This is a genomic window from Mesorhizobium sp. LSHC412B00, assembly GCF_000503035.1.
Lineage (GTDB): Bacteria > Pseudomonadota > Alphaproteobacteria > Rhizobiales > Rhizobiaceae > Mesorhizobium.
On sequence record NZ_AYWB01000009.1, the window covers coordinates 57,672 to 167,487 of the forward strand.

Genomic DNA, 109,816 nt, shown 5'->3' on the forward strand with positions numbered 1-109,816 from the left:
GCGCGATACCATCAGCGTCAACGAAACCCGCCATCTCTATTCCTTCGAGGTCGACGCCGCCGGCGAGGCGATCCTGGCCGGCAAACAGGAGTTCGCCTGGCCGGGCATGAGCTGGGCCGACAGCCTCGGCACGCTGCGCGTCCTCGACAGATGGCGCGCCGCCGTCGGGCTCGAATATGAGATCGAAAAGCCGGCTAAGCGAACCAACACCATTTCGGGCCGGCCGCTGCGCACCGGCGGCACGGCCATTGGCAAGCGCAAGATTCCGGGCCTGTCGAAGCCGGCCTCCGTGGTGGCGCTCGGCTTCGAGGATTTCCGCACCTTCTCGTCGGGCGCAATCCTGCTCGACGCCTTCTTCGAGACCGGCGGCAATCTGTTCGATACCGGCTATGTCTACGGCGCCGGCTACACCGAAACGCTGCTTGGCCAGTGGCTCAGGAATCGCGGCGTGCGCGAGCAGTCGGTGATCATCGCCAAGGGCGCCCACTCGCCGCTCTGCTATCCCGATGTCATCGGCAAGCAGCTCGCCCAGTCGTTGGACCGGCTGCAGACCGACCATGTCGACCTCTATTTCATGCACCGCGACAACCCGGATGTGCCGGTCGGCGAATTCGTCGATGCGATGGACGCCGAGGTCAAGGCCGGCCGCATCCGTGGCCCGTTCGGCGGCTCGAACTGGACGATGGCGCGCATGGACGAGGCGATTGCCTATGCCGAGCGCACCGGCAAGCAGAAGCCCGGCGTGCTCTCCAACAATTTCTCGCTGGCCGAGATGCTGGAGCCGATCTGGGCCGGCTGCATCACCTCGTCGACCGACGACTGGAAATCCTGGCTGACGAAAAGGCAGATGCCCAACTTCGCCTGGTCGAGCCAGGGCCGCGGCTTCTTCACCGACCGCGCCGGCCGCGACAAGCAGGACAATGAGGAGCTGGTGCGGGTCTGGTATTCCGAGAAGAACTTTGGCCGCCGCGACCGCGCCATCGAGCTGGCGCAGCGCCTGGGCAAAAGTCCGATCCATATCGCGCTCGCCTATGTGCTGGCGCAGCCTTTTCCGTCGGTGCCGTTGATCGGCCCGCGCACGCTGGACGAGTTGGAGGACAGCTTGAAGGCGCTGGATATCAAGCTGTCGGCGGAGGATGTGGCGTGGCTGGATAGCGGGCCGGAAAGGCGGCGGGCTTAGCAGCTAATCTCCCCCCTTGAGGGGGAGATGTCGCCGAAGGCGACAGAGGGGGTCGCCTCGCGTGGAGCGCTAACCTCCTTCTGCAGCGGCAGGTAGGCCGAGCCCAGTCGAACTGACCCCCTCTGGCCTGCCGGCCATCTCCCCCTCAAGGGGGGAGATTAGCAGCTCATGCGTTCCACCTACCGATCGATCCGTGTCGACAAAATAATCGACGACGACGTCCGCTCGACCCCGTCCATCGCCCCGATCTCGTCCAGCAACGCATCCAGATCCCTGATCGACGGCGCGTCGACGATGACGATCATGTCGAAATTGCCGCTCACCGAGTGCAGCGTCCGTACCGGCGTCAGCGCCTGCAGCGCCCGCACCACCTTGTCGGCGAGCTTGGGCGTGACGGTGAGCAGCACATGCGCCCGCACAAGCCCCTGCTCGTAGTCCGGCGCCATCCGCACGCCATAGCCGGTGATGATGCCGCGCTGTTCCAGCCGCTCGATCCGGCTCTGCACCGTCGTGCGCGAAACGCCGAGCTGGCGCGCCAGCTCAGTGGTCGACGCGCGGGCATTAGCGCGTAGCAGGGAAAGCAGTTTTTGTTCGGCGTCACTGAGCATTTCGACGAACCTCGTCGGCGTATCGTTCAATTGCAGGGTTCATTTCGAACGATCCCACGCTTCCTTTCGACAGGCAAGCTGCGATTCTTGAAGGCATCGCGTCCACCGCGCGGCGGTCTGGGCCAAAGAGTTTTCACGAGGGGCAAGGTCATGAAGAAAATCATCGTCGTCGGCGCCGGCAAGATCGGCTCCACCATTGCAGGCATGCTCACCGACAGCGGCGACTACCACGTCACCGTTATCGACCGCGCGGCGGCGCAGCTTGCCGCGGCCGAACTTCCCGCCGGCGTCGAGGGGCTGGAGCTCGATATCGCAGCGCCGGGCGCACTCGAGGCCGCCCTTGCCGGCGCCTTCGCCGTGCTGAGCGCCGCCCCCTTCCATTTGACCACGCGCATCGCCGAAGCGGCCGCCGCCACCGGCGTGCACTATCTCGATTTGACCGAGGATGTCGTCTCGACCCGCCGCGTCAAGGAGCTGGCCAAGTCGGGCAACAGCGCCTTCATTCCGCAATGCGGCCTGGCGCCGGGCTTCATCTCGATCGTCGCCAATGATCTCGCCAGCCGCTTCGACACGCTGGAAAGCGTTCGCATGCGCGTCGGCGCGCTGCCGCAATACCCGTCCAATGCGCTGAACTACAATCTGACCTGGAGCACCGACGGCGTCATCAACGAATATTGCGAACCCTGCGAGGCGATCGTCGAGGGCGAGCTGATCGAGGTGCCGCCGCTGGAGGAGCGCGAAGAGTTCTCGCTCGACGGCGTCACCTATGAGGCCTTCAACACCTCTGGCGGTCTCGGCACGCTGGCCGAGACGCTGAAGGGCAAGGTGCGCACGCTGAACTACCGCACCATCCGCTATCCCGGCCACGCGGCGATCATGAAGGCGCTGCTCAACGATCTCGGCCTGCGCCACCGCCGCGACGTGCTGAAGGACATTTTCGAGAGCGCCCTGCCGGCAACGCTGCAGGACGTGGTCATCGTCTTCGTCACCGTCTCGGGCCGCCGCAATGGCCGCCTGCTGCAGGAAACCTACGCCAACAAGATCTATTCGCAGCGCATTGGCAGCCAGGTGCGCAGCGCAATCCAGATCACCACCGCGTCCGGCATCTGCGCCGTGCTCGACATGCTGGCCGACGGCACCTTGCCGGCGACCGGTTTCGTCAAGCAGGAAGACATCGCGCTGGATGCGTTTCTCGCCAATCGTTTTGGGCGCGCTTATGCGCAGCACGAGATGGTGAGCCGGCTCGCAAGCTGAGCTACTTCACCCTCCCCCTTGTGGGGAGGGTCGGCGCGCAATCGGAGCGAAGCGGAGATGGCGAGACGGGGTGGGGGTGAGCGCCGACGGTTGGCGAGGACCCCCACCCCGCTCCGCTACGCGGATCGACCCTCCCCCACAAGGGGGAGGGTGAAGCGCCCGCTACTTCCGCAGAGCCATCGGTCGTCCGAGCAGAAACCGGATGAAGTTGCCTGCGGTCCGCGGCGCCATGCGGGGCTGCGTCGCCTGTCGTGGCGCGCTTTGCCTTCGCGCTGGCACCTTGGGTTCGACACCCGGTCGGCCCACCGTGAAGGAGGGCCCCGAGACCGGCTTCCCCCTCAACACGTTGGCGGCGTTGTTGTCATGGATGACGATGCACCATTGCGCGCCCTTCGATGCCGCCACGACGGTGTTGAAGCGCGTCGCCATTTTTGCGTGGTGCTCGCGTAGACGCCGCTCATCGCCGGCGATCTCCTTTCGACCAGCGTGCCGAACGCCGACGTGACATAGTCGTGGTGCGTGTAGCGTCCGCTTGCCGTGTCGAAATTCTGGCCGTCCGGAAAGGCAATGTAGAGCGGCTGCAGGTCCACCACACGCTTTTCGATCTCCCGGCGCGCGTAGTGCTCGACGCGCTCCATGAAGGTCGGCGCCAGCGCGTCGTCGCTGTCGAGCCGCGTGAGCGAAACATAGTCGGCATCGGTATCGGCCTGGACGAAGGCATTGAAGCGATCATTGTAATCCTCGCCCGCCTCGACAAGGATCGGCCTGACGTCGACACCGGCCACGCAGCTGCACACGGTGCGAATATAGTTCTCGTGCGTATCGGCATCGAACGCCAGAAGGACGGTAAAATCCTTCAGCGACTGGCCTTCGAGCGACGACGCGCAATAGGTGTCGAACAACGCCAGGCGCTCGACCAGCCAGACCGGGTCGAGATTGGCGCGGCCCTTTCCGTCCCACTGGCTTGGCTTGAAGCCAGCGGCGATGTTGTAGCGTATGGCGATGTATTTCTTCAGGCCGGTGTCCATGGACCGACACTTAGTACATTCCGCTGATCTGCGACAACCAACGGCTGAGCGGCCACCCTCCCCCTTGTGGGGAGGGTCGGCTCGCNTGACGGCGTACGCCGGATCGAGACTCCCCCCACCCCGCTCCGCTTCGCGGATCGACCCTCCCCACAAGGGGGAGGGTAAGCGCACCTCAAATATGCAGCGCGTGGCCCAGCGCCTTCAGCGCGGCTTCCTGGAACCCCTCGCCCTGCGTCGGATGCGCATGGATGGTCCCGGCGATATCCTCCAGCCGCGCGCCCATTTCCAGCGCCAGGCCGAACGCCGCCGCCATTTCCGACACGCCTTGCCCGACCGCCTGGATGCCCAGCACCAGATGGTTGTCCGCGCGGGCGACAACACGAACAAACCCGTCCTCGCCGAGTTTCGTCATCGCCCGGCCGTTGGCGGCGAAGGGGAACTGGCCGATCTTGATTTCGCCTGAAGCCTTCGCCTCCTCCGGCGTTAGCCCTGCCGTCACCAGCTCCGGATCGGTGAAGCAGACGGCCGGGATCGAGCGCTTGTCCCAGCTGCGCTTGTGGCCGGCGACGATCTCGGCCACCATTTCGCCTTGCGCCATCGCCCGGTGCGCCAGCATCGGCTCGCCGGTGACGTCGCCAATGGCATAGATGCCGCGCATCGAGGTGCGGCACTGGTCGTCGATCTTGATGAACTTGCCGGCCATGTCGAGATCGATCTGATCGAGGCCCCAGCCCTCCGTCACCGGCTTGCGGCCGACCGTGACCAGGATCTTGTCTGCCGCGATTTTGGTGCTCTTGCCGTCCGCGGTCTCGACCAGCAGCGCGTCGCCCTTGACCCCCTTGGCCTTGGCGCCAAGCATCACCTCGACGCCGAGCTGGGCCAGCCGTTTCACCACCGGCCGGGTCAGTTCCGCATCATACTGCGCCAGCACGCGCGGCAGCGCCTCGACCACGGTCACCGCGGCGCCCATTTTGGCGAACGCCATGCCGAGTTCCAGCCCGATATAGCCGCCGCCGACCACGGCGAGCTTTTTCGGCACCTCGCCGAGAGCCAGCGCTTCTGTGGATGAAATCACCGGGCCGCCGAACGGCAGGAACGGCAGTTCCACCGTCGCCGAGCCGGTGGCGATCACAACCGTTTCGGCGCGGATGATCTGGGTGCCGGTCTCGGTCTCGACCGCGACGGTCTTGCCGTCGCGGAACGTCGCCCAGCCATAGACGGTCTTGACCTTGGCCTTCTTCAGTAGCCCGGCAACGCCCCCGGTCAGCCGGCTAACAATGCCGTCCTTCCACGCAACCGTCTTGCCGAGATCGAGCACGGGCGCTGCTACCGAGATGCCGAGCGGACTGCTGCCGCCGGCCATATGCGCGACCTTCTCGAACTCTTCCGCCGCATGGATCATCGCCTTGGACGGGATGCAGCCGACATTGAGACAGGTGCCGCCCGGTTTGCCGGCTTCAACGATCACCGTATCGATGCCGAGCTGGCCGGCACGGATAGCGCAGACGTAGCCGCCGGGCCCGGCGCCGATGACCAGCAGCTTGCAGGAGATTTCTTTCATGGCGTGACCCTTTGATGCGAGGGAATGTTCCGTCGCGATCCTTCGCGCCCCCCTCTGTTCTGCCGGACATCTCCCCCACGAGGGGGGAGATCAGCAGCTTCTTCGCTTCGCTCATTCCTGCAACGATGGAGATTGGCGAAACCCTGCGTGACGTCCAATCTCCCCCCTTGTGGGGGAGATGCCTGGTAAGGCAGAGGGGGGCGCTGTCCCGCCGTCATCTCGGTCGTTCCGCCCCCTCAATCCACAAATATCAGCGCTGGCGTCTCAATCAGCGCCTTGATCCGCTGCACAAACACCGCCGCATCCCAGCCGTCGACCACCCGGTGATCGAAGCTCGATGACAGGTTCATCATCTTGCGCGGGATGAACTGGGTGCCGTCCCAGACCGGCCGCACCATCATCTTGTTGACGCCGACGATCGCCACCTCAGGATGATTGATGACCGGCGTCGTCGCCACGCCGCCCATGGCGCCGAGCGAGGTGATGGTGATGGTCGATCCCGACAGCTCGTCGCGGCTGGCCGTGCCGGACTTCGCCGCTTCGGCCAGGCGGTTGAGCTCGGCCGCGCAATCCCAGAGGTCGCGCGCCTCGGCGTGCTTGACCACCGGCACCACCAGGCCCGACGGCGTCTGCGCGGCAATGCCGATATGGACGCCGCCATGCTGATGGATGATGCCGGCCTCGTCGTCGAACAGCGCGTTGATGTTGGGCTGGTCGGCAATCGCCTTGACCATCGCCCGCATCAGGAACGGCAGCAGCGTCAGCTTCGGCCTCTCCACACCCTTGCGCTTTTCCTTGTTGAGCGCCGCGCGCAACTCCTCAAGTGCTGTGACGTCGATCTCCTCGACATAGGTGATGTGCGGGATGCGTGACTTCGCCAGCGACATTTTTTCGGCGATCTTGCGCCGCAGTCCGATGACCTTGATATCCTCGACGCTGTCATTGCGCGCCAGACCCGACGCCTTCGCTACCTGCGGTCCGCGTGCCAGGAATGCCTCGATATCTTCGTGGCTGATGCGGCCGGCAGGGCCGGTACCCGACACCTGGCGCAGATCGATCCCCGCCTCCTTCGCCCTGAGCCGGATGGCGGGCGACGCCAGGGGCTTTTCGCCCTCCGGGCGCGGCGCGCCGGAGGGTGCCGCACCTTTAGATGTCGGCGCAGCACCCCCACCCTTGGCCCCTCCCCACAAGGGGGAGGGGGATTCAGTCTCAGCTGCCCGTGCGCTTTTGGCTGCTGGTGCAGGTGGTGGCGACTTGGCGTCGGATTTCGTGGCCGAAACGCCTCCCTCTTGTGGGGGTCCGGAGGACGGGCGAGACCCGTGGCTCGCCCCGGCAGGGGTGGGGGTCGGTGCCGCCGTGGCCTCTGACGATTTCGAGCCTTCGGCGACATTGCCCTCCCCCGCCACTTTCAGCCGCACGATGGGCGAGCCGATCGCCACCGTGTCGCCGATCTCGGCGCCCAGCCACAGGATCTCGCCATCGACCGGCGAAGGTATTTCCACCGTCGCCTTGTCGGTCATGACGGCGGCAAGCACCGAGTCCTCGCGCACGAGGTCGCCGACCTTGACGTGCCACTCCACAAGTTCGGCCTCGGCGACGCCTTCACCGACATCGGGCAGCTTGATGATGTGTTCGCCCATCCCTAGGCTCCCATGGTTTCGAGAAGCGCGCGGCCGACACGGGCCGGCCCCGGGAAATAATCCCATTCCTGCGCATGCGGGTAGGGCGTGTCCCAACCGGTGACGCGCGCCACCGGCGCTTCCAGATGGTAGAAACAATTTTCCTGCACCAGCGCCGACAGCTCGGCGCCGAAGCCGGAGGTCAGTGTCGCCTCGTGCACGACGACGCAGCGTCCGGTCTTCTTCACCGAAGCGACTATCGCGTCGAGATCGAGCGGCAGCAGGGTCCGCAAATCGATGATCTCGGCATCGATGCCGGTTTCTTCCACGGCCGCCTGCGCGACATAGACCATGGTGCCGTAGGCGAGCACGGTGACGGCCGAGCCCGCCCGGCGGATCGCCGCCTTGCCGAGCGGCACCGTGTAATGGCCGTCGGCGACCTCGCCCAGTTCATGCTTCGACCATGGCGTCACCGGTCGGTCGTGATGGCCATCGAACGGTCCGTTATAGAGCCGCTTCGGCTCCAGAAAGATCACCGGATCGGGATCCTCGATCGCCGCGATCAGCAGCCCCTTGGCATCATGAGGATTGGACGGCACCACCGTCTTCAGCCCCGACACATGGGTGAACAGCGCTTCCGGGCTCTGGCTGTGCGTCTGGCCGCCAAAAATGCCGCCGCCGGTCGGCATGCGGACAACGATCGGGCAGGTGAAATCGCCGTTCGAGCGGTAGCGCAGGCGTGCTGCTTCCTGCGTCAGCTGGTCGTAAGCCGGGTACATGTAGTCGGCAAACTGAATTTCCACGCATGGCTTCAGCCCATAGGCGGCCATGCCGATGGCGGAGCCGACAATGCCGGATTCGTTGATCGGCGCATCGAAGCAGCGGCTCTTGCCGTACTTNGGCCATGCCGATGGCGGAGCCGACAATGCCGGATTCGTTGATCGGCGCATCGAAGCAGCGGCTCTTGCCGTACTTCGCTTGCAGGCCTGCCGTGCAGCGGAAGACACCCCCGAAGAAGCCGACATCCTCGCCATAGACGATGACGCGTTCGTCGCGCGCCATCGACACGTCCATGGCGTCGCGGATCGCCTCGATCATGGTCCGTCTCGGCATGGTCAGACTCCCGCCTGCTGGCGCTGGCGCCTGAGATGCGGCGGCATCTCGGCAAACACGCCCTCGAACATCTCGCGCGTCGACGGCTTGCCGCCGGCATGCAGCGTGCCGTGGCCTTCAGCTTCCTTCTGCGCCGCGATCACCGTCTCGAGGATTTCGGCCTCAGCCTGGGCGTGACGCTCGTCCGACCAGACGCCGCGTTGGATCAGATGGTTCTTCAGCCGCATCACCGGATCGCCGAGCGGCCAGGCGTCGGATTCCGTCTTCGGCCGGTAGGCCGACGGATCGTCCGAGCTCGAATGCGCGCCGGCACGGTAGGTGACATATTCGATCAGCGTCGGCCCGAGATTCTGCCGCGCCCGCTCCGCCGCCCATTTGGCCACGGCATGCACGGCGAGATAATCATTGCCGTCGACGCGCAGCGCCGGAATGCCGAAGCCGAGGCCGCGCGCGGCAAAGGTGCCGGAGCCGCCGCGCGCAATGCCTTGAAACGTCGAGATCGCCCACTGGTTGTTGACGACATTGAGGATGACCGGCGCCTTGTAGGTCGAGGCGAACACCAGTGCGGAATGGAAATCGGATTCGGCCGTCGAGCCGTCGCCGATCCACGCCGCCGCGATTTTCGAATCGTTGCTGATAGCGGAAGCCATCGCCCAGCCGACCGCCTGGATGTATTGCGTCGCCAGATTGCCGGAGATCGAGAAGAAGCCATGCTCCTTCGACGAATACATGATCGGCAATTGCCGCCCTTTGAGCGGATCGGCCTCGTTGGAATAAATCTGGTTCATCATCGTGACCATCGGATAGCCGTCGGCGATGAGCAGGCCGGCCTGCCGATAGGTCGGGAAATTCATGTCGCCTGGCGCCAGCGCCTTGCGGAAAGCGCAGCTCACCGCCTCTTCGCCCAGATGCTGCATGTAGAACGAGGTCTTGCCCTGGCGCTGCGCCATCTGCATGCGCGCATCGAAGCTGCGCAGCGTCATCATGTGGCGCAACCCCTCGAGCAGCTCCTCGTCGGTGAGCAGCCCGGCCCACGGCCCGACCGCCTCACCGGTGCGGTTGAGCACACGGATGATCGAAAACGCCATGTCGCGGATGGTGCGCGGATCGACATCGATGTCCGGTCGCGGCACCGAGCCCGCCTTGGGGATAGGCACGTTGGAGAAGTCGGGCGTTCCGCCCGGCCGCACTTCCGGCTCCGGCACATGAAACCGCAACATCCCAGCATCGGTCATGACCATCGTCCTCCCATGTTGCCCGGTGGTGGATATTTGCACATCCGCGCGGCCGGCACAGCGCCAATTCATCGGGCCTCGAACCCAACCCGGCATCTCGGCCGTCAAGCGACCGCAAGATGCAGATATGGCCGCGAAATTTCTTGTCGATGTTTTGAGGCGGGGCGCAATTTGGCGCAAGATTGCGGGCGATTGCCGCCAGATACGAGCGCGACTGACCTTCTCCCCTTGTGGGAGAAGGTGGATTGCCGCGAAGCGGCAAGACGGATGAGGGGTGTTCCAGCGGAGTGAGACGTTGGTGCCTTCTGGAACACCCCTCATCCGTCGCCTTCGGCGACACCTTCTCCCACAAGGGGAGAAGGGAAGACCGCTTCTCCGTTCACTCCGCCCTCTCCCCATGCTAACCAACGCTAATGGCGCAGAAAAAAGGATACGAAGTCGATTCGTGGCTGGCGAAGCCGGAAGCGCGCATATCGATCGTCCTGCTTTACGGACCCGACCGCGGCTTGGTCGCCGAGCGGGCCAAAACCTTTGCCGCGAAAACTGGCCTGCCGCTCGACGATCCGTTTTCCGTCGTACGGCTCGACGGCGCGGAGGTCGATCGCGACCAGGGCCGGCTGCTCGACGAAGCCCGGACCGTGCCGATGTTCTCCGACCGGCGGCTTCTGTGGGTGCGCAACGCCAGCGGCCAGAAGCCGCTGGCTGAGGACGTCAAGGCGCTGACCGCGGAGCCCGCGCGCGACGCGATCATTCTCATCGAGGCCGGCGACCTGAAAAAAGGCGTCGGGCTGCGCGCCGTGGTCGAGGCGGCCGACAACGCCATGGCGCTGCCTTGTTATGCCGATGAAGCGCGCGACATCGACAGCGTCATCGACGACGAGTTGCGCAAGGCCGGCATGTCGATGGCGCTCGATGCGCGCCAGGCGCTGCGCCGCAATCTCGGCGGCGACCGGCTGGCCTCGCGCGGTGAAATCGAAAAGCTGGTGCTTTACGCCCACGGCCAGAAGGACATTGGCCTCGATGACGTCAGGGCGATGTCCGGCGACGTTTCCGGCGCCTCCTTCGACGACGCGGTCGATGCTGTGCTGGAAGGCAAGATCGGTGACTTCGACACCGCCTTCACCCGCCACTGCCTGTCCGGCGGCCATCCTTTCCTGGTACTGTCCTCGGCGATGCGGCAGCTGCAGCAGCTTCAAATCATGCGCGGCCAGATGGACACCGCCGGCCGCAACGCCGCCTCGGCAGTGGCCGGCGCCCGTCCGCCGGTGTTTTTCTCGCGGCGCAAGCTGGTGGAGAAGGCGCTGGAGCGCTGGAACGTCGAGGCGCTCAGCCGCGCGCTGAACCGGCTGCAATCGGCCGTGCTGCAGACCAGGCGCAGGCCGGATTTGTCGGAAGCGCTGGCGCGGCAGGCGCTGCTCGGCATTGCGGTGGAGAGCGCGAGGCTGGCGCAGCGGTGATCTCCCCCCTTGAGGGGGAGATGTCGCCAAAGGCGACAGAGGGGGTCGCGGCGCGTGGAGCGCTGGCGCCTTTCGCAACGACGAACGAGGTCGGCGCTTGATGGGAGACGACCCTTCTGGCCTGCCGGCCATCTCCCCCTCAAGGGGGGAGATCAGCAGTTCGATCCCTTCGGCAATCGCCAATAAAAAGAAGGGCCGGCAACCGCCAAGCCCTTTCTTCATCCTAAGCCAGAACTTCATTCGCCGGCTAAATATGGCGCAACCCCAACCCTCTACCGCTCATCCTTCAACCGCCGGCATAGCTCGTCGAGCTGCTCCAGACTGCGGTAGTCCACGCGGATCGCGCCGCCTTTGCCCTTGTGCTCGATGGTCACGATCATGCCGATCGTGTTGGTCATCAGCCTTTCCAGCGCCAGCGTGTCGGCATCCTTGCCCGATGCGCCGTGTGCTGGTTTTGCCTTGGGCGGCGTGCCGCCCGCCGGCATCTGCGCCAGCGCTTCCGCCTGGCGCACCGAAAGCCCCTCCTCGACAATCTGCTTGGCGAGCCCAGCTGGATCCTGCGCCGTGACCAGCGTGCGGGCGTGACCGGCTGACAGCGCGCCGTCGACCAGCATGTCTCGGATGACGTCGGGCAGCTTCAGCAGCCGCAGCGTGTTGGCGACGTGGCTGCGGCTCTTGCCGATGACATTGCCGAGATCGGCCTGGGTGTAGCCGTGATCGTCGATCAACTGCTGGTAGCCGAGCGCCTCCTCGACCGGATTGAGGTCGGTGCGCTGGACGTTCTCGATGATCGCCAGTTCGAGCGCCGTGCGGTCGTTGACGTCGCGGACGATGATCGGAATCTCGGTCAGCCCGGCGCGCTGCGCGGCGCGCCAGCGTCGCTCGCCGGCGATGATCTCATAGCGCCCGGCCTGCGTCGGCGAAGGCCGCGCCACCACCGGCTGCACCACGCCATGTTCGCGGATCGACTGGGCGAGATCGGTCAGGTCGGCGTCGCCAAAGTGCCGGCGCGGGTTTTTCGGGTTCGGGCTCAGGAACTCTATCGGCACCTTGCCGTCCGCATTCAAGCCCGGCTTTTCGGCTGCCACCGGGCGGTCGATCTCGCCGATCAGCGCCGCCAGTCCACGCCCCAGTCTCTTTCTCGAAAGGTCTTCGCTCATCTCAATTCCAGATTCTTGATCGTTTCGGTGCCGGATCGCTTTGTTTATCGACCCTGCCTAATCATGCGGCGCGCAATTTACGCTCGCGGCGGATCACTTCGGACGCCAGCTGCAGATAGGCCTGGCTGCCTGAGCACTTGAGATCGTAGAGGATTGCCGGCTTGCCGTAGGACGGCGCCTCGGACACCCGCACATTCCTAGGAATGATCGTCTCGTAGACCTTGTCGCCCATATGTGCCCGCACGTCCTGCACCACCTGGTTGGCGAGGTTGTTGCGGCCGTCATACATGGTCAGCACGATGCCCTGGATGATCAGGTCCGGATTGATCGAACGGCGCACCTGCTCCACCGTTTCCAGGAGTTGGCTTAGCCCTTCCAGCGCGAAGAACTCGCACTGCAGCGGCACAAGAACAGAATCGGCTGCCGCCATTGAATTCAACGTCAAAAGGTTGAGCGAGGGCGGGCAGTCGATCAGCACATAGCCGAACGGCGCACCGCGCTCGGTGGCGGCGCGCAGCGCGTTGCGCAGCTTAAGCACGCGATCCGGCGCCGAGGCGATTTCCATCTCGATGCCGAGCAGATCGAGCGTCGACGGCACGATCGACAGGCCGGGCACCGCCGTCGAAATGGCCGCCTCTTCCAGGCCCAGTTCGCCGGTCAACACGTCATAGGAGGAGACGGTGCGGTCCTTGCGGTCGATACCGAGACCCGTCGAGGCATTGCCTTGCGGGTCGAGATCGACGATCAGCACCTTTTCGCCGATCGCGGCCAGCGCCGTGGCCAGATTGATGGCGGTGGTTGTCTTGCCGACGCCGCCCTTCTGGTTGGCGACGGTGATGATGCGAGGTCCGGTTTTCATGGGTCTGTGCCAGGTATTCATGTGGGCCAGGTATTCATTGCGTCGCCAAGGTTGCGAAGGAGAGCTTACGCAGTCTGCAGATCGGTCACTTCGAGGATGACGCCATGGGCGTCGGTCATGCTCGGATGTTCTACCAGATCGAAAGCCCAGCGGTGAGTGCTTTCTTCCACCTCGGAGCGGTAATCCCGGCCTTTGTGGAACAGCGCCCGCGATCCCTTGGTCAGCCACGGCGCCGACAGATCGAGCAGCGCCGGCAGCGCGGCCAGCGCCCGCGCCGTGATGATTTCCGGTTCGGAAACAAGCGCATAGCTGTCGTCGATGCGCCGGGCGACGACCCGTGCCGGCAAACCGAACTGGCCAATGACCGCCTGTAAAAACGACGCTTTCTTGCGGTTGCTCTCGACCAGATCGATCGACGCGCCATCGCGCTCGACCAGCAGGAAGGCCATTACCAGGCCCGGAAAACCGCCGCCCGAACCGAGATCGGCCCAGCGTTTGGCCTGCGGTGCGATTCGCGCCAGTTGCGCGCTATCCAGAATGTGGCGGCCCCAGACGTCGTCCAGCGTCGACGGCGCGGCCAGATTGATGCTGCGGTTCCATTTCAGGAACAACTGTTCGAACTTCACCAACCGATCGAATGTTTCACGTGAAACCGGTCCCGCGGCCTCTTGCAGGCTCGCCCATGAGGCAGCGCTCACGCAACGGCCCTTTGCGCGGCCGATTCAGCGTTGCGGACGTGCGCGACGATGATTGCCAGCGCCGCCGGCGTCATGCCTTCCATACGCTGCGCGTCAGCGATCGAACGCGGCTGACGCGTTAGCATCTTCTGCTTCAGCTCATTGGACAGGCCGGGAACATCGGCGAAATCCACCGACGCCGGGATCAACCGGCTTTCCTCGCGGCGGATCTGTCCGACATCCGCCTGCTGGCGATCAAGGTAAACCGAATATTTCGCTTCCGTTTCGAGCCGCTCAGCGGTTTTGACGTCGATTGCGCTAAAGGCCGGCGCAACACGGGCCAGCCAGGCTATATCGACGCCGGGATGAGCGAGCAATTCATAAGCGGAGCGGCGCACGCCGTCCCTGTTGATCTCCAGCCCATGCCGCGCCGCTTCGTTGGGCGTCATCGTCGTCGCAACTGCGAGTTCGCGCGCCCTACCAAGATCCTGTGTGACTTGATTGAACCGCTGCGTCCGCTCCGGCGACACGATACCAAGCCGATTTGCCAGAGGCGTAAGCCTTTCATCGGCATTGTCGGCGCGCAGCGATAGGCGAAACTCCGCCCGCGAAGTGAACATGCGGTAGGGCTCGGCAATGCCGCGGCTGGTGAGGTCGTCGACCATCACTCCGATGTAGGCTTCGGTGCGGCTGAGCACGATTTGGTCGTCGGCCGCCGCCTTGCGCGCGGCGTTGAGTCCGGCGAGCAGGCCCTGCGCTCCGGCTTCTTCATAACCGGTGGTGCCGTTGATCTGACCGGCGAGGAAAAGCCCCGCAATACGTTTGGCCTCAAGCGTCGGCTCCAACTCGCGCGGATCGACATGGTCGTACTCGATAGCGTAGCCGGGCTGCAGCATGGTCGCCCGCTCTAGCCCGGGTATAGTTTTGAGAATGTCGAGTTGCACATCCTCGGGCAGGGAGGTCGAAATGCCATTGGGGTAGACCGTGTCGTCGTCCAGCCCTTCCGGCTCGAGGAAAATCTGGTGGCCTTCGCGATCGCCGAACTTGACGATCTTGTCTTCGATCGACGGGCAGTAACGTGGACCTACGCCTTCGATCGAGCCGGAATACATGGCGGAGCGGCGGATATTGGCGCGGATCAGCGCGTGCGTCGCCGGCGTCGTACGCGTGATGCCGCAATGGATTTGCGGATTCTTGATTGTGTCGGTGAGCAGCGAGAACGGCACTGGATGTTCGTCGGCCGCCTGGCTTTCCAGCGACGCCCAGTCGATGGTTCGGCCATCGAGCCGCGGCGGCGTGCCGGTCTTCAGCCGTCCAAGCGCGAAACCGGCGCGGCTCATCGTCGCCGACAGGCCAAGGCTCGCCTGCTCGTTCATCCGCCCGGCGACAATCTTCCTGTCGCCAATGTGGATGAGGCCGCGCAGAAAAGTGCCGGTGGTCAGCACCACGGCGCCGCACGCCAACCGGCGCCCGTCGGCCAGGAGCACAGCGGCGATGCGTCCATCCACGATGTCGAAGTCCAGAACCTCGCCTTCGACGACGTCGAGACCGTTCTGCTGCCGAATCGCTTCCTGCATGGCCAGCCGGTAAAGCTTGCGGTCGGCCTGCGTGCGCGGCCCGCGCACGGCAGGGCCTTTGCGGCGATTGAGCAGGCGGAATTGGATGCCGGCAGCATCGGCTATGCGGCCCATCAGCCCGTCCATGGCGTCGATCTCACGCACCAGATGGCCCTTCCCGAGGCCGCCGATCGCCGGATTGCAGGACATGACACCGATCGTGTCGAAGCGCAGCGTGACCAGCGCGGTCCTGGCGCCAGCGCGCGCGGCAGCGCTCGCAGCCTCGCACCCGGCATGGCCACCGCCCACCACAACCACATCATAGTGATCGATCATTGTCCCTTCCAGATTCCGAGATTTCGCGACACATGTCCCCACGAGAGGACGCTGTCAAGGATTGCAGGTTGATTCGTTCACGGGGAACGGAGTGCTGAAAGCCGCAGAGGTGTTTCACGTGAGTCGGGAAGCGGCGACAATTACCTCGGCTGGCGCTGCCCCTCATCTGCCTGCCGGCATCTTCTCCCGGTGACGGGGAGAAGGGTAGAGCTCAAGCGCTGGCGCGCTTCGGTGGTTGGCGAAATCCCGGATAACAGTACCTTTCTCCCTGTCACTGTACGGTGAGAAATGCCCGGGAGGACAATGAGGGGCGAGGCCGCCCTTCGGCACTTGGCGTTTTTGCCAAACTCCTCATTTCACGTGAAACACGCACTTGGGCGGCCCCCTGTGTTTCACGTGAGTCACTCACACGCCCCCCCTGTTTCACGTGAGTCACTTTCCAATGCAAAACTGCGAAAAGATCACGTCCAGCAGGTCCTCGACATCCACCGCGCCGACAATCCGGCCAAGCCGGTCCGCCGCCAGACGCAGCTCCTCCGCCCGCAGCTCCTGGCCGCGCTCTTGCCCCGACAAAGCCGAGATCAGAAAGCGCCTAGTCTCATTGAGCAGCTCCACATGCCGCAACCGAGACGGCAGGATGTCACCGGCATCGCCGATAGCAGCTGCGGCGCGCCTGCCGATCTCGGCCAGGAGTTCAGCCAACCCAGTGCCGTCCACCGTCGAGATCAACGCATCATAGGCCTCCAATCGCGGCGAACCTTTCAAGAGATCGACCTTGGTGCCGATTCTCAAAACCGGGGCGTCGACAGGCATGTTGCCGATCGCAGTCGGGTCCGCCAGATCTTCCAGCAACAGCACCAGGTCAGCCGTGTGCGCCTTGGCCCGCGCCTTTTTGATACCGATCGCTTCGATCTTGCCGGGCCCCTCGCGCAGGCCCGCGGTGTCGGTTACCCTGACCCGCACTCCGTGGAGATCCAGCACCACTTCGAGCAAATCCCGCGTCGTGCCGGGCTCGTCGGTAACAATCGCCGCCTCACGCCTGGCTAGCACATTGAATAGGCTGGATTTTCCGGCGTTCGGTGCACCGAGGATGACAACCTCGAACCCGTCACGGATGATCTCGGCGGCATGGAAGCCATCGACATGCCGGCCGATCTCGCCCGCCATCGCGCGCACATCGGACCAAACCGTATCCGAAACGGAACCGGGCACGTCGTCTTCGTCGGCGAAGTCGATTTCCGCCTCAATCATCGCCCGTGCATGGATCAGCCGACGGCGCCAGCCAAGATAGAGTTCGCTTTGCACTCCTTCGGCATTCTGCACGGCAAAGCGCCGCTGCGCTTCGGTTTCGGCGTTGACCAGATCGGCCAACGCCTCCGTCTCGACCAGATCCAGCTTGCCGTTGACAAGAGCCCGGCGCGTAAATTCACCAGGTTCCGCATGACGCACGCCGTCAAACCCGGCAATGATCTCCAGCATCTTGCCGGCGACGGCGCGGCCGCCATGGACGTGGAACTCGGCGACATCCTCGCCGGTAAAACTGTTCGGCCCCGGAAAAAACAGCACCAGGCCGTTGTCGATAAGCGACCCGTCCACCGTTCGGAGCTTGCGCAGGGTCGCAACCCGGTCCTTGACCGTGCCACCGGCCACCGTTTCGACAACGAATCCAGTCCTCGGTCCGGAAATGCGGATGACAGCGATGCCGGCGGGCAGGCGCCCGCTGGAAAGCGCAACGATCGAATCGCCCGAAATCATTTGCCCCTTCTCACCGGTCGCCTAGCTATCCAGTCAACAATCCCACAGTGTCGCGGCCGTCATGAACCGCCTGTTCGTCAATATCAAGGTCGATCGCGAGGAGCGGCCGGATTGCCAAATCTGTATGGCCACCTTGTCATCCATGGGGGAGCAGGCGGGTGACCGCTGACCATGGTCCTAATTCCGACGCCAAGCAGTTCTGGGCGGGCCAGCAAGCCCTACGCAGGCCGCATCGTTAACGCCTGTGCCTGGCCCGGACCGTGAAGCTGGATCCCATCGCCCCCCGCAGGCCGGCCTCGTTCCGGTTACGAATCGAATCCCGACCCGCGTCACGCCGATATCGTCTCCGCGATCGGAACGGATGCGAATCAACTTAACATCAGCTTGGTATCCGGCCGCCGACCGGCAGACCGGGGCTATGCACGGCTATCCTGCCGGTGGTGCCGGATCCGTAGGAACCGAGCCGCTGTTGCGACGCCGGTAGCTCAACCCGTGTTTCCGTCCAAGGCCGAAGGAAGCGGCGTCACATCAATGGATAGCGGCCGCGGCCCGAACAGCAAATCCTTGGCGGCGACCACCGCTCCGACCGTGATCAGGATGCAAGCAACAGCCACCGACCAGTGAAACACACCAAAGCCTGCCAGCAGAAGCACGATGACCGAGAAGAGGGGCGCCGCGTAGGAGAGGGCGCCGAGGATCATGATGTCCCCGTGCTTGCAGCCATAGTCCCAGGCGTAAAAGCCGGCGCCTAGCGGTATTACGCCCAAGATGACGATGGCGCTCCACTGCGTCGCCGTCTGTGGCCAGACGGTGGTCTCAAGGGTGAGGTGCAGCATCAAGGCGACCGCAGCCGTGATGAAGCAGTAACCGGCGACCACATCGGTCGGCACCTTGCCGAAGCGGCGCGACAAAACCGAATAGCCGGCCCAGATGAAAGCGCAGAACAGCGCGATGACATGCCCCTTCATCACACCATTGGCCAGTCCGATCGTGCCGCCCTTGGTGATCACCACAATGGCGCCGGCAAGGCCGAGCATGACGCCGGCGATGTGATGGGCCCTAAGCTTTTCTCCAGGCAGGAAGGCGGCAAAGACGACGATCAGCAACGGCCAGAGATAGGCGATCAGGCTGACCTCGACCGGCGGCGCCGACTGGATGGCGAAGAAATAGGCGCAGTGATAGATGCACAGCCCCGCTGTGCCGAGCGCCCAGACCTGCCACGGCTGGCGCAGCGACTTGATCGCCGCCGGACGGACAAGCCAGCTCGACGCGCCGACCAACCCGCCGAGCAGAAACGTCATCGCCGCCAGCTGAAAGGGCGGAATCGGTCCCGCCGCAGTCGAAAGCAGCGCCAGGAACGACCATGTCAGAATGGCCGAGAAGCCGATCAGGGTCGGAATGTTTTCTTCACGTCGCACGTTCCCAGCCCCGAAACACCGAAAGCGCGTCGCATTTGAACCGACTCAGGCGACGCGCTTTAGTCTTTGTTTTATGCATGTCGTTGTCTCAAAACCGGGGTCACGGGGTCACTTGAGCGACATGCGTGAGTATTCGCATAAAGGCGGTGCCCCACGCTGCCGCAAGCGGCCGTTCGATATCGGGAATGCTACCCGCCCAGCAAAAAACCCCGTCCCAGTTCCCGGAACGGGGCTTCAATGCATGACCGATGGCCCGACGAGAAGCTTACGTGTTCATCGAATCGAAGAAATCGGCGTTGGTCTTGGTCTGCTTCAGCTTGTCGATCAGGAACTCGATCGCATCCGTGGTTCCCATCGGCGCCAGGATGCGACGCAGGACGAAGATCTTCTGCAGATCCTGCTTGGAGACCAGCAGGTCTTCCTTGCGGGTGCCTGACTTCAAGATGTCCATGGCCGGGTAGATGCGCTTGTCGGCGACCTTGCGGTCGAGCTGGATTTCGCAGTTGCCGGTGCCCTTGAACTCTTCGAAGATGACTTCGTCCATGCGGCTGCCGGTGTCGATCAGCGCGGTGGCGATGATGGTCAGCGAGCCGCCTTCCTCGATGTTGCGGGCCGCGCCGAAGAAGCGCTTCGGCCGCTGCAGCGCGTTGGCGTCGACACCGCCGGTCAGTACCTTGCCGGAGGACGGCACAACGGTGTTGTAGGCACGGCCGAGGCGGGTGATCGAATCGAGCAGAATAACGACGTCGCGGCCATGCTCGACTAGGCGCTTGGCCTTTTCGATGACCATTTCGGCGACCTGGACGTGGCGCACCGCCGGTTCGTCAAAGGTCGAGGACACGACCTCGCCCTTCACCGAACGCTGCATGTCGGTCACTTCTTCTGGCCGTTCGTCGATCAGAAGTACGATCAGATAGCATTCCGGATGATTGGCCGTGATCGAGTGGGCGATATTCTGCATCAGCACCGTTTTACCGGTACGCGGCTGCGCGTTGATGAGCGCGCGCTGTCCCTTGCCGATCGGCGCCACCAGGTCGATCACCCGCGACGAGATGTCCTTGCCGGTCGGATTGTCGATCTCCATCTTCAGCCGCTTGGTCGGATAGAGCGGCGTCAGATTGTCGAAATGGATCTTGTGACGGATCTTTTCGGGATCGTCGAAATTGATCGTGTTGACCTTGAGAAGGGCGAAATAGCGCTCGCCCTCTTTTGGGCTGCGGATCGGCCCTTCGACGGTATCGCCGGTCTTCAAGGAGAAGCGGCGGATCTGCGAGGGCGAGATGTAGATATCGTCGGGACCCGGCAGATAATTGGCGTTGGCTGAGCGCAGGAAGCCGAAACCGTCCTGCAACAACTCGACCACACCATCGCCGATGATCTCGACGTCCTGGGCGGCCAGTTTCTTCAGGATGGCAAACATCAACTCCTGCTTGCGCATGACGCTTGCGTTTTCCACTTCGAGCGATTCGGCATAGGCGATCAGCTCTGGCGGCTTCTTGTTCTTGAACTCTGCGAGTTTCATTTCTTGCATAGACGGACTCTGAATCTGCTTTGGGGAAAATATATCGGCTGGATGCGATAAATGCCGGGCGCGGCCGAAAGCAATCAAGGGCGGCGCATGACGGGAAGGAAGACCCGTCTTTTATCGTCGGTCGGGGGAAAGAGCAAGCTGCGTTTTGTCGACCGAAATGGGCCTAGAACGGCTTGACGACAACCAGGATGACGATGGCGATCATCAGCAATGTGGGGATCTCGTTGACGATTCGCCAGTGCCGCGCCGGTTTTTCATTGCGGTCCTCGGCGAATTTCCTGACAGCACCGGCCAGATAGCCATGCACGCCCGACAGCAACAGCACCAAGCCTATCTTGGCGTGTAGCCAGCCGCCGTGAAAGCCAAACACTTTCCAGGCAAGCCAAAGCCCGAACACCCAGGTGACGATCATCGCCGGATTGATGATGCCGCGCAGCAGACGCCGCTCCATCACCTTGAAGGTCTCCGACTGGACGGACCCCTTCTCTGCGTCGGCGTGGTAGACCAGCAATCGCGGCAGATAGAGCATGCCGGCCATCCAGGAGATGACGGCCAGGATATGGATTGCCTTCGCCCAGGGATAGAAACCCTCAGGCGCAAAGAAAAACAAAAGTGCGGTGAGAACAACCAGCACTCCGATGCCGATGGTCATGCGCATCATCGCCCCACGAGTGCTGTTGCCGCCCGTATTATCCGATTGAGCCATCAGCGTGTCGCGCTCCGCACCTGCTTCACCATCGCCTCGACATGTGCCACCGGCGTCTCCGGCGTAATGCCATGGCCGAGATTGAAGATCAGCGGTCCGTCGCCCAGCGCCTTGAGGATCGCATCGACGCCGTCCGACAGGGCTTTGCCGCCAGCCACGAGCCGCAAGGGATCGAGATTGCCCTGGACCGCCCCTGAATGCTGCAGTTCGTTCGCAGCCGACAGGGGCACGGTCCAGTCGATCCCCAGCCCCGTCACCCCGGTCTTCTCACGATAGGTCTCGTAGCGGGCGCCGGCGCCCTTGGGAAAGCCTATGATCGGAACATCGCGATGAACCGCACGAACTTGCCTGACGATCTCCGCCACCGGTTGCACGCAGAACTGCTCGAAAGACGCATCATCAAGCACGCCGGACCAGGAATCGAAAATCTGCACCACGTCGGCACCGGCTTCGATCTGGCGGATCAAATAGGCCGCGGAGTGATCGGCGAGCACTTTCAGGAGATGCTTGAAGGCCGTCGGTTCGCGATAGGCAAACAGCCGCGCCGGCGCTTGGTCGGGTGTGCCGTGGCCAGCGATCATGTAGGTCGCCACCGTCCACGGCGCGCCGCAGAAGCCGATCAGCGTGGTCTCGTCAGGCAATCTTGCCCGCAGCCGGCGAACCGTTTCGTAGACCGGTTCGAGATTCACGTGAAACGTTTCACTGTTGAGAGCCGAAATCTCAGCTGCAGTGATTGGCGTCAGCAGCGGCCCGCGGCCCTCCTCGAAGCGGACATCGCGTCCCAGCGCATGCGGCACGACCAGAATGTCAGAGAACAGGATCGAGGCATCGAAGCCGAAGCGCTCGATCGGCTGCAGCGTCACTTCGACAGCCAGATCAGGATTGTAGCAAAGATCGAGAAAGGACCCGGCGCGCTTTCTGGTCTCGCGGTACTCCGGCAAATAGCGCCCGGCCTGGCGCATCATCCAGAGCGGCGGCGGAAACACTGCCTCGCCTCTCAGCACGTCCAGCACGATGCGGTTCTCGGGCATTGAGCGCTCTCTTCCCTGCCTTCTCTATAATTAAATAGTCTATTTCTAGAATTTTCTGATTCTAAGAGTCTGTTGGTATCGGTGGTTGTCACCTGTCCCGCTTTGCCCTGGAAAAGGCCAGCCAGCATTTTGTCGCGTGTTTCTTCCGCGGGATTGTCAAAGAGTGTGGATGACCAGGATTCCATCACTGGAGTCAATGGTTTGGCGTAGCCGCTGAAAAACCGCCTCTGTGAATGAAGCGCTGGCAAAAACGCCCGTCCCCAGATTTGTCCCCAGCCGCACAGTGAAGCTGACAGCGCATCGAATTGTGGACAACTGGCCTTCTGATACAGTCGCCTCCAGCCGGTCGCCTTGCGGCCCCGGTTTATCCACACAAGCCCACAGCCTGAGGCGCCCCCTGTGAACAAACCCCAGAGCTTCTTTCATCTGCACCTGATTTCCGACGCCACCGGCGAGACGCTGCTGGCGGCCGGCCGCGCCGCCTCGGCGCAATACAAGGATGCGCGCGCCATCGAGCATATCTATCCGCTCATCCGCACCGAAAAGCAGGTGGCGAAAGTCTTCGAGGACATAGAGGAGGAACCGGGCATCATCCTCTACACCGTCGTCGACCAGAAGCTGGCGCGCGGTATTGACGAGCGCTGCGCCGCCATGGGGCTGCCCTGCGTTTCGGTGCTGGAGCCGGTCCTCACCGTCTTCCAGTCCTATCTCGGCACGCCGGCCGGCCGCCGCGTCGGCGCCCAGCATGTGCTCGATGCCGATTATTTCCACCGTATCGACGCACTCAATTTTACGATGGAGCATGATGACGGCCAGCTGCCGCTCAACATGGACGACGCCGATGTCGTGCTGATCGGCATTTCCAGGACATCGAAGACGCCGACCAGCATCTATCTCGCCAACCGCGGCATCAAGACCGCCAACATCCCGATCGTGCTCGGCGTGCCCGTGCCCGAAAGCCTGGTCGCTGCCACCAAGCCGCTGATCGTCGGGCTGATCGCCACCGCCGAACGCATCTCGCATGTCCGGCAGAACCGCGTGCTCGGCAACAGCAGCACCTACGAAGCGACCGATTATGTCGACCGTGCCTCGATCGCCGAAGAGCTCGCCTATGCCCGCCAGATCTGCACCCGCCACAATTGGCCGATGATAGACGTCAGCCGCCGTTCGATCGAAGAGACCGCGGCAGCCATTGTTGCCCTGCGGGGGAAGAATAGATGATGGGATGGCAACGCGACCTCCTGCCCCGATCAACCACAATCGACCAGGCCCAGAACCCATGACCGAAAAAATCATCCTTGCCTCCGGCAGCCCGTTCCGCAAAGCAATGCTCATCAATGCCGGGCTCGGCATCGAAGCGGTGCCTTCCGATGTCGACGAGCGTGCGCTCGAGGCGCCGTTGCAGGACAGCGGTGTGTCGCCGGAAGATGTCGCCCTGATACTCGCCGAAGCCAAGGCGACCGAGGTCAGCGAACGCAGACCGGGCGCCCTGGTGCTCGGCTGCGACCAGACTTTGTCACTGGGAGATGAAGTGTTCCACAAGCCGGCCGACATGGAAGGCGCCCGCCGCCATCTGTTGGCGCTGTCAGGCAAGACGCATCAGTTGAACAGCGCCGCCGTGCTCTGCCGCAACGGCAAGGTGCTGTGGCGCCATGTCGGCATCGCCAGCCTTACCATGCGCAAGCTCGATCCGGCCTTCGTCGGCCGGCACCTGGCCCGCGTCGGCGCCAAGGCGCTGTCGAGCGTCGGCGCCTACCAGATCGAGGGCGAAGGCATCCAGCTGTTCGAAAAGATCGAAGGCGATTATTTCACCATTGTCGGCCTGCCGCTGTTACCGGTGCTGGCGGAATTGCGTGCGCTCGGAGCCATCGATGGTTGAGAAAAAAGCTTTCGTCACCGGCCATCCGATCGCGCATTCGCGCTCGCCGAAGATCCACGGCTATTGGCTGAATACATACGGCATCGACGGCAGCTACCGTGCGATCGATGTCGCGCCGGCCGATTTTCCCGAGTTCCTCTCGTCGCTCGAGGCCAATGGCTATCAAGGCGGCAACGTCACCATCCCGCACAAGGAAGCCGCCTTCGCCCAGGTCGAACGCCGCGACGAGGCGGCGGAGATGATCGGCGCGGTCAACATGCTGTGGCTGGACGACGGCGTGCTGTGGGGCGGCAATTCGGACTGGATCGGCTTTGCCGGCAACCTCGACGAGCATGCCCCGGGCTGGGACAGGAATAGTCCGGCCGTGGTGCTCGGCGCCGGCGGCGCGTCGCGCGCGGTCATCCACGCGCTTAAATCGCGCGGCATCAAAGATATCCGCATCGTCAACCGCACATTGGCGCGGGCGCAGGAACTCGCCGACCGCTTCGGCGCCGGCGTTTCGGCACATGGCGCGGTCGGCGACTTGCTTGGCGATGCCGGCTTGCTGATCAACACCACGGCACTTGGCATGCATGGCGATGCGACGCTGGCCGCCGATCCGGCCGGCCTGCCAGCTCACGCCATTGTCGCAGACATCGTCTATGTGCCGCTGGAAACACCGCTGCTTGCCGCTGCCCGCGCGAGAAATTTGAAGACGGTCGACGGGCTCGGCATGCTGTTGCACCAGGCTGTGCCCGGTTTCGAACGCTGGTTCGGCAAGATGCCGCAGGTCACGCCTGAGTTGCGACAGATGATCGTCGCCGACATCCTCGCCAAATGATGGGTCGCAAATGATGGGCGCCAAATGATGATCGTGCTTGGCCTCACCGGGTCGATCGGCATGGGCAAGTCGACGACGGCGAAAATGTTCGTCGACGCCGGCGTGCCGGTGCATGATTCCGACGAGACCGTACATCGCCTCTATGCCGGCAAGGCAGCACCTCTCGTCGAGGCGGCCTTTCCGGGCACCGTGATTGCCGGTTCGGTCGACCGCACCGAGTTGGCGCGCCGCGTGCTCGGCAACGCTGCTGCGCTGAAGACATTGGAGGCGATCGTCCATCCGCTGGTGCGGGCCGATGCCGATGCCTTTCTGGCAAGGCACCGCGCCGCCGGCGCGCCGCTCGTCGTGCTCGACATTCCGCTGCTGTTCGAAACCGGCGGCCGCAACCGTGTCGACAAGGTCATCGTCGTCACCGCGCCGGCCGATATCCAGCGCGCCCGCGTGCTGGCGCGTCCTGACTTGAGCGAGGAAAAGCTGGCGGCCATCCTGGCCAAGCAGGTGCCCGATGCCGAAAAACGCCGGCAGGCCGATTTCGTCATCGACACCGGTGAAGGCATGGACGCCGCCCGCACCGCGGTCGGCGCGATCATTGCCGAGCTCTCAGGACGCTGAGCTCGCCTGCTAACTCCTGGGGGATAAGTCGCGCCCATCAGGCCCCTGACGGCAGGCTGTCGGCATTACCCATTGCCATTTTGTTCCGCTCCATGATTCTACTCCTCCAGGAGTAGGTTGATTCTATGCGTGAGATCATTTTCGATACCGAAACCACCGGACTCGACATGCGCGACGACCGCATCATCGAGCTTGGCGGCGTCGAGCTGGTCAACCGCTTCCCGACCGGCCGCACCTTCCACAAATTCATCAATCCGCAGGGGCGCGCCGTCCATGTCGAGGCGCAAGCCGTGCACGGCATCAGCGCCGCCGACCTCGTCGGCAAGCCGACCTTTGCCGAAATCGCCGAGGAATGGCTCGCCTTCACCGACGGCGCCAAGCTCGTCGCCCACAACGCCAATTTCGACATCGGCTTCCTCAACACGGAATTCGGGCGGCTCGGCCAGCCGGCCATAGACACCGGGCGCGTCGTCGACACGCTGGCGCTGGCGCGGCGCAAGCATCCGATGGGCCCCAATTCGCTCGACGCGCTCTGCCGCCGCTACGGCATCGACAACGGCCACCGCACCAAGCACGGCGCGCTGCTCGATTCCGAGCTCCTGGCCGAGGTCTACATCGAACTCATCGGCGGCAAGCAGGCCGCACTTGTCCTCGACGCGGTCGTGGTGCAGCTCAACAGCAATGGCGACGTTGCCGACATCGACATCTCGATCGCCGCCAGGCCAATCGCCCTGCCGCCGCGCCTGACTGAGGGCGAGCGAGCGGCGCATGCGGGGCTGGTGGCGACGCTGGGTGAAAAGGCGCTGTGGCTGAAGGTGGCGGCGGGGTGAACGGATCGCGGAGGTAGCGTTCCGTCACACCCCTCTCTGGCCTGCCGGCCATCTCCCCCTCAAGGGGGGAGATCAGCAGCTTCGCCGCTCCAGCCCATTCCTGCAACGTCTAAAGTTGGCGAAGGTCGCGATGAGGGGGAGATGCCTGGCAAGGCAGAGGGGGTGCTGTCCCGCCAGCATCTCAGTATACAAAAAGCCCGGCACGAAGCCGGGCTTTCAACTCATGCGCGTGACGCTTGCCTTCAGCTCACCTTGACCTTCGATGCCGCCTGGTCCTCGGCCAGCTTCTGCTGGAACATCTGGGCAAAATCGATCGGGTCGAGCATCAACGGCGGGAAGCCGCCATTGCGGGTGGCTTCGGCGATGATCTGGCGGGCGAACGGGAACAAAAGCCGCGGGCATTCGATGAACAGGATCGGCAGCATGTGCTCCTGCGGGAAGCCGGCGATGGCGAAGACGCCGCCATAGACCAGTTCGACATTGAACAGCACTTCCTGGTCGAAGGACGCCTTGGCGTTCAAGGTCAGATTGACGTCGAACTGCTTGTCGGAGAGCGGGTTGGCATTGACATTGACGTTGATCGCAATGCCTGGGGCCTTGTCGCGGCCGCGCAGCGAGTTCGGCGCGCCGGGGCTTTCGAAGGACAGGTCCTTCACATACTGGGCAAGCACGTTGAGCGAGGGCTGCGCCGTTTCGCCGTTGCCGTTGGCGGCGCCGACCGGCGCGTCATCTTTGCTGGCCATGAGCCTTGTTCCTTTTGCCTGGACAGCAGCGCTGACCGAATTGAAATCGGGCGTTGGCTAGCATGGTCGGCAAGACAAGACAAGGTTTGCCGCCTTCAGGCCGAAAGGGGTCAATAGTCAGTCGTTGGCAAGGTGACGTTCAGTCGTCCTTCAGGCGGCGCCACGGCGAGTTATGGTCGGGACCGCGCTTGAAATCGTCCTCGCGCGAATAGTCGCGGTCGTCGAGGTCGATGACCTTGTCACGCGACCTGCCGCGAAAACCGCCGGCGGTGAAATCGGTCGCGACGACGATGCGGCCCTTGAGCCTGCGCCAGGCAAGGTCGCGCACCGGCGGCAGGAACAGCAGCAGGCCGACAATATCGGTGATGAAGCCGGGGATGATCAACAGGATCGCGGCGACCACGATCATGGCGCCATGCGCGAGCTGGCGGCTGGGGTCGCCGCCGCCGGCCATCTCGGCGCGGACCCGCGCCATGACGCCAAAACCCTGGTGCCGGAGCAGAAGCACGCCGGCAATGCTTGAAGCCAGCACCAGACCGACCGTCGCCAGCGCCCCGACCTCGCGGCCGACAATGACGAAACCGGCGATTTCCAGCAGCGGCAGCGCAAGCAGGAACAGAGGAAGGAAGGAAATGCGCAAGTCTTGACCGATCGTTTCCATGTTTGCCGGGCGGCGCATAATCGCCGCTGGCACTGAGGCCGTTAGATAGGTATGCCTGCCTTTGATTTGAATGATTGCGCCATGCGTTCTATATGCTTTGCATGTTTAACGCCATGCGACCGCCGCCCGATTGGCTGGCGGTCCCGGCCAGGTCAGGGATTGATTGGCGAAAGATATGGGATTCTTCGACTTCGGCACCATTTTCTTTCTGATTGCGGCGGTGGTGATCTTTTTCCAGCTGCGCAACGTGCTTGGCCGCCGCACGGGCAGCGAGCGCCCGCCCTTCGATCCGTACACGGCCAGCCGCACCGAGAAGGACGCGACCCAGAAGCCCGAAAATGTGGTTTCGCTGCCACGCAAGCGCATGCCGGGCGAGACGGCTGCCGAGACCTATGCGGCCATCGATGCCTTCGCCAAGCCCGACACCGACCTCAACAAGGGCCTGCGCGCGATCAAGGACAATGATCCCTCCTTCGACCCCAAAGTCTTCGTCGACGGCGCCAAGATGGCTTATGAGATGATCGTCATGGCCTATGCCGATGGCGACCGAAAAACGCTGAAGAACCTGTTGTCGCGCGAGGTTTTTGACGGCTTCGTTGCCGCGATTGGCGACCGCGAGGCGAAAGCCGAAAAGATCCAGTCCTCCTTCGTCGGCATCGACAAGGCCGACATCGTCTCGGCCGAGATGAAGGGCGGCGAGGCCCACATCACGCTGCGCATCGTGAGCGAACTGATTTCGGCGACCCGCGACAAGGCGGGTGCCGTCATCGACGGCGATCCCGAGACGGTGGCCGAGGTCAAGGATGTCTGGACCTTCGCCCGCGACACACGCTCGCGCGATCCGAACTGGAAGCTGGTCGCCACCGAGGAAGAAGACTGAGCCTATGCATGTCGCCCGGTGCGGGCAGCTTTTTTGGGATAGCGACATGCAGGCAAACATCGGCAGTGGCGAGGCTGAGGTGTCGCTCTCGCCGCTTTTCGTGGAAAAGTCCTTCGATGATCTTCCCGGTTGGAATTTCGATGACCATCTGCCCGCTTTCGAAGCCTTCCGCCGTTCGGCCTTTCATGTCCTGAACAAGCCCTACCGCACCGGTTCGTTGGGCGTCCGGTTCGACGCGTTTGCCGGCGCTTATGACGAGGCGCGCACCGTTTCGCCGGCGAATCGGTCGGCGGCCAAGGGTTTTTTCGAGCGCCATTTCGCCCCAGTCCAGATTCGATCCGAAAACCCCGGCCTGGTCACCGGCTTCTACGAGCCGGAGGTCGAGGCCTCACCAGTGCGCACGGATGAATTCACGGTGCCGCTGCTGGAGCGGCCTTCCGATCTCGTCGACATCGATGATGCCAACCGTCCTCGAGGGATGGACGACTATCTCGCCTTCGCCCGCGATACGCCGCAGGGCCTGGTGGAGTATTTCGACCGCAGTGAGATCGAGAGAGGCGCGCTGGCCGGCCAAGGCCTGGAAATCGCCTGGCTTGCCGACAAGGTCGACGTCTTCTTCATCCATGTGCAAGGTGCGGCCAGGCTGAAGATGACCGACGGCCGGCTTTGCCGCGTCACCTACGCCGCCAAATCCGGCCAACGTTTCAGCGGTCCGGGGAAGATTCTCGCCGAACTCGGCGAAATCCCACTGGAAAAAGTGACGATGCAGTCTATCCGCGCCTGGTTCAGGGCGCATCCGGATCGCGTCGACGAGATCCTCTGGCAGAACCGCTCCTATATCTTCTTTCGCGAAGCCGATGTCGACGATGCCGCACTCGGTCCTATCGCCGCCGCCAAGGTGCCGTTGACGCCGGGCCGTTCGCTCGCGGTCGACCGGCTGCGGCACACATTCGGTACCCCCTTCTACATCGACGCTCCGTCGCTGACCGCCTTCGACGGAAAACCGTTCCGGCGGCTGATGATTGCGCAGGACACCGGCTCGGCCATCACCGGACCGGCGCGGGGCGATCTGTTCGCCGGCTCCGGCGATGCGGCCGGCGAGATCGCCGGCGTCGTTCGCAATGCGGCCGATTTCTATGCCTTGGTTCCACGCGCTCTCGTTTCGGAATCGAATCGATGAGCAAGCGCCCCGATAAACTCAACGAAGACGACCGGGTGCTGTGGAACCTGGTGGCGCGCACCGCCCGACCGCTGAAGGGCCGGACCGCGGTCGAGATTCCCGACATCGTCGTCGACCCCAAGCCGGCACAGACGCCGGTCGCTGTCGGTCCGGTCCTCGCCGCCAAGCCGAAGGCGCAGCATGTATCGCACGCGCTGGACGAGCCGACATTGGACAAGCTGAAGAAGGGCCGGCTGCCGATCGAAGGCCGCGTCGATCTGCATGGCATGACCCAGGACGAGGCCTATTCGCTGCTGTTTTCGTTCCTGCACCGGGCCCATGCCGGCGGCATCCGCTATGTCCTCGTCATTACGGGAAAAGGGTCGTCGTCGGGCGGCGACGGCGTCTTGCGGCGCGCCGTGCCTGCCTGGCTGTCGACGCCTGCCTTCCGGCCGCTGGTCTCCAGCCACGATCACGCCGCCCGCAACCACGGCGGTTCGGGCGCGCTCTACGTTCGACTCAGGCGAACCCGCTGATGACGCCGTTCGGCGAAAAACTGCGGGCGCTTCGAGCCGAGCGCGGCTTGCGCCAGAAGGACATGGCGCAGGCGATCGGAGTCAGCGCCGCCTATTTGTCGGCGCTGGAACATGGCCGCCGCGGCGCGCCGACCTGGACGCTGATCCAGAAGATCATCGGCTATTTCAACGTCATCTGGGACGATGCCGAAGAGCTGGCGCGTCTGGCCGAGGCCTCACATCCGCGGGTGAGACTCGATACGTCCGGCCTCAGTCCTGCCGCCACCGAGTTGGCCAATCTCCTGGCCGAAAACATCGAGAAGCTGGACGAAGCCGAGCTTGCCCGCATCACCGCGTCGATCCGGGCCGCACTGGAGCGGCGAGAGTAATCCGGTAAGCGATGCCAAGGCGCAAGGTTTGCTTGCGCTGTTCCTGAAAGCGATGCCCGCCGGCCGATAGCCAGCGGGCATATGTCACGATTACTTCGCGCCGGCCTGGCCGCCACGGCCGCCAGTGCTGTCATGATCGCCGCCGCGGCCACCGCCCAGGCAGTCCGAGTTGAGCTCGCAACAGCGATTGCCCCAGTTGTTGGTCTTGGCGCAACCGGTCTGATCGGCCATGGCGGATCCGGCCAAGGAAGACACCGCAACAACGGCGAGGAAGGCATTACGAAGGAAAGCAGTCATTTGAAGTCTCCATGTTTGGGTGGTTGGGTTCTGGTTACGGCTGTGTGTCGCCGCTGGAGACGGTTTGGTTCACGCAGGTAGCGAAATTTTTTGAGGAGGCGTTTCGAGAGATAAGATTTCGAGGGCAGCGCTGCCCTCATCCGCCTGCCGGCACCTTCTCCCCGTAGTGACGGGGGAAGGGAGATAGCCGCTGCGCCGGCACCTATTCCGCAGCGTTGATGAGGGGCGGCGCTGACTCATCCTGAAGATGGCGCGCGGGCCGATATCCCGCTCGTTCGAAAGCGTCGTGTCCTTACTGAACCGCGCCGACCAGTACCTGCTGGCCGCCGCGGATCGAGACCCAGCGGCCGGTGTTGTCGATGGCCTGCCGCTTGAGGAAGCGATAGCCGGTGGCGTCCCAGATCTTCACCTTGTCGGTCAGATTGTCGAGGACGTAGTCGCCCTTGTCGGTGCGCACGGTCAGCACGGCATGGCCTTCGCCGTCCGGCTTGCGCACGACGGTGATCAAGAGATCGGCCAGCGACACGCCAGAGCGCGAGAGCTGGCGGCGCTTTTCCAGCACATAGTCTTCGCAATCGCCGACGCCCTTGTCGGGATAGGCCCAGACCTCGTCCTTGCCATAGATGTCGTAGTCGCTCATCGGCTTGACGGCGGCGTTGACCCTTGACGTCACGTTGATCAGCTTGCGCATGAAGGCGTCGGTCATCGCGGCGGGGTTGAGGTTGCTCGGCCGGATCGAGCATTCGCCGGGCTGGGTTTTACAGAAATCATAGTGGCCGATCGGCTGCGAGGTCATGCCGCCCGTCGCCATGGCGCCGCCTGCAAGTGCCGGCACTGCCCAGCACGCAGAGATCGCCAGCCCTGCTGCCGCCCACAAGCGCAGCGTCCGTGCCATCGGTGAGGAAGTCATTGTCCCCGTTCGCCCTTGTTCTTAACGAAAGGTTAAAGGGGATTTACACTCCGTGTCAATTATAAGGGGAGCCAGATTCTTCGGCATGGTTACCCGCGCCCGCCCAACAGCGTCTATTGTGCAACAGAACGCCTGTGGCGCGCAAAATCGCCCCGCTTTTGTGGGCAATGCACGCTGCAGCCGGATCGAGCCTCAGCTTTTGGCGGAGCGGACCAGCCTTGGTTTCACCGCAACCCGGTTCTGGCGGCCGTAGCTGGTGATGAAATCGACGATGCGCGGCACGATTTCCGAGCGGAATCGCGACCCGTTGAAGACGCCGTAGTGGCCGACGGCCGGCTGCATGTAATGCGCATGCCGGTCAGCCGGGATGTTGGGGCAGAGATCGTGGGCGGCCTGGGTCTGGCCGAGACCGGAAATGTCGTCGTTCTCGCCTTCGACCGTGAACAGCGCGACATTGCGGATCGCCTTGGTGTCGACCACCTCGCCGCGATGCGTCATCTCGCCCTTGGGCAGCGCATGGCGCACGAACACCGTGTCGACGGTCTGCAGATAGAATTCCGCCGTCAGGTCCATCACCGCCAGATATTCGTCGTAGAAATCGCGGTGCTTCTCGGCATTGTCGCCGTCATGCTTGACCAGATGCATGAAGAAGTCCTTGTGGGCGGTGATGTGGCGGTCGAGGTTCATGCTCATGAAGCCCGACAGCTGCAGGAAGCCCGGATAGACTTCGCGGCCGAAGCCCGGCACCGGCCAGGGCGCGTGCATGATGACGTTGTCGCGGAACCAGTCGATGCCCTTTTCCTTGGCCAGAAGATTGACCGCGGTCGGATTGCGGCGGGTGTCGATCGGCCCGCCCATCAAGGTCATGGTCGAGGGCACGAAGGGATCGCCGCGCTTTTCCATCAGCGCCACCGCTGCCAGCACCGGCACCGAAGGCTGGCACACCGCCATCACATGGGTGTCCGGCCCCAGCGCATGCAGCATGTCGATGATGTAGTCGATATAATCGTCGAGGTCGAAATGGCCGTCGGTCACCGGTACCATGCGGGCATCGACCCAGTCGGTGATGTGCACGTCGGCATAGGGCAGCATCGCCTCGACCGTGCCGCGCAGCAGCGTCGCATAATGGCCCGACATCGGCGCCACAATGAGAAGCTTGGGGTCGGCCTTTCGCCCGGCGGGCACCGACCGCTCGAAGCGGGTAAGATTGCAGAACGGCTTCGACCACACCGTCTTTTCGCTGACCTCGACGCTCTTCCAGTCGACCACGGTCTTGCTCAGGCCGAAATGCGGCTTGCTGTAGCGGCGCGTTGTGCGCTCGAACAGTTCGGCGGTGGCGGCGACCGAGCGGCCCCACGGCGTATGCGAAAACGGATTGAGCGGGTTGGTGTAGAACAGCCGCACTGCATCGGCATAAAGCCGCGCGGGCTGCAGGGCGGCATGGTTCATTTCATAGAGCTGGTAGAACATCAGGTACTCCGCAGCTGCCGTGACCGAAGGGACGACGGACAGCGCCGAGCCTTGAATGTCTCGCGCGGAGGTTAACAAGATATTGCTGCGATGCAATACGTCACGTGGCGTGACATATGCCAATCTTTCGTCCAAGGCCTTGAGAAACCGCGTTGGGCGGGTGCAGCCGGCTCAATGTGCACTGCAAAATGCAAGGCTGTTGGACGACGGGGCAGGATGTGTCCGGCCCGATCGGGCCGGACTTGGACAGATCTAGACGCGCGCCATGCACACCGAGGTATGGCCGGAGCCGATGAAGCCGAGTTGGCCGGCGGCGCCCTTGGACAGATCGAGCACGCGCCCTTTGATGAACGGGCCGCGGTCGTTGATGCGCACGATGACGCTGCGGCCATTATTCTGGTTGGTCACTTTCAACTTGGTGCCGAAAGGCAGGCTGCGGTGCGCGGCGGTCAGCGCCGACGGGTTCATGCGTTCGCCATTGGCGGTCCTGGAATGCAGTGCGTACCAGGAGGCGCGGCCGCACTGGCCAGCGGCGGAGGAGGCGGATGCACCGACCATCAGGCCAGCCGCGATCGTTACCGCGACAAGCGCGGTCTGGTTTGTTTTCTTCATGTTGGGGGGATTGGCTCCGTTTTCGACAGACCCCAGCCGTTAAGTGTGGAATAAGGCAGGAAATGCGGCAAGCATCGGGCAGTTCCGTGGCACCGGCACACGTTTGGAGTCGCTGGGAAACAGTTTGTCAGGCATCTTTCGTGTGGCGCGGCCGTATCGCCGGCGATATTGCGAGCTGTTTCACAGATTCCGTGAGCAAGGCAGGACGTTATAGTACAAGTACAAGAGAGCGCGATTGGGCGCCGTCCTTTCGCTCTGTCATCACGGTCATGGCGCAGTTGACGATCGACTTCGGAAAGGAATCTTGGCGATGAGACTGTTCAGATATCTGCTGGCTCTGATCGTACTGGCCATCGGCGCGCTGTGGTCGCTGTAGGGCATTGGCGTGGTCGGCGGCAGCTTCATGACCGGCCAGTCGCAATGGCTCTATATCGGCATCGTGACCATGCTGGTCGGTTTCGCCGGGCTGGTATGGGCGAGCCGTTCGCCGGGGTGAGTTGCGACGAAAGTCGACCGCCACAGATCGACCCCCACTCCGTCGAGCTTCGCTCGACACCTCTCCCCCGATCGACGGGGGAGAGGAAAGGCGCGAGCCTTGCAGGGGCGCGAACTTATGCGCCTGGCTCCCTTCCTCTCCCTCCGGAGGAGGGAGAGGTGGCGCCGCGAAGCGGTGACGGAGTGGGGGAAGGCGCTGGTCAAACCCGCAGTCGCAAACAGGCACAACCCGGCGAGCAAGAAAACAGCCACCCCTTATTGCCGGTCCATTCTGTTACCTATCTATCCGGTTCGGATAGAATGCCCTGCCCGCGACAGCACTACCCGAACAGCTGATCCAGAATCCTTCCCTCCAGCCTGGCAAGCTCGACCGAACCGCGCCGGCGCGGCCGCGCCACCGACACGTCGAGATCGAGCGCGATGCGGCCCTCGTCGATCACCACCACCCGGTCGGCGAGCGCAACCGCCTCGGCGACGTCATGCGTGACCAGCACGGCGGTGAATTTTTGCTCCAGCCAGATGCGTTCCAGAAGCTGCTGCATTTCGATGCGGGTCAGCGCATCGAGCGCGCCGAGCGGCTCGTCGAGCGCCAGGATCCGAGGCTGGCCGATCAGGGCACGCGCCAGCGCCACGCGCTGCTTCTGGCCGCCCGACAGCACCGAGGGCCATTCGTCGGCGCGGTCGGCGAGGCCGACTTCACCCAGGATGGCGAGCGCGCGCCGCCTGGCTTCCGCACCGGTGGCAAGCCCGGTCAGCCCGACCTCGACGTTTTTCACCACGCTGGCCCAGGGCAACAGCCGCGGCTCCTGGAACATGAAGCGGCTCTCTTCCCCGGCGCCGGCCTTCGCCTCCGGCCCGAATGTAAGGGATCCAGCGGTTGGCCGATCGAGCCCGGCCAGCAGCCGCAACAGCGTACTCTTGCCGCAGCCGCTCTTGCCGATGACGGCCACAAACTGTCCGACGGGCACATCGAGATCGATGCCGTCGAGCACGACCTTGTCGCCAAAGCGCTTTTCCACGCCCTTGAAGGCAAAGGCGCGCTGCCTTTCGACGGCCTCCTCCGGCCGTGACGGTTCCGGCGCGGCGACGAAGGAACGGATGGCGGTCAGGCTGGCGGTTGGCATCGAACCCTCAGGCGTTCTGGAAGGCGGGATGCCAGCCGAGCGACAGCCGCTCGAGCAGGCGGGCGAAGCTGTCGGCAAGCTTGCCGAGCAGCGCATAGATCAGGATCGACAGCACGACCACATCGATCAGCAGGAATTCGCGTGCCTGCATGGCCATGTAGCCGAGGCCGGAACTGGCCGAGATGGTTTCGGCAACGATCAGCGTCAGCCACATGATGCCCAGCGCATAGCGCAGGCCGACGAAGATCGCCGGCAGCGCGCCGGGCAGGATCACCTGAAAAAACAACGCGCGGCGGTCCATGCCGTAGACCCGGCCCATCTCGACCAGATGCGGGTCGACGCTCTGGATGCCGAGCAGCGTGTTGACGTAGATCGGGAAGAACACGCCGAGCGCCACCAGGAACAGTTTTGCTTCCTCGTCGATGCCGAACCACAGGATGACCAGCGGGATCAGCGCCAGATGCGGGATGTTGCGGATCATCTGCAGCGTCGTGTCGGTCAGGCCGCGGCTGAGCGCCGACAGCCCGTTGGCAAGGCCGAGTGCAAAGCCGATCGAGCCGCCGATGGCAAAGCCGGCCAGCGCGCGCAGCGTGCTGACGCCGATGTTCTGTATCAGCTCGCCCGACAGCGTCAGCCGCCAGAAGGCCTCGGCCACCGCGCTCGGCGCCGGCAGCACATTGGCGGGCATCACGCCGGCGCGGCTGGCGGCTTCCCAGCCAATTATGACCAGCGCCGGCAGCAGCCAGCCGATGCCGTTCTGTTTGACCCGTTGAGCCAGGCTCATGACGACGCCTGAAGGCGGTTGGCGCCGTGGAAGCCGACGGCGAATTCATTGGCGATGTTCTCATGCGCCCGTGCCCGCCTGGTGCCCAGGCCGAGACGCGGGAACAGAAGCTCGGCGACGCGGTAGGCTTCCTCGAGATGCGGGTAGCCGGAGCCGATGATGGTGTCGATGCCGATCGCCTGATACTCGCGGATGCGCTCGACGATCTGCTCGGGCGAGCCGACCAAAGCTGTGCCGGCGCCGCCGCGCACCAGGCCGACGCCGGCCCACAGATTGGGCGAAACCACCAGCCTGTCGCGGCGGCCGCCATGCAGTTCGGCCATGCGCCGCTGTCCCACAGAGTCCATCTCCCTGGTGAAGCGGGCCTGGGCATTTTCGATCTGGGCATCGGTGACGTGGCTGATCAGCCGGTCGGCGGCGCGCCAGGCCTCTTCCTCGGTCTCGCGCACGATGAAATGAAGCCTGATGCCGAAACGCAGTTTGCGGCCGCGCCGTTCAGCCTTGTTGCGCGCCGCGCTGAGTTTTTCCGCCACCTGCGCCGGCGGCTCGCCCCAGGTCAGGTACATGTCGACGAGATCGGCGGCGAGCTCCTGGCCGGCATCGGACGAGCCGCCGAAATAGAGCGGCGGCCGCTCCTGTTGCGGCAGAAGATCAAGGCGGCCATTGTCGACGCGGTAATATTTGCCGTTGAAGTTGACGCTCTCGCCCGACACCAGCGCGCGCCAGATGGTCAGGAACTCTTGCGCCTGCGCATAGCGCTCGTCATGCGGCAGGAACACGCCATCGCCGGCAAGCTCGGTCGGGTTGCCGCCGACCACGACATTGAGCAGCAGGCGGCCATTGCTCAGCCGGTCGAGCGCCGCCGTCTGGCGCGCCGCGAAGGTGGGCAACGTCACGCCGGGCCGTAGCGCCACCAGGAATTTGAGCTTTTCCGTCAGCGCTGCAAGGCCGGAGGCGGTGATCCACGAATCCTCGCAATTCTGCCCGGTCGGCAAAAGCACGCCGGGAAAGCCGAGCCGGTCGACGGCCTGTGCGATCTCCTTGAAGTATGCGAACTCCGGCGGCCGCTGCTGCTGTTCGGAGCCGAGATAGGAGCCGTCGCCATGCGTCGGGATGAACCAGAAGAAATCGAGCGGGCCGGCTTGCGGGCTTGATGAAGCGGTCATGGCGAAATCCCTGAGGCTTGAAACGGCAAAGGCGCCGGGCGTTTTCCGCCCGGCGCCACACAAGAAAGTTCAATTGCCCGGTGCGGTCCACACGGCGTCGGAGATGCGCACCGCGTTCGGGATCAGCTTGAGCTTGTAGAAGCGATCGGCTGTCGCCTGCTGGCCGGCGATGATCTCGTCGGTGATCGGGAAGATGCCGAATTTGGTGCGGTTGGCCGCGATCGTCTGTGCATCGAGCGGCACGCCGGTCACCTCATGCAGCGCCGCGGCAACCTTGTCGCGGTTCGCGTCCGCCCATTTCGCCGCCACGCCGAGCGCCGATATCGTCGTGGCGATCGTCTCCGGATGCGCCTTGGCGAAATCCTTGTTGGCGAGGAAATAGGTGTTCACCTTCAGCACCTCGCTGGAGCGCGCCAGCACGCGCGGCTGGTAGCGTGTCTCGGCGATGGCGTAGAACGGATCCCAGACCGCCCAGGCATCGATCTGGTCGCTGGCGAAAGCCGCCGCAGCATCGGCCGGGCTGAGATAGACCGGGGTGATCTGGTCGAAGGGGATGTTTGCTTTTTCGAGTGCCGCGACCAGCAGATTGTGCGCGCTGGTGCCTTTGCCGACGCCGATGCGCTTTCCCTTGAGGTCGGCGAGCGACTGGATCGGCGATGCCGGCTTGACGAAGATCGCTTCGCCGTCGCCATTGGCCGGCAGTGCCGCCGCATAGACGATGTTGGCGCCGGCCGACTGGCCGAAGATTGGCGGTGCGTCGCCGGTCCAGCCGACATCGATGGCGCCGACATTGAGCGCCTCGACCAGCGGCGGGCCGGCGGTGAATTCGACCCATTTCACCGCGACACCGTTGTCGCTCAGCGCCTTCTCGATCACCTGCTGCTGCCGGGCGATGACCGGCAGGCCGGTCTTCTGATAGCCGATGTTGAGCTGCTTCAACTCCTGCGCCGAGGCACTGAGCGAGGCAGCAATCCCCGCCGCCAAAAGGCCAAGGCCGAAAACGCGTCTGGTCAGGCTGAACATGATCCCTCTTCCTTCGCTGCGAACCGGCGCCGGGAAGGGCTCCCTGCCGTGGATGAGAGACAAGGCTAGGTAGGTCTATAAATTTAGTAGAGAAACGATTTTGCGAGTTGGCTGCTTGACGTGGAAATATTTTCTTCAGAACCCAGCGCTCGTCATCCTAGGGTCTGCGCTGCGTCGCTTCGCTCCTTGCTTCGCCTAGGATGACGAAATCGCGAAGGCTGGCGCTAATCTCCATCACCTCACTGCGACCAATACTGCCAGGCCCAGTAAAATCCCTCGTCGCGTGGCGGCAGGCGGTCGCGTTCGGCGTCGAGTTGCACCGGGGCCGGCGATTTCGGTTGCGGCTGTGACGACGAGTTCTCCCGCCAGGCGAGCAGCCAGTTGCCGAGATGGGCGAACAGCACCGCGGTGGACTGGGTCATGACATCACTCCTTCTGTTCCGAATCGGCGGTCGCCGTGCTGCGAAGGGAAGCAGCCGGTCAAACCGGCAGAAACTTGTTGTCATTCCTTTCCCGCCCACGGAACCAGCTGACGCTCGATCCGGCGGATGATGAATTCCAGCACGAAGGCTATTGTCGCGATCACCACTATTCCCATCACCACGACATCGGTGACCAGGAACTGGGCGGCCGACTGGATCATGAAGCCGAGGCCGCGCGTTGCCGCCACCAGCTCGGCTGCAACCAGCGTCGACCAGCCGGCGCCGAGCGCGATGCGCAGGCCGGTGAGGATCGACGGCAGCGCGCTGGGCAGGATGACATGGCGCACCACTTGGCGCTGCGTCGCACCAAGCGAACGCGCCGCATCGATGCGCTCCTTTGAGACACCGCGCACGCCCGAGGCCGTCGACAGCGCCACCGGCGCCAGCATGGCGATTGCGATCACCAGGATCTTTGACGGCTCGCCGATGCCGAACCAGATGATGACCAGCGGCAGATAGGCGAGCGGCGGGATCGGCCGCAAAAATTCGAGCAGCGGATCGAAGATGCCGCGCCCAATGGTGCTGATGCCTATGGCGAGACCGACGGGCACGCCGACGATGATGGCCGCGACCAGCGCCGCGAACACGCGGCCGAGGCTGGCGACGATGTGCTGGAGCAAAGTCGCGTCGACGAAGCCGTCCTTGATCACCACGATGAACTTGGTCCACACAGCGGCGGGCGACGGCAGGAACACCGGCGACACCAGTTGCAGGCGCGCAGACAGCGCCCATGCCGCCAGCACGGCCAGGATGGTGACGGCGCTGATCGCCCGCGAGGAAACCCCGCGCCGCTTCCGCACCGGCCGCGACCACGGCACCGAAATGGCATCGGCCTCGCCGGTCCCGGTGGCCGGCCGCTCGCTGTAGGAGGTTACGCTCATGCCGCCTCTCCTTCGAAGATCGCATCGGTCAGCTCGCCGCGCGCCGCGGCAAAGGCCGGATCGGCCTTGATGGCGCGGATCGGCTCGCCTGCGGCATAGCGCCGGCTGAAGCCGGTTTCGAATGTCCGCACCACATGGCCAGGTCCCGGCGCGAGCACGACGATGCTTGTGGCCAGCACCAGCGCCTCCTCGATGCCATGCGTGACCATCAGCACGCCGACCCGGCTTGCGGTCCACAGGTCGAGCAGCGTCGTCTGCATGCGCTCGCGCGTCAGCGCATCGAGTGCGCCGAGCGGTTCGTCGAGCAGCAGGAATTCCGGCTCGGCCGCGAGCGCTCGGGCGAGGCCGACGCGCTGGCGCATGCCGCCGGACAATTCCCAGATGCGTTTGTCGCCGACGCCGTCAAGCTTGACCAGCGCCAGCAACTGGTCGGCGCGGCGCGCCCGCTCGGCTTGCGGCACGCCGCGCAGCCTGAGCGCAAAGCCGACGTTTTCACGAGCCGTCAGCCAGGGAAACAGCGCATCGTTCTGGAACACGACCGCCCGGTCGGAGCCTGGGCCGGTGATCGGTCTGCCGCCGATCGTGGCGACCCCGCGCGCGGGTTCGACCAGGCCGGCGGCGACATTGAGCAGCGAGGTCTTGCCGCAGCCGGAGCGGCCGACCAGCACGACGAAATCGCCCTTGGCGACATCGATGGAAACTCGGTCGACCGCCGGCGCTGCTTGGCCGTCATAGTGAACCGAGGCCTTGTCGAGTACGAGATGCGGGTCGAGTACGAGATGCGGCATGAAAAGGGGCTCCGGAAGAAAATCAGCCTGCCCCGGCCCTCGTTAAGCGGATCCGGGACAGGCAGCACGCGGCGTCAGGGAAGAGGAAACCGCGCGTGTTCAGAGCAATTCCAGGAAAAGTGTGAAGCGGTTTTCCGTCCGGAATTGCGTAAAACTGAAGATCAGTTCGAGGCCAGAGCCTCGGTCACGTATTTCGACGACACGTATTTCGAATAGTCGGGCAGCACGGCGTCGATCTTGCCCTGCTCCTTGAGGAAGGCCGAAGCTGCCTCCATCGCCTTGACCGTGCCGCCGCCGAGGAATTTGTCGGAAGCCTGCTCCTCCAATGTCGGGAAGACGTAACCCTTGAGGAGCTGCGGCACCTCTTCCAGTTTGGCGCCGGTGATCTTGGCGATCTTGGCCGCTTCCGGCGACGAAACCGACCATGCCTCGGGCTTGGCCAGGAACTGGGCATAGGATTCGCCGGTCACCTTGACGAAATCGCGCACGGCGTCCGGGTTCTTTTCGGCGAAGTCGGTGCGCACGATCCAGGCGTCGAAGGTCGGCGCGCCCCAGGCGGCAACCTGCGAGGAATCCAGCACCACCTTGCCTGTCGTCTTGATCTGGCCGAGCGCCGGATCCCAGACATAGGCCGCGTCTATGTCGCCGCGGGCGAAGGCGGCGGCTATTTCCGGTGGCCTGAGATTAAGGATTTCGACCGACTTCGGGTCGACGTTTTCGTGCTTCAGCGCGGCAAGCAGGCTGTAATGCGTGGTCGACACGAACGGCACCGCCACCTTCTTGCCGGCGAGGTCGGCGATCTTCTCGATGCCGGATCCATTGCGGGCGACCAGCGCCTCGGACTGGCCGATCAGGCCGACGACAAAGATGGTCTGGATCGGCAGTTCGCGGCTGGCGGCCGCGGCCAGCGGACTCGAGCCGACATAGCCGATATCGACCGAACCGGATGCGACGGCGGCGATGACATCGGCACCGGAATCGAACTTACGCCAGTCGATCGTTGCCTTGGTCGCCTTTTCATAGGCGCCGTCGGCCTGTGCTACTTTCGAAGGTTCGACCACCGTTTGGTAGCCAATGGTGATGTTGAGGTCCTGCGCCTGGGCCGGGCCGAGGAAGGCCGCACCCGCCAAAGCTGCCGACGACAGGAGGACAATGCGTCGCGAAATGCTGGACATGAAAGGCTCCATGAAAAATGAGAAAAACCGGATGCCTGTTCATAGTCAGCTAATTCTATCATTCTTGTAGAGTTAAATCGTTCCAAGGAAAAAGCACTTGTTAGAAAAAAACCAACGGCTGATGCGGGCGCGGTGACCGGCCCGTGTCGGACCGTGCACAAACGCAAACGGCGCCCCAAAGGTGCTGAAGAGTTGGTGGTCCTGCCAACCCTCGCTACGGAAGAGGCCTGATTTGGTGCTCGGCGCGCCGCTTGCGGCCTGCCGCAGGATCGATGTCGAGCCGTTGAGCCTCACCGACTTCCGCAGCGACGGCCACCGCTGGATGCTGCGGTCAAGCGGCGTGCCGGTGGCCGCCAAGGCCGCCCGGTCTCAGAGCGGCAAGGCGGCGTCCTGATATCGGGCGCAGGGCGGCGCCCGAGTTGTCGGGAGTCATGTTCGCCGATCCGCGGGCTGCGACCCAAAATTCCCGGCAAAGCCCCAAATGGCGCAAATCCATGCTGTAAAAGACGGTTGATTTGAAAACACGTTCCGCGTGTTCGAGGGTAAGTATAGTAATCTTATCGACATTGGGAGCAGGAGCCGCCGTTCATCGCCGCAATCGCTCGCGGCTGGCTGTGACCGTAACGGCACAAAGCCTTGCTAAAGTGGCCCCTGCGGCGTGAAAACGAAGCAAAATCAAGGTTTCTCGGCTTGTATATCATGTCAGTAGAATTTATGTGTCGAAGCAGCTTGCACGCGGCGGGGAGGCACGTCAGGCGTTTCGCAACCGATGGTTTGGGCCATCGCCTGACAGAGAAACATTCGGTCTATGCTCACCAAAAAAGGCAAGTACGGCCTCAAGGCGCTGGTCCATCTGGCGCATCTGCCGGTGGGACAGCTCGCCTTCGTCGGCGACATCGCCAGCGGCAACAACATCCCGAAGAAATTCCTCGACGCCATTCTGGGCGAATTGCGCAATGCCGGTTTCGTCCAGAGCCGCAAGGGCAAGGATGGCGGCTATCGCCTGGCGCGCCCGGCCGACGAGATCAAGGTCGGCCATGTCGTGCGCGTCCTCGACGGACCGCTGGCGCCCATCCCCTGCGCCAGCCGCACCCAGTATCAGCGCTGTGAAGACTGCAATGAGGCGACATGCCAAGTCCGACATCTGATGCTCGAGGTCCGGCAGGCGATCGCCGAGGTGCTCGACCAGCGCACGCTGGCCGAGATGCGCGACATCGTCCTCGACGACCTTCCGGTCGCGAGGGACATCGACGAGCTTGCGCCGGCGCAAAAGGTCCCCGCCTGATCCTGAGCGTGCTCGCATGAGCGTCGCGCGCGCCAATTCGATCATCCGCAGCTCGATCATCATCGTCGGCGGCGGCGCCAGCGGCGTCGTGCTTGCCGCGCATCTGCTGAAGTCGCCCAACCCGGACCTTCGCGTCACGCTGATCGAAAAGCGTCCGCATTTCGGCCAGGGCATCGCCTATTCGACGCTCTTATCGGCGCACGTGCTGAATGTCAGCGCCGCGGGGATGAGCGCCTATGCCGACGATCCCCTGAATTTCTGGCGCTGGTTGCAGGGGCGCGGCCTGATAAGCCAGGAACAGACGCCGCAGACACCCTTCTATGCACCGCGCAGCGTCTATGCCCGCTACCTCAAGGAAGTGCTCGACGAACTCGAAGCGCGCGAAAAGGAAACCGGCCGTCTCAGGCTGATTCGCGAGGAAAGCCTGTCGATCTCGCCGACATCGTCCGGTGTCGAAGTGGTGCTGGCCAACGGCACCAGCGTCGTCGCGCATCTGGCGGTGCTTGCCACCGGCCACGACGAGCAGCCCGGCGCCGGCCAAGGTCATGCCATCCGCATGGGCACCGAGGCCGACACAGCGCTCGATCCTGAAGCCCGCGTGCTGGTGCTGGGCACCGGGCTCAGCATGGTCGATGCCTTCCTGTCGCTCGAGCAGCGCGGCCATCGCGGCGAGATCGTCGCCGTGTCGCGGCGCGGCCTGCTGCCGTCGCCGCACCGCAAGGGCAACCCGATCAAGCTCGACGTCGCCGACATTCCGCTCGGCACGCAGCTCTCCTATTTCGTCGGCTGGTTCCGCGACCTGATCCGAGAAAACCAGAAGGCCGGCATCGACTGGCGCGACGTCGTCGATGGGCTGCGACCCTTCAACCAGAAGATCTGGCAGAACTGGCCGTCCTCGGCCAAGCGCCGCTTCGTCGAGCACACCAAGGCCTGGTGGGACATCCATCGCCATCGGCTGGCGCCCGAGGTGCATGCCCGCGTCACCGAGGCGGTGCGCACCGGCCGCATCCGCCCGGTCGCCGGCCGTGTCGTCGGCATCGAGGCCGGCGATGGATTCACCGTCGGCATCCAGTCCCGCCACACAAAGGCGCTGGAAACGCTGCAGGTCGCCCGCATCTATGATTGCACCGGCATCGCCCGCGACATCTCGACGACGTCGAACAGCGTCGTGCGCTCGCTGGTCGACCGCGGCCTGGCGCGGCCCGACCCGCTGCGGCTTGGCCTCGATGTAACGGCCAAGTGCGAAATCATCGCCGGCGACGGCACCGCATCGGCCAAGATCCTCGCCGTCGGGCCGCTGACCCGCGGCACCTTCTTCGAGATCGACGCCATCCCCGACATCCGCGTGCAATGCGCTAGGCTGAGCAAGCAGCTGCTGGGGTAAAGCTGTTGACGTCGGCGGGATAGCACGCCCCTCAGAGGGGGGTGGGAAGGATCGCTACGGAGGGTGTTGGGCTTGAGTCCAAAGCCGGCCTAAAACTGGAATTCCATTCCCCCTCTCGCCGGTTGATTGGCACGATCTACCTTCATTCCGACTGCAAACGGCCGGAAAAGAAGCTACGCTGCCGCTCTGCCCCCGAGGCGGTCGCTTGTTCAAGGGAGCACATCGATATGAGCGAGCACGGAAAAGCTGCGCCAGGCAGTTCGGACGGCGCGTTATCCCGCCTGCGTCCGCCCTACGCCTCGGTGCTCGACCTCATCGGCCAGACGCCGGTGGTCGAACTGACCAAATTCGACACCGGCAAGTGCCGGCTGTTCATCAAGCTCGAAAGCCAGAATCCAGGCGGCTCGATCAAGGACCGCATTGCGCTGTCAATGATTGCCGCGGCCGAGAAGGAAGGCAAGCTCAAGCGCGGCGGCACCATCGTCGAGGCGACCGCCGGGAATACCGGCCTCGGCCTCGCCCAGGTCGGCATCCCCAAGGGCTACCGCATCATCCTCGTCGTGCCCGACAAGATGTCGCGCGAAAAGATCCAGCATCTGCGCGCGCTCGGCGCCGAAGTGCGCATGACGCGCTCCGATGTCGGCAAGGGCCATGCCGAATATTACCAGGACATGGCCGAGAAGATCGCATCGGAAACGCCCGGCGCCTTCTACGCCAACCAGTTCGCCAACCCGGCCAACCCCGAGGCGCATGAGACCACCACCGGACCGGAAATCCTTGCCCAGCTCGATGGCGACCTCGACGCCGTGGTCGTCGGCGTCGGCTCCGGCGGTACGCTGACCGGGCTTGGCCGCTACTTCGCCAGAACATCGCCGAAGACCGAAATGGTGCTGGCCGATCCCGTCGGATCGGTGCTGGCGCCGCTGATCAAGACCGGCAAGATGGAAGAGGCCGGCAGCTGGACCGTCGAAGGCATCGGCGAGGATTTTGTGCCGCCCAATGCCGATCTGTCGCTGGTCAGGAAAGCCTATTCCATCCCAGACAAGCAGAGCATGCTGGCCGTGCGGGACCTGCTTTCGAAGGAAGGCATTCTCGCCGGCTCGTCTTCCGGCACGCTGCTGTCGGCCGCGCTTCGCTATTGCCGCGAGCAGACGACAGCAAAACGCGTCGTCACCTTCGTCTGCGACAGCGGCAACAAATATCTGTCCAAGGTGTTCGACGATTTCTGGCTGGCCGAGCAGGGGCTGGCCGAACAGGAACAGCATGGCGATCTGCGCGACCTCGTCATGCGCTCGCACCGCACCGGCGACACCGTTTATGTCGGCCCCGACGAAAGCCTGCTCAACGCCTATGGCCGCATGCGCCGCTCCGATGTCTCGCAGCTGCCGGTGCTGGACAATGGCAAGCTGGTCGGCATTATCGATGAGGGCGACATCTTGGCCAAGGTCGACGGCCCCTATGACGGCCGCTGGGACCGCTTCAACGCCCCGGTGCGCACCGCCATGACCTCCAATCTGCACACGCTGCAGGCCAGCCAGACGCTGGATGCGCTGCTGCCGGTGTTCGACCGCAACGAGGTCGCCATCATCTTCGATGGCGACGAGTTCGTCGGCCTGATAACCCGTATCGACCTGATCAACCATTTGAGGCGCGCACGATGACTGCTGAAACACCCCCATCGGGCAAGAACCGCCTGGCTTTTTCCACGCGCACCATCCATGGCGGCCAGAGCCATGACCCGCTGACCGGCGCGGTGATGGTGCCGATCTACGCGACCTCGACCTATGGCCAGCAGTCGCCCGGCGTGCACAAGGGGTTTGAGTACGCCCGCAGCCAGAACCCGACCCGCTTTGCCTTCGAGCGCGCGGTGGCCGATCTCGAAAGCGGCTCGGCCGCCTTTGCCTTTGCTTCTGGCCTGGCGGCGATCTCGACGGTGCTGGAATTGCTCGACAGCGGCGCGCATATCGTCGCCACCGACGACATCTATGGCGGCTCGTTCCGGCTGATGGAGCGGGTGCGCAAGCGCTCGGCCAATCTGCAGGTCTCCTTCGTCGATTTTACCGACCTCGCCGCTGTCGAAGCCGCTATCCGTCCGGAGACGAAACTGCTCTGGGTCGAAACGCCCACCAATCCGCTCCTGCGCATCGTCGACCTCGAAGGCGTTGCGGCACTCGCCAGGCGCAAGGGCGTATTGACGGTCGCCGACAACACGTTCTGCAGCCCCTACATCCAGCGGCCGCTGGAACTCGGCATCGACATTGTCGTCCATTCGACGACAAAATATCTCAACGGCCATTCCGACATGGTCGGCGGCGTCGCCATCGTCGGCGACAACAAGGATCTCGCCGCCCAGCTGAAATTCCTGCAGAACGCCATCGGCGCCATCTCCGGTCCCTTCGACAGTTTTCTCGCGCTGCGCGGCATCAAGACCCTGGCGCTCAGGATGGAGCGGCATTCCACGAACGGCCTGAAGATTGCGCAGTGGCTGGAGGCGCGAAAAGATGTGCGCCGCGTCGTCTATCCCGGCCTGGCCAGCCATCCGCAGCACGCCATCGCCGTCCAACAGATGCATGCCTTCGGCGGCATGATCTCGGTCGACCTCGACCGCGACCTCGCCGGCACCAAACGCTTCCTCGAACGGACGCAATTGTTCACGCTGGCTGAAAGCCTCGGCGGCGTCGAAAGCCTGATCGAACACCCGGCGCTGATGACGCACGGCTCGATCCCGGCGGAAAAGCGCGCGGAAATCGGCATTTCGGATTCGCTGGTGCGGCTGTCGGCGGGGATCGAGGATGGCGATGATCTGATCGCGGATCTGGAGCAGGCGCTGCGGGGGTAGGCGTACCGGATGCGTACCGATGACAATGAGGGGCGGCGCTGACCGTCGAGATTAAATCCCAATCCGCCGCGCGTTAACACATTCAGCAGCTTTTGCTTAACTCTTCGCCGCTATGTCCCGCCCCGGGGAGGCATGGCGAGAGTGAGTGTGATGGACAACAACCCGGAAAAGCGCAGCGAATGGCGAGCCATTTTTTATGTGCAGGCCCGCGTGGCCATCCTGTTTGTCCCGGTCGTCGCCAGCCTTCTGATCATTGCCGCTCTTGCCGGCAACGACCACAGTTCCGACGCCCTCGACCGCACGGTTACGGGCTCGGTGAAATAGCGGCGCGGCCGTCGGCTTGCCTGCCCGGGAACGGCCGCCTCAGAAAAACTTCGGGATCGGGCCGTTCTGCGGCGTCACGTCGCCTTCCAGGTCGATGAACGCCTCGTCGACAAAGCACCAGGCCCAGCCTTCCGGCGGGTCGTAGCCTTCGATGATAGGGTGCTTGGTGGAGTGGAAATGCTTGGTGGCGTGGCGGTTGGGCGAGTCGTCGCAGCAGCCGACATGGCCGCAGGTACGGCAGAGCCTGAGATGCACCCACATGGAGCCGCTCTTCAGGCACTCCTCGCAACCGAGCGCGCTCGGCGTCACCGTCTTGATGTCGCGCGTGTGTTTGCATTCATCCATTATGCTCTCCTGGCCAGTTCGGGCGCTGCTGCGTCGGGTCGCGCGAGATAGGCGTGCAAGGCAGCCACCACCTGGGCGCCTTCGCCGACGGCGGCGGCGACCCGCTTGACCGAGCCGGAGCGCACGTCGCCGATGGCGAACACGCCGCTGCGGCTGGTCTCCATCTGGCCCGCCCCTATGTCGGCGCCGGTGCGCACGAAACCCCTGGCGTCGAGCGCGATATCGCACCCAGCCAGCCAATCGGTGTTGGGGTCGGCGCCGATGAACAGGAAGAGATGCTGGATCGGCCGCGTCTCGACGCCGCCGGGGTTGCGCCAGCGCAACTGGGTGAGATTGCCGCCTTCGCCTTCCAGCGCCTCGATCTCGGTCTCGCCAAGCACCTCGATGTTGGGTTGCGCCTCGATACGCTCGACCAGATAGCGCGACATGGTTTCCCTGAGGCCGCCGCGGCGCGCCAGCATCGTCACCTTGCGCACCTGGCTAGCGAGATAGACCGCCGCCTGCCCCGCCGAATTGCCGGCGCCGACCAGCGCCACTTCTTGCCCTGTGCATAGCCGCGCCTCGATCGGCGAGGCCCAGTAATGCACCGACGTGCCCTCGAACTCGGCCAGCTTGGCGAAGCCGAGGCGGCGGTAGCGCGCGCCGCTGGCGATCACCACGGTGCGCGCGCGCAGGCTTTCACCGTCGCCGACGGTAAGCGTGTAGCCCTCGCCTGCTGCACCGAGCAGCTTGGCCTCGTCCGGGATGACTATTTCGACGCCGAATTTCTGCGCCTGGTTATAGGCGCGCGCCATCAGCGCCATGCCGGAAATGCCGGTGGGGAAACCCAGATAGTTCTCGATGCGCGCGGAGGCGCCGGCCTGGCCGCCGAAGGCGCGGCAATCGAGCACGATGGTCAACAGCCCTTCGGATGCCGCATAGACTGCGGCGGCCAGCCCCGCCGGCCCGGCCCCGACAATGGCGACGTCATAGACCACATCGGGATCGATCGGCCGCAGCAGGCCGATGCAGCGGGCAAGTTCGGTTTCGCCAGGATTGTGCATCAGCTTGCCGTTGGGGCAGAGCACGATCGGCAGATGGTGCGGGTCGACATGAAAATGCTCAATCAGCGTCTTGGCGCACGGGTCGCTGTCGGAATCGAGCGCGCGGTGCGGCTGGCCGCTGCGGCGCAGAAATCCCTGCAGCCGCAGCGTGTCGCCATTGCCGGCCGGGCCGATGACGACCGGCCCGCTCGAGCCGCTTTCCAGAAGCCCGACGCGGCGCAGGATCAGCGCCCGCATGATCCGCTCGCCAAGGCTTGCCTCCTGCACAATCAGGTCGCGCAGCCGCTGCGAGGGGATGACGAAGGCCTCGACCGGCTCGGCCGCCTCCGCATTGACCAGCGACGGCCGGCTGGAAAGCTGCGCCAGCTCGCCGATGAAATTGCCGGGACCATGAGTGACGATGGTCTCGCGCCGGCCGGGCCTGACATCCTGGGTGATATCGACCGTGCCCGACAGGATGACGATCAGCCCCGGCGCCACGGTGCCGGCGGTGACGATATGCTCGCCGGCGGCATAGGAACTCGCCTCGCCGAACCGGCGCATGCGCTCGATATCGGCGTCGCCCAGGATGGGAAACATCTGGTCGCGGCGGGTGACGGTGATCGGCTGGGTGGGTGGGGCCATAGGTGCGAACGTAGCGCCGAGACGGCCGGGTTTGAAGTGGTTTGTTGGAGGACTGGCCGGAAGGGGAGGTGGCTCCCGCGCCAGCTGGTTCGGATGCTTCGCATGGCCCCGCGCTGCAAGGCAAACAGCGCGCCGACCAGTGCGACCTTTATAAGGGCGAGCCCGAGCAGTACCGTCGGCAGTCCTCGATCACCGGTGTGTTGCAGGAGCAGCGCGCCGACGGTCGGCGCCGGGCTATCGCGTTACGCCAAGCGCCTGAGGTGCGGTGGTATCCTTGGGCTCCCCGAAGGCAGATCCTGGCGAAATCCCATTCGTCACATCTTTGTAGAGCGCTATCGGATGCGGGCGCCCCACCAGATATCCTTGGATTTCGGGACATCCTTCCTTCATCAGGAAGGCACGCTCGTCCTCTGTTTCGACACCCTCCGCGATGACAGGCAAGGCCAGCGCATTCCCCAGGCTGAGTATCGTGCGCACGATGGCCGCCGATTGGACATTCGAACCGACACCCGAAACAAAACTGCGATCGATCTTGATCTTGTCGAATGGAAACGCCTGCAACGAGGACAGCGAGGCATACCCCGTGCCAAAATCATCCATCGAGACCCTGACGCCCAACGCCTTCAACCTCCGCAAAACCGACAAGGCGGTTGCCCGGTCGCGGATGAGAACCCCTTCCGTGATTTCCAGTTCCAGCCGCCCCGGAGCAAGGCCGGTCTCGTAGAGGATAGAATGAACGAGGCCTACCAGGTCGCCGAAACGGAATTGCACGGGAGAGAGGTTCACGGCGATCTGCAGCGGTGAGGGCCAGGAGGCCGCGTCTCTGCACGCCTGCCTGAGCGTCCATTCACCTATCTCAACGATCGTGCCATCCTGTTCGGCAAGCGAGACAAACGCGTTTGGCGAGATGAGCCCATGCTTTGGATGGTGCCATCGGGCGAGTGCCTCGAAACCGAAGATTTCGCCGTCCATCCTGGCTTGCGGCTGATAATGAAGCACAAGTTCGCCATGGGCGACCGCAGAGCGCAAATCTCGCTGCAAGGCGTAGCGCTCTCTTAGCCGCTTATCCATCTCAGGATCGAAGAATTGCACCATTCGACGACCGTCCGCCTTGGCCCGGTACAGCGCTGCGTCGGCATTTGCCATCAGCGCCGCGGCATTCTCTCCGTCTTTCGGATAGATCGCCGCGCCGATGCTCACCCCGATCGAAATGTGCTGGCCTCGGATTTCGAATTTGCCTGCCGCCGATTCGAACAGACGGTCCGCAACGTCCTTGGCACTCGCGGACCGGTCATCCATGGCCAGGACAACCGTGAATTCGTCGCCGCCCATGCGCGCGATAAAGGCCTCAGGCGCCGCGGTTTGGAGACGCCGGGAAATGGTGCAAAGCAGATCGTCGCCGGCGGCGTGCCCGAAAACGTCGTTCGCCTCTTTAAAATGGTCAAGGTCGATGCTGAAGACGGCAAAGCTGGCGTGCGTTGCTTTTGCGCGCTCGAGCGTCGTGGCCAGGTGTGCTGCAAGCGCGGCTCGGTTCGCTAGGCCGGTAAGCGGATCGTGGTGCGCGAGATGCGCGATTTCCTCATGCCGTGCCATCAGTTCGGTGCGCGCTACGTTCATGTTCTCGCGCGCGTCGTCCAGGCCGTGGGCGGCTTCCCTCACCTTGTCCTGGAGCAGGTTGAAGCTTTCGGCCATCTCTCCAAGTTCGTCACGAGAGTTTACTGTAACCGGCATGATATTCACGGAGGCATGCGCCGCAGCGAGGTCTCCCCGCCCCAGGGCGACCATGGCGAGAGAGAAATCCTTCAGCGTTCCGGATGTCAGACGCTTTGCCGCGTTGCTCACCTCGGTCGCCGAATGGGTGATCATTCCCGGCAAGATCAGGCCAACGCTGATGGTCAGCAGCGCGACAACGACAAAAATGTCCTCCAGCGCGGCGACCAATGAAGTGTCGCCTTGGGGAACGCTGCCGATCGCCAGGAAATAGCCGGCACCGTCAAGCACGAGCACAAAAAGCATGGCTCCGGTAAGCTTCAGGTGAAGCGTATGTGGCAGCAAGGGTAGACCGAGTGCGTATCGATCCTCCATCGTGCGCCAGGCGTAGAGCGCAGCACCCGAATATGCCAAAGCCAGACCGAACAGGACGGTAGGAAGGCCAAATTGCTGAAATCCCAGTATGGCGGTCAACAGCCATATTGCAGCCGCGCCTACGCCAAGGATGATCGTTCCCCTGGGAGCCCGGAAGGGTCGCTCGGCTTCGGGACTATCACGGCGCAAGAGCCAGACTGCGATGTTTGGCATGCAGATGCTGATCAGGTACGTAAAATTGGCCGCGGCGATCATCCAGAGCGGATACCCGCACAGCATGAAGCCGATTGCCGCGGCAGCTGTGAGCAGCGTTGCCGCCCAGGGACAATCTGTTGAGGTGCGCCTGGCCAGGAAGCTCGGCAGCAGGCCGTCTTCGCTCAGCTGCGCAAGGGTCCGCGCGGCGCCTGCCAATGGCTGCAACGTTCCATGGAACATGTTCAGCATGATGAGCCAGATGGCGGCCGCCTTGCCGAAACTCCCCAACAAGGGCGCAAAGGTGGGCCCGAGAGCTATGGCGAGGTCGGTGCCGAGCGGCTCCGGCCCGAGCACACCCAGCCAGACAACCGGCAGGACCAGGAAATAGACGCCGGCCATTGCGGCGCTGGCCCACATCGCCAGAGGAATGTTGCGGTTGGGATCGATGGTTTCGCCAACATGGCAGGCTGCAGCCTCAAATGCCGGTGCGGCAAACCCGATCAGGTACAGTCCCGCCATCACCGACGTGATGTCGCCGAACAGGCCGGTAAACGGGCTGGTCAGGGCAAAATCCGTCGCCTGCCGCCAGTCGACCGAGCCACTGATGACCGGGACGAGGGATGAGAGAAACGCAAGCGTCGCGGAGGCAGTGGCGATCGGGATCGCCAGTTGGACCACCCACTTGATTCCACACAGGTTGACCGCCGTAAAGAATGCGATGAGCCCGCAGGCGACCGCCTCCACGGGGAGGCCCGGCAGGTACCATTGCTGTATTGCAGACGCTGAAAGAACCGCTGTCAGTCCGCAGGTCGGCACCCAACCCCACCAATAGCAGGTGCCCGTCAGAGCCGAGAGAACGGGACTGTAAGGTCGGAAGGCTTCGGCGCACGCTGCAGAGATACCGCCGACGCGGTTTGGCCACATGAGAACCAATTCGGTCCACGCAGGCGCGGCGGCCCAGCCTAGAAGCAGACCAACAACCAGCAAAGGAACCGCAGCGCTTCCTTGACCGGGAATATTCCCCTGGCCGACAAAAAGGGCGGCAATCAGAAACAGGCTTTGATTGCTGCCACCCATGGCGAGCGCTGTCGTGCCCATCCATCCCAAGGTTCTCGGGTGCGGTCGTGAAGGCGTGAGGCCCGGCATTCAGAGACATCCATTCGAGTGCGGAGCGCTGTCTGACTGGCGAATGTAACCTGCGGAGATATGTCTGTCGAACGTCGCGCTCCCGAAGTCAAAGTTGGACCTTAGGTGAGACGTATTAAGACTTCGTACAAAACCAGATCCGCCCGATGATCGCTGTCAACTTGCGGTAGCTGCGGTTCAATCATGCTGATGCCGGCCCGAATGGATCGATCTCCTCAAATCTGGGATATCATATCAATTTTATCTAATCACCCACTATGAGGGATAGTCGCGAATACAGCCTAATATCGATTATTATCGACAAATCTCGTGATTGCGGCGCTATCATCCGAAGGCGGCTGAAGTCGACTGTAGATCGCTAATCACATTGACCGCTTTTTGACTTCGTACCTCGCCATCGTGGGGGCAAGCACCGAGACTTCACGCCGTGCCTCAAGTTGGAGCTAACTTGTGCGAGCACGCCGTATAGCCCCGCGTTGCAGGGCAAACAGCGCGCCGACCACGCTGGGCGCGGCGGTCGGCCTTGGCGCGCTGGTGGGTCCTTCCCAGGCCGGCGCCCGTACGGTCGATATGGCGATCGCTCGCTACCATCATCCGATCTGCACCAAACTGGCCTCGGTGACATTTCTGACCATAGGCGTGGCGACGCTCTGGACCGGCCTGCCCGGTTCTGCCGGCCGCGGTGATTTTCTATGGCGCCCGCATCGGCTAGCATGGCCGGGTATCGTCACATGCGGCGACATGGTGTTCTGGACGATGCTTGAGCGCGACGCGACCTCGCCAGCGGGCACGCCTTCGACGCCGGCCCGTAGCAGGAATGTGTTCAGCACCAGAACACTTGGGATCAGCGTTGCGGGAGCCTGCAGACGTGAGTACTCCGCCTCACAAGCCTTCCGGCTGGTCCTCGAGGACGAACGACGCTGCAATCAGGTCATCGCCGCTGATGCGGCCACTGCCGCCAACCATGATGGATGCGACTTTCTGAAAGGTCTTCATGTCGGCCTCTGTTATGCGCGCATCGCGCATTCTCGCCCTGAGAGAACCCAGGCGGGTATCAAGGGCTGGCGATGTCTCTACGTCATCGATCATCTTCGATCATCCTGGAGCGCAATGTGAAATCCGCTGCCCGCCGCCATGGCCGGCGGCGGGCGGCAGCTATTCGATCAGTCGTAGACCTTCACAATTTTCCGGGTGCCGGGATCGACCAGGACGGTGCGGTTGTCGACCACGACGTAGCGGTATTTGACGTTGGGAACTTCGTGCAGCTCGACCGTATCAGGCAAGGCACTGCCGACGTTCAGCTCCACGCCCGGGATCTTCACCGAAGCCAGCGGCTGCTTTTTCACATATTCGCGGACGACCGTATCCTGCTCCGGTGTGATGACGACATCCTGAGCTGCGGCGCTGCCGACCCCAGCCAAAAGCAACAAGCCTGCAGCGGCACTTGCAAAGTGGATTTTCATGGTTTTCTCCTCGCGTAATCCGGCGACGGCACCACGCCTGTTCGCCGAGGGACCGAACTTGAGATCAGCCAGATTGTTCCTGTGACTTCAGTCCGCGGCGAACCAGACCAAAGTCGGACATCAGCTAAGACCCAAGTCCCGAGGCGGAACGTTCAAGCGGGGCAGGCGTTTCCCAAATGCAGCTAAATAAAACAGGAGAGGAACACATGGCCGACGGCCCAACTGTTGTTAATTCGGGTGGTGGGGGCGGCACTGCAATTGCTGTTGTTCTTGCACTTATTGCAGTCGTAGTATTGCTTATTTTTACCGGCGTCATCAATATCCGCGGCGACGGCGGCAAGGATATCAACGTCAAGGTTGAAGCGCCAAAGGTGGAAGCTCCGGCTGCACCCGCAAAGCCTGCGGCACCTGCCCCAGCCCCTGCGAGTGGCGGCTGATCTGCTCGTATCCACGCTTCCGAACTGACCTATGAAAAGGAAATTCCCATGACCAGATATTTCGTCAGCGCCGCCGGCGCCCTCGTCCTTGTGGCGGGCATCGGCACCTCGTTTGCCGAGGATGTTATTGTTCTCAAGCCCGAACAACAGACGATCGTTCGCGAATATATCCATAAGCAGAAGCTGGCCTCAGTCAGTTTGCTCGGCGTCGAACTCAATGTCGGCACGGCACTTCCAGACACTGTCGAGCTCCACGCAATCGACGTTCCGGATGTCCGCTACAAGTATACGGTTGTCGGAGATCATGCGGTTCTCGTCGATCCCGACACGCGCAAGGTCGTGCAGATCATCGAATAACGCGCGAGCCCGCCGCTCCGGTCTGGAGCGGCGGGCTGTGGCTGCCCTGTGAAAGTCTACGGGCAGCCTTTTCTCAACGGGAGGATGTCTGATGTTTAGCGACAAGGAAACTTGGGTCCTGGAAGCTGCCTTACTCGCGGCAATTCCAATTTGCGTAGCCGTCACCGCACTCGTGGCATTTTTGACCGCGGCCTGGATATGAATCGCTTCCTGTTTGTGATGGGCGACTTTCTATCCCGGCCACCGGGCTTCTATGTCCTTCTTGTAGCCATGCTGCTCTGTACTGCGTTGGTGCCATTCGGCCTGACCAATGTGGTCACCTACGCATTGTCGGTAGCGGCCATCGTGATCACCGGCGTTGTGCTGATCCAGGGTTACCGCGACACGGCCGCCATTCACGCCAAGCTTGATGAGATTATCGTTTCGCTGAATGAGACCAGAAACGATGTCGTCGGCTTGGAGCATGCCGAGCCGGAGGAGATTCGGGAGAAGCTCCAGACACTCGAAGAAGAAGCAATGAAAGCGGTTCGCCCGCCGCATTGACCCTCCGCTGGACTATCTGTCATCCATCAGCAAAAAAGCCCGGGAACCGGGCTTTTTTGCTTCGCGTCTAAATCATTTCGGACTTATCCGAAACGGGAATTTGGTGCCCAGAAGAGGACTCGAACCTCCACTCCTTGCGGAACACGGACCTGAACCGTGCGCGTCTACCAATTCCGCCATCTGGGCTGGTGCGGGCTCATGTAAGCGGGCAAACGATATGTGTCAACGCGCTTTTTCGAGGGCCTCTGCCTGCCGGCTTAGTTTCCCGGGGGTCAGCGCCGCCCCTCACCTGCCTGCCGGCATCCTCTCCCCTTACAGTGACGGGGAGAGGGGCGCTCTCATCGATGATTTTCGCCGGTCACCTGCGTCACAAGAAGAGCGCCGAGGCTGCGGCCAGCCCTTTCTCCCCGTCACTATACCGGGAGAACTGCCCGGCAGGGCAATGAGGGGCAGCGCCGACTTGGCGAATGCGCTGGCCGAAAACCTCACCCCTCCAGCACGTCCTTCGACGCCACGGTGGAATCGGCGTTGAGCTTGTAGATCACCGGCACGCCGGTGCCGAGCTCGAGCTTGACGATCTCCTCGCCGCTCTTGCCGTCCAGCGCCATGATCAGCGCGCGCAGCGAATTGCCATGCGCGGCGACCAGCACGGTGCCGCCTTTCAGAACATGCGACTGCATGTCGTGCAGGTAATAGGGCCAGACGCGGGCGCCGGTGTCCTTCAGGCTTTCGCCGCCGGGCGGCGGCACGTCGTAGGAGCGGCGCCAGATGTGCACCTGCTCTTCGCCCCACTTCTGACGCGCGTCGTCCTTGTTGAGACCGGAGAGGTCGCCGTAGTCGCGCTCGTTCAGCGCCTGGTCGCGGATCGTCTTCAAATCGCTCTGGCCGACCGCGTCGAGAATGTGCTGGCAGGTCTTCTGCGCCCGGATCAGCGCCGAGGTGAAGGCAATGTCGAATTTCAAGCCGCGTGCCTTGAGCTTCTGGCCGGCTTCCTTGGCCTCCTTGTGGCCCTGCTCGGTAAGGTCGACATCGCGCCAGCCGGTGAACAGGTTCTTCAGGTTCCATTCGCTCTGGCCGTGGCGCACGAGCACGAGAGTTCCCGACATGTTTGCTCCTTCAAAATTGTGGATAGTTTAGCTCAAGCCGAGCACGTCCCGCATGGAATAAAGTCCGGGCTTTTTACCGCGCGCCCAGAGCGCGGCCTTGACCGCGCCGCGGGCAAAGATGGCGCGGTCCTCGGCATGGTGCGACAGCGTGATGCGCTCGCCGGTCCCGGCCAGGATGACGCTGTGGTCGCCGACCACCGAGCCACCGCGCAAGCTGGCAAAGCCGATCGTTCCTGGCTTGCGCACGCCGGTATGGCCGTCGCGTGACCGCACATCGTTGCCGGCAAGGGAAATGCCGCGTCCCGCCGCCGCCGCTTCGCCGAGCAGCAAGGCGGTGCCCGAGGGCGCGTCGACCTTGTGCTTGTGATGCATTTCGAGGATCTCGATGTCGAAATCCTCTGGACCGAGCGCGCGCGCGGCCTGCTCGACCAGCACCGCCAGAAGATTGACGCCGAGGCTCATATTGCCGGATTTGACGATCGTCGCGTGGCGCGCCGCGGCCTCGATCCTGGCGTCGTCTTCCGCCGAGCAGCCGGTGGTGCCGATGACATGGGCAATGCGTGCCTGCGCGGCATAGCCTGCGAATTCGACGGTGGCTGCCGGCATGGTGAAATCGAGCACGCCGTCGGCCTTGGCGAACACCGGCAGCGGATCGTCGCCGATCGTCACATTGATGATGCCGATGCCGGCAAGCTCGCCCGCATCCCTGCCGAGATAGGGCGATCCGGTTCGTTCGACCGCGCCGACGACGCGGGCGCCGGGGATCGAATGGATGGCGCGGATCAGCGTCTGGCCCATGCGGCCGGCCGCCCCCACCACCACCAGGCCCATTTCGCTGGATTCGCTCATGCTGTTCTCCCCACCGCCTTCTTGGCGCGGCTGCGCCGGACCGGAGTTTGGACGGGCTTCGAGTCGTCGACAAGCCCCAGTCCGTTCTTGCCTTGAATGCGGTGGAAGCGGGCGTAGACACTGTTTGGATCGGCCATCAGTGCGGCATGGGTGCCTTCCTCGACCAGGCGCCCCTCTTCAAGCACGATAATGTGGTCGGCGTTGACGACCGTCGACAGGCGATGCGCTATCACGATGGTGGTGCGCCCTTCCATCACGTGGGTCAGGGCCTCCTGGACGCGCGCCTCGGCCTCGTTGTCGAGCGCCGAGGTCGCTTCGTCGAGCAAAAGGATCGGCGCGTTGCGCACGATCGCCCGGGCAATCGAGACGCGCTGGCGCTGGCCGCCGGAAAGTGTCGAGCCGCCCTCGCCGACGGGCGTGTCGTAGCCCTGCGGCTGCTGACGGATGAACTCGTCGGCCGCCGCCAGCACCGCCGCCCGCTCGATCTCGGCGTCGGTCGCCGAAAGTCGGCCAAAACGGATGTTGTCGCGTATGCTGCCTTCGAACAGATAGGGCGCCTGCGAGACATAGGCGATCGAGCCGCGCAGCGAGTGCTTGGTGACTTTGGAAATGTCCTGGCCATCGATCTCGATCGAACCCTTGTCGACATCGTAGAAGCGCTGCAGCAGCGCCACGAGCGTCGTCTTGCCGGCACCCGAGGCCCCGACCACCGCCGTAACCTTGCCGGCCGCGGCGGTGAAACTCAGGTTCCTGATCACCGGCATGTCGGCGCTGTAGCCGAACGTCACATTGTCGAAGCGAACCTCGCCGGTGGTGATCCTGGCTTCGACCGCGTCGGGCGCATCGCCCTGTTTAGGCTCCAGGTCGAGCAGCTCGTAAATCATCCGGGCGTTGACCAGGGCACGTTCCATACCGACCTGCGTACGAGCCAGGCGCCGTGCCGGATCGTAGGCCATGATCAGCGCGGTGATGAAGGAAAACACAGCGCCTGGTGGTTGTCCGAGCACCAGCGCCCGGTAGCCGGAATAGGCAAGGACGGAGGTAATGGCGAGACCGCCCAAAATCTCGGAAATCGGCGACAGCCGCTCCGCGACCCGGGCGATCTTGTTGTTACGCTGCTCGGCCGTATCGGCCATGATGCCGATCCGGCGCGCCAGCTCGGCTTCCAGGGTGAAGGCCTTGACGATGGCGATGCCTTGCGTGGCCTCCTGTACCGACCCGTTCAGCCGCGAGTTGATCAGCACCGATTCCCGGTTGATGCGCCGCAATCGGCGGGTGATGTAGACGACGGCCCAGATCAGCGGCGGCCCGATCAGCAGCGAGCTGAGCGACAACACCGGATCCTGGTAGATCATGACGCCGACGAGGGCGATCAGCGAGACCGCGTCGCGGCTGATGGAGGTCAGCGTCAGCGACAGCAGATCGCGAACGCCGCCGACATTCTCGTTGACCTGTGCCGCCAGCCGACCGGAACGCGTATCGTTGAAGAAGTCGACGCCGAGCTTCATCAGATGGTCGAAGCTGCGCTTCTGGTAGCGGGCGACCAGATTGTTGCCGATCTTGGCCAACGCGACCGCCTGGCCGTAACCGGCGAAGCCGCGCAGCACGGAGGCGGCCATGAACCCGGCGCAGATCCAGACGATCATGTCGCCGCGTCGTTCGTAGAAGATCTCGTTGATCATCGGGGCCATGATCCACGCCGTGAAGGCGGTGGTGGCGGAAACAATCAGCAGGCAGCCGACGGCAACGACATAGGTCCAGCGATATTCACTACCGTTTTCGGCCAGGATGCGGCGCAGCACCGCAGTGACCTCAGCTGGCTGGACTTTCAGTTTGAGTGGACTTTGAGCGGTCAAATCGCGGGCGCTTCGTGGTTTGCTAGAGCATGATGCCGAAAAGTGTGAAGCGGTTTTCGGACGACATCATGCTCTATCTCTTTGATTTAGAGCCGGATGATTTCAGGTCGATTCGATCTGAAATCAACCGGCATCTAGGGATGCCAGGCTGGAATTCGGCCCCCTCTTAGCGCCCCGGCTACGGCTTGCCTATGGCGAAACTTCGTCGCGGCTCGAGGTCAGGGTCACGAAAGCGGCAGCCATTTCCAGGAACAGACCCATGTTCGGGACGAAATGGATCATGCCCGCCAGCGCCGCCCCGCGGTCTGGACGCCGAACAGCGACGGGTTGCGGGCATAGGCGGCAAGGCCCAGAAGCGCTGCCAGCGGGTGGGTGATGACATAGACCGGCATCGAGGCCATCAGCGCGCTGTGCGGCGCTTTGTCCTCGAAGGCGGCACGGAAACTGCCTTCCTTCAGTGCCGGAACGATCTTTTGCGCGATGCCGCCGGTCAAAAACACGCCGCCGCGGCTCATGAACACCAGCGCGAGGTCGCCGGCGGTTCGGCCGAGGCAGGTGACGAACAGCGCCAGCGCTTCCTCGGCAACCGGGTCGGTCTTGGCCAGCGCCGCCCCGGTAATTTCGGCCGGCGTGGTGAACGGCGCCGGCTTGCCGTCGGCCTTGGCGACCGCCCGGTAGACATTGACCAGACCGCGCCCGCACAGGATCTGCTCGCCCGAAATGCGGCCGTCCAGCTTTTCGATATGCGGGAACACCTCGAAATCGCGCGGCGTCCGCGGACCGATATCCATGTGGCCGCCTTCGCCAGGCACCGGTATCCAGTGGTGGAGGGCATGAACCAACCCGGCGACGCCGAGGCCGGTGCCGGGACCGAGCACGACACGCCCGGCATTCTCCTCCGGCGCGCCGCCGCCGATCTTTTCCATGTGCTCTTCGCCGAGCGCCACGACGGCCAGCGCCTGCGCCTCGAAATCGTTGAGCACGACGATGTCGCCCAGGCCCAGATTGGCAAACATCTGCTTCGGCTTCACCACCCAGGGACAGTTGGTAAGCGGGATCTCGTCGCCATCGACCGGTCCGGCGATGGCCAGCACTGCCGAATTCGGCCGGATGGACGACCGGTCGAGCACCGCCGCCTGGATCGCCTCGTCTATGGTGGCGAAATTGGCGGTTTGCACGATATGCGGCTCACCGGCTTCCGAATTTGCGTCGAGCACGATCGAAAAGCGCGCATTGGTGCCGCCGATGTCGCCGATCAGCACTGGAAACCGCAACGCGGTGTCGTCGTCGCCTGACATGCTCTTGCTCGTCCCCTTTGCGGCGCCGTTGCGACCGTTTCAATCGCCCGGTTTTCAATCGCCCGGTGTTCAATCGCCCGGTGTTCAATCGATTGACTAGCGCATGGCCCCGGAAAGGGAAAGCGTCAGTTCGCCATCACTGTCCGACGTTTGCCGGCGGCCGTCGCCTTGGCAGGGGAATGCCGATCTCCGGCGTGGCGGTGAAGGCGTTGGCTGCGTTTGGCAAGCCGCCCGCATTGCCCGCAATAGGCGGAGGCGCGTCGGGTTCCGGCGCCCTGGCGGCGATCGGCACGCCGCCGCCGCGATAGGTGACGGCTTCGGCCGAGTCCGCGTCGGGCTGGTCAAGCACGAACTGGCATTGTTTCGGCAGGTTCGCCATCGTCATCAGGTCGCGCGCCTTGGGCGCATCCGGGTTCTTGTTGGGGCGCCACGGCTCCTCGGTAAACCACCAGGCCAGCGGCTTGCCGCAGCCGTCATCGTCGGGCGTCGCTTCCTGTCCCTTGCAGTTGGGCGAACCCCGCTGGCAGCCGATGCGGATGTGGAAATGATAGTCATGGCCCCAGAACGGCCGGATTTTTCTCAGCCAGGTACGGTCGCCGGTGACGGTGTCGCACAGCTTCTTCTTGATCCCAGGATTGACCAGGATGCGCTCGACTTCCGGATAGCTCGCCGCGCGCTTCAACAGCTTGGTATGCATCGGCTTCCACAGCCTGTCCTTCACCAGATGCGTCTTGTCGTCGACCATCAGCGTGGCGCTGATGTTTTCGCGCTCCTGGGTCGTAAGCTTGCGGTCGGGCATCGGCGTCAGCCAGATGTCGGCGTCGAGGCCGATCTGGTGCGAGGCGTGCCCGGTCAGCATCGGGCCGCCGCGCGGCTGCGAAATGTCGCCGATCAGAAGCCCCGGCCAGCCGTCGGCGGCGGCATCGCGCGACAGCTTCTCGATCAGCGCAATCATCGTTGGATGACCCCAGCGCCGGTTGCGCGAGGGACGCATCACCTCCCAGTTCTGGCCGTCCATCGGAATGGCGACGCCGCCGGTGAAGCAGCCCTTTGAATAGAAGCCGAAGGATTGCGCCGCAGCCACCGCCGGCAGCTTCTTGGCGCCGAACAGGTCTTTTGCCCGTGGCTCGGCCGTGATTGCGCCCGCCACCAGCCCGGCCAGCGCCACGATCGCCAGCGCCGCCGTCAGGAACGGCCGTCTGCCGGTCAAGGATCGCATCGAAATCGTCATGAACCCCACTGCAAAAGTCCGCAACACAATCGAATCATATCACCCTCGGGCTCGCGTTTCGATTATCTACCTTCATCGGGCTGCGCGGCTCGCCGTCGCGCCAGCTGCCGTCGGCCCACATCCGATCGAACGCCTGGCGGTAGTCCGGATAGCGGAACCGGTAGCCCGCTGCCTTGATCGCGGCGTTGGCGACGCGCTTGTTCTCGCCATAGAAGGACCGCGCCATGGGCGAAAGTTGGGCGGTCTCGAAAGGAATCTCCGGCGGCGGCTCGACGCCCATCAGCGAAGCGGCATAGGTGACGACATCCTGCGGCGGCGCCGGCTCGTCATCGGTGATGTTGAAAATGCCGCCTCTATTGCCACCGATGAGGTGCCAGAGCGCGCCGGCGATGTCGTCGCAATGGATGCGGTTGAACACCTGGTCGGGCTTGACCAGCCGCCTGGCCGTGCCGTTTTCCAGATTGACCAGCGCGTTGCGACCCGGCCCGTAAATGCCGGAAAGCCGCAGGATGGCCACCGGCTTGCCGGTCTCGAGTCCAAGCTGCAGCCAGCCCCGCTCGGCCGCCACTCGCATCGACGAGCGTTTCGACACCGGCCGGCATTCGGCCGTTTCATCGACCCAGGCACCGTCATAATTGCCATAGACGCCGACGGTCGAGAGATAGCCGATCCAGCGAAGCGCCGGCATCGCCTCGATCGCCTTGCGCGCGGCGAGAAGCACAGGGTCGCCGGCCTCCTCCGGTGCCACCGAGACGACGAGATGGGTGGTCTTTTCCAGCGCATCGCCGATTTCAGGGGTCAGGGCGCCGTCGAACAGCAGCGGCGCGATGCCGACCTGCCGCAGCGCGTCGAATTTTTCCGATGAGCGCGTGGTGCCGAAGATCGTAATCGCCTCCGCATTGGCCCGTGCAAAGGCTTTGCCCGAATAGCCGGCGCCGAAGATAAAAACCTGTTTTTCGCTCATGCATGCGCCTCGATTGGCAATGCGGACAGCCATTCGTCCTGCACTGTAGTGTCGGTTTCGGTTTTCAAGTAGACCGCCGCCTGCCCGTTGAATTCGGCGGCCGTCACCAGCCGCGCCAGCGCCCAGATCGCCGCGCCGCGCACCAGCGGCGAGGCATCGCCAAGGAGGGCGCGCACCGGGCCGGCCAGCGAAACATCGCCGGAATTGCCGGCGGCGGTCAGCACATTGCGGACAAAGCGGTCGCGGCCGATGCGCTTGATCGGCGAGCCGGAGAAAAAGGTCCGGAACGCCGTGTCGTCCAGCTGCAACAGTTCCGCCAGCGGCGGTTCGCGCAGTTCATCGCGCGCGGCGAGCTTGGCCTCCGAGGCGGCGCGGGCGAACTTGTTCCACGGGCAGGCGGCGAGACAATCGTCGCAGCCATAGATGCGGTTGCCGATCTTTTCGCGGAATTCTTGCGGGATCGGCCCCTTGTTCTCGATGGTCAGGTAGGAGATGCAGCGCCTGGCATCGAGCCGATAGGGCGCCGGAAAGGCATCGGTCGGGCAGGCGTCGAGACAGGCGCGGCAGGAACCGCAATGGTCTACCTCGGTCGAATCTGGCGTGAGCTCCGCCGTGGTGAAGATGGTGCCGAGAAACAGCCAGGAGCCGTGCTCGCGGCTGACCAGATTGGTGTGCTTGCCTTGCCAGCCGAGCCCGGCGGCCTCAGCCAGCGGCTTTTCCATCACGGGCGCCGTATCGACGAAAACCTTCACGTCGCCGCCGGCCCGCGCGACGATCTTGCCGGCGATCTCCTTCAGCCGGCCCTTCATCACCTCGTGATAGTCGCGGTTTTGCGCATAGACCGAGATCGCGCCGAGATCGCGCCTTGCCTGCAGCGCACGCGGATCGTGGTCGGGGCCGTAATTCATTGCCAGCACGATGATCGAGCGCACCTCGGGCCACAGCGTCGAAGGCTCGCTGCGGCGTTGAAGCGTCTCCGCAATCCACGCCATCGAACCGTGAAAACCATCGGCGACGAATTCTGCCAATCTGGCAGGCGCCAGCGGGATCGCGTCAGGCGTGGTGACGGCAACCGCATCGAAGCCGGCGCGCCGCGCCTCGGCGTCGATCAGCGCGCGCAGGGTTTGGCTTCTAGAAGTCGAGGTCCGCATAATGCGAAACCGGCGACAGGCCGCGAACCCGGTCGGAGAGCAGCGGCCGGAACGACGGCCGCGATTTCACCCGCGTGTACCATTCGCGCGCCGCGGCATGCTCGCGCCAATCGATCTCGCCGAGATAATCCAGCACCGACAGCGTCGCCGCTGCCGCCAGGTCGGCATAGGTGACCTTGCTGCCGGCCAGCCAATGACGGGTGCCGGCCAGCCAGTTGGTGTACTTCATGTGCTGGCGAATGTTGGCGCGCGCCGCGCGGATCGCCGCCGAATCGGGGGAACCGCCGCCCGCCGTTTCCGGCATCACCGGCTTCAGCACGCGCTCGCGCACCAGATGCCGGGTCACTTCGCTCTCGGCCTTGTTGAGATACCAGTCGGTCAGGCGGCGGATTTCGGCGCGCTGCATCGGGTCTTCCGCAAACAGGCGCTTGTCGCGCTTCAGGACACCACGTGTTTCGTCGAGATATTCAGCGATCACCATGGCGCCGACGATCGGCACGTCGCCTTCGGCCAGCAGGATCGGCAAGGTGCCGGCGGGGTTCAGCGCCAAAAACTCCTTGCGCCGCGTCCACGGTTTTTCCTCGATCAGCGCCAGCTCCTCGCCATATTCGCCGAAGGCGAGGCGCACGAAGCGGCAGGTGGCGAACATCGGGTGATGGAAAAGCGTCAGCATGATTCCGCGATATTAAGGCGCACTGGCGAATCGCCGTCCGCACCGGTAAGTCTTGGCGGCCCGTCATGCGGCCGTCACGGTGCTGCGACCTATAGGGGGACTTCCGCGCCGTGACAAGCAAGCCCTTTTGCCAGCCGTTTCCTTCCGTCCCTTGAATGCCGAGGTTGCCATGGATAGCCACACCATCGTCGAAGCCCTGCTGCTCGGCCTGCTGGAGGGGCTGACCGAGTTCATCCCGGTCTCCTCGACCGGCCATATCCTGCTCGCCGGCCATTTCCTCGGCTTCCATTCCACCGGCAAGGCGTTCGAGATCCTGATCCAGCTCGGCGCCATCCTGGCGATCCTCAGCGTCTATTTCCGCCGTCTGTGGCAGATGCTGCTCGACCTGCCGCATGATCGGCTGACGCGGCATTTCGTCATCGGCATCCTGATTGCCTTCCTGCCGGCCGCCATCATCGGCGCGCTGGCGCATGATTTCATCAAGACGGTGCTGTTCGAATCGCCAAGGCTGATCTGCATCATGCTGATCATCGGCGGCGTCGTGCTCTTGGTCGTCGACCGCATGAAGCTGCAGCCGGTCTACCGTGACGTCGAGCGCTTCCCGACAAGGCTTTACCTGCAGATCGGCCTGTTCCAGTGCCTGTCGCTGATCCCCGGCACGTCGCGCTCCGGCTCGACCATCGTCGGCGCGCTGCTGCTGGGCGTCGACAAGCGCGCGGCGGCGGAATTCTCCTTCTTCCTCGCCATCCCGACCATGGTCGGCGCCTTCGCCTTCGATCTGTTCAAGAACCGCAACGTGCTGAGCAGCGCCGACCTGCCGATCATCGCTATCGGCTTCATCGCCGCCTTCCTTACCGCGCTGATCGTCGTCCGCTTCCTGCTCGATTACGTCTCGCGCAACGGCTATTCGCTGTTCGGCTGGTGGCGCCTGGTGGTGGGAGCGGTTGGGTTGGTGGCGCTTTTCATTTGGGGGTGAGCTTTACCCTCCCCCTTGTGGGGGTCCGAAGGACGGGCGAGACAGGCGGCTCGCCCCGGTCAGTCGATCCGCAAAGCGGATCGGGGTGGGGGCGCCACGCCCCCGCCCCGTTTCGCCAACGACGCTTCGGGTCGCTTGCTCACCGACCCTCCCCACAAGGGGGAGGGTAAAGGCCGCTAACTCCTCCCAAAAAACGCGTTCTCGACATGCACCGGCCAGCGCCAGGGCAGCACCGCGATCATGTCGAAGCGCATCGACAATCTGCCGTAGTCCGGCTGCCGCGACAGCCAGATGTCGGCGGCGCCCTCGATGCGGCGCTCCGATTCGTGGCCGATCGCCTCCATCGCTTCCATCAGCGTGCGCCGCGCCTTGACCTCGACGAACAGCACCAGGTCGCCGCGCCTGGCGATCAGGTCGATCTCGCCGAAGCGGGTGCGATGCCGGCGGGCGAGGATGCGATAACCTTTCAGCATCAGCGCCGCTGCCGCCAGCCACTCGCCGCGATGGCCGCGCCGATAGGCTTTTTGGCGGCTGGCGGCCGGGCGCTCAGCCACCTTCGCCTTCTCCAACCGCATCCCTGAGTTCCAGCAGCCGCCGGTAAAGCGCCTGCTTCTGCCCGCCGGTCATCTTCGCCGCCTCCGCCGCCGCCTTGGACGCCGGCATTTCGGCGGCCAGCGACAGCAGCAGCCGGTCGATGTCGGCGGGTTGGTCGGCCTTGATCTCGGCGGGTCCGACGCAGATGACGATCTCGCCCTTCGGCGTGTCGGCCGCCGCATAATGATCGGCCAGCGCAGCAAGCGTGCCCGTGCGCATCTCTTCGAAAGTCTTGGTCAGCTCGCGGCCGATGGCCGCCTTGCGCCCACCACCCAGCGCCTCGACCATGGCGACCAGCGTATCGGCCAGCCGGCGTGGCGACTCGAAGAAGATCAGCGTTGCCGGCACCGCCCTGAACGTTTCGAGCTTTGTCAGCCGCTGCCCTGATTTCACCGGCAGAAATCCGGCGAACAGGAAAGCGTCGGACGGCAGTCCCGACGCCGTCAGTGCCGCCAGCGGCGCCGATGGGCCGGGGATCGGCACCACGCGCAGGCCGCGCTCCAGCACTTCGCCGACCAGCCGGTAGCCTGGGTCGGAGATCAGCGGCGTGCCGGCATCCGAAATCAGCGCCACGCTCTGCCCGGCCTCGAGTGCCGCGATCAGCTTCGGTCCGGCCTCGCCGGCATTGTGTTCATGATAGGCCGTGGTGCGGCGGCGGATGCCGTAGCGGTCGAGCAGCACGCGCGAGACGCGGGTGTCCTCGCAGGCGACGATGTCGGCGGCGGCGAGCGTCTCCAGCGCGCGCAGCGTGATGTCGGAGAGGTTGCCGATCGGCGTCGCCACCAGATACAGCGCCGGCGCCAGCGACCGGACCGCGATCTCGGTCTGCCCGATCACATAGCTGCGCTTCTCGCCGGTCACCGGGGTCTCTCCATTTCGCCCTGTTTGGCACGGCGCGCGCCGGGTTGCAAAACTCCCGAACGTCGAGCCAAACCTGACGCCGATGTAACCCGGCGGCCATGTCTTTGCCACAGTGGGGAACGAAAGCGTGGCTGGCGGATTGAATACCTGAGTCTCTTGAGGAGGAGGACAGGATGGACAGCCTGGAATTGCAGGATGTTTTCGAGCCCTATTATGCCGAGCGCAAGCGCTTCACTGCGCGAAAGGGCAAGCGTGCGCTCGCCGAAAGCGACACCGGCCTGGCCAGTCGGGCGGCCACCGCCTTGCCGACGAATGTCAGGCTTTCGGACAACAAACCGGACAGCACGACGGAGCACTGACCGTACGATGCCCAATCGTTTCGATATCTTCATCACCCGTCTTGAAACGAAGAGCGCCCGCGAAGGCGCGCCGCCGCATCCGATGAACGACCAGAACAGCGTCCGCCGGGACAAGAGCGACGCCAAGCCGGCCCGGACCGGAGAGGCGCATGCCGAGAAACACCGCGGCAAGCGCCGCTTCAAGCACGACGCTTAGTTTGTCGATCGGTGCAACATCGTCATCCTAGGGCGAAGCAAGGAGCGAAGTGACGCGGCGCAGACCCTATGATCCATTCCGTGACCTCTGCCGAAGGATGCAGCGGCGCAGAATTCTAAAGCGCTCGGTCGTGAACGCCCGTCAGCCCAGGTATCGCGTCACCCTCACCTCCAGCAATCGCACCAGCTCCGGATCCATGAATCCGTAATCATCCGGGATGTCGAGGCAGATGACGCGGGCCTTCTTCAGGCTCTCCTTGAATTTCTTCTGCAGCTTGGTGCGGTGCGCCTTTTCCATCACGAAGACGATGTCGGCCCAGGCGACCAGCTCATGCGTCAGCGGCGTGTCTGCATCGTGATTGGTGCCGGCCGACTCGACCTCGATATCCCTACGTTTGGAGAACACCTGCTCGGCGGTCGGGCTGCGCAAGCGGTTCTGGCTGCAGACGAACAGCACGTTCTTCATCGCGATCTACCGCGCCAAATCCGCCACCACGGCATCGAGCACGATCATGCCGGCTGGCGTGGCGCGTAGCCTGGCATTGCCGATCGGCGCCACCAGCCCCTCATCCTGCAGCACGGCCAGCCGGGCGCTCGACAGGCCGCGCCCGGAAAACGCCTCGTAGCGGGAAAGGTCGATGCCTTCGGCCAGCCTCAGCCCCATCAGCAGGAACTCGTCGGCCTCCTCCGAGCGTGTCAAGACCTCGCCGCCGGTGACGCCATGGCCTTTGGCCTCGACAAGACCGGCCCAGGTCTCCGGCATCCGCTCGGCGATCGTCACGATGCGCTGGCCGTTTTCGATGAAGCGGCCATGCGCGCCCGGTCCGACGCCGACATATTCGCCATACCGCCAATAGGTCAGATTGTGCCGGCTCTCGGCGCCCGGCCTGGCGTGGTTGGAAATCTCATAGGCCGGCAGGCCATGCGCTGCGGTGACCTCCTGAGTCAGCGCATAGAGATCGGCGGCCCGGTCATTGTCGGGAATGGTAAACTTGTGCGCCGCATGCAGCGCATGGAACGGCGTGCCTTCCTCGATGGTCAGCTGGTAGAGCGACAGATGGTCGGCGGCATGGCCGATCGCCTGTTCGAGCTCCGCCTGCCAGTCGTCCAGCGTCTGGCCGGGGCGGGCGTAGATCAGGTCGAAGGAGAGGCGCGGAAAGATTTCGCGTGCCAGCCCGATGGCATGCAGCGCCTCGTCGACATTGTGCAGTCGGCCGAGAAAGCGCAGATCCTTGTCGTTCAACGCCTGCACGCCGAGCGAGACGCGGTTGACGCCGGCGGCGCGGTAGCCGCGAAAGCGCTCGGCCTCGACCGAGGATGGATTGGCCTCCAGCGTCACCTCGATGCCGTCGGGCACCGTCCAGTTCTTCGCCACGGCGTCCAGCACCGCCGCCACCGTCTGCGGCTGCATCAGCGACGGTGTGCCGCCGCCGAGAAAGATACTAGTTACCTCGCGCGCCCCGGTCCGCTCGCGCATCGTCTTCAGCTCGGTCTCGAAGGCGCGGGCAAAGCGCTCCTGGTCGACCGGCTGGTGACGGACATGGCTGTTGAAGTCGCAATACGGGCATTTGGCCGCGCAGAACGGCCAATGGATGTAGACGCCGAAGCCCGGGCTGCGGTCCAGCGACATTAAGCTGAGCCTAACCTGGCGCGGGCGAATTTCTGGAAGGCGCGGGCGCGGTGCGACAGCGCCGTCGGCTGACCGGGCTTCCAGCCGTGTTTTTCCTCAGCGCTCATCTCGCCGAACGTCTTGTCGAAACCGTCGGGCAAAAACACCGGGTCGTAGCCGAAGCCGAGTTCGCCGCGCGGCGGCCACACCAGCGTTCCCTCAGCTTCGCCGCGATAATATTCAGCCTCGCCATTGGGGAAGGCCAGGCAGATGACGGCGACGAACCGCCCCTTGCGCTGCGCTGGCTCGGCGGCGCCGACCTCCTGCAAGGCCACTTCGGTGCGCTGCATGGCCATGCCGAAGTCGCGGCTGCCATCGGGAGCTTCGGCCCAATTGGCGGTGTAGACGCCGGGAGCGCCGTCGAGCGCGTCGACGCACAGGCCCGAATCGTCCGACAGCGCCGGCAGGCCGGTCGCCTTAGCCGCGGCGAAGGCCTTGATGTAGGCGTTTTCCTCGAAGGTGGTGCCGGTCTCCTCCGGTTCCGGCAGGCCGTAGTCCTTTGCCGACTTCGCCTCGAAGCCGAACGGACCCATCAAGTCGGCGAATTCGCGCAGCTTGCCTTCATTGTGGCTGGCAACGACGATCTTCTTTCCATCGAGAGAATGCATCAAAGGCCCCAGATCCTTGGCTCGGCGAATTCGATCGAATTGCCCGAGGGGTCGCGTATGTAGATCGAGCGCCCGCCCTGCGGCCATTCGAATTCGCTTTCGATGGCGATGTTTTTCGCCTCAAGTTGCGCCTTCCACTGTGCGAGTTCATCCGCACTTGCGGCAAAGCAGAGATGGCCCTCGCCGACCGTGCCATGTGGCGGCACTTTCAGCCGCGCATCGGGCGCCGGCGGGATTTTGGTGGCTTCGGCGTTGAAGACCACCAGCACGCCCGGGCCGCAGCGGAAGAAGAGATGGCGGCCGTCGACCTTGCCGAGGAGAGGGAGGCCGAGGACGTTGGAGTAGAAGGCTTCGGCAGCGGCGAGATCCGTGACGTAAAGCGCTGACTCAAGAATAGCGGAGGGTTGCATCAGGCACCCCCCTCTGGCCTGCCGGGCATCTCCCCCGCAAGGGGGGAGATTGGCAGTTCCGCTGGCGGCGTCTCAACGTTGATGGTTGGCGAAAACGGTAGCGACCTCTGATCTCCCCCCTTGCGGGGGAGATGGCCGGCAGGCCAGAGGGGGGTGTGAAGGATCGCCGACGTCATCACGTTAAATTCAATCAGGCCACAGCCATCTGCTGCAAGCTCACCAGCCGCTGAATGCCCTTCTTGGCCAACCCCATCAGCTCCGCGAACTGACCTTCCGAGAACGGCTCGCCCTCGGCGGTGCCCTGGATCTCGACGATGCCGCCCTTGCCGGTCATGACGAAATTGGCGTCGGTGCCGGCAGACGAATCCTCGATATAGTCGAGGTCGATGACCGGCTTGGCGTCGTGGATGCCGCAGGAAATTGCCGCGACATGGTCCTTCAGCACCTTGGCAACACTGGCCATCTGCCGCGCTTCCATCCAGCGCAGGCAATCGTAGAGCGCCACCCAGCCGCCGGTGATCGAGGCCGTGCGGGTGCCGCCATCGGCCTGGATGACGTCGCAGTCGACGGTGATCTGCTGTTCGCCCAGTGCCTGCAGGTCGACAACGGCGCGCAAGGAGCGGCCGATCAGCCGCTGGATTTCGAGCGTGCGGCCGCCTTGCTTGCCGGCCGAGGCTTCACGGCGCATGCGCTCGCCGGTCGAACGCGGCAGCATGCCGTATTCGGCCGTCACCCAGCCCTTGCCGGAATTGCGCATCCAGCCCGGCACCTTTTCCTCCAGGCTCGCCGTGCACAACACATGCGTGTCGCCGAATTTCACCAGGCACGAGCCTTCCGCGTGTTTGGAGACGCCGCGCTCGAAGGAGATGGCGCGCATTTCGTCGGCTTGGCGTTTAGAAGGGCGCATCGAGGCCTCTTTCTGTTCTTTTACGGTTGCGTCGGCGGCTTGTAGACGCATGCAGCCCATGGCGCAAAGGAAAAGGCCCCGGCACAGACGCTGGGGCGATCGCAAGTGCGACGCCGGGTTGCGCGGCGGCGATGGAAGTCTATATCCTTGGGCCGGAGGTTTTTGGCTCGAATGACCAAGGCAGTCACCGAACCCAGTCTGCTGGCGCCCGCGCTGCAATCGCTCGACATGCGTTCGCGCGACATTTTCCGGCGCATCGTCGAATCCTATCTGAAGGACGGTGAGCCTGTGGGATCGCGCAGCCTGTCGCGCATCCTGCCGTCGTCGCTGTCGCCGGCCACCATCCGCAACGTGATGAGCGACCTCGAGCATCTCGGCCTGATCTATGCCCCGCACATCTCGGCCGGGCGCCTGCCGACCCAGACCGGCCTGCGCTTCTTCGTCGATGCCTTCATGGAGCTTGGCGATCTCTCCGACGAGGAACGCCGGGTCATCGAGGCGCAGGTGCGCGCCTCCGGCTCGGGCGCGACGCTGGAACACATGCTGACCGAGGCCAGCCAGATGCTGTCGGGCATGTCGCGCGGCGCCGGCCTGGTGCTCGCCACCAAGAACGAGGTGGCGCTGAAGCACATCGAGTTCATCCAGCTCGAGCCGACCAAGGCGCTGGCGGTGATGGTGTCGCAGAATGGCGATGTCGAGAACCGCGTCGTCGACCTGCCGGCCGGCATCACCGTCTCGCAGCTGCACGAGGCCTCCAACTTCCTCAACGCCCATATCAGGGGCCGCACGCTCGCCGAGGCGCGCATCGAGATCGCCCGCATCAAGGACGAGACCAGGGCAGCGCTGGACACGTTGTCGCAGGACCTGGTCGAGAAAGGCCTGGCGGTGTGGGCCGGCGCCGACAGCGGCCTGCCGGCGCGCCTTATCGTGCGCGGCCGCGCCAATTTACTCGAAAACGTCACCGCCCAGGCCGATATCGAATTGCTGCGCCACCTGTTCGAGGATCTGGAGACGCAGGACGGGCTGATCCAGCTGCTCGACCTCGCCGAGGACGGCCCCGGCGTGCGGATCTTCATCGGCTCGGAAAACAAGCTGTTCTCGCTCTCCGGCTCGTCGCTGGTCGTGGCACCTTACCGCGACAAGGACGCCCGCGTCGTCGGCGCGCTCGGCGTCATCGGCCCGACCAGGCTGAATTATGCCCGCATCGTGCCGATGGTCGACTACACGGCCCAATTGATTACCCGGATGTTAAGATAATTCCGAAGCCGTGATCACCGTAAAGGAGGGCGCAGAATGGCGCTTGAATCGTTCAAGGCCCAGATCAGCATGCTGCTCGAAGAAATGGTCAACCAGCCGGAGGACGAGCACGAAATCCAGGAGCAGCTGCGCGAAAAACTGCGCGAAATGCGCGCCATGGGATTGCCGCTGCCGGAAGATCTTGTCGCATTGGAAAAGCGTCTCGACGACGATCTGGACGTCGAAGAGGAAAGTTGAGCGGTTCTCTCGTCGAATCTGCGCGCGCACGCTTCTCTTTTGCGGCGGCCGCACAATATCTCCCTTGTCGTGACGCGCCGACGGCGCGAGTTCGAGGAGAACAGCATGATCCGGATTGCCGGCTTCGCAGGCCTTGCCCTGCTTCTGGCCACCAGCGCCTTCGCCCAGCAGGCTGATCAACTGCTGCTGACCGGCAAGGACGCTTTCGGCGACTGGAAGGCCGACAAGCCAGGTGTGCGCCGGCTGATTAGGCCGGATGATCTGAAAAGACCCAACATCACCGGATCCGCCTCCAACAGCGCCGGCCTCGGCGATCGGCCCGAGGGCGCGAAGCCCGTCCTGCCGCCTGGGTTTTCGGCCGAACTGGTTGCTTCCGGCATTTCCAATCCGCGGGTCGTGCGCGTGGCGCCGAACGGCGACCTGTTCGTCGCCGACAGTGACGCCAACCAGATCCGCGTCTATCGGCTGGCCAAGGGTAGCGCGAAGCCGGCCGAAGAGGGCATTTTTGCCGACAATCTCAACCAGCCCTATGGCATCGCCTTCTACCCGCCTGGCGACAAGCCGCAATGGGTCTACGTCGCCAACAACGACAGCGTGGTCCGCTACGCCTACCGCGACGGCGACCTTAAAGCCTCCGGCGAACCGGAGACGATTGTCTCCGACATCCCTACCGGCGGCCACTGGACCCGCGATATCGCCTTCTCGCCGGACGGGAAGACGCTGTATCTCTCGGTCGGCTCCGGATCGAACGTCGCGGAGGGCATGCAGAAGGCACCGAAGGGCGGCCTTGACGCCTGGGCAAAATCACAGCCACTCGGCGCCACCTGGGGTTCCGAGGATGGCCGTGCCGACGTGCTGGCCTTCGGCCCCGACGGCAAGAATGGCCGCATCCTCGCTACCGGCCTGCGCAATTGCTCGGGCATGACCGTGCAGCCGGCCACCGGCGCGCTGTGGTGTGTCGTCAACGAGCGCGACGGTCTCGGCGACGATGTGCCGTTCGAATATGCCACCTCAGTCAAGGACGGCGCCTTCTATGGCTGGCCCTGGTATTATATCGGCGCCAACGAGGACCCGCGTCACGAGGGCGCGCGCCCAGACCTCGCCGGCTCGGTCGCCGTGCCCGACGTGCTGATGCAGGCGCATTCGGCGCCGCTCAACATCGCCTTCTATGACGGCGGCAATTTCCCGGCAGAGTACAAGGATGACGCCTTCGTCGCCCTGCACGGCTCCTGGAACCGTGGTATGAGGACCGGCTACAAGGTGGTGCGGCTGAGATTCAGCGACGGCAAGCCGACCGGCGAGTACCAGGATTTCATCACCGGCTTCGTCCTCTCCGACGACGCCGTCTGGGGCCGGCCGGTCGGCGTCGCGGTGGCCAAGGACGGCGCGCTTATCGTAACCGAGGATGGCAACGGCACCATCTGGCGCATCACCCATGTCGATGGCCCATCCTGAGCCGGCGAACAGCGCAATCCGGCCCTAATGCACGTCCCGATGGATCACCTTGGGATAGGTATGGATCACCTCGGCAGATGAGACGCGGTCATCGAAACCGGTATCCCTGAGATTGAAGCGGCCGACCGAGCCGAAGGACTTCTTCGCCCCTTGCGCGAAGCGGCCGTCGCTGAAATCGTGTTCGTAAAGCGTCACCGTGACGTGGCCGGCATTGAGCTTCGGCACGTAAACACTGCTGATGGTGTCGTTGGCGAGGCCAAGCTGGTTGACGTTGAAGCGATAGAGGTCCTGCACCATGCGCCGGGCCGCATTGCCAATGATCATCCAGTATTCGCGGCGCGAAGCGCGGTTCGGGTCGATGAGTTTGAGCGGCGCCTTGCGGCCAAGCCCGAGCCAGTGCTCGAACACCATCACATTGGCGCCCCAGGGATAGGGATAATTGGACTTGTCGATGATGCGTGGCGGGCCATCCTCGGCAATCTCGGCGGTATCGACATAATCCAGCCATTGCAGCTGGAACGACGCTTCCACGTTGAGGTCGGTATTGCGCGGATCGGCAGCAATGATGCGCCAGTCCGAGACCGGCGGATATTTGGTGTCGAGGTCGATGTAGAATTCGCCTTTGGCGGTGTCGTCGGGGTCTATCTTTTGCGGTCCGTCACGCTCGATCGCCACCAGCCGCACCTTGAAGCGGTTGTTGACGACCAGCGGATAGATCATCGGACGAACGGGGTAGGCGCCAGGGTTCCGGCTGTCGGTAAAATATCCAGTCTGCGGAACGACATCGCTATCGCCCTTGTCGAACAGGCTGAAAGCCTGACGCCCATCGAACCACAGATACCATTCCAGCTCGTGGACGTGACCGCGTGCCTCGGAATAGTTGTTGGGCATCCACTTCATGAGCTGGATGTGAAGTCTTTTGGCTAACATGGGTGCTCCTGCCGTTCGGAGCCATGCGAGATAGCCGACCGCCTTCGGGGCGTAAGTGAACCCATCTCTCGCTTTCAGGCGAGGATGACCGGCTTTCATGTCCTGCTTGGCGCAATCGAATCCGTTTTGCCGTTGCAGGCTTTCATGGCATCAGAGTCGTTTCACGAGGTGCGACCGTCATGACCCTCACCGGCTTCCTTGCCTATAGTGCTGCGCTGGGCATCGCCGCCGCCATTCCCGGGCCCGGCGTCACCGCGCTTGTGGCGCGGGCGCTCGGATCCGGCTTCCGCTCATCGCTGGCGATGTCGTTCGGCCTGATGCTCGGCGACCTCATTTATCTCACCGCGGTGGTGCTCGGCCTTGCCTTTGTCGCGCAAAGCTTCGGCATGGTGTTTCTAGCCATCAAATGGCTGGGCGTCTCCTATCTCGCCTTCCTCGGCTGGCGTTTCTGGACGGCCGGGATCACGCCCGAGACTGTCGAGGCCAGGAAAGGCAAGGGCGGCCTGGTATCGAGCTTCCTTGCCGGCCTCACCGTCACGCTGGGCAACCCGAAAACGATGATCTTCTACCTCGCCATCACGCCGACCATCGTCGACCTGAAGACCATCACGCTCGCCGACTACGGCATCCTGGTCGCGCTCACCGTCATTGTGCTCTTCGTGGTGCTGGTGCCATATCTTGCGCTGGCCGCCAAGGCGCGCTGGTTCCTGAAATCGCCACGCGCGCTGAAGGCGCTTAACCGCACCGCCGCCGGCTTCATGGTGGGCGCGGCCGCTGCCATTGCCGCACGTCAGTAGATCGGTTCAGGCCCATCCATTCCGCCGATCGGTCCATCCGGAAAATGCGGCTTGAGGAGACAAGCGTTTTCAGCAAGCGGCCCACTCGATATTTTCGGCCGGCAGCCTATCTTGCGCGGGCGAAAGCCCTATTCTGTCCGCCGACGCCAATTGCCTGATCTGATTTGGGAGCGAAACCAATGAACAAGCCTTCCGCGCGCGTGCCCGGCCGCGGCCGTGTCTACAACTCGATCACCGAGACGATCGGCGACACGCCGCTGGTGCGGCTCGACAAGTTCGCCAAGGAGAAGGGCGTCGTTGCCAACCTTCTTGCCAAGCTCGAATTCTTCAATCCGATCGCCTCGGTCAAGGACCGCATCGGCGTTTCCATGATCGAGGCGCTGGAAGCGTCGGGCCGGATCAAACCCGGCAAGACGACGCTGATCGAGCCGACCTCGGGGAATACCGGCATCGCGCTCGCCTTCGCCGCCGCCGCCAAGGGCTACAAGCTACTCCTGACCATGCCCGAAACCATGTCGGTGGAGCGCCGCAAGATGCTGGCGCTGCTCGGCGCCGAACTGGTGCTGACGGAAGGGCCGAAAGGCATGAAGGGCGCCATCGCCAAGGCCGACGAATTGGCCGCCACCCTGCCTGACGCCGTCATCCCGCAGCAGTTCGAAAACCCGGCCAACCCGGAGATCCACCGCCGCACCACCGCCGAGGAGATCTGGAACGACACCGATGGCGGGGTCGACATCTTCGTCGCCGGCATCGGTACCGGCGGCACGATCACCGGCGTCGGCCAGGTGCTGAAGCAACGCAAGCCCTCGGTGCATGTCGTCGCCGTCGAGCCGGAGGCCTCGCCGGTGCTGTCGGGCGGCCAGCCCGGCCCGCACAAGATCCAGGGCATCGGCGCCGGCTTTGCGCCCAAGATCCTCGACACCTCGATCTATGACGAGATCGTCAAGGTCTCCAACGAGGATTCGGTCGCCAACGCCCGCCTCGTCGCCCGCCTTGAAGGCGTGCCGGTCGGCATCTCGTCGGGCGCTGCCCTGCAGGCCGCCATCGCCGTCGGGTCGCGGCCGGAGAACAAGGGCAAGAACCTAGTGGTGATCATCCCGTCCTTCGCCGAGCGCTATCTGTCGACGATCCTGTTCGACGGGCTGGGAGCTTAACGTCTTAACTGGATAGGCGGCGATCCTTCGCACCCCCCTCTGCCCTGCCGGGCATCGGGGGGTGCTGTCCCTCCGACATCGGAAGTCTCATGGCTGGACCGCAGAAAACCCGGCCGTGGCGTCCGCCACCGGCTTGAGCGGGAGGCGGCTTCAGGGTCAAATCGCCCCGGCCTGCTTCGCGCGGGCAGGGGGAGAATCACATGTACAAGCTTTACACGCGCCCAGGCAGCGGCGGTTTTGTCGTCGAGGCCGCATTGGCGCTGGCAAACGCGCAATTCGACCAGATCGATGTGCCCAAGAAGGATCCGCCGGACCCGGCTTTCCTCGACATCAGCCCGTTGAACCAGGTTCCGGTGCTGACCTTGCCCAACGGTCAATCGATAACCGAATCGGCGGCGATCTGCATCCTGCTTGCCGAGCGCCATCCGGAGGCGGGTCTGGCGCCGGCCGCCGGATCGCCGGATCGCGCCGGTTTCCTGCGCTGGATGGCGTTCATGTCATCGGTGCTCTACCCCGCCATCCTGCGCCTCTACTATGCCCATCGCTACACCACCGATGCCGACGGCAAGAAAGCCGTCAAGCAGGCAGCCATTGCCGAGATGGACCGCGGCTTCGCCATTGTCGATGCAGCCCTCGAGGGGCGCGGCTGGCTGGTCGGCGACGCGATGTCGCTGGCCGACATTTACCTCGTCATGCTGGTGGCCTGGCACCCCGATATGGACAAGGCGCGAGCCGACTGGCCGAACATCGAACGCTTATGGTCGGCGCTGCGCGCGCATCCGCTGATGAAACGGCTCAACACCACGCATGAGATGTGGCCGGCCTGAACGGACGTTTCAATTTCGCAGGATCGCCCGTTTCGCCTGCAGGAAGCGGCGCACGGCGGGGTCGCGTTCAAGGCCGATCGCCCGGTCATAGGCTTCGACCGCTTGCGCCGCATTGCCGAGCCTGGCCAGCAGGCCGGCGCGAGCGGCCCAATAGGGCTGATAGTCGTTGAGCCGCTTGTCGTCGCCCAGCACGTAGAGCGCCGCCAGTCCTGCCGCCGCCCCTTCGGCCTCGGCAATCGCCACGGCGCGGTTGATCGAAATCACCGGCGAGCCTGATATCGCCGACAGCGCATCGTAGAAGTTACGGATCGCCGCCCAATCGGTTTGGCCGGTCCGTCGCCGCGTCGCATGCACCGATTGTACCGCCGCTTCGAGCTGGTAGCGGCCGATGACGCCAATGGTGGCGGCGTGGCCCAGCAGCGACTCGGCTTCGTCGATCAGCGCGTGATCCCAAAGACGGCAATCCTGTTCGGCGAGCGGCACATAATCTCCAGCCGCATCGCGCCGCGCCGGGCGGCGCGCCTCGGCAAACAGCATCAGCGCCAGCAGGCCGAGCGCTTCCGGTTCGTCCGGCATCAGCGATGCCACCAGCCGCCCGAGCCAGATGCCTTCGGTCGCCAGATTGCGCGCTCTCGTCTCGGTCCCTGCCGGGTCGGTCCAGCCTTCGGCGAAAGCCGCGTAGATCGCTTCCAGCACCGTTCCCAGCCGCTCGCCGAGTTCGGCGCGATCCGGCACGCGGAACGGAATGCCGATCTCGCGGATGCGGCTCTTGGCGCGCACCAGACGCTGGCCCATCGTCGCCGGCGAAACCAGGAAGGCCGAGGCGATCGTCGCCGCGTCGAAACCCAGAACCGTCTGCAGGATCAGCGGCGCCCGCACGCTGGCTTCGATCGCCGGATGCGCACAGGCAAACATCAGCCTGAGACGTTCGTCGGGAAGGTCTTCGTCTTCCATGCTCGCCTCCATCTCCTCGGCCATCAGCTTGAGATGGTCGCGGCTCGCCTCGCTGGTCAGCCGACGGCGCACCGCGTCGACGCGCCGCCGGCGCGCCACGGCCAGCAGCCATGCTTCCGGCTTCTCGGGCACGCCGGTCTGTGGCCAGCGCTCAAGGGCCGCGGCAAAGGCCTCGGCCAGCGCGTCCTCGGCGCCGGCCACGTCGCGGGTGCGCGCCGCTAGCCAGGCGACCAGCTTGCCGTAACTCTGCCGGGCGGCCGCTTCCGCCGCCGCCCGCGCGATCTCCGGGCGATTGTCCATCACGGTTTCATTTCTTGGGCATGTAGTCGGCCATTTCCCAGATCGGCCGCAACTCGACCGTGCCGGCGCTCGCCGCCGGACAGCGCGCCGCCCAGTCGATGGCGGTATCGATATCGGCCGCCTCGATCATGTAGAAGCCGGCAAGCTGCTCCTTGGTGTCGGCATAGGGGCCGTCGATCACGTTGGTCTTGCCGTCTGTGATCCGCACCGAGGTGGTCGCCTGGGTCGGGCGCAACCGTTCGCCGGCGAGCCATGCGCCGGATTCCTTCAACGCTTCGGTATAGGCGGCATATGCTGCGCTCATCTGCTGAGCCTTCTCGATTGGCGTGTTCGCCTGCGCGGCTTCGTCGCTGTTGATCAAAAGCATGTATCGCATGGGTCTTCTCCCGTGGTTTCGAAGGCCGCGTTCTAGCGGGGCCAGACGTATGTCGCGCGGCGGCGGCCGATTTCGACGGGCTTCAGAAAAAACTTTCGCCTCCGCCAGGAGATTTCGCAAGGACCAGATGTTCCTCCGTCTGCTGGCGGATGACCGGCAGCGGACTGGCCGTGGCTCCGCACAGCACTATCCTCCGTCGTTGGCGGGCACGTCACACGAGGCATGGGAGAAGAGAATGGAACTCGTGACCCACAAGAAATTCAAGAACGGCCGGTTGATGCCATGGGGCAAAGGCACGGTCGTCAGCGGTGCGAAAGGCACCGTCTATCTCTGCGGCAACACCGCGACATCGGCTGACTACGATCCGGCCGGCAAGAAGGGTGGCGGCTTCGCCGGCGATGCCGCGGCTCAGTGGCGGGAAGTTCTCGGCAACATCAAATCGGATCTGGAAGAACTTGGCAGCGGGCTCGACCATCTCATCAGGCTGACCTTTTTCGTCAAAGGGGCATTTCCCGACGGCGGCGTCCTCAGCTCGCCTAATTTTCGTCTCGACGTGCTGGACGCGTTTTTCGCCGAGTATTGTCCGAAGCATTGCAGCGACAACAATCCGCCGCGTTCGGAGGTAATCGGCGTCGCAGCGCTTGCCCAGGCAGACATCGTCATCGAGATCGTCGCCGTCGCGGCGCTGCCGGACTGAGGCGCGAACGAACAGGCCGGCCTTGCGCGAGGTCACCGTTGCGACCGAAGCGCGCCGGCACGAGCTGCGCCGCCGCGCCGGTGCGGGCGTTGCACCAGGCCTCGGCCTTGCCCAGTGAGCGCCCGGCGACGAGCAGGATCAGGCGTGGCTCGCTCTCCAGCAATTGCACGATGCGGCCGCCGAAAATGCCATAGCCGCCAACGACCAGAAGCCTCATGGCGCCGCTCTTTTTGCGTATGTCGTTTTCCCGGAACCGAGGTCACTTTTGAGTGACATGCGATTAGCCGATCACGCGCGCACGTATCGCGGCGGACAGGATCTCGCAACTGTCCTTGCGGCCGAACATGGCGTAGCGGTTTTTGGCGATGCGTTCGTAGAGCCAGTCACGCAAGGGGCGCGGGATGAGCAGCAGCGCCTTCGCCGCCCGCCACGGCCAGCCGAGTTCGGCCATCACCGCGATGAAACTGTCCAGCCGGATGAAGGGAGCGCCGCCGACAAGGACCAGATTGGTCTCGTAGCTGTCGGTGCGCAGCCCGTATCTCTGGAACAGCTCCTCGCCGAAGGGCGACTGCGCCGTGGCGAAGCGGAAGCGGTTTTTGCGGTCGAGCCCGACCACCGTGCGTACGAAGCCCGAGCACAGCACGCAGACGCCGTCGAAAACGATCAATGGCTGGCTGGCATCGAAGGGTTCAGGAGAAGAAGTCACGGGACGTCCGGCAGCTTGTGTCTTCAGACACTAAGCCCGCCGGCAGCGGGATCAAAGCCGCGGCGTTGTCGCACGGCTTCTCGCGGCCAGCGCGGGGCGCTCGGCGCGATAGGTGGTTGCGCGGGGATCGGCCTCCGGTCTGCAGATCCGGCTGTCGTGACGCGTTTCGAATGTCATGATCAATGCGCGCCGAGCGAGCTGCCGCGACGGGCGCAGGCCGGACCCGGGCCGCGCATGTAGTAGCGCTCCGGCCGATAGGTCGGCGCGATGAACTCGCGGATGGCGGCGGCATAGCCGGCGATGTGGCCCCAGAATTTCATTTTACTCAAGTCCCTGTCCCGATTTTCGGATGTCCCGTCCGATTGCGGGGATCATAGTGTCGAGGCGTGAATAGTCGGTGAACACGATGTTAATCTTTGGTCGAAAACCCCATGCTTCGTGGCCGGAATGCGGCTGTTTGGGGGTCTTTCGGTGTGGTTCGTCGCCATTCCCGGCATTGTGACTTTTGCATCACATATGTTTCGTCTGGATGTCGCTTGAGCGCGGTTCTGTTTCAGATTTGGCGAGCCTCTCGAAATTTCCATGCTCGCTGCCGAAATGCCCCTGGTTGCGCGCCCGGAACCGGAACGGGCCTTGCCCGTTCTCGCTTTAACCGCATCGCGCAGGAGTTCGCCATGGCACCTCGCCCCGCCTGGAAGGGCTATCTGAAACTGTCGCTGGTCACCTGCGCTGTCGAACTGACCAACGTCGTCACCCACGCCGAAAAAGTTTCGTTCCGGGTGCTCAACCGCAAGACCGGCAACACGGTCAAGCGCATCTATGTCGATTCTGAAACCGGCAAGCCGCTGGGCGATGGCGACGAGATCAGGGGCTATGAGGTGAGCCCCGGTGAGTTCGTCCATATCGAGGACGAAGAGATCGAAGCGGTGCAGATCGAGTCCTCGCACACGATGGCGCTGGATGGCTTCGTCGACAAAGCCTCGATAGAGCAGATCTATCTCGACACGCCCTATTATGTCACGCCCGCCGACAAGGTGTCGGAGGAGGCCTTTGCCGTCATTCGCGATGCCATGGCGGACAAGAAGATGGCCGGGCTGGCGCGCGTCGTGCTCTATAGCCGCGAGCGGCCCGTGGTCATCGAGCCGCGCGGCAAAGGCATGGTGCTGACCACCTTGCGCTACGGCAACACGGTGCGGGAGCCGGAGAGCATCTTCGGCGACATCAAGGCGGTGAAGACCGACCAGGAGATGACCGATATGGCCGAACGCATCATCGACAAGAAGAAGGGGAAGTTCGATCCGTCGACATTCGAGGACAAGTATGAGGACGCGCTGCTCGAACTGATCCGCGCCAAGAAGGCCGGCAAGAAGGCGCCGAAAGCGCAGGCCGCGCCCAAGCCGTCCAATGTCGTCAATCTGTTCGACGCGCTGAAGAAGAGCCTGTCCGATGGCGGCCAGGCGGAAGGCCCGGCGAAGAAGGCCAAGCCGGCGGCAAAAAGCGGCAAGGCGAAAGCTTCTGCGCCCAAGCGCAAGTCGGCTTGAGGGTCGGCGCCGTGGCCAGCCTCGAACAATATCAGTCCAAACGCGATTTCAAGAAGACGGCCGAGCCGGCGGGCAAGGTCGCGCGCGGCAAGCAGCCCGGCGGCATCTTCGTCGTCCAGAAGCACGACGCGACCAGGCTGCACTATGATTTCCGCCTCGAGCATGAGGGCGTGTTGTGGAGCTGGGCGGTGACGCGGGGCCCGAGCCTCGACCCGCACGAAAAGCGGCTGGCCGTGCATGTCGAGGACCACCCGATCGACTATGCCGGCTTCGAGGGCACCATTCCCAAGGGCGAGTATGGCGGCGGCACCGTCATCGTCTGGGACGAAGGCACATGGACGCCCGAGATCGACCCGGCCAAGGCGATGAAGAAGGGCCATATCGACTTCGAACTCAACGGCCAGAAGCTGAATGGGCGGTGGCATCTGGTCAGATTAAGACCCCGCCCGGGCGAAAAGCGCGACAACTGGCTGCTGATCAAATCCGACGATGCCGCCGCCCGCCCCGGCGAGGATATCCTGAAGGACGCACCGAAATCGGTGAAGTCCGGCCTGACCATCGAAGAGGTCGCGGAAGGCAAGACCGCCGACGGCAAGAAGCCGAAGGTCTGGCACTCCAACAAGCCCGCGGCATCCAGCAAGGCGAAAGCCGGCAAGCGCCTCGACTTCGTCGAGCCGCAGCTGGCGACGCTGGAGCGCGAGGCGCCGCCCGGCGAGGACTGGCTGCATGAGGTGAAGTTCGACGGGTACCGCATGCAGGCGCAGATCGCCGGCACGGAGGTGCGGCTGCTGACCCGCACCGGCCTCGACTGGACGGGGAAATTCGGCCCCGAGATCGTCGCGGAACTCGCCCAGCTGAAATGCAGCGACGCCATCATCGATGGCGAGATCGTCGTGCTCGCCGACAGCGGCGTTTCGTCCTTCTCGCTGCTGCAGCAGGATCTCTCCGCCAATCGAACCGACCGCTTCACCTACTATGTGTTCGACCTGATGCGGCTTGACGGCAAGGATTTGCGCCGCGAGCCGCTGGTCGAGCGCAAGCAGGCGCTGCAGGAGCTGCTCGGCGAGACGGCCGAAAATGCCGCTGTTCGCTTCAGCGACCATTTCGCGGAACCGGGCAAGATCATGCTGCAGCACGCCTGCCGCATGGGCCTTGAAGGCATCGTCTCCAAGCGCGCCGATGCGCCCTACCGCAGCGGCCGTGGCCCAAGCTGGGTGAAGTCGAAATGCACGGCCCGCCAGGAATTCGTCATCGGCGGGTATCTGCCCTCGGACAAGACCGGCCGCGGCCTGCGCTCGCTGCTGGTCGGCTACCACGAGGGCGGCAAGCTCCACTATGCCGGCCGCGTCGGCACGGGCTTCACAGCCAGGAGCGCCACCGATCTGAAGAAAAAACTCGATGCGCTGAAGGCAGACGCCTCGCCCTTTGCCGCCGCCGTGCCGAAGGGCAAGGGTTTGGTCTGGGTCAGGCCCGAACTTGTCGGCGAAGTGGAGTTCCGCAGCTGGACGTCGGACCGTATAATACGCCACGCGTCGTTCCAGGGACTGCGCGAGGACAAGCCGGCGGAGGAAGTCGTGCAGGAAAAGGCATCGAAGGCGGCGAACAAGGCAAAGCCGGCGGCAAGCAGCGCCGGCAAGGCCGCCGGGGCTAAGGCGCCCGCGACGATCACGACCAGCGTAAAACTATCCCATCCCGACAAGCTGCTGTGGCCCGAGGAAAAAATATCCAAGCAGGCTTTGCTTGAGCACTATGCGCTGGTCTGGCCGCGCATGGAGCAGTTCGTCGTCAACCGGCCGCTCAGCCTGGTCAGGGCGCCGGACGGCATCGGCGGTCCGCGCTTCTTCCAGAAACATGCTTCGGCCGGCATGAGCGACAAGATCGCCCGCATGAAGGACCCGACCGATGGCGAGGAAATCCTGTTCATCCGCGATTTCGACGGCCTTGCCGCCTTGGTCCAGTATGGCGTGGTCGAGGTCCACATCTGGGGCTGCAAGATCGAGGAGCTGGAAAAGCCGGATCAGATCATCTTCGATCTCGATCCCGATGAAGGCGTCGACGTCAAGGCGGTGCGCGAGGCCGCACTCGACGTCAGAGGCAAGCTTGACGATCTGTCGCTGCCGAACTTCGTCAAGCCGTCAGGCGGCAAAGGCTATCACGTGCTGGTGCCGCTGAAACCCTCGGCGGATTGGGAGGAAGTCAAAACCTTCTCGCATGATTTCGCCAAGGCGCTGGAGCAGGCCGCGCCCGACCGCTACACCGCGACGCTGTCGAAAAAGGCGCGCACGGGAAAAATCTTCGTCGACTATCTCCGCAACGGCAGGGGCTCGACCACCGTCGCGCCCTACTCTTCCCGCGCCAAGAAGGGCGCGACGGTGTCGGTACCGGTGACGTGGGCGGAAGTTGAGAAGGGGTTGCCGCCGAATTCCTTCCCGATCGGCGACAAGACGACGCTGAAGGAGTTGGAGAAGGCCGATCCGTGGGTGGATTTCTTCGAGCAGGGGAAGGTGCTGAAGCGGGGGTAAGCGTCGCGCGCCTCACCTGCTACGCAAGCGTTCCGTCACACCCCCCTCTGTCCGGCAGGCCAGAGGGGGGTGCTGTCCCGCCAGCGTCGCCCAATTAGCGCCGCCGAACCTCTACGCCAAAAACACCCGCTCGAACGCCTGCTTCCCCGGCGGTGAAAACACCACCGCGCGGCTGTCCTTCTCCCGCCTTGCCCATTTCTCCGACAGGATCTTGTCCAGAATAGCCGCGCCCAGCGTTCCCGCGAGGTGCGAGCGGCGCACACTCCAGTCGAGACAGGCGCGGCAGACCGGCCGGCGCGGCTTGGCGCCGACATCGATGCCGATGGCCGAAAAATGCGAGGCTGCTGCTGGCCCCAGCCTGATCTCAATGTCGTCGCGCAACAGGATGCCGCGCGCGACGAGCCGGTCCAGCATCGCCACCGCCTGCTCGCCGGCGAGGTGGTCGTAGCAGACGCGGGCGACGCGCATGGCGCCGTCGCGCGGGCCGGGCCGCACGCGCTTGGGACCGACTGCTTCGGCCACCCCGGTGATGGCCTCGATCATGCCGGCCACCTGCGGCCCTGCGAGGCCGTAATAGCGATGCCGTCCCTGGCTGGCCAAAGTTAAAAGCCCGCCCTCCATCAGTTTCGACAGATGCGAGGACGCGGTCGGCAGCGACACGCCGGCCTCCAGCGCCAGTTCGCTCGCCGTGAAAGCCGTGCCTCCCATCAGCGCATTCAGCATGTTTGCCCGCGCCGGATCGCCGACCAGGCTGGCGATGCGGGCAATGTCGGGTCCTTCACGCATAGTTAGGCCTCCATCGAAGCATTCTCGTCAGATAAGCATTATTGTCGGGCGGGATCAAGGAGAACGCCGATGCCAACCGCTTCCGTCCCACTCGCCAGCCGCCGGCCGTTCCCGTTCGTCACCTGGCTGCAACGGCGGCTTCTCGCCCGCTGGTACGACCGCCATCTGCAGCGGCTAGACCTCGCGGAGGTCGACGACCATCTGCTGCGCGATCTCGGCCTGACCCGTGAGGATGTGCGCCGCGAATGCGCAAAATCCTTCTGGCAGGCCTGACCGCCAGCGCTTTTGCTTAGCAGACCCTGCGGCACAACGTTTCGACGCCGCTCGAACTATCGATGCGAAACCCAAGGAGATCACGATGACCATCACCTGCTTCATCCGCTATGAGATCGACCCGTTCGGCAAGCCGGCCTTCGAGCAATATGCCAAGGCCTGGGGCCAGGCGATCCCGCGCTGCGGCGCCGATCTGATCGGCTACTACGCCCCGCACGAGGGCTCGGCCACCACCGCCTACGCCGCCTACAACATCGACAGCCTCGCCGCCTACGAAGCATATCGCGCCCGTCTCGCCGCGGATCCGGCGGGCAAGGCCAATTACGAATTCGCCCGCCGCGAAAAGTTCATCTTGAAAGAGGACCGCATCTTCCTGAAGCTGGTGTCGGGGCCGCATGGACCGCGGCAGCTGTTCCAGACCGCGGTCAAGGAGAAAGCATGATCGCTGTCATCTTCGAGGTGCAACCGGCTGAGGGAAAGCGCGATGCCTATCTCGGTATCGCCGCGGAACTCAGGCCGCTGCTCGACGGCATAGACGGTTTCATCTCGATCGAGCGGTTTCAGAGCTTGGTCGACCCGAACCGCGTGCTGTCGCTGTCCTTCTGGCGCGACGAGGAAGCGGTCGAGGCGTGGCGCAACACGGAAGAGCATCGGCAGGCGCAGCATGCGGGCCGCGGCGGAATATTTGCCGGATATCGGTTGCGGATTGCGCATGTGGTGCGGGATTACGGGCTGACGGAGAGGGACGAGGCGCCAGAGGATAGCAGGGCGGTGAATGGGTGACTAGGTATCGGCGTCGCGCCAGGCCCCCTCATCCGGCCGCTTCGCGGCCACCTTCTCCCCGCTGGGGAGAAGAGACTGGCGCAGGCTTCGAAAATCTCCTCTCCCTTCGGGGAGAGGTCAGCCGAGCGAAGCGGAGGCTGGGTGAGGGGGCGCTTGGCGCTCACGCATTCCCGATCAGCACCCCGGCCGCAAACACCAGCGCCCCACCCAGCACCACCTGAAACGCCGCGCGCAGGAACGGGGTTTGCATGTAGCGGTTCTGCACGAAGGCGATCGCCCACAATTCGAAGAACACCACCACGGCCGCGACCGCCGTCGCCGTCCAGAAATGCGGGATGATGTAAGGCAGCGCGTGGCCGAGGCCTCCCAGCGTCGTCATGATGCCGACGGTGAGGCCGCGCTTGATCGGCGAGCCACGCCCCGACAGCTTGCCGTCGTCCGAAGCGACTTCGGTAAAGCCCATCGAGATGCCGGCGCCGATCGAGGCGGCGAGGCCGACCAGCAGCGTCTGCCAGGTGTCGTGCGTGGCAAACGCGGCGGCAAAGATCGGCGCCAGTGTCGACACCGAGCCATCCATCAGCCCGGCCAGTCCCGGCTGGACATAGGTCAGGATGAACTGGCGCTGCTCGGCGCTGGCTTCCTCGTCCTTGACCTCGCCCGGCACAAGTTTCTGCTCCAGCCGATGCGCCGAATTCTCATGGCTTTGCTCGGCCGCGGCCAGGTCGCCGAGCAGTTTCCGCGTCGAGGCATCGCCGGTGCGCTTGGCCGCCTCGACATAGAAGCGATAGGCCTGCCGCTCCATCTCTTCGGCTTGGCGCCGCACATGCTCGATGCCGAGCGGCCGCACCAGCCAGTCGGGCTTGCGCTCGTAATAGCCTTTCACGTGCTCGCGGCGCAGCAGCGGAATGCGCTCGCCGAAACGCTTGCGGTAAAGCTCGATCAGGGAATCGCGATGGCCGTCCTCCTCCTCCGCCATCGCCTCGAACACTTTCGCCGATTGCGGAAAACTGTCCGCCAGCCCGTCGGCATAGGCGCGGTAGATGCGCCCGTCATCCTCTTCGGATGAAATTGCCAGCGCCAGGATCTCCTGTTCCGACAGCGTTTCGAAAGGACGGCGGCCGAAACCGAAGACACGGGAAAGCATGAGAAATTCACCCCAGTTTAGAACAATTCTAAACTAGGCGCTGCAATCTCCGCGGTCAATCACCAGTCAAGAAATGTTGAAGCGCCGGATTGCAACGCGCCCTTCATTATCGGCAAATGTTCACCTATATGGGTCGCGACACGCAAAGCGAAAGGTATCCAAGAGATGACGGCAAAGCCGCACGACCACTTCGATCCGAAACCCGTCCTCGATCTTATCGCCAGCATCGAGGCCGATTTGCAGCGGCTGAAAGGCCTGGTCGAACAGCAGGTCGAAAAATTCGACCCCGCCAATCCGCACAACAAGGCGCCCGACGGCAAGCTGACCGAGGAGGGCGTCGAATGCTGCTACCGCCTGTTCGACGAAGGCAAGTCGCGCTATTCGGTCGCCCAGCAGATGAAGATCTCGTTTGCCGCCGCGACGCACCGGTTCAACTCCTGGCGCAAGGCGGGCGGGCCGAAGCGGCAGAGGGCATTGCTGGGATAATTGGCGAAAGCCAAGGCGAAACCCGATCTCCCCCCTCGTGGGGGAGATGGCCGGCAGGCCAGGGCTGTCCCGCCGACCTTTCCCTGCCTAAAGCCCAGCACCGGCACCGTTCAGGATGCGCGTCCAAGCCCAGCCGCAATCACAATATGCTGGCAGACATTGTCGACGTCGCGGATGACGTCGTCATTCCAGAACCGCAGGACGGTCCAGCCATCTTGTTCGAGGTGCGATGTCCGCGTTTCATCACCGGCAGCCGCGCCGGCGTCCGCATGCGGGGAGCCATCGACTTCGATGACCAGCTTCTTCTCCGGGCAAGCGAAATCGACGATGTAGGCGGCAATCGGAAATAGATCGGAAGAGCACACGTCTGNTTGGCAGGCGCTCTGTGGCGCCCCCCTCTGTCCTGCCGGACATCTCCCCCACTTGGAACCCACTTGGGGGGAGATTGGCTGTACTTCCTAAGGCGTCAGTTCAATTTCCTCCGTCTCGCCGCCATTGCAGGTGTAGCAGCAATCCTCGCATCTTTCCTTGTTGTTGGGGCCGACGCCCCAATAGGTGCCCTCGTCGCCGTCGACCCAGGCGCCGTAGCAGATGGACTCGCCCTCGTCGCACGACACCGGGATCTGCTTGGTCTCGCCATCGTCGAGATAGAAATCCTTGTCGTTGCCCGGCCAGACATAGTCGCGGTCCTGGCTGTAGAGCTCGAGGCGCATGGCGTTGGGATGGCTGTTCTTGACGGCGAAGGTGATGTCGGCGGCGTGCGCGGCCGGCGCAAACAGCGCGGCCAGCGAGAGCGCGACGACGACGCGGCGCAGACAAGTGAAAGACATGGTGTTCCCCCGAGGCAAATCGGCCCCCCGGCCGAGGGAATCAGCATCGCATGATGGCGGCGGAGATTGAAGGGCGGGGCGTGACTGATTTTGGGGGGATTGGGAGAGGTTGGTGGAGCTGCTGATCTCCCCCCTCGTGGGGGAGATGCCTGGCAAGGCAGAGGGGGNCCCCTCTGTCCTGCCGGACATCTCCCCCACGAGGGGGGAGATCAGCAGCTTCGGCGCCCCGCCCCTCACTCCACCAGATCGATCGTCTCCGTCGTCTTCTCCACGCAGATGAAACAGCACGTATCGCATGGCTGGTCATTATCCGGCCCGACCCCGGCGGAGACCGCATCATTGCCATTCACCCAGGCGCCATAGCAGATGTTTTCGCCCGAATTGCACGAGATCGGCACCGATTTCTGCGAGCTGGGCTCGATCAGAAACACCTGGTCGCCGCCCGGCCACGACATCTTGCGGTCCCGGCTGAACAGCTCCACCGCCACCGCCTGGCTGCGCAAGTTCTTGACGAAGAACGCCATATCGGCGGCGTGGGTTGGGGTGGCGAGGAGCAGGGCGGTAAGGGTGAGGCGGAGCATGATGGGGTATCCGAATCGGAGATGCGAGGGTCGCACGCCGCGAGGGCCGGGCCTAGAGCCACGGCTAGGCAAGTCCCCCTCACCCGGATTGCCAGCCGAATTGCGAAAGGCAATTCGGGGCAATCCGACCTCTCCCCGAGGGGAGAGGAGCTCGCTCGGCGCTGGTGCTCGCCTCTTCTCCCCAGCGGGGAGAAGGTGGCCGCGAAGCGGCCGGATGAGGGGGCGGCCTCGTGATACCCTACGCCCACTACTGCCCCACTTGACATGCGGCGCCAGCCGTCGGATCGCGTCAATCACCTCGGCGACTTCAGCAACGTCCAGATCCAGCCGGCAAACGCCAGTACCAGGAACGGACAGCCGGCGGCGGGCAGCGGCGCCGAAATCGGCAGCAACGGCGCGCCCACAGCACCATGGCCACCGTCACGACAAACAGGATGGCGCGCCGGTGAGCCGCATCCACAGGCAACGGTGCTCGACGCGCCGATCAGCACGACCGCCGCCGCCCACAGCGAGATGCCGCCGACATAGGAGGGAACGCTGGCCTCCAGCCCCGCCGCATTGCCGGCCAAAAGCAAGGTCTCGCCGGCGAGGAAGGTGAGGAACCCCGCAGCTACACAGTCATTGCCCAGCCGCTGGTATTTCATGGTCAGCAGCGCGGTTGCCACCACAAGCGCCACGCCGTCGATCGCCCAGAGCGTTTCGCGGAGCGGCGCGCTGGAGACGAATGTCCCGGCCAGGCCGAAGGCGCCGCCAATGGCGAGACCGATGGCTGCGACGGTGTCTGAAGTGGTGCGCATGCGACGTCTCCCCGAGCCGTGCCGAGATTACGCGAAGGCGGGCGTACGGTGAAGATACTGCGCTGCATCTCGTCATCCGATCCATTTAGCTTAACCCGGATATCGAGGGCTTGACACCTTAGCCGTAGAAGTAATCTAGTGACGCTGGGCGACTGAGTACTGGGGGGGGAATATGCTTCATCTGTCCGTTGATCGACGGATCGCGGAGTTGCATCGCGCGGGTATCCTCGATCAATCTATAATCGACGTATTGATACCTCACGGCCGGCCTCACGACTTCGAGTCGTTTCTCTACGACTACAAAACCTTTGTCGGTCAGGATAACGGATCGCATGCAGACGCGCGCATGGACTCGCTAATAAAAGACTTTGCTGCCTTTTATAACTCCATGGGTGGATACATAATTTCGTTATTTGATACGAACCACACAGATTCTTCAGTATATAATTTTCTATCGAACAACGATCAGCTGAACCAGCGGCTGTCAAGCTTCATAGGCAAGAATATAGGCGTTCGCATTTTTGTAACCGCTGGCGCTGTCGACAACGTTAAGCGTGACATCATCCTGACGTTCGTCCCAAAGCGGCCGATAAATGAAAAGCCACGACCGTTTATTAAGAACGGCTTCAACTATGGCGCGCCAGATAAGCCTAAGTTTGTATTCGCAAAAGGCGGTCTATATTGCCGCTATGAGCATGAGTGCAAGCCGGCCAATGAGGATATTGAGCTACTAAACTTTCTATATTCTGACAGAGATAACTCAAACGCCTTACAGGTCGGGGCAAAGACAGAAAATAACCTCCCGCCCAAAGATCCAAGTCTGATCCAATTTGTTGGCAGAAAGGGATATCTTGAGGCCTTGTGGAATTGGATCACCGAGGCTAGGCGCCCAATGAAGGTGCTGACTGCTGCTGGTGGCCTTGGAAAGACCACTGTCGCCTACGAGTTCGCGACCCAACTCCTGGACCGACCAGGGGCTGGGCTCGAAAAAATAGTATGGCTGTCTGGAAAGAAAATTACCTTCGCCCCACTGCTAGGCAAGCTCGTTCCGACGACCCGCTGTGACTTCGAGAACATCGATGATCTCCTTGACAACTTCTTGATCCAGGTTGGCTTTACGGAAGACGAAGTTCGTATAGCGTCTGATCGAGAAGAGAAGATCTCAAAGTGTATCGAAGCGTTTTCTACGATATCGATTCTTTTAATTATAGATGACGTCGATTCTCTTCCGAAAGAGGAACAGAACGACCTATATTCGGTTATTTCTCAGATAATAATTTCAGCAAACGTGCAGAACGATAATAGCCGTGTCCTTTTCACCTCGAGGCTGGAGTTGTTGACGGGTCGGGAACAGCGGATCGGAATGTCTGGATTTGAAGGTGGAGACTTCGTAGAATACCTTGAAGTGAACTTGGCTTATCTAATTGAGGACCCAGGGCAGGCGAAACAGATACGGCTCAATCGGGATAAACTTCTGGCAGCGTCTGCAGGCTCACCAATCTTCATAACTTCAATTATTCGCCTAGTCTCATTAGGGCATGAATTGGGTCGGGCGGTGAGTGATTGGCGAGGTAAGAATGGTGAGCAGATACGATCGTTTGCATTTGAGAAGGAAATTGACCAGCTTTCTGCCACACAGAAAGAAATACTATTCGCAATGCAATTGCTTTCTCGCGCGCGAACTGACGAAGTTAAGGAAATTTGTGAAATAACATCAGTGGAGCTTGAGCAGGATCTCGCCACTCTGAAGAACTATCATCTGTACGCGACGAAGGGTGACCCTGTAGCCGGAACTATTCTGGAGGTGCCGGAGCCTATCCGCCTTATGCACGACATCACCCAGAACAAACTTCCGGAAGCGCGAAGGAAGCATATTGAGAGAGCGTGCATATCTGCACGGAAGAATAATGAAGATCCGGCTAGGCGGATAGCGCTAATAGTTTCTCAAACAGTGCGCCATTGGAAGGCTCAAAATTATGAGGTAGCTGAATCATACCTTTCTAAAGAAATATCAAAGTATAATAAAACAGGTGACCTCTATTGCCTTAGAGGGCGGACGCGTATGTCTGTGCGGGGACGTAAACCAAGTGAAATAGAGAGGGACTTCGAATCTGCTGACAAATATGGCTGCAATGCCTTCGATTTGTTAAAGTATTGGTATATGCTTAAGATAAGAAACAAAGACTGGCGAGGATTATTTAATCTGCACGTCCGAAAGAAGGATACTGCGCAGTTCTTTCCAATTTTTAACTGCTGCCATGTCTTTGCCGCTGTAAAGATTGCTGATCGGACCTTGGAGACTGAGAGGGCCTCGAAAGGGAGCGGGGTGGACGACGCCATTAAGTACTACACTCAAGCCTTACAGTTGGCTGACGGCTATATAACGGACAGGCAGGCGATGGGCTATTTCCATAACTTGCGATGTCTTATGCACGAGGCAGCTACTGGGGCAGTCAACGCGATTCAGATGCAAGAGTCCTCCGATCGGAAGGATCTCGATGTTTTCCGGCTCGTGGTGAAGTGCCTGAAGTACCAGTTTGCGCCGTCGTACTTTTTACGCATCGGGCTTAAAGCCGCCGAGAGTTGGGCAAAGAAAGTTGGGGCGAAACACGAACGAAATTCAGTTAGCGACGAGCTTCTGCAAATCAAACGTTATTTGGCTGCTCAGCCCTACCAACGGACGCGTCTCATGGCGGAGTGTGACCGAGTCACCAAGATCGTAATGGGCTGAGCCACCTCAATCACCCATCTTAAGCGCCTGAATAAACGCCTCCTGCGGGATATCCACTTTCCCGAACTGGCGCATCCGCTTCTTGCCCTCTTTCTGCTTGTCGAGCAGCTTGCGTTTGCGCGAGACGTCGCCGCCATAGCACTTCGCAGTCACGTCCTTGCGCAGCGCCGAGATGGTTTCGCGGGCGATGACCTTGCCGCCGATCGCGGCCTGGATCGGGATCTTGAACAGATGGTTCGGGATCAGCTCCTTCAGCTTCTCGCACATCTGGCGGCCGCGCTTTTCCGCCGCGGTGCGGTGAACCAGCATGGACAGCGCGTCGACCGGCTCTTCATTGACCAGGATCGACATCTTCACCAGATCGCCTTCCTTATAGTCGGTCAGGTGATAGTCGAACGAGGCGTAGCCCTTGGAGATCGATTTTAGGCGATCATAGAAGTCGAAGACGACTTCGTTGAGCGGTAGATCGTAGATCAGCATGGCGCGCTTGCCGACATAGGACAGGTCGGCCTGGATGCCGCGCCGGTCCTGGCAGAGCTTCAAAATGCCGCCGAGATAGTCGTCGGGGGTCAGGATGGTGGCGCGAATCCACGGCTCCTCGATCGCTGAGATTTTCACCACGTCGGGCATGTCGGCCGGGTTGTGCAGCTCCTTCGTCGAGCCGTCGGTAAGCAGCAGCCGGTAGACGACGCTCGGCGCCGTGGCGATCAGGTCGAGGTTGAACTCGCGCTCCAACCGCTCCTGGATGATTTCGAGATGCAAAAGGCCGAGGAAGCCGCAGCGATAGCCGAAGCCGAGCGCGGCACTGGTCTCCATTTCGTAGGAGAAGCTGGCGTCGTTGAGGCGCAATTTGCCGACGGCGGCGCGCAGATCCTCGAAATCGGCGGCGTCGACCGGGAACAGGCCGCAAAACACCACCGGCTGCGCCGGCTTGAAGCCGGGCAAAGCATGCGCGGTCTGGCGCTTGTCCTCGGTGATGGTGTCGCCGACGCGGGTGTCGGCCACTTCCTTGATCGAGCCGGTGAAGAAGCCGAACTCGCCGGGGCCGAGCTCGTCGACATTGATGCGGGCGGGCGTGAACACGCCGGTGCGCTCGACCAGATGCTTTGCGCCGGTGCCCATCATGCGGATGGTCGCGCCCTTCTTCAGCACGCCGTCGATGATGCGCACCAGCACGATGACGCCGAGATAGGCGTCGTACCAGCTGTCGACCAGCATGGCTTTCAGGGGTGCTGACGCATCGCCTTCGCGCGGCGGCGGCAATTGGTGGACGATGGCCTCCAGCACATCGGGAATGCCGAGGCCGGTCTTGGCCGAGATCAGCACGGCGTTGGAGGCGTCGATGCCGATGACTTCCTCGACCTGCTCGCGGATGCGCTCGGGCTCGGCGGCCGGCAGGNCGAGGCCGGTCTTGGCCGAGATCAGCACGGCGTTGGAGGCGTCGATGCCGATGACTTCCTCGACCTGCTCGCGGATGCGCTCGGGCTCGGCGGCCGGCAGGTCGACCTTGTTCAGCACCACGACGATCTCGTGATTGTTGTCGATGGCCTGGTAGACATTGGCGAGCGTCTGCGCCTCGACGCCTTGGGAGGCGTCGACGACCAGCAGCGAGCCCTCGCAGGCGGCGAGCGAGCGCGACACTTCATAGGCGAAGTCGACATGGCCGGGCGTGTCGATGAGGTTGAGGATATAGTCCTCGCCATTGTTGGCGCGGTAGTTCAGCCGCACCGTCTGCGCCTTGATGGTGATGCCGCGCTCGCGCTCGATGTCCATCGAGTCCAGCACCTGCTCCTTCATGTCGCGCAGCTCCAGCCCGCCGGTGGACTGGATCAGCCGGTCGGCAAGCGTGGATTTGCCATGGTCGATATGGGCGACGATGGAGAAATTGCGGATGTGGTCGAGAGGCGTGCTCATGGCGCGCGCTTTAGCAGGGGCGGGTTGCAGGGGCAAGCGGGGTGGCGGTGCCCTTGCCTTCTCCCCTTGTGGGAGAAGGTGGATCGGCGCGCAGCGCCGAGACGGATGAGAGGTGTTCCAGCTTGACGCCGGCGTTCTTTCACCGCCATGGCTGCAAACTGACATCCCTTACATAAGCGATTATCGTGGTGCAGACGCTGTCCATGTCTTTCAGGACATCGTCGTTCCAAAAGCGCAACACACGAAAGCCTCTCGCCTCCAGTTCCGTTCTACGGGCCTGGTCTGACTCTGAGTCCGCATGCTGACTCCCATCGATCTCGATGATGAGGAGTGATTCAAGACAAGCGAAATCGGCGACGTATTTTCCAACAGGAACTTGGCGCCGAAATTTGATCCGATCGAGCCTGCGGTCACGTAGTTCGTGCCACAGTTTGTCTTCCGCCTCCGTCATTTCACGTCGGAGCGAACGGGCAAAGTTTCGTTTGGCAGGAGCGACGGGCTGATGTGGCATGACGTTAGATTAACCAACGTCTCACTCCGCTGGAACACCCCTCATCCGTCTCGGCGCTTCGCGCCGATCCACCTTCTCCCACAAGGGGAGAAGGCAACGACGCGTCCGCCCCCAATCACGAAGCGGTGAACCATGTAACGAAGCCTCGGGCAGCGGCGAANGGGAGAAGGCAACGACGCGTCCGCCCCCAATCACGAAGCGGTGAACCATGTAACGAAGCCTCGGGCAGCGGCGAAGTGTGGGATGAACCCGCCGCAACGGAGACCCCCGATGACTGGACTTAACCCAAAACGCAGCGCGATGCTGGCTGCCGCAGGCGCGGCGCTGATGATGCTTGGCGGCACCGCCTTTGCCCAGCCGCTCACCGTGGTCGAATTGTTCACCAGCCAGGGCTGTTCGTCTTGCCCGCCGGCCAACGCGAATCTGATCAAGGTCAAGGACCAGCCGGGCGTTCTGGCGCTGTCGTTCAACGTCACCTACTGGGACTATCTCGGCTGGAAGGACATTTTCGGCCGCGAGGAATTCACCCAGCGCCAGGTGCGCTATGAGCCGTCGCTCGGCCGCTCCGGCCCGTTCACGCCGCAGGTGGTGGTCAATGGCGGTGCCGATGCGGTGGGCGCGGCATCAGGCGAGATCGAGCAGCTGATTTCCGCAAGTGGCCGCACGAACGGGCCGACGCTGTCGCTCGACGGCGGCAAGATCAGCATCGGCGCCGGTTCCGCGCCGGCCGGCAGCGCCGATGTCTGGCTGGTCCGCTACAACAAGGGCGTCCTCGAAGTGCCGGTGGCGCGCGGCGAGAACACCGGCCGCACGCTGCCGCATGCCAATGTCGTGCACTCGCTGGAGAAACTCGGCAGCTGGAGCGGCGACGCCACCACGCTGCCGCTGCCAGCGGCGAACGGCGGGCTGAGCACCGCGGTGTTGGTGCAGGCGCAGGGCGGTGGGCCGATCCTGGCTGCAGCAGCCGACTGATTCTTTTTCTACCCAACGCCGCTAGCGCGGCATAACCGGGCTCGCATCCGCGCGCCCTCTTCAAGGAGGAAATACCATCATGAACAAGACCCTGACCGCGCTCGCCTTTGCGCTTTCGATGACCACCTTCGCCGCCGGCGCCCGTGCCGACGAAGCGGCCAACGCCATGAAGCCGGCGATGGCCACCGAGGCGATGAAGCCCGCGACCGATGCCATGGCGCCGGCGACCGGTGCCATGAAGCCCGCCGACCCAATGGCGACGAATGCGATGAAACCCGCCACCGACGCCATGAAGCCGGCCGATGCCATGAAACCCGCAACGGATGCGATGAAGCCGGCGGACGCCATGGCGCCCGCGCAATAAGGCTTGGTCCCATGGCCCGGCCGCACAATGGCCGGGCCGGCGCACGGCAATTTGAGAAACCAGGCGGGACGTTCTGTCGTATAGTCTTCGCCACCATCAAGGAGATCAGACATGACCGGGATTGCAAGGACGAGAACGCCGATCTTCAAGAGCGCGCTTGCCGCGCTCATCGTCGCCGCCGCGGCGGCTGCCTTCTGGCAGAGCCCGGCGCGTTCGGCCGAGGACGCGGTGGTGATCCCGCCGCCGGCAGCGGACGAGAAGGCCGCCAGCGGCAGCGAGAAGGCTATCTTCGCCGGCGGCTGCTTCTGGGGCGTGCAGGGCGTGTTCCAGCACGTCAAGGGCGTGACCAAGGCCGTCTCCGGCTACACCGGCGGCGCCAAGGATGACGCCGTCTACGAAACGGTCGGCAGCGGCCGCACCGGCCACGCCGAATCGGTCGAGATCACCTACGATCCGTCCAAGGTGACCTACGGCCAGCTGCTGCAGGTCTATTTCTCGGTCGCCCACAACCCGACGCAGCTGAACTATCAAGGGCCGGACTCGGGCACCCAGTACCGCTCGACCATCTTTGCCGAGAATGGCGAGCAGCAGAAGATCGCCCAGAGCTACATCGCCCAGCTCGACCAGGCCAAGGTGTTTTCAAAACCCATCGTCACCACGCTGGAGACGGGCAAAACCTTCTATCCGGCCGAGGAATATCACCAGGACTTTCTGACGCTGAACCCGACCTACCCCTACATCGTCTACAACGACCTGCCCAAGGTGGCGAATTTGAAGGCGCTGTTCCCGGGGTTGTATAGCGAGAAGCCGGTGCTCGTGCTGGCGGGGAAGAGCTGAGCACCTAATCTCCCCCCTCGAGGGGGAGATGTCGCCGGAGGCGACAGAGGGGGTCGGTCCGACCGGACGCGACCTCCTGCGGCAGAAGAAGGTTAGCGCTCCACGCGCGGCGACCCCCTCTGGCCTGCCGGCCATCTCCCCCTCAAGGGGGGAGATCAGCTCCCCTTCAATCATACGTCAGATCCGTCGCCTTGCCCCCAAACACCCGATACGCATAGAACGAATAGAAGATGATCACCGGCAGCACGACCACCGTGCCGGCGAGGATGATGGCCAGGCTTTCCGTCGCCGACGCCGCCTGCCAGATGGTCAGCCTCTCGGGCACCACGAAGGGGTAGAACGACCAGGCAAGCCCGGCAAAGCCGAGCGCGAAGATGGCGGCGAGCGTCAGGAACGGCCGCAGCGCATGGCGGTCGTCGGGCTTGGGCAGGTGGAAGGTCTGCCGCCACAGCCACAGGAACAGCAGCGCCGACAGGATCGGCAGCGGCGACAGAAAGAGCATTTCGGGCCAGACGAACCATTTGGCGAAGATGCGCGGGCTGGCGAATGGGGTCGCCAGCGACACCGCCGCCATGCCGAGCGCGGTCAGCACCAGGGCTGTCCGCAGCCAGGCCACCGCCTTCCTCTGCAATTCGCCCTCGGTCTTGTAGATGACCCAGGCAGCGCCCATCGCTGCATAGGCCGCCGACAGGCAGAGCGCCACCAGCGCCCCGAAAGCGATGCCGCCAAAGCCGACATCGAGGCCAAGCACATAGACGCCGAGCATATAGCCTTGCGCCAGCGAGGCGATGACGGAACCGAGGAAGAAAATGCGGTTCCAGCGATGCTTCTTGCCGGCGGGCACCTTGGCGCGGAAATCGAAGGCGACGCCGCGCAGGATGAGGCCGACCAAAAGCACGAAGACCGGAATGTAGAGCGCGGTGAGGATGACGCCATGCGCCAGCGGGAAGGCGACCAGGAGCAGGCCGACGGCCAGCACCAGCCAGGTCTCGTTGGCATCCCAGAACGGGCCTATTGCCGCGATCATGGTGTCCTGCTCGGCATCTTCGGCGACCGAGAACAGGATGCCGATGCCGAGATCGAAACCGTCGAGAATGACGTAGATCAGGATGGCGAGGCCCATCAGGCCGGCGAAGATCAGGGGCAGCGCGGTTGGCCAGTCGAAGCTCATCGGTCTGTCATCCCTCTCATCAACGGTTCTGCCCTTCGCTATGGCTCCGGGCGTTCGTCATTCGGAAAGCCAAATCGTTGGCTTTTCGTCCGCTACGCGGACCATTCCTCACTCCGCTGCGGCCGGTTGCGACATCGCCGTCTTCATGACGCCCGGCAGCGGCGAGGTATCGCCGTCCTTGGCGGCCTTCAGCGCCAGGTGCACCAGCACGCCAAGATAGGCGATCAGCAGCAGCACATAGAGGATGAGATAGATGGCGAGCGTCAGCGCGACATGGCTGCCGGCGACCGGGCCGATAGCGTCGGCGGTTTTCAGCACGCCGGTGACCAGCCAGGGCTGGCGGCCGATTTCGGTGGTGTACCAGCCGGCCAGCGTCGCCAGCCAGCCCGACAGCGCCATCGGCACCATCAGCATGGCCAGCGGCCTCGGCAGGCTGTGGCGGCGCTTGAGGAAGAAGGTCGCCGACCACGAGACGATGAGCATCAAAATGCCGGTGCCGACCATGATGCGGAAGCCCCAGAACACCGGGAAGACCGGCGGATGCAGGCCGGGATAGTCGTTGAGCCCCGGCACGATGCCGCTGGTGGAGTGACGCAGCACCAGGCTGGCGCCGTCGGGAATGGCGATCTCGAATTTGTTTTCCTTCGCCGCCTCGTCGGGCAGCGCAAACAGCACCAGCGGCACGTTGGGGCCGGTGTTCCAGTTGGCCTCCATGGCCGCGATCTTCTGCGGCTGGTGCTCCAGCGTATTCAGCCCGTGCTGGTCGCCGGCGAAGATCTGGATCGGGATCAGGATGGCGGCGGTGAAGACGCCGGTGCGCAGCGCCTTCCACATCGATTCCGACCGGTCGCCGGTGAGGTAGCGCAGCGCCGACAGGCCGGCGATCAGGAACGACACCGTCAGGCCGGAGGCAAGCAGCATATGCGTCAGACGGTAGGGCATGGACGGGTTGAAGACGATCGCCCACCAGTCGACGGGATGCGCCTTGCCATCGATCATCTCGAAGCCGGCCGGCGTCTGCATCCAGGAGTTCAGCGCAATGATCCAGAAGGCCGACAGCGTGGTGCCGCCGGCGACCAATACCGTCGCCAGCGTGTGGACGCGGTTGGAGACGCGGCGGAACCCGAACAGCATGATGCCCAGGAAGGCCGCTTCGAGGAAGAAGGCGGTGAGGATCTCGTAGGCAAGCAGCGGCCCGGCGATGTTGCCGACCTTTTCCATATAGCCCGGCCAGTTGGTGCCGAACTGGAAGCTCATGGTGACGCCGGAGACCACGCCCATGGCGAAGGACAGTGCGAACACTTTCACCCAGGTGAAATAGGCGCGCATCCAGGCGGAATCATTGGTGGTGTTGTAGCGGAGCTTGAAGAACAGCAGCACCCAGCCAAGCGCAATCGTGATGGTCGGAAACAGGATGTGGAACGAGATATTCGCCCCGAACTGCATTCGCGACAGGATGAGCGGGTCCATGCGGGCTCCGGCTGCTGTTTGTTGGCGCAGAATAGGCGGCGGATGCGGTCCGGTCAAAGCGGCTTGGCGTCACGCGGGGCGCGTTGTCGCAGCAGATGGGATCAATCCGTCAGTGCCCCGATACCCCCATGACGAAACGGCAAGAGGGGAACGTTTGTCCACAATTGTCAGCAGCGGCATTGACTTCCCGCCGTGCGCACCGACATTCAGCGCAATAATAATCCCCGCCTCTTTCAAACAGTCGTTTTCGGCCTCATGTCTTCCACTAATTTGCCTTCCATCATTTTGATTTCCGGGGTCACCAAGACCTACGCCACCGGCTTCAAGGCGCTGAAGGAAATCAACCTCGACATCGAACGCGGCGAGATTTTCGCGCTGCTGGGGCCGAACGGCGCCGGCAAGACGACGCTCATCTCGATCGTCTGCGGCATCGTCAACCGTTCGTCGGGAACGGTGACCGTCGACGGCCATGATATCAACCGAGACTACCGCGCGGCGCGCAGCCTGATCGGGCTGGTGCCGCAGGAGCTGACCATCGATGCGTTCGAGAGCGTCTGGGCAACCGTCACCTACAGCCGCGGCCTGTTTGGCAAGGCGCCCAATCCGGGCTTCGTCGAAAAGGTGCTGCGCGACCTGTCGTTGTGGGACAAGAAGGACGCCAAGGCGATCACGCTGTCGGGCGGCATGAAGCGGCGGCTGATGATTGCAAAGGCGCTGTCGCATGAGCCGCGCATCCTGTTCCTCGACGAACCGACGGCCGGCGTCGACGTCGAACTGCGCCAGGACATGTGGGCGATGGTGCGACGGTTGCGCGACGATGGCGTCACCATCATCCTCACCACGCACTATATCGAAGAGGCCGAGGCGATGGCCGACCGTGTCGGCGTCATCAACCGCGGCGAGATCATCCTGGTCGAGGGCAAGGCCGAACTGATGCGCAAGCTCGGCCGCAAGCGCCTGATCGTGGAATTGCGCAACCCGCTCCCCGCCATTCCCGATGCATTCTCGCACTACGCGTTGGAGCTGTCGGGCGATGGCACACAGCTGACCTACACCTATGACAATCAGAGCGAACGCCCCGGCGTCGCATCGCTGCTGCGCGAACTCGAGACGGCCGGCATCCAGTTCCGCGACATGGATACGCAAAACAGCTCGCTCGAGGAGATCTTCGTCAATCTGTTGAGGCAAGAGCCATGAATTGGCGAGCAGTATGGGCGATCTACCGGGTCGAGATGGCGCGTGCGTTCCGCACCGTGCTGCAGAGCATCGTCTCGCCGGTGATCTCGACATCGCTTTATTTCGTCGTCTTCGGCTCGGCCATCGGCTCGCGCATCACCGAGATCGACGGCATCAGCTACGGCGCCTTCATCGTGCCCGGCCTGATCATGCTGTCGCTGTTGACGCAGTCGATCTCCAACGCTTCCTTTGCCATCTATTTCCCGAAATTCGTCGGCTCCATCTACGAGCTCTTGTCGGCGCCGGTGTCGTATCTGGAGATCGTCATCGCCTATGTCGGCGGCGCCGCGACCAAGTCGATCATCCTCGGCTTGATCATCCTGGCGACGGCCTCGCTGTTCGTGCCGCTCACCATCCAGCATCCGTTCTGGATGCTGGCCTTCCTTGTCTTGACGGCGGTGACCTTCAGCCTGTTCGGCTTCATCATCGGCATATGGGCGAAAAGCTTCGAGCAATTGCAGCTGGTGCCGCTGTTGATCATCACGCCGCTGACCTTCCTCGGCGGCAGCTTCTATTCGATCAACATGCTGCCCGAGACCTGGCGCACGGTGACGCTGTTCAACCCGGTCGTCTACCTGATCAGCGGTTTCCGCTGGAGCTTTTACGGCAAGTCCGATGTCTCGGTCGCCGTCAGCCTGGGCATGACGATGGTGTTCCTCGCCATCTGCATCGCCATCGTCGCCTGGATCTTCCGCACCGGCTACCGGCTGCGCAACTGACCCTGCCGCTCTAAAGCGCGTCGCGTTTTCTTGCTAGATCGCCTTGATGAGGCGCAGCAACCCCAGCATCTCGATCAGCCTGCCTTGGCGGAAGGCGATGTAGGTGGGTTCCTCGACGCCGTGGAAGCGGCGCTTGAACGCCGCCTGGCCCTTGAGGTTGAACTTGCTGCGGTTGACCCAGGGCGACTCATAGGCCCGCTCGAAGGCGTTGCGCCAGAAGCTCGATTCGGCAAAGCCGTTGGCTCCGACGTCGAGCATCGGCGACAGGCCGAGCGTGACGACAGAAATGCCCTCATTGCGAAACCGGTCGACGGCGAATTTGGTCAGCCCGATTTCGGCATGCGGCGAGGCATCGATGTGCTTGCGCTTGAACGAGGTGGTGTAGCCGATCACCTTGCCGCCACTGAACATCGGATCGAAATCGAGCAGGGCGACGAGCTCGCCTTCCGGGCTGTAGAGCACGAAACGGCGCATATCGATGCCGAGATGATCGGCAAAGGGCCTGTTGAGGAACGCCATCTCCCAGCGCTTGACGATGCGGTCTGCCCGCCAGTTCTGCGACAGGCGCTGGACCTCGTCGAGATAGACCGCTCCTTCGCCAAAGGAAAACCCCTTCTTCAAGAGCCAGCGTTCGGAATAGCGCACGGTTTCGTTGCGCTTGCCGGAAAAATCGTGAGCCGGCAGTTCCAGCCGCGTGTCGACGCCGAGACGGTTGACCTGGTAGCCGAGCCCGGACAGCACGCGCGCCGTCGGTTCGCCGATCTGCACGAACCACGGGCTGTCGGCGGCTTCGACAAAGCGCCTGATATAGTCGGACCGATCGGCCGGATGGGCCACCGGGTCACCTAGCGCGAAATGGTGCTTCATCTTGGTGCCGAAGGCGATGTAGCCGTCGGCGTCGCCGAAATAGGACAGTTTTTGCTGCACGGCGGTCGAATAGGCCAGCGAGAAGTCGCCGTGCTGGCGGACAAGCGCCAGCCGCTCGACATGCGAAAAATCCTGGCGCGGCACCTTGGCTGCGGCGCCCTCCAGCAGTCTGTCGAGAAAGATGCGCAAGGAGGGCATGGTCGAGCTTCCGCGTGCCGATGATAAACAGAGGCTTGCCCCCAAGGCCTCGAATCAGTCGCATTGACGCGACCTCATTATCGATCATATCGCCCCTGTGCCATATGGGACGTGCCATATTGGACGGGTCCCCATGGCGCACCTGAAAGGAAATCTCGACCGAATGGCGGCTACGACAAGCGAAACGATGCCTATCGTCCCGGGGCCGAAAGGACTCGACTATACGGTTATCGTCATCGGCGCCGGAGCGGCGGGGCTGGCGGCCGCCGACGCGCTTGGCCGGCGCGGCGTGCGGGTCGTCGTGCTTGAAAAGGAGCCGCGGATCGCCGAACCGTGGCGAGGGCGGCACGAGAAGCTGACCCTCAACACGCATCGCGCGCTGTCGGCCCTGCCCGGCCTTGCCTATCCGCCACGCACCGCCGCCTTTCCGAACAAGGATGCCATCGTCGGTTATCTCGAGGATTTTGCCCGCGCGCGCGGCGTAAGGGTCGAATTCGGCACCGCCGCCGAGCGGATCGGACGCAGAGGCAATGGCTGGCTCGTCCATACGGGCCGGGAAACGCTGAGCGCCCGCAATGTCATCGTCGCCACCGGCCGCGACCGCTTGCCATGGACGCCGGACTGGCAAGGCAAGGCGACTTTCACCGGCAAACTTGTCCACGCCGCCGATTTCGGCACAGCGCAGGACTATGTGGGCAAAAGCGTGCTGGTGGTCGGGGCCGGAAATTCCGGCTTCGACGTGCTCAACCACCTCGCCCGTGCCGACACAAAGGCCATCTGCTTGTCAGCCAGGCAGGGTCCGTCGCTGATGCCGAAACGGATCGGCAAGGTCGCCGTGGCGCGCTTCGGCGGTTTCATGGCGATGCTGCCGACGTGGATTGCCGATGCCGCGATTGCCGCGACGCAGCGGCTGGTGTTCGGCGACCTCACCCGCTTCGGCCTGCCGCCGGCGCCGAAGGGCGGCGCCAGCCGGCTCGGCGTCGAGCAGATCGCTATTGCCATTGACGACGGCGCCGTCGCAGCGCTGAAGGCCGGACGGATTTCGGTGGTGGCGCCGGTGGCGGCTTTCGAAGGCGCCGGCGTGCGGCTGAACGACGGCACGGTGCTCGAGCCGGATGTAGTGATCGCGGCAACCGGCTATCGCACCGGCCTGGAGGCCATGCTGGGCGATCTCGGCGTGCTCGACGCCAAGGGCGTGCCGAAGGCCAATGGCGGCACCCCGAGCGGCCAGCCCGGCCTGTGGTTCATCGGCATGCGGCCAAGTCTGACCAGCTATTTTCACAGCGCCGGCCTGCAGGCCGAAGCGATTGCCCGTCAGATCGCCAAGGGGTTGTAGACGAGCGCTTCTGGACGGAGAAACACCGCGCACTTCGGGCTGCTGCTATGGCGCGGACTAGTGGTTCAACGCATCTGCAAGACGGATCGAATATCCTGGCGATTGGCTGAAACGCCGATCCCGTCGTCATCCACGGGCGAAGCAAGGAGCGTAGCGACGGCGCAGACCCGAGGATCCATGCCGTGACTTCTGAACTACGCTGCGTTGCAGGTTCTGCTCCGCTGCTTCCACGGCCAAGGCATGATCCCTGGGTCTCCGCGACGGAGCTTCGCTCCTGCTTCGCCCAAGGACGACGAAGTTGAGATGCTTGCGGCCAACCTCCAAAGCAGGCGCTTGAACTCGTTCATTGCATCATTATATAACATGTTATACTTATCCAGGAGACGGACCACCCATGGAAGACATCATTCGATCCCTTGGCTATCTCACCCTCGGCAGCAGGCTGAAGCGCATCGGCGAGCAGTTGCAGGCCGATACGCAGCGCATGCTCAATGGGCTGGAGGTGCCGGTGCAGTCCAGCCAGTATCCTCTGCTGGCCGCGCTCGACCGGCTTGGGCCGCTGCCTGTCGGCGAACTGGCGCAGTCAATGGGGATCACCCAGCCGGGGGTGACGCGCAGCGTGGCGCTGCTGGCCGAGTTGGGGCTGGTCGAGGCCGCGCCATCGAACGACGACCAGCGCCGCAGGATGATCTCGCTGACCGCGAACGGCCAGCGCCTGGTCGATGTGGCGAAGCGGGACGTTTGGCCGCGCATCGAGAACGCCGTTGCCGACTTGTGCAAAGACCTTGCAGGGCCGCTTCTCGAACAACTCTCGGCAATAGAGGACGGCCTGGCGGCGGCCCCACTCGACCGTCGTGTGAAACAGGATGTCGCGCCATGAGCCATGTCCTCGATCGTCCGGTCTGGAGCGCGCTCGACACGCGGCATCGGATCTTTGCGTATGGCGACAGGCTCGCCAGGCGCTATCCCTCCTCGATCGTCCCCTTCGCGGCTTCCGGGGCAGACGACGCTGAGAGCCTGCAGGCGCTCGCAAGCCTCATTCCTGCAGGTGAGAGCGTGTTCATGCTCCAGGCGGACCCCATTGCCCTGCCGCCGGAACTGACCGCGACCGTGACCGCCTTCGGCGTTCAGATGGTTGCCGAGGCGCCATTGCCTTCCGTGTCGGACGAGCGTGTGCAGCAGCTGACGCAGGACGACGCGGCCGAGATGCTTGCTTTGGCGTCACTGACCAAGCCCGGCCCGTTCACCCTCAAGGCGCTGAGCCTCGGCGAGTTCTGGGGCGTGAAGATCGACGGCCGGCTGGCGGCGATGGCCGGCGAGCGCATGAAGCAGCCCGGCTACAGCGAACTCAGCGGCGTCTGCTCGCATCCCGAATTTCGCGGCAGCGGCCTCGGCCGGCTGCTGTCGGTGTTCGTGGCCAACCGAATTTTTGCGCGCGGCGAAGTTCCCTACCTGCATGCCTATGCCAGCAATGCCGGCGCGGTCCGGTTGTACGAGTCCATCGGCTTCAGGCTGAGGGCAGAGATGAATGTGGCCGTCGTGCAGCGCGCCGGCTAAAGCGTTTCACCGTTTCACGGAAACGGCGAACCGCTCCTAGGCCTTTATTTTTACGCAATTCCGGACGGAAAACCGCTTCACACTTTTCCTGGAATTGCTCCAGGCCGCCTTGCGGTCCTCAGGCTGATTTCGGCTCCAACCGGCGGAAACCCACGGTTTCCATAAGCATATCTTCCTCGACCATGCCGGCATTGTGCAGCGCAAGCAGGTTCAGCGCGATCTCCCGCGCCTCCGCCGAATCGGGATGCACGTCGCGCCTGCGGCAGGCTTCGTCGAACACGCGTTGCAGCCTGGCGATGTCGTCGGGTTTCAGCAGGCCACGGTCATAGACGGACTTTGGCATGGCACTCTCCTCCAGAAGACGTAGGACGCCATGTTTAAAAGTCCATTCTTTTCCAATGCTTGAGCGCAGCTGCCTGGGTTTGCACGAATCCGACCGAGCGTGGCAGTCAGACCGCGATCGCGCTGCCATTCATTCAGCACCTCGGCCGTGGCCTGTTCCGCCGCAGTCTGCTTGACGTGCCGCCACGCTTGCGAAACAAGAGCTGCCACAAAGGACAGCGAGGCACAAAAGTGAGTTTCTGGGGACTGGCGCAGCTCGTCATTTCGACGGTGATCTTCCTGCTGGCGGCCATCGCGGCCAAGCAATGGGGGCTGGCGCCAAGCCTTGGCAAGATCGTGCTGACACTGGCGCTCTATACGGCGGGCAATCTGATGATGCTGCGGCTGGTTCGTGAGTTCGGCATGTCGGTGTCGTTCAGCCTGTCGGCGGTGATCCAGCTGGTGGCGGTCAATGTGGTGGCGCTGGTGTTCTTCGGCGAACGCGTCAATGCCTTGCAGGCGACCGGCATCGTGCTGGCCATCGCGGCGGTGGTGCTGATCTCGCTCGGGCCTTACCTGCAGGGGCGACTGTAATCCGATGAAGACCCCGCGTGCGTTCACCAACTGGCTTGAATTTCCGGTGCTGCTGGCCGGGCTGGTGATAGCCGCCGGGCTGTGGGGCTTCGAGGAACTGATGGAGGTGGCGCGGGCCACCACGCCGCACGCTTTCGATACTGAGATCCTGCTTGCTTTCCGAAAAGTGGGTCAGCCGGATGTTCCCGTCGGCCCGGCATGGCTGGAAGGCGCGATGCGCGACATCACCAGCCTCGGCAGCTCCAGCGTGCTGGTGCTGATCGTAACGGCGGTGATCGTCTACCTCCTGCTGATCCGTAGGCCGAGGACGGCGCTGCTGATCTTTGTCGCGGTGGCTGGCGGGCAGCTGCTGTCGACCTTGCTCAAGGCCGGCATCGACCGGCCGCGCCCCGATCTTGTCTCGCACCTGGCCAACGAGACGTCGCTGTCGTTTCCCAGCGGCCACGCCATGCTGTCGGCGGTGACCTATCTCACGCTGGGCTCGCTGGCAGCGCGCTTCCTGCCGGGACGAACGACGAAAATCTATGTCCTCAGCCTGGCGGTGCTGGTAACGCTGCTGGTCGGCGTCAGCCGCGTCTATCTCGGCGTCCACTGGCCTTCCGACGTGCTGGCGGGATGGTGCGCCGGCTTCACCTGGGCGACGCTGTGCTGGCTGGCGGCGCGAATGCTGCAGCGGAACAAGGCGGTGGCCGGTGGCAACGAGCCCGAAGACTGACGATCCGGAGCGACATTCAAATCAGCCGGTTGATCAGCCCGTGTCCGCAGCCTGCCAGCAGAAAAACCGCCGACAGCAAGGCTGCCGACGTCGTCAAGGTCCTGAAAATCTTCAACTGATATTTCCCCGCCAATAAGAGCCAAGGCGGTTAACGTAGCATGCTCATCCCGTATCCCGGCATCCGGCTTTGTGAGGAGATCATGTTTCATGTATGCTTTATGATGGTTGAAACATCACTATGATTGTATTACACGTCGTCTCCGCAGACTCAGACGGGGGTTCCGACCGATGATCACTGCCGCCCAGATGCGCGCCGCGAGGGCGCTGGCCGGCATCGATCAGAAGACACTCGCCGAGCGTGCCGGCGTTTCGCTTCCGACAATCCAGCGCATGGAAGCGAGTGACGGCGTGGTCAGGGGTGTGGTCGATACGCTGATGAAGGTTATCCAGGCTCTCGACGAGGCCGGGGTGGAGCTCATCGGCGAGAACCAGACCAGCGAGCGCGGCGGCCGGGGCGTGCGCCTCAAGCCGGTCGCGCCGCCGAACCCGCAAGGCTGAGCCGGCATATAGTCGCGACGGCGACCGCCGACAGTCCTGCCGACGATCCCGCCGCCTTCACGCAAGCGGAAGGCAGTCCATGGATCAGATCCGGCGGGCAGTGCATCAACCGGCCCAGAAGTCGGCAAAGCCGACATTTTCAGAGCTGTTCACGCCCAAGCTGGTGACGGTCTGGCGCGAAGGTTACCGCCTGCCGCAGTTCAAGGCCGACTTCATGGCCGGGCTGACCGTCGCTATTGTCGCGTTGCCGCTGTCGATGGCGATTGCGATTGCTTCGGGCGTGACGCCGGAGCGCGGCCTGTTCACCGCCATTGTCGGCGGCTTCATCGTCTCGGCGCTCGGCGGCAGCCGCTTCCAGATCGGCGGCCCGGCCGGCGCCTTCATCGTGCTGGTGGCGGCGACGGTGCAGCGCGAAGGCGTCGACGGACTGCTGCTGGCGACGATGATGGCCGGCATCTTCCTGCTCGCCATCGGCTATCTCCGGCTCGGAACCTATATCAAATTCATCCCTTACCCGGTGACGGTCGGCTTCACCGCCGGCATCTCGATCATCATCTTCTCCGGCCAGATCGTGGAACTGTTCGGGCTGAGGCTTGCCGGGCCGGAGCCCGGGCCGCTGCTGCCGAAGCTGATGGCGATCGGCCACGCGGCCGGCACGCTCAATATCTCGGCAACGCTGGTGGCGGCGCTGACCATCGCCACCATCGTCGGGGTGAAGCGCTGGCGGCCCGGCTGGCCGGGCATGCTGATCGCCGT

Annotated in this window: 114 protein-coding genes, 1 tRNA gene and 4 pseudogenes (2 of these 119 only partly in view); 51 read left to right on the forward strand and 68 right to left on the reverse strand. The window is 63.5% G+C overall.

Going from position 1 to position 109,816, the window contains the following annotated elements; translation table 11 throughout:
- A protein-coding gene (locus tag X757_RS147240) for an aldo/keto reductase (protein ID WP_023726712.1) crosses the window boundary here: on the forward strand, positions 1–1,180 show its 3' portion. The gene continues 854 nt to the left of window position 1, outside the view; the window shows 1,180 of its 2,034 coding nt (coding positions 855–2,034); its start codon lies beyond the left edge, outside the window; the stop codon is at positions 1,178–1,180.
- 179 nt (positions 1,181–1,359) lie between these two features.
- On the opposite strand, the gene X757_RS147235 is transcribed toward X757_RS147240, so the two are convergent.
- On the reverse strand, positions 1,360–1,788 hold the full coding sequence (locus X757_RS147235; protein WP_023726713.1) for an Lrp/AsnC family transcriptional regulator: 429 nt from the start codon (positions 1,786–1,788) through the stop codon (positions 1,360–1,362).
- A gap of 150 nt (positions 1,789–1,938) precedes the next feature.
- Between X757_RS147235 and X757_RS147230 the strand changes: the two genes are divergently transcribed.
- Positions 1,939–3,042 carry a saccharopine dehydrogenase family protein gene (locus X757_RS147230; RefSeq protein WP_023726714.1) on the forward strand — a complete coding sequence of 368 codons (1,104 nt, stop codon included), beginning with the start codon at positions 1,939–1,941 and terminating at the stop codon, positions 3,040–3,042.
- 338 nt (positions 3,043–3,380) lie between these two features.
- Here X757_RS147230 and X757_RS147225 read toward each other — a convergent pair whose 3' ends face one another.
- The 5 genes and pseudogenes from X757_RS147225 to X757_RS147210 all read right to left on the reverse strand — a co-directional run bounded on the left by X757_RS147225 (position 3,381) and on the right by X757_RS147210 (position 9,598).
- The gene (locus X757_RS147225; RefSeq protein WP_023726715.1) at positions 3,381–4,070 is read right to left on the reverse strand and encodes a glycosyltransferase; all 690 of its coding nucleotides are present in this window, start codon (positions 4,068–4,070) and stop codon (positions 3,381–3,383) included.
- Between the two features lie 172 nt (positions 4,071–4,242).
- Complete coding sequence (gene lpdA / locus X757_RS147220; protein ID WP_023726716.1) at positions 4,243–5,631, reverse strand: dihydrolipoyl dehydrogenase; 1,389 nt, start codon at positions 5,629–5,631, stop codon at positions 4,243–4,245.
- Positions 5,632–5,867: 236 nt separating this feature from the next.
- Positions 5,868–7,271: a dihydrolipoamide acetyltransferase family protein gene (locus X757_RS147215; protein WP_023726717.1), complete on the reverse strand. Its 1,404-nt coding sequence runs from the start codon at positions 7,269–7,271 to the stop codon at positions 5,868–5,870.
- 2 nt (positions 7,272–7,273) lie between these two features.
- Positions 7,274–8,363: pseudogene (locus X757_RS01000000164945) on the reverse strand (alpha-ketoacid dehydrogenase subunit beta).
- A gap of 2 nt (positions 8,364–8,365) precedes the next feature.
- The gene (locus X757_RS147210) at positions 8,366–9,598 is read right to left on the reverse strand and encodes a 3-methyl-2-oxobutanoate dehydrogenase (2-methylpropanoyl-transferring) subunit alpha (RefSeq protein ID WP_023687602.1); all 1,233 of its coding nucleotides are present in this window, start codon (positions 9,596–9,598) and stop codon (positions 8,366–8,368) included.
- A gap of 413 nt (positions 9,599–10,011) precedes the next feature.
- Here X757_RS147210 and holA point away from each other — a divergent pair, with 413 nt between their 5' ends.
- Positions 10,012–11,055 carry a DNA polymerase III subunit delta gene (gene holA / locus X757_RS147205; protein ID WP_023726718.1) on the forward strand — a complete coding sequence of 348 codons (1,044 nt, stop codon included), beginning with the start codon at positions 10,012–10,014 and terminating at the stop codon, positions 11,053–11,055.
- A 272-nt stretch (positions 11,056–11,327) separates the two neighbouring features.
- Here holA and X757_RS147200 read toward each other — a convergent pair whose 3' ends face one another.
- From X757_RS147200 to mnmE, 5 genes are all read right to left on the reverse strand, one after another.
- Entirely contained in the window at positions 11,328–12,215 is an 888-nt protein-coding gene (locus X757_RS147200) for a ParB/RepB/Spo0J family partition protein (protein WP_023726719.1), read from the reverse strand.
- A gap of 61 nt (positions 12,216–12,276) precedes the next feature.
- Entirely contained in the window at positions 12,277–13,074 is a 798-nt protein-coding gene (locus X757_RS147195) for a ParA family protein (protein ID WP_023726720.1), read from the reverse strand.
- Positions 13,075–13,139: 65 nt separating this feature from the next.
- The gene (gene rsmG, locus X757_RS147190) at positions 13,140–13,772 is read right to left on the reverse strand and encodes a 16S rRNA (guanine(527)-N(7))-methyltransferase RsmG (protein ID WP_023726721.1); all 633 of its coding nucleotides are present in this window, start codon (positions 13,770–13,772) and stop codon (positions 13,140–13,142) included.
- Positions 13,769–15,643 (reverse strand): tRNA uridine-5-carboxymethylaminomethyl(34) synthesis enzyme MnmG, encoded by a 1,875-nt coding sequence (mnmG, locus tag X757_RS147185; protein ID WP_023726722.1) that lies wholly within the window; start codon positions 15,641–15,643, stop codon positions 13,769–13,771. Before mnmG ends, rsmG begins: the two co-directional genes overlap by 4 nt.
- Positions 15,644–16,075: 432 nt before the next feature.
- The gene (gene mnmE, locus X757_RS147180) at positions 16,076–17,398 is read right to left on the reverse strand and encodes a tRNA uridine-5-carboxymethylaminomethyl(34) synthesis GTPase MnmE (RefSeq protein WP_023726723.1); all 1,323 of its coding nucleotides are present in this window, start codon (positions 17,396–17,398) and stop codon (positions 16,076–16,078) included.
- Between the two features lie 46 nt (positions 17,399–17,444).
- Here mnmE and X757_RS1000000166695 point away from each other — a divergent pair.
- Positions 17,445–17,607, forward strand: a pseudogene (locus X757_RS1000000166695) (DUF255 domain-containing protein); the annotation flags it as partial.
- Between the two features lie 276 nt (positions 17,608–17,883).
- On the opposite strand, the gene X757_RS147175 reads toward X757_RS1000000166695, so the two are convergent.
- From X757_RS147175 to hemE, 4 genes are all read right to left on the reverse strand, one after another.
- Positions 17,884–18,816: a DMT family transporter gene (locus tag X757_RS147175; RefSeq protein ID WP_084629592.1), complete on the reverse strand. Its 933-nt coding sequence runs from the start codon at positions 18,814–18,816 to the stop codon at positions 17,884–17,886.
- A 265-nt stretch (positions 18,817–19,081) separates the two neighbouring features.
- Positions 19,082–20,347 (reverse strand): transcription termination factor Rho, encoded by a 1,266-nt coding sequence (rho, locus tag X757_RS147170; RefSeq protein ID WP_023672113.1) that lies wholly within the window; start codon positions 20,345–20,347, stop codon positions 19,082–19,084.
- Positions 20,348–20,510: 163 nt separating this feature from the next.
- Positions 20,511–21,053: a protoporphyrinogen oxidase HemJ gene (gene hemJ / locus X757_RS147165; protein ID WP_023715711.1), complete on the reverse strand. Its 543-nt coding sequence runs from the start codon at positions 21,051–21,053 to the stop codon at positions 20,511–20,513.
- Complete coding sequence (gene hemE, locus X757_RS147160) at positions 21,053–22,084, reverse strand: uroporphyrinogen decarboxylase (protein ID WP_023726726.1); 1,032 nt, start codon at positions 22,082–22,084, stop codon at positions 21,053–21,055. Before hemE ends, hemJ begins: the two co-directional genes overlap by 1 nt.
- A 399-nt stretch (positions 22,085–22,483) precedes the next feature.
- Here hemE and X757_RS147155 point away from each other — a divergent pair, with 399 nt between their 5' ends.
- The 5 genes from X757_RS147155 (at position 22,484) to dnaQ (ending at position 26,225) form a co-directional block, all read left to right on the forward strand.
- Positions 22,484–23,305: a pyruvate, water dikinase regulatory protein gene (locus tag X757_RS147155; RefSeq protein WP_023726727.1), complete on the forward strand. Its 822-nt coding sequence runs from the start codon at positions 22,484–22,486 to the stop codon at positions 23,303–23,305.
- A gap of 58 nt (positions 23,306–23,363) precedes the next feature.
- Positions 23,364–23,963: a Maf-like protein gene (locus tag X757_RS147150; RefSeq protein ID WP_023726728.1), complete on the forward strand. Its 600-nt coding sequence runs from the start codon at positions 23,364–23,366 to the stop codon at positions 23,961–23,963.
- Entirely contained in the window at positions 23,956–24,783 is an 828-nt protein-coding gene (locus X757_RS147145) for a shikimate dehydrogenase (RefSeq protein WP_023702443.1), read from the forward strand. The genes X757_RS147150 and X757_RS147145 overlap by 8 nt, the downstream gene beginning before the upstream one ends.
- 27 nt (positions 24,784–24,810) lie before the next feature.
- The gene (coaE, locus tag X757_RS147140) at positions 24,811–25,395 is read left to right on the forward strand and encodes a dephospho-CoA kinase (RefSeq protein ID WP_023702442.1); all 585 of its coding nucleotides are present in this window, start codon (positions 24,811–24,813) and stop codon (positions 25,393–25,395) included.
- Between the two features lie 125 nt (positions 25,396–25,520).
- Entirely contained in the window at positions 25,521–26,225 is a 705-nt protein-coding gene (gene dnaQ, locus X757_RS147135; protein WP_023672106.1) for a DNA polymerase III subunit epsilon, read from the forward strand.
- Positions 26,226–26,467: 242 nt separating this feature from the next.
- On the opposite strand, the gene secB is transcribed toward dnaQ, so the two are convergent.
- The gene (gene secB / locus X757_RS147130) at positions 26,468–26,968 is read right to left on the reverse strand and encodes a protein-export chaperone SecB (RefSeq protein WP_023672105.1); all 501 of its coding nucleotides are present in this window, start codon (positions 26,966–26,968) and stop codon (positions 26,468–26,470) included.
- A gap of 139 nt (positions 26,969–27,107) precedes the next feature.
- Positions 27,108–27,608, reverse strand: coding sequence for an FxsA family protein (locus X757_RS147125; RefSeq protein WP_023687591.1), 501 nt, complete (start codon positions 27,606–27,608; stop codon positions 27,108–27,110).
- 196 nt (positions 27,609–27,804) lie between these two features.
- On the opposite strand from X757_RS147125, the gene X757_RS147120 reads away from it, so the two are divergent.
- From X757_RS147120 to X757_RS147105, 4 genes are all read left to right on the forward strand, one after another.
- Positions 27,805–28,509 carry a Tim44/TimA family putative adaptor protein gene (locus tag X757_RS147120; protein ID WP_023672103.1) on the forward strand — a complete coding sequence of 235 codons (705 nt, stop codon included), beginning with the start codon at positions 27,805–27,807 and terminating at the stop codon, positions 28,507–28,509.
- Positions 28,510–28,588: 79 nt separating this feature from the next.
- Positions 28,589–29,689, forward strand: a complete 1,101-nt coding sequence (locus tag X757_RS147115; RefSeq protein WP_023726729.1) for a murein transglycosylase A — start codon at positions 28,589–28,591, stop codon at positions 29,687–29,689.
- Entirely contained in the window at positions 29,686–30,204 is a 519-nt protein-coding gene (locus tag X757_RS147110) for a Smr/MutS family protein (protein ID WP_023672101.1), read from the forward strand. The genes X757_RS147115 and X757_RS147110 overlap by 4 nt, the downstream gene beginning before the upstream one ends.
- Positions 30,204–30,572 (forward strand): helix-turn-helix domain-containing protein, encoded by a 369-nt coding sequence (locus X757_RS147105; protein ID WP_023687588.1) that lies wholly within the window; start codon positions 30,204–30,206, stop codon positions 30,570–30,572. Before X757_RS147110 ends, X757_RS147105 begins: the two co-directional genes overlap by 1 nt.
- Before the next feature lie 90 nt (positions 30,573–30,662).
- On the opposite strand, the gene X757_RS147100 is transcribed toward X757_RS147105, so the two are convergent.
- The 12 genes from X757_RS147100 to tauA all read right to left on the reverse strand — a co-directional run bounded on the left by X757_RS147100 (position 30,663) and on the right by tauA (position 41,779).
- Entirely contained in the window at positions 30,663–30,869 is a 207-nt protein-coding gene (locus X757_RS147100) for a hypothetical protein (protein ID WP_023710325.1), read from the reverse strand.
- 292 nt (positions 30,870–31,161) lie between these two features.
- Positions 31,162–31,779 carry a transglutaminase-like cysteine peptidase gene (locus tag X757_RS147095; protein WP_023672098.1) on the reverse strand — a complete coding sequence of 206 codons (618 nt, stop codon included), beginning with the start codon at positions 31,777–31,779 and terminating at the stop codon, positions 31,162–31,164.
- Between the two features lie 192 nt (positions 31,780–31,971).
- Positions 31,972–33,249, reverse strand: coding sequence for a polyhydroxyalkanoate depolymerase (locus X757_RS147090; protein ID WP_023710326.1), 1,278 nt, complete (start codon positions 33,247–33,249; stop codon positions 31,972–31,974).
- Between the two features lie 252 nt (positions 33,250–33,501).
- Positions 33,502–33,861 (reverse strand): septal ring lytic transglycosylase RlpA family protein, encoded by a 360-nt coding sequence (locus X757_RS147085; protein WP_023672096.1) that lies wholly within the window; start codon positions 33,859–33,861, stop codon positions 33,502–33,504.
- An 815-nt stretch (positions 33,862–34,676) separates the two neighbouring features.
- A complete protein-coding gene (locus tag X757_RS147080; RefSeq protein WP_023702437.1) occupies positions 34,677–35,480 on the reverse strand; it encodes an ATP-binding cassette domain-containing protein in 804 nt (267 codons plus the stop codon).
- Positions 35,481–35,487: 7 nt separating this feature from the next.
- On the reverse strand, positions 35,488–36,264 hold the full coding sequence (locus tag X757_RS147075; protein WP_023706945.1) for an ABC transporter permease subunit: 777 nt from the start codon (positions 36,262–36,264) through the stop codon (positions 35,488–35,490).
- A complete protein-coding gene (gene ssuD, locus X757_RS147070) occupies positions 36,261–37,430 on the reverse strand; it encodes an FMNH2-dependent alkanesulfonate monooxygenase (protein WP_023726730.1) in 1,170 nt (389 codons plus the stop codon). Before ssuD ends, X757_RS147075 begins: the two co-directional genes overlap by 4 nt.
- A gap of 69 nt (positions 37,431–37,499) precedes the next feature.
- Positions 37,500–38,453, reverse strand: coding sequence for a sulfonate ABC transporter substrate-binding protein (locus X757_RS147065; protein ID WP_023726731.1), 954 nt, complete (start codon positions 38,451–38,453; stop codon positions 37,500–37,502).
- A gap of 239 nt (positions 38,454–38,692) precedes the next feature.
- A complete protein-coding gene (locus X757_RS147060; protein ID WP_023672089.1) occupies positions 38,693–38,875 on the reverse strand; it encodes a hypothetical protein in 183 nt (60 codons plus the stop codon).
- 80 nt (positions 38,876–38,955) lie between these two features.
- Entirely contained in the window at positions 38,956–39,816 is an 861-nt protein-coding gene (locus X757_RS147055) for an ABC transporter permease subunit (protein WP_023702434.1), read from the reverse strand.
- Positions 39,813–40,604: a taurine ABC transporter ATP-binding protein gene (locus tag X757_RS147050; RefSeq protein ID WP_023726732.1), complete on the reverse strand. Its 792-nt coding sequence runs from the start codon at positions 40,602–40,604 to the stop codon at positions 39,813–39,815. The genes X757_RS147055 and X757_RS147050 overlap by 4 nt, the downstream gene beginning before the upstream one ends.
- A 161-nt stretch (positions 40,605–40,765) precedes the next feature.
- The gene (tauA, locus tag X757_RS147045; RefSeq protein WP_023672086.1) at positions 40,766–41,779 is read right to left on the reverse strand and encodes a taurine ABC transporter substrate-binding protein; all 1,014 of its coding nucleotides are present in this window, start codon (positions 41,777–41,779) and stop codon (positions 40,766–40,768) included.
- Positions 41,780–42,011: 232 nt separating this feature from the next.
- Here tauA and X757_RS1000000168020 point away from each other — a divergent pair, with 232 nt between their 5' ends.
- The 6 genes from X757_RS1000000168020 (at position 42,012) to X757_RS1000000166700 (ending at position 47,611) form a co-directional block, all read left to right on the forward strand.
- Positions 42,012–42,173, forward strand: coding sequence for a hypothetical protein (locus X757_RS1000000168020; protein WP_023706948.1), 162 nt, complete (start codon positions 42,012–42,014; stop codon positions 42,171–42,173).
- A gap of 414 nt (positions 42,174–42,587) precedes the next feature.
- A complete protein-coding gene (locus X757_RS147040; RefSeq protein WP_023672084.1) occupies positions 42,588–43,064 on the forward strand; it encodes an Rrf2 family transcriptional regulator in 477 nt (158 codons plus the stop codon).
- Positions 43,065–43,080: 16 nt separating this feature from the next.
- Entirely contained in the window at positions 43,081–44,448 is a 1,368-nt protein-coding gene (locus tag X757_RS147035) for an FAD/NAD(P)-binding protein (protein WP_023672083.1), read from the forward strand.
- A gap of 227 nt (positions 44,449–44,675) precedes the next feature.
- A complete protein-coding gene (locus tag X757_RS147030; RefSeq protein ID WP_023692936.1) occupies positions 44,676–46,109 on the forward strand; it encodes a pyridoxal-phosphate dependent enzyme in 1,434 nt (477 codons plus the stop codon).
- The gene (locus X757_RS147025) at positions 46,106–47,287 is read left to right on the forward strand and encodes a PLP-dependent aspartate aminotransferase family protein (protein WP_023726733.1); all 1,182 of its coding nucleotides are present in this window, start codon (positions 46,106–46,108) and stop codon (positions 47,285–47,287) included. The genes X757_RS147030 and X757_RS147025 overlap by 4 nt, the downstream gene beginning before the upstream one ends.
- Positions 47,288–47,437: 150 nt before the next feature.
- Complete coding sequence (locus X757_RS1000000166700; protein WP_023681211.1) at positions 47,438–47,611, forward strand: hypothetical protein; 174 nt, start codon at positions 47,438–47,440, stop codon at positions 47,609–47,611.
- 39 nt (positions 47,612–47,650) lie between these two features.
- Here the strand turns inward: X757_RS1000000166700 and X757_RS147020 are convergent, their stop codons facing one another.
- The 3 genes from X757_RS147020 to X757_RS1000000168550 all read right to left on the reverse strand — a co-directional run bounded on the left by X757_RS147020 (position 47,651) and on the right by X757_RS1000000168550 (position 53,049).
- Positions 47,651–47,956 (reverse strand): UBP-type zinc finger domain-containing protein, encoded by a 306-nt coding sequence (locus tag X757_RS147020; RefSeq protein ID WP_023726734.1) that lies wholly within the window; start codon positions 47,954–47,956, stop codon positions 47,651–47,653.
- A complete protein-coding gene (locus tag X757_RS147015) occupies positions 47,956–49,623 on the reverse strand; it encodes an FAD-dependent oxidoreductase (RefSeq protein ID WP_023726735.1) in 1,668 nt (555 codons plus the stop codon). The genes X757_RS147020 and X757_RS147015 overlap by 1 nt, the downstream gene beginning before the upstream one ends.
- Positions 49,624–49,857: 234 nt before the next feature.
- A complete protein-coding gene (locus X757_RS1000000168550) occupies positions 49,858–53,049 on the reverse strand; it encodes an amino acid permease (RefSeq protein ID WP_081731338.1) in 3,192 nt (1,063 codons plus the stop codon).
- A gap of 450 nt (positions 53,050–53,499) precedes the next feature.
- Between X757_RS1000000168550 and X757_RS1000000169545 the strand changes: the two genes are divergently transcribed.
- Positions 53,500–54,165, forward strand: coding sequence for a hypothetical protein (locus X757_RS1000000169545; RefSeq protein ID WP_198024410.1), 666 nt, complete (start codon positions 53,500–53,502; stop codon positions 54,163–54,165).
- A gap of 47 nt (positions 54,166–54,212) precedes the next feature.
- On the opposite strand, the gene X757_RS147000 is transcribed toward X757_RS1000000169545, so the two are convergent.
- Positions 54,213–54,512 carry a DUF1236 domain-containing protein gene (locus tag X757_RS147000; RefSeq protein ID WP_023687568.1) on the reverse strand — a complete coding sequence of 100 codons (300 nt, stop codon included), beginning with the start codon at positions 54,510–54,512 and terminating at the stop codon, positions 54,213–54,215.
- Positions 54,513–54,718: 206 nt separating this feature from the next.
- Between X757_RS147000 and X757_RS1000000166710 the strand changes: the two genes are divergently transcribed.
- The 3 genes from X757_RS1000000166710 to X757_RS146990 all read left to right on the forward strand — a co-directional run bounded on the left by X757_RS1000000166710 (position 54,719) and on the right by X757_RS146990 (position 55,849).
- Positions 54,719–54,949, forward strand: a complete 231-nt coding sequence (locus X757_RS1000000166710) for a hypothetical protein (RefSeq protein WP_033001362.1) — start codon at positions 54,719–54,721, stop codon at positions 54,947–54,949.
- A 48-nt stretch (positions 54,950–54,997) separates the two neighbouring features.
- Complete coding sequence (locus tag X757_RS146995) at positions 54,998–55,306, forward strand: DUF1236 domain-containing protein (protein WP_023726736.1); 309 nt, start codon at positions 54,998–55,000, stop codon at positions 55,304–55,306.
- Between the two features lie 198 nt (positions 55,307–55,504).
- Positions 55,505–55,849 (forward strand): low affinity iron permease family protein, encoded by a 345-nt coding sequence (locus X757_RS146990; RefSeq protein WP_023672069.1) that lies wholly within the window; start codon positions 55,505–55,507, stop codon positions 55,847–55,849.
- A gap of 101 nt (positions 55,850–55,950) precedes the next feature.
- On the opposite strand, the gene X757_RS146985 is transcribed toward X757_RS146990, so the two are convergent.
- The 9 genes from X757_RS146985 to X757_RS146945 form a co-directional block, all read right to left on the reverse strand.
- Positions 55,951–56,035: transfer RNA gene (locus X757_RS146985), tRNA-Leu, on the reverse strand.
- A gap of 299 nt (positions 56,036–56,334) precedes the next feature.
- The gene (locus X757_RS146980) at positions 56,335–56,955 is read right to left on the reverse strand and encodes a 2,3-bisphosphoglycerate-dependent phosphoglycerate mutase (RefSeq protein ID WP_023672068.1); all 621 of its coding nucleotides are present in this window, start codon (positions 56,953–56,955) and stop codon (positions 56,335–56,337) included.
- A gap of 27 nt (positions 56,956–56,982) precedes the next feature.
- Positions 56,983–57,804: a 4-hydroxy-tetrahydrodipicolinate reductase gene (gene dapB / locus X757_RS146975; RefSeq protein WP_023726737.1), complete on the reverse strand. Its 822-nt coding sequence runs from the start codon at positions 57,802–57,804 to the stop codon at positions 56,983–56,985.
- Positions 57,801–59,660, reverse strand: a complete 1,860-nt coding sequence (locus tag X757_RS146970; protein ID WP_023681221.1) for an ABC transporter ATP-binding protein — start codon at positions 59,658–59,660, stop codon at positions 57,801–57,803. Before X757_RS146970 ends, dapB begins: the two co-directional genes overlap by 4 nt.
- Before the next feature lie 278 nt (positions 59,661–59,938).
- Positions 59,939–60,958, reverse strand: a complete 1,020-nt coding sequence (locus X757_RS146965) for a glucokinase (RefSeq protein WP_023726739.1) — start codon at positions 60,956–60,958, stop codon at positions 59,939–59,941.
- A 136-nt stretch (positions 60,959–61,094) separates the two neighbouring features.
- Complete coding sequence (mepA, locus tag X757_RS146960) at positions 61,095–62,177, reverse strand: penicillin-insensitive murein endopeptidase (RefSeq protein ID WP_373432844.1); 1,083 nt, start codon at positions 62,175–62,177, stop codon at positions 61,095–61,097.
- A 46-nt stretch (positions 62,178–62,223) separates the two neighbouring features.
- Complete coding sequence (locus X757_RS146955; protein WP_023687563.1) at positions 62,224–63,153, reverse strand: SDR family oxidoreductase; 930 nt, start codon at positions 63,151–63,153, stop codon at positions 62,224–62,226.
- Positions 63,150–64,304, reverse strand: a complete 1,155-nt coding sequence (queG, locus tag X757_RS146950; RefSeq protein WP_023726741.1) for a tRNA epoxyqueuosine(34) reductase QueG — start codon at positions 64,302–64,304, stop codon at positions 63,150–63,152. The genes X757_RS146955 and queG overlap by 4 nt, the downstream gene beginning before the upstream one ends.
- Positions 64,285–64,977, reverse strand: a complete 693-nt coding sequence (locus X757_RS146945) for a glutathione S-transferase family protein (protein ID WP_023672063.1) — start codon at positions 64,975–64,977, stop codon at positions 64,285–64,287. Before X757_RS146945 ends, queG begins: the two co-directional genes overlap by 20 nt.
- A 169-nt stretch (positions 64,978–65,146) precedes the next feature.
- Here X757_RS146945 and X757_RS146940 point away from each other — a divergent pair, with 169 nt between their 5' ends.
- Entirely contained in the window at positions 65,147–65,953 is an 807-nt protein-coding gene (locus X757_RS146940) for an undecaprenyl-diphosphate phosphatase (RefSeq protein ID WP_023687560.1), read from the forward strand.
- A 176-nt stretch (positions 65,954–66,129) separates the two neighbouring features.
- Here the strand turns inward: X757_RS146940 and X757_RS146935 are convergent, their stop codons facing one another.
- Positions 66,130–66,507 carry a YraN family protein gene (locus tag X757_RS146935; protein ID WP_023698068.1) on the reverse strand — a complete coding sequence of 126 codons (378 nt, stop codon included), beginning with the start codon at positions 66,505–66,507 and terminating at the stop codon, positions 66,130–66,132.
- The gene (rsmI, locus tag X757_RS146930; RefSeq protein ID WP_023726742.1) at positions 66,500–67,408 is read right to left on the reverse strand and encodes a 16S rRNA (cytidine(1402)-2'-O)-methyltransferase; all 909 of its coding nucleotides are present in this window, start codon (positions 67,406–67,408) and stop codon (positions 66,500–66,502) included. Before rsmI ends, X757_RS146935 begins: the two co-directional genes overlap by 8 nt.
- A 173-nt stretch (positions 67,409–67,581) precedes the next feature.
- Here rsmI and X757_RS146925 point away from each other — a divergent pair, with 173 nt between their 5' ends.
- Positions 67,582–67,767, forward strand: a complete 186-nt coding sequence (locus X757_RS146925; protein ID WP_023687558.1) for a hypothetical protein — start codon at positions 67,582–67,584, stop codon at positions 67,765–67,767.
- Positions 67,768–67,846: 79 nt separating this feature from the next.
- Here X757_RS146925 and X757_RS1000000169010 read toward each other — a convergent pair.
- From X757_RS1000000169010 to rph, 6 genes and pseudogenes are all read right to left on the reverse strand, one after another.
- Positions 67,847–67,981: pseudogene (locus tag X757_RS1000000169010) on the reverse strand (transporter); the annotation flags it as partial.
- Between the two features lie 123 nt (positions 67,982–68,104).
- Complete coding sequence (locus X757_RS146915; RefSeq protein ID WP_023698066.1) at positions 68,105–68,428, reverse strand: low molecular weight protein tyrosine phosphatase family protein; 324 nt, start codon at positions 68,426–68,428, stop codon at positions 68,105–68,107.
- 6 nt (positions 68,429–68,434) lie between these two features.
- A complete protein-coding gene (hemW, locus tag X757_RS146910) occupies positions 68,435–69,592 on the reverse strand; it encodes a radical SAM family heme chaperone HemW (protein WP_023726743.1) in 1,158 nt (385 codons plus the stop codon).
- A complete protein-coding gene (rdgB, locus tag X757_RS146905; RefSeq protein WP_023726744.1) occupies positions 69,592–70,239 on the reverse strand; it encodes an RdgB/HAM1 family non-canonical purine NTP pyrophosphatase in 648 nt (215 codons plus the stop codon). The genes hemW and rdgB overlap by 1 nt, the downstream gene beginning before the upstream one ends.
- On the reverse strand, positions 70,239–70,649 hold the full coding sequence (locus tag X757_RS146900) for a VOC family protein (protein ID WP_023726745.1): 411 nt from the start codon (positions 70,647–70,649) through the stop codon (positions 70,239–70,241). The genes rdgB and X757_RS146900 overlap by 1 nt, the downstream gene beginning before the upstream one ends.
- A gap of 190 nt (positions 70,650–70,839) precedes the next feature.
- Positions 70,840–71,556, reverse strand: coding sequence for a ribonuclease PH (gene rph, locus X757_RS146895; RefSeq protein ID WP_023726746.1), 717 nt, complete (start codon positions 71,554–71,556; stop codon positions 70,840–70,842).
- A gap of 171 nt (positions 71,557–71,727) precedes the next feature.
- On the opposite strand from rph, the gene hrcA reads away from it, so the two are divergent.
- From hrcA to X757_RS146880, 3 genes are all read left to right on the forward strand, one after another.
- Positions 71,728–72,813: a heat-inducible transcriptional repressor HrcA gene (gene hrcA, locus X757_RS146890; RefSeq protein ID WP_023681233.1), complete on the forward strand. Its 1,086-nt coding sequence runs from the start codon at positions 71,728–71,730 to the stop codon at positions 72,811–72,813.
- A gap of 36 nt (positions 72,814–72,849) precedes the next feature.
- The gene (locus tag X757_RS146885) at positions 72,850–73,050 is read left to right on the forward strand and encodes a hypothetical protein (protein WP_023672050.1); all 201 of its coding nucleotides are present in this window, start codon (positions 72,850–72,852) and stop codon (positions 73,048–73,050) included.
- A 105-nt stretch (positions 73,051–73,155) separates the two neighbouring features.
- Complete coding sequence (locus X757_RS146880) at positions 73,156–74,505, forward strand: sorbosone dehydrogenase family protein (RefSeq protein WP_023726747.1); 1,350 nt, start codon at positions 73,156–73,158, stop codon at positions 74,503–74,505.
- Between the two features lie 24 nt (positions 74,506–74,529).
- Here the strand turns inward: X757_RS146880 and X757_RS146875 are convergent, their stop codons facing one another.
- A complete protein-coding gene (locus X757_RS146875) occupies positions 74,530–75,435 on the reverse strand; it encodes a hypothetical protein (RefSeq protein ID WP_156933443.1) in 906 nt (301 codons plus the stop codon).
- A gap of 179 nt (positions 75,436–75,614) precedes the next feature.
- On the opposite strand from X757_RS146875, the gene X757_RS146870 reads away from it, so the two are divergent.
- The 3 genes from X757_RS146870 to X757_RS146860 all read left to right on the forward strand — a co-directional run bounded on the left by X757_RS146870 (position 75,615) and on the right by X757_RS146860 (position 78,213).
- The gene (locus X757_RS146870) at positions 75,615–76,232 is read left to right on the forward strand and encodes a LysE family translocator (protein ID WP_023672046.1); all 618 of its coding nucleotides are present in this window, start codon (positions 75,615–75,617) and stop codon (positions 76,230–76,232) included.
- Between the two features lie 179 nt (positions 76,233–76,411).
- Complete coding sequence (gene cysK / locus X757_RS146865) at positions 76,412–77,386, forward strand: cysteine synthase A (protein WP_023726749.1); 975 nt, start codon at positions 76,412–76,414, stop codon at positions 77,384–77,386.
- Between the two features lie 200 nt (positions 77,387–77,586).
- A complete protein-coding gene (locus X757_RS146860) occupies positions 77,587–78,213 on the forward strand; it encodes a glutathione S-transferase family protein (protein WP_023706962.1) in 627 nt (208 codons plus the stop codon).
- A 9-nt stretch (positions 78,214–78,222) separates the two neighbouring features.
- Here the strand turns inward: X757_RS146860 and X757_RS146855 are convergent, their stop codons facing one another.
- Both X757_RS146855 and X757_RS146850 read right to left on the reverse strand, forming a co-directional pair.
- Entirely contained in the window at positions 78,223–79,467 is a 1,245-nt protein-coding gene (locus tag X757_RS146855) for an RNA polymerase sigma factor (RefSeq protein ID WP_023726750.1), read from the reverse strand.
- A gap of 7 nt (positions 79,468–79,474) precedes the next feature.
- A complete protein-coding gene (locus X757_RS146850) occupies positions 79,475–79,843 on the reverse strand; it encodes a YciI family protein (RefSeq protein WP_023726751.1) in 369 nt (122 codons plus the stop codon).
- A 235-nt stretch (positions 79,844–80,078) separates the two neighbouring features.
- On the opposite strand from X757_RS146850, the gene X757_RS146845 reads away from it, so the two are divergent.
- Positions 80,079–80,540 carry a RidA family protein gene (locus X757_RS146845; RefSeq protein WP_023726752.1) on the forward strand — a complete coding sequence of 154 codons (462 nt, stop codon included), beginning with the start codon at positions 80,079–80,081 and terminating at the stop codon, positions 80,538–80,540.
- Here the strand turns inward: X757_RS146845 and X757_RS146840 are convergent.
- The 3 genes from X757_RS146840 to X757_RS1000000166720 form a co-directional block, all read right to left on the reverse strand.
- Positions 80,503–80,757: a hypothetical protein gene (locus X757_RS146840; protein ID WP_023726753.1), complete on the reverse strand. Its 255-nt coding sequence runs from the start codon at positions 80,755–80,757 to the stop codon at positions 80,503–80,505. The two genes, X757_RS146845 and X757_RS146840, sit on opposite strands and share 38 nt — an antisense overlap.
- A gap of 63 nt (positions 80,758–80,820) precedes the next feature.
- Entirely contained in the window at positions 80,821–81,246 is a 426-nt protein-coding gene (locus X757_RS146835) for a thiol-disulfide oxidoreductase DCC family protein (protein ID WP_031251365.1), read from the reverse strand.
- Between the two features lie 179 nt (positions 81,247–81,425).
- Positions 81,426–81,575, reverse strand: a complete 150-nt coding sequence (locus tag X757_RS1000000166720; RefSeq protein ID WP_196813601.1) for a hypothetical protein — start codon at positions 81,573–81,575, stop codon at positions 81,426–81,428.
- Positions 81,576–81,920: 345 nt separating this feature from the next.
- Between X757_RS1000000166720 and X757_RS146830 the strand changes: the two genes are divergently transcribed.
- Together X757_RS146830 and ligD are read left to right on the forward strand one after the other, a co-directional pair.
- Positions 81,921–82,787 (forward strand): Ku protein, encoded by an 867-nt coding sequence (locus X757_RS146830; RefSeq protein ID WP_023681243.1) that lies wholly within the window; start codon positions 81,921–81,923, stop codon positions 82,785–82,787.
- Between the two features lie 11 nt (positions 82,788–82,798).
- Positions 82,799–85,309, forward strand: coding sequence for a DNA ligase D (ligD, locus tag X757_RS146825; RefSeq protein WP_023726755.1), 2,511 nt, complete (start codon positions 82,799–82,801; stop codon positions 85,307–85,309).
- A 111-nt stretch (positions 85,310–85,420) separates the two neighbouring features.
- On the opposite strand, the gene X757_RS146820 is transcribed toward ligD, so the two are convergent.
- Positions 85,421–86,095: a helix-turn-helix transcriptional regulator gene (locus X757_RS146820; protein WP_023726756.1), complete on the reverse strand. Its 675-nt coding sequence runs from the start codon at positions 86,093–86,095 to the stop codon at positions 85,421–85,423.
- A gap of 69 nt (positions 86,096–86,164) precedes the next feature.
- Here X757_RS146820 and X757_RS146815 point away from each other — a divergent pair, with 69 nt between their 5' ends.
- From X757_RS146815 to X757_RS146805, 3 genes are all read left to right on the forward strand, one after another.
- On the forward strand, positions 86,165–86,368 hold the full coding sequence (locus X757_RS146815; protein ID WP_023726757.1) for a DUF1127 domain-containing protein: 204 nt from the start codon (positions 86,165–86,167) through the stop codon (positions 86,366–86,368).
- 85 nt (positions 86,369–86,453) lie between these two features.
- The gene (locus X757_RS146810; protein WP_023726758.1) at positions 86,454–86,810 is read left to right on the forward strand and encodes an NIPSNAP family protein; all 357 of its coding nucleotides are present in this window, start codon (positions 86,454–86,456) and stop codon (positions 86,808–86,810) included.
- Complete coding sequence (locus X757_RS146805) at positions 86,807–87,151, forward strand: antibiotic biosynthesis monooxygenase (protein ID WP_023726759.1); 345 nt, start codon at positions 86,807–86,809, stop codon at positions 87,149–87,151. Before X757_RS146810 ends, X757_RS146805 begins: the two co-directional genes overlap by 4 nt.
- A 160-nt stretch (positions 87,152–87,311) precedes the next feature.
- Here X757_RS146805 and mbfA read toward each other — a convergent pair whose 3' ends face one another.
- On the reverse strand, positions 87,312–88,295 hold the full coding sequence (mbfA, locus tag X757_RS146800) for an iron exporter MbfA (protein ID WP_023681248.1): 984 nt from the start codon (positions 88,293–88,295) through the stop codon (positions 87,312–87,314).
- 165 nt (positions 88,296–88,460) lie between these two features.
- Here mbfA and X757_RS146795 point away from each other — a divergent pair, with 165 nt between their 5' ends.
- A complete protein-coding gene (locus X757_RS146795) occupies positions 88,461–88,781 on the forward strand; it encodes a hypothetical protein (protein ID WP_023681249.1) in 321 nt (106 codons plus the stop codon).
- 110 nt (positions 88,782–88,891) lie between these two features.
- On the opposite strand, the pseudogene X757_RS1000000166725 reads toward X757_RS146795, so the two are convergent.
- From X757_RS1000000166725 to X757_RS01000000164955, 4 genes and pseudogenes are all read right to left on the reverse strand, one after another.
- Positions 88,892–89,125: pseudogene (locus tag X757_RS1000000166725) on the reverse strand (endonuclease domain-containing protein); the annotation flags it as partial.
- A gap of 114 nt (positions 89,126–89,239) precedes the next feature.
- Positions 89,240–89,611, reverse strand: coding sequence for a hypothetical protein (locus tag X757_RS146790; protein ID WP_023681251.1), 372 nt, complete (start codon positions 89,609–89,611; stop codon positions 89,240–89,242).
- A 233-nt stretch (positions 89,612–89,844) separates the two neighbouring features.
- Positions 89,845–90,192, reverse strand: coding sequence for a hypothetical protein (locus tag X757_RS146785; RefSeq protein WP_023726761.1), 348 nt, complete (start codon positions 90,190–90,192; stop codon positions 89,845–89,847).
- 293 nt (positions 90,193–90,485) lie between these two features.
- Positions 90,486–90,989, reverse strand: coding sequence for a hypothetical protein (locus X757_RS01000000164955; RefSeq protein ID WP_245261306.1), 504 nt, complete (start codon positions 90,987–90,989; stop codon positions 90,486–90,488).
- Positions 90,990–91,161: 172 nt separating this feature from the next.
- Between X757_RS01000000164955 and X757_RS146780 the strand changes: the two genes are divergently transcribed.
- On the forward strand, positions 91,162–93,720 hold the full coding sequence (locus X757_RS146780) for an ATP-binding protein (protein ID WP_023726762.1): 2,559 nt from the start codon (positions 91,162–91,164) through the stop codon (positions 93,718–93,720).
- A gap of 6 nt (positions 93,721–93,726) precedes the next feature.
- Here X757_RS146780 and lepA read toward each other — a convergent pair whose 3' ends face one another.
- Together lepA and X757_RS146775 are read right to left on the reverse strand one after the other, a co-directional pair.
- Entirely contained in the window at positions 93,727–95,634 is a 1,908-nt protein-coding gene (gene lepA / locus X757_RS0134240; protein WP_023726763.1) for a translation elongation factor 4, read from the reverse strand.
- Between the two features lie 139 nt (positions 95,635–95,773).
- Positions 95,774–96,145: an endonuclease domain-containing protein gene (locus tag X757_RS146775; RefSeq protein WP_023681256.1), complete on the reverse strand. Its 372-nt coding sequence runs from the start codon at positions 96,143–96,145 to the stop codon at positions 95,774–95,776.
- Between the two features lie 270 nt (positions 96,146–96,415).
- On the opposite strand from X757_RS146775, the gene X757_RS146770 reads away from it, so the two are divergent.
- The 3 genes from X757_RS146770 to msrA all read left to right on the forward strand — a co-directional run bounded on the left by X757_RS146770 (position 96,416) and on the right by msrA (position 98,318).
- On the forward strand, positions 96,416–97,117 hold the full coding sequence (locus tag X757_RS146770) for a thioredoxin family protein (protein ID WP_023726764.1): 702 nt from the start codon (positions 96,416–96,418) through the stop codon (positions 97,115–97,117).
- 79 nt (positions 97,118–97,196) lie between these two features.
- Entirely contained in the window at positions 97,197–97,481 is a 285-nt protein-coding gene (locus tag X757_RS146765) for a hypothetical protein (protein WP_023703868.1), read from the forward strand.
- Positions 97,482–97,592: 111 nt separating this feature from the next.
- Positions 97,593–98,318: a peptide-methionine (S)-S-oxide reductase MsrA gene (msrA, locus tag X757_RS146760; RefSeq protein WP_023726765.1), complete on the forward strand. Its 726-nt coding sequence runs from the start codon at positions 97,593–97,595 to the stop codon at positions 98,316–98,318.
- Positions 98,319–98,484: 166 nt separating this feature from the next.
- Here msrA and X757_RS146755 read toward each other — a convergent pair whose 3' ends face one another.
- Complete coding sequence (locus X757_RS146755) at positions 98,485–99,489, reverse strand: cytochrome d ubiquinol oxidase subunit II (protein ID WP_023687526.1); 1,005 nt, start codon at positions 99,487–99,489, stop codon at positions 98,485–98,487.
- 108 nt (positions 99,490–99,597) lie between these two features.
- Positions 99,598–100,959 (reverse strand): cytochrome ubiquinol oxidase subunit I, encoded by a 1,362-nt coding sequence (locus tag X757_RS146750; RefSeq protein ID WP_023687525.1) that lies wholly within the window; start codon positions 100,957–100,959, stop codon positions 99,598–99,600.
- Between the two features lie 270 nt (positions 100,960–101,229).
- Here X757_RS146750 and X757_RS146745 point away from each other — a divergent pair, with 270 nt between their 5' ends.
- The gene (locus X757_RS146745; RefSeq protein WP_023726766.1) at positions 101,230–102,156 is read left to right on the forward strand and encodes an ABC transporter ATP-binding protein; all 927 of its coding nucleotides are present in this window, start codon (positions 101,230–101,232) and stop codon (positions 102,154–102,156) included.
- Positions 102,153–102,914 carry an ABC transporter permease gene (locus tag X757_RS146740; RefSeq protein ID WP_023681263.1) on the forward strand — a complete coding sequence of 254 codons (762 nt, stop codon included), beginning with the start codon at positions 102,153–102,155 and terminating at the stop codon, positions 102,912–102,914. Before X757_RS146745 ends, X757_RS146740 begins: the two co-directional genes overlap by 4 nt.
- A 33-nt stretch (positions 102,915–102,947) precedes the next feature.
- On the opposite strand, the gene X757_RS146735 is transcribed toward X757_RS146740, so the two are convergent.
- Entirely contained in the window at positions 102,948–103,979 is a 1,032-nt protein-coding gene (locus X757_RS146735; RefSeq protein ID WP_023687523.1) for a phosphatidylglycerol lysyltransferase domain-containing protein, read from the reverse strand.
- A 187-nt stretch (positions 103,980–104,166) separates the two neighbouring features.
- Between X757_RS146735 and X757_RS146730 the strand changes: the two genes are divergently transcribed.
- The 3 genes from X757_RS146730 (at position 104,167) to X757_RS146720 (ending at position 106,872) form a co-directional block, all read left to right on the forward strand.
- Positions 104,167–105,315 (forward strand): NAD(P)/FAD-dependent oxidoreductase, encoded by a 1,149-nt coding sequence (locus tag X757_RS146730; RefSeq protein WP_156933273.1) that lies wholly within the window; start codon positions 104,167–104,169, stop codon positions 105,313–105,315.
- A gap of 394 nt (positions 105,316–105,709) precedes the next feature.
- Positions 105,710–106,195 (forward strand): MarR family winged helix-turn-helix transcriptional regulator, encoded by a 486-nt coding sequence (locus X757_RS146725; protein ID WP_023726767.1) that lies wholly within the window; start codon positions 105,710–105,712, stop codon positions 106,193–106,195.
- Positions 106,192–106,872 carry a GNAT family N-acetyltransferase gene (locus X757_RS146720; RefSeq protein WP_023726768.1) on the forward strand — a complete coding sequence of 227 codons (681 nt, stop codon included), beginning with the start codon at positions 106,192–106,194 and terminating at the stop codon, positions 106,870–106,872. Before X757_RS146725 ends, X757_RS146720 begins: the two co-directional genes overlap by 4 nt.
- 118 nt (positions 106,873–106,990) lie before the next feature.
- On the opposite strand, the gene X757_RS146715 is transcribed toward X757_RS146720, so the two are convergent.
- Complete coding sequence (locus tag X757_RS146715; RefSeq protein ID WP_023673272.1) at positions 106,991–107,215, reverse strand: hypothetical protein; 225 nt, start codon at positions 107,213–107,215, stop codon at positions 106,991–106,993.
- A 230-nt stretch (positions 107,216–107,445) separates the two neighbouring features.
- Between X757_RS146715 and X757_RS146710 the strand changes: the two genes are divergently transcribed.
- From X757_RS146710 to X757_RS146695, 4 genes are all read left to right on the forward strand, one after another.
- A complete protein-coding gene (locus X757_RS146710) occupies positions 107,446–107,787 on the forward strand; it encodes a hypothetical protein (RefSeq protein WP_023681268.1) in 342 nt (113 codons plus the stop codon).
- Positions 107,788–107,791: 4 nt separating this feature from the next.
- On the forward strand, positions 107,792–108,502 hold the full coding sequence (locus X757_RS146705; protein ID WP_023710371.1) for a phosphatase PAP2 family protein: 711 nt from the start codon (positions 107,792–107,794) through the stop codon (positions 108,500–108,502).
- 288 nt (positions 108,503–108,790) lie between these two features.
- On the forward strand, positions 108,791–109,060 hold the full coding sequence (locus tag X757_RS146700) for a helix-turn-helix domain-containing protein (protein ID WP_023673276.1): 270 nt from the start codon (positions 108,791–108,793) through the stop codon (positions 109,058–109,060).
- 79 nt (positions 109,061–109,139) lie between these two features.
- Positions 109,140–109,816: the 5' end (the start) of a SulP family inorganic anion transporter gene (locus X757_RS146695; RefSeq protein WP_023726769.1), read on the forward strand. The gene runs 1,045 nt beyond the window's last position; 677 of the gene's 1,722 nt are visible here — the first part of the coding sequence; its start codon is at positions 109,140–109,142; its stop codon lies beyond the right edge, outside the window.

What these genes read in the sequence shown, in the direction of transcription:
- X757_RS147235 (WP_023726713.1), bottom strand. Translation starts at nt 1,788, where the DNA reads ATGCTCAGTGACGCCGAACAAAAACTGCTTTCCCTGCTACGCGCTAAT.
- X757_RS147230 (WP_023726714.1), top strand. Translation starts at nt 1,939, where the DNA reads ATGAAGAAAATCATCGTCGTCGGCGCCGGCAAGATCGGCTCCACCATT.
- X757_RS147225 (WP_023726715.1), bottom strand. Translation starts at nt 4,070, where the DNA reads ATGGACACCGGCCTGAAGAAATACATCGCCATACGCTACAACATCGCC.
- lpdA (WP_023726716.1), bottom strand. Translation starts at nt 5,631, where the DNA reads ATGAAAGAAATCTCCTGCAAGCTGCTGGTCATCGGCGCCGGGCCCGGC.
- X757_RS147215 (WP_023726717.1), bottom strand. Translation starts at nt 7,271, where the DNA reads ATGGGCGAACACATCATCAAGCTGCCCGATGTCGGTGAAGGCGTCGCC.
- X757_RS147210 (WP_023687602.1), bottom strand. Translation starts at nt 9,598, where the DNA reads ATGACCGATGCTGGGATGTTGCGGTTTCATGTGCCGGAGCCGGAAGTG.
- holA (WP_023726718.1), top strand. Translation starts at nt 10,012, where the DNA reads ATGGCGCAGAAAAAAGGATACGAAGTCGATTCGTGGCTGGCGAAGCCG.
- X757_RS147200 (WP_023726719.1), bottom strand. Translation starts at nt 12,215, where the DNA reads ATGAGCGAAGACCTTTCGAGAAAGAGACTGGGGCGTGGACTGGCGGCG.
- X757_RS147195 (WP_023726720.1), bottom strand. Translation starts at nt 13,074, where the DNA reads ATGAAAACCGGACCTCGCATCATCACCGTCGCCAACCAGAAGGGCGGC.
- mnmG (WP_023726722.1), bottom strand. Translation starts at nt 15,643, where the DNA reads ATGATCGATCACTATGATGTGGTTGTGGTGGGCGGTGGCCATGCCGGG.
- mnmE (WP_023726723.1), bottom strand. Translation starts at nt 17,398, where the DNA reads ATGATTTCGGGCGATTCGATCGTTGCGCTTTCCAGCGGGCGCCTGCCC.
- rho (WP_023672113.1), bottom strand. Translation starts at nt 20,347, where the DNA reads ATGCAAGAAATGAAACTCGCAGAGTTCAAGAACAAGAAGCCGCCAGAG.
- hemJ (WP_023715711.1), bottom strand. Translation starts at nt 21,053, where the DNA reads ATGGCTCAATCGGATAATACGGGCGGCAACAGCACTCGTGGGGCGATG.
- hemE (WP_023726726.1), bottom strand. Translation starts at nt 22,084, where the DNA reads ATGCCCGAGAACCGCATCGTGCTGGACGTGCTGAGAGGCGAGGCAGTG.
- X757_RS147150 (WP_023726728.1), top strand. Translation starts at nt 23,364, where the DNA reads ATGACCGAAAAAATCATCCTTGCCTCCGGCAGCCCGTTCCGCAAAGCA.
- X757_RS147145 (WP_023702443.1), top strand. Translation starts at nt 23,956, where the DNA reads ATGGTTGAGAAAAAAGCTTTCGTCACCGGCCATCCGATCGCGCATTCG.
- coaE (WP_023702442.1), top strand. Translation starts at nt 24,811, where the DNA reads ATGATCGTGCTTGGCCTCACCGGGTCGATCGGCATGGGCAAGTCGACG.
- dnaQ (WP_023672106.1), top strand. Translation starts at nt 25,521, where the DNA reads ATGCGTGAGATCATTTTCGATACCGAAACCACCGGACTCGACATGCGC.
- secB (WP_023672105.1), bottom strand. Translation starts at nt 26,968, where the DNA reads ATGGCCAGCAAAGATGACGCGCCGGTCGGCGCCGCCAACGGCAACGGC.
- X757_RS147120 (WP_023672103.1), top strand. Translation starts at nt 27,805, where the DNA reads ATGGGATTCTTCGACTTCGGCACCATTTTCTTTCTGATTGCGGCGGTG.
- X757_RS147110 (WP_023672101.1), top strand. Translation starts at nt 29,686, where the DNA reads ATGAGCAAGCGCCCCGATAAACTCAACGAAGACGACCGGGTGCTGTGG.
- X757_RS147105 (WP_023687588.1), top strand. Translation starts at nt 30,204, where the DNA reads ATGACGCCGTTCGGCGAAAAACTGCGGGCGCTTCGAGCCGAGCGCGGC.
- X757_RS147100 (WP_023710325.1), bottom strand. Translation starts at nt 30,869, where the DNA reads ATGACTGCTTTCCTTCGTAATGCCTTCCTCGCCGTTGTTGCGGTGTCT.
- X757_RS147095 (WP_023672098.1), bottom strand. Translation starts at nt 31,779, where the DNA reads ATGACTTCCTCACCGATGGCACGGACGCTGCGCTTGTGGGCGGCAGCA.
- X757_RS147090 (WP_023710326.1), bottom strand. Translation starts at nt 33,249, where the DNA reads ATGTTCTACCAGCTCTATGAAATGAACCATGCCGCCCTGCAGCCCGCG.
- X757_RS147085 (WP_023672096.1), bottom strand. Translation starts at nt 33,861, where the DNA reads ATGAAGAAAACAAACCAGACCGCGCTTGTCGCGGTAACGATCGCGGCT.
- X757_RS147080 (WP_023702437.1), bottom strand. Translation starts at nt 35,480, where the DNA reads ATGCCAACCGCCAGCCTGACCGCCATCCGTTCCTTCGTCGCCGCGCCG.
- X757_RS147075 (WP_023706945.1), bottom strand. Translation starts at nt 36,264, where the DNA reads ATGAGCCTGGCTCAACGGGTCAAACAGAACGGCATCGGCTGGCTGCTG.
- ssuD (WP_023726730.1), bottom strand. Translation starts at nt 37,430, where the DNA reads ATGACCGCTTCATCAAGCCCGCAAGCCGGCCCGCTCGATTTCTTCTGG.
- X757_RS147065 (WP_023726731.1), bottom strand. Translation starts at nt 38,453, where the DNA reads ATGTTCAGCCTGACCAGACGCGTTTTCGGCCTTGGCCTTTTGGCGGCG.
- X757_RS147060 (WP_023672089.1), bottom strand. Translation starts at nt 38,875, where the DNA reads ATGACCCAGTCCACCGCGGTGCTGTTCGCCCATCTCGGCAACTGGCTG.
- X757_RS147055 (WP_023702434.1), bottom strand. Translation starts at nt 39,816, where the DNA reads ATGAGCGTAACCTCCTACAGCGAGCGGCCGGCCACCGGGACCGGCGAG.
- X757_RS147050 (WP_023726732.1), bottom strand. Translation starts at nt 40,604, where the DNA reads ATGCCGCATCTCGTACTCGACCCGCATCTCGTACTCGACAAGGCCTCG.
- tauA (WP_023672086.1), bottom strand. Translation starts at nt 41,779, where the DNA reads ATGTCCAGCATTTCGCGACGCATTGTCCTCCTGTCGTCGGCAGCTTTG.
- X757_RS147040 (WP_023672084.1), top strand. Translation starts at nt 42,588, where the DNA reads ATGCTCACCAAAAAAGGCAAGTACGGCCTCAAGGCGCTGGTCCATCTG.
- X757_RS147035 (WP_023672083.1), top strand. Translation starts at nt 43,081, where the DNA reads ATGAGCGTCGCGCGCGCCAATTCGATCATCCGCAGCTCGATCATCATC.
- X757_RS147030 (WP_023692936.1), top strand. Translation starts at nt 44,676, where the DNA reads ATGAGCGAGCACGGAAAAGCTGCGCCAGGCAGTTCGGACGGCGCGTTA.
- X757_RS147025 (WP_023726733.1), top strand. Translation starts at nt 46,106, where the DNA reads ATGACTGCTGAAACACCCCCATCGGGCAAGAACCGCCTGGCTTTTTCC.
- X757_RS1000000166700 (WP_023681211.1), top strand. Translation starts at nt 47,438, where the DNA reads ATGGACAACAACCCGGAAAAGCGCAGCGAATGGCGAGCCATTTTTTAT.
- X757_RS147020 (WP_023726734.1), bottom strand. Translation starts at nt 47,956, where the DNA reads ATGGATGAATGCAAACACACGCGCGACATCAAGACGGTGACGCCGAGC.
- X757_RS147015 (WP_023726735.1), bottom strand. Translation starts at nt 49,623, where the DNA reads ATGGCCCCACCCACCCAGCCGATCACCGTCACCCGCCGCGACCAGATG.
- X757_RS1000000168550 (WP_081731338.1), bottom strand. Translation starts at nt 53,049, where the DNA reads ATGCCGGGCCTCACGCCTTCACGACCGCACCCGAGAACCTTGGGATGG.
- X757_RS147000 (WP_023687568.1), bottom strand. Translation starts at nt 54,512, where the DNA reads ATGAAAATCCACTTTGCAAGTGCCGCTGCAGGCTTGTTGCTTTTGGCT.
- X757_RS1000000166710 (WP_033001362.1), top strand. Translation starts at nt 54,719, where the DNA reads ATGGCCGACGGCCCAACTGTTGTTAATTCGGGTGGTGGGGGCGGCACT.
- X757_RS146995 (WP_023726736.1), top strand. Translation starts at nt 54,998, where the DNA reads ATGACCAGATATTTCGTCAGCGCCGCCGGCGCCCTCGTCCTTGTGGCG.
- X757_RS146990 (WP_023672069.1), top strand. Translation starts at nt 55,505, where the DNA reads ATGAATCGCTTCCTGTTTGTGATGGGCGACTTTCTATCCCGGCCACCG.
- X757_RS146980 (WP_023672068.1), bottom strand. Translation starts at nt 56,955, where the DNA reads ATGTCGGGAACTCTCGTGCTCGTGCGCCACGGCCAGAGCGAATGGAAC.
- dapB (WP_023726737.1), bottom strand. Translation starts at nt 57,804, where the DNA reads ATGAGCGAATCCAGCGAAATGGGCCTGGTGGTGGTGGGGGCGGCCGGC.
- X757_RS146965 (WP_023726739.1), bottom strand. Translation starts at nt 60,958, where the DNA reads ATGTCAGGCGACGACGACACCGCGTTGCGGTTTCCAGTGCTGATCGGC.
- mepA (WP_373432844.1), bottom strand. Translation starts at nt 62,177, where the DNA reads ATGCGATCCTTGACCGGCAGACGGCCGTTCCTGACGGCGGCGCTGGCG.
- X757_RS146955 (WP_023687563.1), bottom strand. Translation starts at nt 63,153, where the DNA reads ATGAGCGAAAAACAGGTTTTTATCTTCGGCGCCGGCTATTCGGGCAAA.
- queG (WP_023726741.1), bottom strand. Translation starts at nt 64,304, where the DNA reads ATGCGGACCTCGACTTCTAGAAGCCAAACCCTGCGCGCGCTGATCGAC.
- X757_RS146945 (WP_023672063.1), bottom strand. Translation starts at nt 64,977, where the DNA reads ATGCTGACGCTTTTCCATCACCCGATGTTCGCCACCTGCCGCTTCGTG.
- X757_RS146940 (WP_023687560.1), top strand. Translation starts at nt 65,147, where the DNA reads ATGGATAGCCACACCATCGTCGAAGCCCTGCTGCTCGGCCTGCTGGAG.
- X757_RS146925 (WP_023687558.1), top strand. Translation starts at nt 67,582, where the DNA reads ATGGACAGCCTGGAATTGCAGGATGTTTTCGAGCCCTATTATGCCGAG.
- X757_RS146915 (WP_023698066.1), bottom strand. Translation starts at nt 68,428, where the DNA reads ATGAAGAACGTGCTGTTCGTCTGCAGCCAGAACCGCTTGCGCAGCCCG.
- hemW (WP_023726743.1), bottom strand. Translation starts at nt 69,592, where the DNA reads ATGTCGCTGGACCGCAGCCCGGGCTTCGGCGTCTACATCCATTGGCCG.
- rdgB (WP_023726744.1), bottom strand. Translation starts at nt 70,239, where the DNA reads ATGCATTCTCTCGATGGAAAGAAGATCGTCGTTGCCAGCCACAATGAA.
- X757_RS146900 (WP_023726745.1), bottom strand. Translation starts at nt 70,649, where the DNA reads ATGCAACCCTCCGCTATTCTTGAGTCAGCGCTTTACGTCACGGATCTC.
- rph (WP_023726746.1), bottom strand. Translation starts at nt 71,556, where the DNA reads ATGCGCCCTTCTAAACGCCAAGCCGACGAAATGCGCGCCATCTCCTTC.
- hrcA (WP_023681233.1), top strand. Translation starts at nt 71,728, where the DNA reads ATGACCAAGGCAGTCACCGAACCCAGTCTGCTGGCGCCCGCGCTGCAA.
- X757_RS146885 (WP_023672050.1), top strand. Translation starts at nt 72,850, where the DNA reads ATGGCGCTTGAATCGTTCAAGGCCCAGATCAGCATGCTGCTCGAAGAA.
- X757_RS146880 (WP_023726747.1), top strand. Translation starts at nt 73,156, where the DNA reads ATGATCCGGATTGCCGGCTTCGCAGGCCTTGCCCTGCTTCTGGCCACC.
- X757_RS146875 (WP_156933443.1), bottom strand. Translation starts at nt 75,435, where the DNA reads ATGTTAGCCAAAAGACTTCACATCCAGCTCATGAAGTGGATGCCCAAC.
- X757_RS146870 (WP_023672046.1), top strand. Translation starts at nt 75,615, where the DNA reads ATGACCCTCACCGGCTTCCTTGCCTATAGTGCTGCGCTGGGCATCGCC.
- cysK (WP_023726749.1), top strand. Translation starts at nt 76,412, where the DNA reads ATGAACAAGCCTTCCGCGCGCGTGCCCGGCCGCGGCCGTGTCTACAAC.
- X757_RS146860 (WP_023706962.1), top strand. Translation starts at nt 77,587, where the DNA reads ATGTACAAGCTTTACACGCGCCCAGGCAGCGGCGGTTTTGTCGTCGAG.
- X757_RS146855 (WP_023726750.1), bottom strand. Translation starts at nt 79,467, where the DNA reads ATGGACAATCGCCCGGAGATCGCGCGGGCGGCGGCGGAAGCGGCCGCC.
- X757_RS146850 (WP_023726751.1), bottom strand. Translation starts at nt 79,843, where the DNA reads ATGCGATACATGCTTTTGATCAACAGCGACGAAGCCGCGCAGGCGAAC.
- X757_RS146845 (WP_023726752.1), top strand. Translation starts at nt 80,079, where the DNA reads ATGGAACTCGTGACCCACAAGAAATTCAAGAACGGCCGGTTGATGCCA.
- X757_RS146840 (WP_023726753.1), bottom strand. Translation starts at nt 80,757, where the DNA reads ATGAGGCTTCTGGTCGTTGGCGGCTATGGCATTTTCGGCGGCCGCATC.
- X757_RS146830 (WP_023681243.1), top strand. Translation starts at nt 81,921, where the DNA reads ATGGCACCTCGCCCCGCCTGGAAGGGCTATCTGAAACTGTCGCTGGTC.
- X757_RS146820 (WP_023726756.1), bottom strand. Translation starts at nt 86,095, where the DNA reads ATGCGTGAAGGACCCGACATTGCCCGCATCGCCAGCCTGGTCGGCGAT.
- X757_RS146815 (WP_023726757.1), top strand. Translation starts at nt 86,165, where the DNA reads ATGCCAACCGCTTCCGTCCCACTCGCCAGCCGCCGGCCGTTCCCGTTC.
- X757_RS146810 (WP_023726758.1), top strand. Translation starts at nt 86,454, where the DNA reads ATGACCATCACCTGCTTCATCCGCTATGAGATCGACCCGTTCGGCAAG.
- X757_RS146805 (WP_023726759.1), top strand. Translation starts at nt 86,807, where the DNA reads ATGATCGCTGTCATCTTCGAGGTGCAACCGGCTGAGGGAAAGCGCGAT.
- mbfA (WP_023681248.1), bottom strand. Translation starts at nt 88,295, where the DNA reads ATGCTTTCCCGTGTCTTCGGTTTCGGCCGCCGTCCTTTCGAAACGCTG.
- X757_RS146795 (WP_023681249.1), top strand. Translation starts at nt 88,461, where the DNA reads ATGACGGCAAAGCCGCACGACCACTTCGATCCGAAACCCGTCCTCGAT.
- X757_RS146790 (WP_023681251.1), bottom strand. Translation starts at nt 89,611, where the DNA reads ATGTCTTTCACTTGTCTGCGCCGCGTCGTCGTCGCGCTCTCGCTGGCC.
- X757_RS146785 (WP_023726761.1), bottom strand. Translation starts at nt 90,192, where the DNA reads ATGCTCCGCCTCACCCTTACCGCCCTGCTCCTCGCCACCCCAACCCAC.
- X757_RS01000000164955 (WP_245261306.1), bottom strand. Translation starts at nt 90,989, where the DNA reads ATGCGCACCACTTCAGACACCGTCGCAGCCATCGGTCTCGCCATTGGC.
- X757_RS146780 (WP_023726762.1), top strand. Translation starts at nt 91,162, where the DNA reads ATGCTTCATCTGTCCGTTGATCGACGGATCGCGGAGTTGCATCGCGCG.
- X757_RS146775 (WP_023681256.1), bottom strand. Translation starts at nt 96,145, where the DNA reads ATGCCACATCAGCCCGTCGCTCCTGCCAAACGAAACTTTGCCCGTTCG.
- X757_RS146770 (WP_023726764.1), top strand. Translation starts at nt 96,416, where the DNA reads ATGACTGGACTTAACCCAAAACGCAGCGCGATGCTGGCTGCCGCAGGC.
- X757_RS146765 (WP_023703868.1), top strand. Translation starts at nt 97,197, where the DNA reads ATGAACAAGACCCTGACCGCGCTCGCCTTTGCGCTTTCGATGACCACC.
- msrA (WP_023726765.1), top strand. Translation starts at nt 97,593, where the DNA reads ATGACCGGGATTGCAAGGACGAGAACGCCGATCTTCAAGAGCGCGCTT.
- X757_RS146755 (WP_023687526.1), bottom strand. Translation starts at nt 99,489, where the DNA reads ATGAGCTTCGACTGGCCAACCGCGCTGCCCCTGATCTTCGCCGGCCTG.
- X757_RS146750 (WP_023687525.1), bottom strand. Translation starts at nt 100,959, where the DNA reads ATGGACCCGCTCATCCTGTCGCGAATGCAGTTCGGGGCGAATATCTCG.
- X757_RS146740 (WP_023681263.1), top strand. Translation starts at nt 102,153, where the DNA reads ATGAATTGGCGAGCAGTATGGGCGATCTACCGGGTCGAGATGGCGCGT.
- X757_RS146735 (WP_023687523.1), bottom strand. Translation starts at nt 103,979, where the DNA reads ATGCCCTCCTTGCGCATCTTTCTCGACAGACTGCTGGAGGGCGCCGCA.
- X757_RS146730 (WP_156933273.1), top strand. Translation starts at nt 104,167, where the DNA reads ATGCCTATCGTCCCGGGGCCGAAAGGACTCGACTATACGGTTATCGTC.
- X757_RS146725 (WP_023726767.1), top strand. Translation starts at nt 105,710, where the DNA reads ATGGAAGACATCATTCGATCCCTTGGCTATCTCACCCTCGGCAGCAGG.
- X757_RS146720 (WP_023726768.1), top strand. Translation starts at nt 106,192, where the DNA reads ATGAGCCATGTCCTCGATCGTCCGGTCTGGAGCGCGCTCGACACGCGG.
- X757_RS146715 (WP_023673272.1), bottom strand. Translation starts at nt 107,215, where the DNA reads ATGCCAAAGTCCGTCTATGACCGTGGCCTGCTGAAACCCGACGACATC.
- X757_RS146705 (WP_023710371.1), top strand. Translation starts at nt 107,792, where the DNA reads ATGAAGACCCCGCGTGCGTTCACCAACTGGCTTGAATTTCCGGTGCTG.
- X757_RS146700 (WP_023673276.1), top strand. Translation starts at nt 108,791, where the DNA reads ATGATCACTGCCGCCCAGATGCGCGCCGCGAGGGCGCTGGCCGGCATC.